The organism is Cuneatibacter caecimuris, assembly GCF_004216775.1.
GTDB classification, from domain to species: Bacteria; Bacillota; Clostridia; order Lachnospirales; family Lachnospiraceae; genus Cuneatibacter; species Cuneatibacter caecimuris.
Genome location: NZ_SGXF01000003.1, coordinates 57,672 through 145,131, shown reverse-complemented (window position 1 = coordinate 145,131; position 87,460 = coordinate 57,672). Strand labels below are relative to the sequence as shown.

Below are 87,460 nucleotides of genomic sequence, written 5' to 3'. Positions count from 1 at the left end.
CCATTTTCCTTAGCGCGCAGTGCACATCCCCCGGAGGGTTTTGTTTCATAGGGAACGAAGTTTCCTATGAAACAAAAACGCTGTCACAGATAACAGATCGTATAATGTGCTTCCCCCTCCCGGTCCAGTTCCATCACTATGTAGGAAGGCTTATGGTTCTCCTGCCTGGGATAAGAAATACTGCCGGGATTCAGGATCGTAATCCCTCCCGAATATTCCAGCATCGGACGGTGGATATGCCCGAACATCACAATATCAAAACTGCGGGCCCTGGCCTCCTCCAGAAGAAATTCTGTTCCCAGGCTGGCTCTGTAGTAATGCCCATGGGTCAGCAGCACATGGTATTTCCCCAGCCTGAGTTCCTTTTCTCTTCCCAGATCAGAAAAAAAGTCATTATTGCCGGCCACCATTTCCACCGGGCATCCGGCCAGCGTCCTGATATAATTTTCACTTCCCTCAACATCCCCGAGATGAATCATCATGTCAATAGGACGCACCAGATCAAGGGCCTTCTGCAGCCCCGCATGCTGTCTGTGCGTATCGCTCACAATCAATATTTTCATCTTCATTTCCGCCTGTCACGCCTTCCACTCAGGATATAATTCCAGCAGTTTCTCTTTTATGGCACGAAGGGCCTTACCTCTGTGGCTGATTCTGTTCTTTTCCTCCGCCGTCAGCTCCGCAGCGGTACATCCATATTCCGGAAGCCAGAGAATCGGGTCATATCCAAATCCGCCTGCACCTGCAGGTTTCTCCGCAACCAGCCCCTCCATGCTACCTGAAGCGGTCATCTCCCGCCCGTCCGGCAGGCTGGCCGCAATCACACAGCGGAATCTGGCGCTTCGCTGATTCCCTTCAATCCCTTCTACCCGGCTGATCAGGGCGGCATTTTTCACTGTATATGAAGTCTCCTCTCCCATATACCGGGCGGAATATACTCCCGGCTCCCCTCCCAGGCAGTCGATTTCCAGGCCGGAATCATCTGCCAGAATCAATCCGTCCGTAAATTCTCTCAGCGCCCTCACTTTGATCAGCGCATTTGCCTCAAAGCTGTTCCCGTCTTCAATGATATCTGCTGTAATCCCCGCTTCTTTCATCGACAGGACTTCCACCGGCAGGTCCGCCAGCAGCATCCTGATCTCCTTCATTTTCCCTTCATTCGAGGTTGCAAATATTACTTTCTGTTTCATAAGTCACTCTCTTTCCTGCGCAGTCCGGGAGGGCTGGGCATCTGATGTGTACACTTTCAGGCAGGCGTTGCAGCTCTGCGTTTCCTCCAGCCGCTGCCAGTTTTCCCCGCTCATACTGGCATAGGTTTCCCCGTCGTCCAGCGTCACTGACGCTGTTTTTTCATCTTTTGCAAATTCAATGGCTACCGGGTAAACGGCTCCCGGCGTAGTTATTTTTATAATCACGGCAAACCGTTCTCCCGCATCCAAAAGAACCGGGTCCAGATCCACCGTATAATATCCTGCATTGGCAAAGGTGCCTGACGCAAGTTTTTGGTTCAGGTGCAGATCTTCTGATGAGCCGAACTGCCGTACCAGGTATATTTCATAGGTCGTATTGGCATCTGTGGCATAAAAGCCCACCGCATCCAGAGTTTCCGTACCGCCCGTCTGATATGCCGCGGCAAAGTATGCTGTTTCATCGTTGAAACCCATCTGCCCCACTGCCCCGCAGGGATCAGCCTGATAGATGTGATCGTAATTGTCTGTTCCATCCACTCTGGTATATACTGTATTATATATCCCAATATAGGTATCGTCATAAGAAATATAAAAATATCCGCCCTGGCCAAAGCTGTCTCCCCAACTGTTCATACACAGAAAAGCCCCATCGCTCTCCGGCTGATTATGGAAATTTTCTCTGGAATAATTATCATCCCAGCCAACAATCACTACATCGTGATTAATTTTTTCTGTACCGATATAGCAGTATGCCGCGGTATCCGCATTATAATGGTCGGAACTGCCCGATGGTCCGGAAAGGGACATATGAATGGAGGTCTGAACTCCTCCATAAAGAAATACGGCTTCTTTAATTTTCTCGTAGTCCTTCCTGGGGAGCATCTGCGCTTCCTGCACATGCGCTACGGGACTCAGTCCTGCCGGACTGGTTCCGTCTCCATAAGGATCTTCTTCTTCCAGCACAGGCCCTTTCCAGGCAGCCAGGTAGGCCAGCGACATGGCGTAATCCCCGCCGTCGTCCTGAGTGATAGAAAACCCGCTTTGCAGGGACATGTGATCTGCAGAAAACAACAGCTGCTGCTCCGGCATCAGAGAAGTCTGCAGCGCGTTCAATGCAGCAAAAGCCCAGCAGGTCCCCAGATCTCCCTGATCCCGCACAGTTGCCGCCCTTCCCTCTTTTCTGTAATCATAAGAAACTGGCAGGCTTCTGGCATCAGGCTGCCGGTTCACCATGGACAGCATGCTGTCAGCCTTAGACCAGTTCACCTCATATTCCAGATATTCCTCAAATACGTCAGATGGGACATAGAGCTCACCGTTCAGTTCCAGCATGGGCGTCTCCAACGGCTGTTCCATTCCGTTCACTTTCATCATGAAAGCGTCCTTATAGAGTTCCAATACTGTGGTATTCTTTTCAATCACAAGCCGCTGCCCGTCATAGTATCTGGAAGAAACCCGAAACACGCGGCGAAGAATACTTTCTGGCAGCATCAGTGTTCTGTCCTCATTCATATATAATTTCATATCGCCTGTATCCACCGGCTTGCCGTCTACTTCCAGGTAAATCGGGCTTCCATTGATGCCTGCGGCAATCAGCTTCGGCCACCCATCCGCATAAACAGCCTCTCCATACCCCTTGGAAACCGCCTGCGCTTTGTATCCGGTATGCAGGCAGATTGCCGAAGATATTACAACCAGCAGCGCCAGACAAATATAAAATCTTCTATGCCTCAATTTCCTTCTCCTGTCTTTTTGGTGGCTTAGGTCCCAGGAACTGATAGAAATAAGTCTTCATCATTCCATTGTAAATTTTTCTGTTTTTATCTGCCTTTCGTCCCATACAGCGCTCTGTATCCTCATAAGAGGTAATCAGGTATGCCGACCAGGAATCCAGCGCGGCAAAACGCTTTCCCAGTTCGCTGTACAGGGAAAACAGCTCCTCTTTATCCCCAATCCTTTCACCATAAGGAGGATTGGTGATTAAAAATCCATATTTTTTCGGATGGCTCATCAGGCTCACCGGCCTCTGCTGGAAATGGATCATGTGCTCCACCCCGGCAAGTTTCGCGTTCTCCCTGGCGGCCCGAATGATTTCTCCGTCTATATCATACCCCTGGATGTCCGTAGAGGCATCCCTCTGTTCCATTCCCCTGGCTTCCTCACGGACGTCCTCCCATATTTCGGGATCAATGAGGTTTGTCCAGGATTCCGCCTGAAAATTTCTGTTCACTCCAGGCGCGATATGGGCGGCCATCATGGCAGCTTCAATTACAAAAGTCCCGCTGCCGCAGAAAGGATCTACAAAAACCCTGTCCTCCTTCCACGGAGTCAGCATAATCAGCGCAGCGGCAAGGGTCTCGGAAATAGGCGCCTTTGCAGTCAGCTTTCTGTATCCCCGCTTATGTAAGGATTCTCCGCTGGTATCCAGGCACACGGTGACCACATCCTTATACAGAGACACGCGCACCGGATAGGATGCTCCTGTTTCAGGAAACGTACTGCGTCCATATGCCTGCTTCATTCGCTCCACCATGGCTTTTTTCATAATAGACTGTATATCTGAAGGAGAAAACAGCTTGCTCTTTATAGAATTGGCTTTGGTCACCCAGAACTTTCCGTCTTCCGGTAAAAACTGTTCCCAGGGAAGCGCTTTTGTCCCCTCAAACAATTCGTCAAAACTTCTGGCTGTAAATGCGCCTACCTTAACTAAAATCCTCTCCGTGGTTCTCAAAAAAATATTAGCATAACAGACTGCTTCCCAGTCGCCTAAAAATGTCACTTTTCCATCCTCTACGGAAGAAATTTCATACCCCAGATCCAGGATTTCCCGTTTCAGCACAGCTTCCAGCCCGAAATGGCAGGGCGCGATCAGTTCAAATACCCGCATATTATCCTCTTTCCATGCCGCTGTGGAAACATATCCCCAGGGCCTTTTCTCTACTATATATAGTAAAATATCAAAACAGCTCTGTCAAGGGACAGTTCTCAGTACAAAACTTTTCTCTTAAAGAACGTTAAGGCTGACGGATAGCGGGTATATGCCCTGGTCCGCCAGCCTTTCATCATTCGAAAACGCTGTTATCACATGTCAGCGCATTTTTCTGCGTCTGGAACCCATTTCATTGCAGGTGTCCAGATATTTCCCATGATAGGCTTCCAGCCCGCCGGCTACTGAAATCACTTCATATCCGGCTCTGGACAGTTCTCTGGCTGCCTTCAGGCTGGAACCTCCCCTTTCGCAGTAACAGACCAGAACTGAACCTTTTGGAAGCGTATACATCTGCTCCCTCAGCTGCGCATAGGGCAGGTTATAAGCGCCGCAGATATGCCCTTCCCGGAATTGTTCCGGAGACCGCACATCCACCAGCAGAAAACCGCTTCTTCCCACATACTGATCCAGCTGTCTCGCTGCAATAGCAGAAAATCCCATGGCATCCTCCTTCCTGGCAGTGATCCCTGCCAGCTCCATAAAAGGAATCCCGCTTGCGGGATTCCCCGCCTGCGGCGTGTCGCACAAGCGACAGCATTCCTTACGCCGCAGTGCGCATCCCCCGGAGGGGTTTGCTGCATAGGGAACGCAGTTTCCTATGCAATAAGAATCCCGCTTGCGGGATTCCCCGCCTGCGGCGTGTCGCACAAGCGACAGCATTCCTTACGCCGCAGTGCGATCCCCCGGAGGGGTTTGCTGCATGGGAAACCCAGTTTCCTATGCAAATAAAGAGGCCGGCTCGCCGGACTCTCGCGCCGAAGCGCGGTCGCTTTAGCGGCCATATTTCCTTAGCGCGCAGTGCGCATCCCCCGGAGGGGTTTGCTGCATGGGAAACCCAGTTTCCTATGCAGCAAACAAGAGCAGGCGGGACAGGGAATATCATACCCTGTCCCGCCTGATTTATAATATGCGGAAAGTCTCGCTTATGTACCGGGATACACGAACAGTATCCCGGATTTTCTTACCTTGCTCAGTCTTCGTAAGAATTCTGAGAAGCGTTTCTGCTGCAATTCTGGCTGGAATTCTGAGATGCATTTCTGCTGGAATTCTGGCTGGAGTTCTGAGATGCGTTTCTGCTGGAATTCTGGTAAGAATTCTGAGATGCGTTTCTGCTGGAATCCTGGTAAGAATTCTGAGACGCATTTCTGCTGGAATCCTGATAAGAATTCTGAGATGCGTTTCTGCTGGAATTCTGGCTGGAATTCTGAGATGCATTTCTGCTGGAATTCTGGCTGGAGTTCTGAGATGCATTTCTGCTGTTGTTGGATGCCTTATTCTGCTGTTTTGAGTTATCCATTTTTCTGACCTCCTAAATTGACACTGATTTGTTACGCAAATAGTATTTCACGGTCAGAAATTCTTATTCGGGAAAAAAATGGCAGCTAACGTTCACGGAACTGCTTCACAACCCAGAGAACCAGAAAAATCACCAGCAGCGGCACCGCCAGATACATGGTGAGCTTCACCACACTTTTTAAAATAACAAACAGGATTACTATAGTCAGAATGCCTGCTGCAAGGCAGCCCAGTCTTGTATACCAGGCGTCCGTGTTCACACGGCGCGCGCGGCTTCCCGACGGCTCCGCTTTCCGGCAGTTTTCAGAACTGTAAGAAGCATATGGACCGGAAGATTCGCCCCAGCCACCCTGTCCGTCCACATCAATAATGGTCCTGGCAATCAGCCTGGGATCTCCCAGCTGCTGCAGCACTTCTTCTTCCGTTCTGCCCAGGCGAACCTGCGTCTGAATATATGTGTCGTAATACCGGAGATTCTCGTCCAGCTTAGCCGGCGAGACTTCACCCTGCAGCGCTTCTTCCAACTGCTCTAAAAATTCTATCCGGTTCATTGTGCCCTCCTGAAATCTGTCTGGAATCATGAAGTAATATGCTTATTTTATCATATTCTCCAAATACAGTCTATGCCAGACCGATGAAAATTCCAGCAAACCTATAAATTTTCCATAAACTCAAAAATTATTACAAGATTGCGGCGGGAATAATACTATGGTAAAATGGAAACAAACCATAAACGAAATCAGAGGAGGGAATTATGAAAAAAATACTGGTTGTAATTGACATGCAGAATGATTTTATTGATGGTTCGCTGGGCACCACGGAAGCTGTGAAAATCATCGAACCGGTCTGCCGTAAAATCCAGGCCTCTCTGGAAGAAGGCGCGACTGTCCTTGCCACCCGTGACACGCATCAGCCTGATTACCTGAACACAGCGGAAGGCCGGAGCCTTCCGGTGGAACATTGCATTGAAAATACGCCGGGCTGGCAGCTGAACCCGGAGATCGCCCGGCTTATACAGGGCTGCACTGTCATTGATAAACCGTCCTTCGGCTCATTCCTCCTTGTTGAAAAAATCCGTGAATTAACCGCGGAAGAGCCTGCGCAGCTGGAACTTGCGGGCCTGTGCACCGATATCTGCGTGGTATCCAATGCCCTGCTCCTGAAAGCAGCATTTCCCGAAATTCCAATTTTCGTAGACTCTTCCTGCTGCGCGGGCGTCACCCCGGCCAGCCATGAAGCAGCCCTCCTGACGATGAAAATGTGCCAGATCCAGGTTTATTGAAGAATATGGCTGCCGCTGGCGGTTTTCCGGATCAGTACCTTTTCATTAATCCGCTCCTTCAGCTCTTCCACATGGGAGATCACCCCGATCATGCAGTCTGAACCCGCCAGGCCCGACAGCACCTGCAGGGCCTGGTCCAGGGATTCTTCATCCAGCGCTCCAAATCCCTCGTCGATAAACAGGGCTTCCGCCCGGATGCCTCCTGCATAGCGCTGAACCACATCGCTCATACCCAGGGCCAGCGACAGAGCCGCCTTAAAAGACTCCCCTCCGGACAGAGTGCTCACCGGCCGGCGGCGTCCCGTATAGGCGTCCCCGGCTTCTATTCCCAGCATGTCCTTTGTCCGGGCGTCATTGACCGCTTCCACTCTGAACAGCTGATATCTGCCGGCAGTCATCCGGTACAGGCGCAGGTTTGCCGCCTGCAGCACCTCGTCAAAATATACGGAAAGCACATATTGTTCCAGTTCCAGGTTCCGGGGGTTCTCCCCGCCTGCTGCCGACGCCAGAGAACCGATTACCCGATATGCTTCTTCCTTACGGTCCATTTCCTTCTGCAGCTGCTCCATTGCCATGATATCCTTTTTATTCTGCATAATCCTGCCCGCCAGCTCTTTCTGAAGCTGCGTCAGCGCGCTCTGCGCGCCTTCCGGCAAATGTGCCGCGGCATTCCTGCAGTTCAGCAGATGTTTTTTCTGACGCTCCGCCTCCCGTTTCTGCCTCTCTGCCTCCTCCTGTTCTCTTTCCAGCAGCTTTTGCGCCTCACTCTGCCTTTTCACCAACACTTCCCTGTTTTTTCTGATGCGCTGGATTTCATCGCAAAGCCCCTGTTCTTTCCTGTTGAGTTTTTCGGCAAGATCAAATTCTGCTTCTCCGTCATACCCTTCCGGAAGCTGGTGCTTCAGCGCGTCCCGCCTGCCCTCCTGCTGAGAAAGTTTTTTGCCGCAGTCTGCTTTTTCAAACTCAAACTGCTCCTGCCGCTCCCTCAGCCTGGCCAGCTCCTTCTTCCAGTGAATCAGGTCCTTACGAATCTGGTCCAGTGACTGTTTGTCTTTCTCCGCCTCTGCAATTTTTTTCTCCAATAATCCCCGCTGCTGTTCCAATGCGCTGATTTCCAGAAAGACAGCCTGTTTTTCTTCTCCGATTCCAAGCTCCCGGCACTGTTCCCTCCAGCGAAGTCCGGCAATCTCCCATTCCTTTTTCTTCACCGCACAGGCAGAAGACGCCGCAGACGCCGCTTTTTCTTTAGCGGCAGCCAGTTCCCTGAGTCCGTCCGCCTGTTCCCGGGTCACCGCCTGTTCCGGAAGCCCCGCCCTGGCCGGATGGTGAAGAGAACCGCACACGGGACAAGGGGAACCTTCGTCCAGATCCCTGGCCAGCAATCCCGCCTGGCTGCAGCGAAACAGCCTCTCTCCTTCCTGCCACCTGTTTACAGCCTCTGCACATTCTGCCTCCGCCCTGCGCCATTCCTGCCTCGCTTTTTTTACAGACTGCTCCGCGGCTTCCTCCTCCGACAGCAATTTTTCCAGGCACTTTGCAGCTTTCATCCTGCCCTCTGCCTGCTGCCGTTCCCCCAGCAGCCGCTCCAACGCAGCCTCTGCTCCTGCATAACGCTGAAGATTGTCTTCTAAAAAAGTGCATCGTTTTTCACATTCCTTACATTCCTTATCTCCTTGTTCGCTTTGCAATTTTTTTGTCTCAGCATCTCTCCTGACTTCATCCAGTCTCCCAACAACTTCTTTCCATTCTTCCCACAGCTTCTGCCTGCGCCGGCTCTCCAGGATCTCTATCTGGACTTTGGCCCTTTCCCCTTCCAGAACAGGGATTTGTAAATCCTCCGCCCTGCTCTGTTCCAGGTCTCCTTCCATTTCTGACAGCAGCCCTTCATACCCACAGACCGCCTGTTTCCTCTCATCCAGAGCCCGGTAGGCCGCGGCGCAGGATTCCTCCGCATCCTTCAGACCGTCCAGGATTTCCAGGTCTTTCTGGCAGCGCTGTTCCAAAATCTCTTCTTTTTTCACCTGCTCTTTGAGCCTTTTCAGCAGCTCTGCCTGCTCGCCGGCAGGGCTGAACCTTTTATAGGGCTCTGTATCCAAAAGTGCCGCCGGAACAGGATTTGAAAAGTCCAGCCCCAGAGCCACGCCCTCCCGGCGGTCTCTCAATTCCCGGTTTTCCCGCCGCAGCAGCCCCGCCCGATCTCTCAGAGCGCTCTGGATCTTTTCATAGAATTCTGTATGAAATATATTGCGGAATATTTTTTTCCGGTCTCCGGACTTTTCCAAAAGAAGGGCAAGGAATTCTCCCTGGGCGATCATGGAAAGCTGCTTAAACTGGCTGTAATCCATTCTCAGCAGCTCTGCCACTGCCCCGGTCACAGCTTTCGCCCCCTCCGCCAGCAGCTTTTCTCCTTCCGGTTTCTGCAGATAAAACAGCGCAGTTTCTTTCTGGAAAACCGTGCCCTCTCCTCTTTTTTTCGCTCTCTCATAAGCCGGTGTCCTGCGGATTCTATACTTCTTTTCTCCATGTGAAAATGTAAGCTCCACAAAAGTCTCGCCTGCCCCGTCTGTGAAATCGCTGCGCAGCCTGTCCTTCTGCCGGGTCTTTCCGCTCACCTCTCCATAAAGTGAAAAAGCGATGGCGTCAAACACTGTCGTCTTCCCTGCTCCGGTGGCTCCGGTAATTAAAAACAGGCGGTTTTCCGCCATTCCTGCGAAATCCACCTGCTCTGTTCCCGCGTAGGGACCCCAGGCGCTGATTTTCAGCAATAAGGGCTTCATTCCGCCTCGCCTCCCATCTCATCCAAAACCTTCCTCAATGCTGCCGTCTGTTCTTCGTCCATCTCTTCCCCCCTAAACGCGTAGGAATAAAACTGCCGGAACAATTCCACCGGTCCAGGGCGCTCTGTCTTTGCCGGTCCGGCATCCATGGCCCTGTCTTGAAGAATTCTACGCCCGGTCTCCCTCTCCGCCTGCATCGTATTTGGGTAGACGCCGCGCAATGTGCGCATGGGATCCAGCAGCTCTCCTTTGTCTGTCAGTGTAACAAACAGATAGTCCTCCCGGTTTCCAAGGGCAGCCACTTCTTCTCTGATCAATTCTTTCAGAGGACCTCTGATACAGCGCATATCCCGCAAGGGGCGCAGTTCTTCTTTTTTTACCTCAACCCTGCCGTCTCCGTCCATCTCCACCAAAAGAGCATATTTTCTGCCATTCACCTCCGATTTAGAGTATTTCAGAGGAGAGCCCGCATAATATACGGGCCCCTGTCCCACCCGCTGGCAACGGTGGAGGTGCCCCAGGGCGACATAATCAAATCCCTGAAAAAGAGCGGCATCCACCAGCTCAGTTCCTCCCACGGAGAGCGGCATTTCTGAATCTGAAAGTTCTGGGGGCTGGCCTGCCGCCGCCACGAACTGATGGGCAACCAGCACGCGGCGGCCTTTCCGTTCAGGAAGTCCTTCCAAAACTGCCTCTGCCGCTTCCTGGAAAGATTTGCAGCCAGTCCCCAGACAGTCGTTTACCACCGACGGCCGAAGGTAAGGCAGCAAAAAAAATGCCACATCCCCCCACTGGTCCTGTAACACAGCTTCCCTGACTTTCCCCTGATAAATCCCTGCCAGATACACCCCCTGCTTTTCCAGCATACTGCTGGCAAAATTTAAGCGTTCCGGACTGTCGTGGTTTCCGGAAACAGCTATTACCGGGATTCCCTCAGCAGACAGCTTGTCCAGAAAGCGGTCCAGCAGAATCACCGCCGGAGCCGGCGGAATGGAACGGTCATACAGATCTCCCGCCGCCACCACCGCATCCACCTTTCTCTCAACAGCCAGACCGGCAATCTGGTCCAGGATGTAAGCCTGATCCTCCAGCATGGAAAATTCATTCACCACTTTACCGATATGCAGATCCGCAACATGCAGAAATCTCATGATACCTCCTTAAAGCTGCTTTTCGCACCACTGCGCCAGCGGGCATTCTTCGCAGCGCGCTTTTCTCGCAGTACAGATCTCCCTTCCCAGATAGATCAGCTGAAAATTGATCCTGTTCCAGTGTTCCACAGGCAAGACCTTTTCCAGCTCCTTTTCCACCTGGACCGGATTTTTTCCGGATGCCCAGCCCAGCCTTCTGGAAATGCGGAATACATGGGTGTCCACGGTCACTCCCGGAATCCCGCAGCAGTCCGCCAGGAAAAGTGTGGCGGTTTTGCGGCCCACTCCCGCCAGCGTCAGAAGATCTTCTATATTTTCCGGAACCTTCCCTCCAAATTCTTCTGCAATCTGCCTGCAGCATTCCTTTATATTCCTGGCTTTGTTCTTATACAGCCCTACGGATTTAATATACCCTTCGATTTCTTCCAGCGCAGCCCCGGCCACTTGCGGCGCTTCCTGATATCGTCCAAACAGGGCCGGCAGCACTTCCTCCACCTGCTTATCCGTGCTCTGGGCGCTGAGCATGATTGCAACCAGAAGCTGCCATGGCTGGTGGTGCAAAAATCCCTGTTTTTCTGTGCCATATTTCCTGTCAAGCTCTTCCAGAACAGCAGTTACAGCGCTGCTCTCCCGTTTTTTATCCGGAATAGCCTGTCCCTCAGTCTGAGATCCCTGTTTTTCTTCCTTTGTATTTTTCACCTGTTACCTCGCCAAAAAGCCTCTCTTCTCCAGCTCTTCTTTCACAGAATCCAGCACAGCCTCAGAATCCGCCGAGACTGTATGATAATGAACGCCTGAAGTAATATTTTTCAGCGGACTGGATTTGCCGCTTTTAATCCCATCCACAAACTCCTGCACCTGCCGCCTTGACCGGACTTTCAGGTCCGCCCGGAGCCTGCCATATACCTCATGCTCTACAAACACATCCTCCACCGTCCCGCCGCAGTCCACAATCAAATTCAGTTCTTCCTGTATTTCATCGTCTGCGTGGCAGACGCAAAACACTTCAGACACTGCGCTTTTTCCGCTGCAGACATATCCCCGGTTGGTGGAAAGTATCTGGTGGCAGGATGCCCGCAGCAAAGCAATATCCTGCACAATCACCTGCCGGCTGACGCCGAATTCTTCCGCCAGCGCCGCGCCTGATACCGGGCTGCCGGATGTTTTCAGATATTTCAGAACTTCCTCTCTGCGTTCTTCCCCGCTCATCCCTGTTCTTCCTTTCCCTTTTATTTCACTTTTTCCGCCCATTGTTCTTCGCAAAAGCCCACCAGTACGGAATCCTCCAGAATCAGCAGCGGCCGCTTCACCAGCATCCCGTCGGAGGCAAGAAGCTCCAGCTGTTCTTTAACTGTCATTCCCGGCAGCTTCTCCTTCAGACCCAGCTCTTTATAGATCTTCCCGCTGGTATTGAAAAATTTCTTCAGCGGCAGGCCGCTCATTTTCTGCCACCTCTGTAATTCCTCCACTGTCGGATTCTGCTCCGCAATATTTCTGTCTTCAAAGTCCTGCTGCTTCTCCCGAAGCCATTTCACCGCTTTCCGGCAGGTACTGCATTTTGGATATTCTATTATAAGCATTTATATTCCTCCCTGATTCTTTATGACGGCTGAAAGCCGGCGCCCTCAGCCAGCTCCATCCCTCTTAAAATTTCTTCCGCAGCTGCTTTATAATCCTTTACGTAAGATGTTTTTCTCACTTTTTTCAACACTTTTGCCGGTTCTGTGAACATCCAGGCCATATAATTCCACAGCTCCTTCATTTTAAACAGCACCGGCCTGTCCCCGCTCATCAGCCTGACATATTCCGCCAGCAGGCGGTCATGAAAGCTTCTTAGCTCATCTTTTTGCAGCTTGTCTCCGCCCCGGATCTCCCGCACCAGAGCAGGGTTTGCCAGGACGCCGCGGCCCAGCATCAGCCGTCCCGTTTCCGGAAACGCCTCCGAAAAGGCCTGATAATCAGCCAGTGTAAAGATATCCCCATTGTAGCAGACCGGGCAGCTGCAGCTGTCCTGGGCTTTCAAAAAAGAAGACAGGTCCGGCGTATTCCCGTAAAAATCCTTCTGCACCCTGGGATGGATAATCAGTTCGGCAAGAGGATATTGATTGAATATTTCCAGCAGCCCTTCAAATTCTTCCGGGGACTCTTTTCCCAGGCGCGTTTTTATGGAAACCCTGACTTTAGCGCCGGAAAAAATATCATCCAGAAACCGGTCCAGCTTTTCCGGATATGCCAGAAGGCCTGACCCTTTCTGTTTTGCAACCACGGTCCCGGAAGGGCAGCCCAGATTAAGATTCACTTCCCCGTATCCCATCTTTCTCAGTTCCTCAGCCGCCCACAGGAAATAATCCGCGCGGTTTGCCAGTATCTGAGGCACTGTTTCCATCTGCTGATTGTGTTCCGGCAGGACGTCATTCAGCTCTTTGGATTGAAAACTGTAATTCTGATTTGGCGATAGAAAAGGGGTAAAACACCGGTCAGCCCCTCCAAACATATCACCCCATATATTCCGGTATACATATCCGGTAATCCCCTCCAGCGGGGCAAGGTACAATTTCATCTTTTTCTCCCTTATCTGTCTTATCCTTTTATTATACCGGAAAGATGGAAAGTGGGCAAGCCCGCTGATTCTTTGTTGTAAAATTCCCTGTTCATGATATACTATAACCAAAATCATTTAGCAAAGGAGACCACAATGAAAGTAAACGGACTTCTGAAGGTAACAGGAATCCTCTATATCCTCAACGGCGCTCTGGGCATTGTCTCCCTGCTGGCCGGTCTTGCCTTCGGCGGGATTCTCGGGGCTGCGGCCGGGGATGTATCGGCCGGCGTTGGATTGATGATTCTGCTGATGATTTCTACAATTATCTCCATCCTGTTGTCCTTTTTGGCCGGGATAAACGGAGTACGGGGAAGAAATCTGAAGCTTTGTCTGGCCATGGGAATCGTTCTTCTGATCCTGGGGGCCTTTTCCCTGATTGTAAATGCCGCGTCCCGCGACAGCATCACAGCCTCTATGATCAGCATGATTATCAGCATTCTCTATATCTTCGGCGTGGCCAGGCAGCGGGCAGCCTGAGGCTGCCCGGCTCCGGCGCTGTATATAATGCTTCCATCAGGCCTCTATGGTACATTCTTTCAGAACCAGCTTCCGGAAAGCACCATATTCAGCAGCTAAATTCTTAAGAACCTTCTGCTCCTCCCCGCTGAACTGCTCAAACAACGTCATAGAAATATATAATTTCCCGTTCTGCGCCCTGGCTTTCCATATTCCGGCCCCACGTCCGCCTTTTAAAATCACACCTGGATTGGCAGCATATCTCCATACTGCCTTTTGCAGGCCTGGATCTTCCAAAATTACTGTTTTATCTTTCATATCCAGATATGGGTCATGCGCTCCTAATAAAAGCAGCCTTTCTCCGGTAAGTACTGAATGCTCCAGTTCCCCGGCGTCACAAGCCAGCATATAGCATACTCTTCCCATAACATTCAGCCGCACCATTTCCTCTTCTATTGTACTCCACAGACGGCGGGCCTGCGCAGGTGAGCACCCCAGCCATTCTCCAAAATGATTTACAGTCGCAGGGCCATAACAGTGCAAAAATTTTCGAACCAGTTCTTTTTCCGCACTCTCTCTTTTTTCAGGCACAAGGCCGGTCCAGTTTCGAAAAGACGTAAAAACTGGGCTTATTCCCTGCCGTTCCCCGAACACAACCAGAGAATCAAAAGAACAGGGCCTGAGAAGAAACGATACCGCCGCGCCGCCTACCGTCTGCCTGTCTGGCCGGCCATACATAGACGGCGCATTCCACAGAACCTGTTTTTCAGCAGGCAGTTCTTTCCACACGATCCCGGCCAGCACCTGGTCCAGTGTTTCCTTGCTCTTCACGGTATGACAGTCCAGATAGCCCACCGCTTTTCTCATAAGATCATAGACCTGTTCAAAAGACATCCCCAGAAAATCCAGCGCCGCTGCGATTCCCGACGTATAAATCCAGGGCTGTTCCCCCTCCCGGGCCATCAGCGCAGTGAGAAATACATCGCTTTCCGATGTGGGGAAAACCACCGGCGCGCCCCGAAAGCTCCACGCCTGCAGCAGGCTTTTTTCTTTGTATAAAATATCCTGCAATTCCAGGAGAGAGCAGCCGTACGCCCGGTTAAACAAAGCAGTTTCCCAGGCTCCCGGAGGCGAATTCTGAAGGCCGCAGGCTCCCGCCTCCTCCCACAGCCCAGAAGGCGGAACTTTTTCATCCAGATGGTGGGCATGAAGCCGGTAAGCGCGGATCTTTTCTGCATCCTTTATCATCTCTTCTCCTCCCTGCTGCTTCTCTTTTTGCCGGTAATCTATGCAGCTATTTTAGCTTGTCACTCCAAGGTAACTATAGCACTTTATTGTGCCTGCTTTACAGGGGAATCTTTTATATTTATTATAGAATTACAGGCTGATGCCTGACAAGCCTGAAATTCGTTTTAATGTATAAGGAGGAACACATCATGAAGGAAGTCACTGCTTTTTTGAAAGAGAATCCAGTACAATATCTGGCTACAGCCGGGAGAGACGGGAAACCGAAGTGCAGGCCGTTCATGTTTTCCACAGAAAAGGACGGTAAATTATGGTTCTGTACAAACAGCCAAAAAGATGTATATGCTGATATGCAGAATAATCCCTGGATTGAGATCTGTGTTTCCAGCCCCTCTTTTGCCTGGCTCCGTCTCAGCGGCAGAGCTGTTTTTGTGGACAATATGGAAGTAAAGCAGGTCTGTATGGAGAATCCGATTGTAAAGCAGCAGTACCACACTGCTGACAATCCAATATTTGAAGTTTTCTATATTTCAGACGGAAGGGCGGTCATTGCTGATTTTTCAGGAAATCCTCCGGCTGAATATCTTCTTTAAAAAACACCCGTCTCACTGACTTTTATCCGAACAGCGAAGCGGTCAGTGAGACGGCATGGCATATTTTATTTCTTTCTGGCCAAAAAGCTGTAAAAATGCATTATATTCATATCACAGGGCTCGTTTATTCCGTGGTCTCCCAAAAGCAAAAACTTCCTGTGGCAGCCATGGTCAGGAGCAAAAGCCAGCACCGTGTTGTGCTGCGCCCAACTGGCTGAAATTTCGTCATAAATGCTGTTGAAGGCGGCTATGTTTTTCTTCAGCGCGTGGATGGAAGGAAGCCCTTCCGGCCCGAACCGGTGAATACAGTAGTCGTAATTCCCATTATAGAGCACAATCATATCATGCCGGTCCTCCCGGATCAGTTCCAGCGCCTTTTGGTTACATTCTTCTTTTTTCGGATAGATATAGTAGTCCACCGGCCTTTCCAAAAAAATTTCGGAGATGCTGTCTCCTGCTGTGGATACAATCGCAATTTTCTTCCCGGCGGCAGCCAGTTCATCAAACACTGTCCTGGCCCGCAGCACAGGCTTTGTATATTCCCGAATTCCGTGCTGTTCCGGCTGCATCCCGCTGTACATGGACGCAAAGCAAACCGGCGTTACAGGAGGAAAGACAGACAGCATTTTCAGCGCCAGGCTGCACCGTTCTTCCAGCGGCACAAACAGCTTTCTGTGCTTTTCATAAAACCACATGGCAATGGCGTCTGGATTATACATAAAAATACGGCTGCATCTCTCTCCCCCAAACGCCTGCCCCGCCTTTTTCAGCACTGCATCCAGAGGCGCTTCCGCACCCTGGTGGGGCAAGGCTCCCAGCAGCAGTTCTGCGGTGGCCGCCGTACCCGTAATACAGGTCTTATTGAACTTGCCCATCTTTCTCCACCTCTTTCTCAACTGATCTTCAAAAGCGCGCCGACCGTAGCCGCAAGGGAACCGGCCACCACCAGAATCTGCAAAGGCAGGCCCCCCAGCCGGCCGCAGATCGGGCTGAAGCCCTCCCGTTTTCTGGCCCGGTGATACGCAACGATCACACCGATTCCCGTCAGGACCTGCACAATGCTCGCCAGCCTGACAAATCCAACAAAACTGGTGATTCCCATCAGCGCAATCAGAAGACAGGGAAAAGAAGACAGCGCCCAGCCTGCCCGGGTTCCCCACCGCGTCTGTTCGCAGACCACATCCCGGAGGTTCAGCGTATTGGCCCAGAAAGATGTGGCCAGCGCCAGCAGGGAAAACACATATCCCACTATGCTGACCCATCCTCCCAGCTCTTTGGAGAGATCAACCAGGGCCCCGTTTTCAGAAATATTATTTCCCGCTCCCAGCAGCGTGGTAACAGTGATCACCAGAATCAGCAGCAAATTAATTCCTGTTCCCGCAGCAATGGCCCCCTTGATTCTGCGCGGGTCCCCGTCCAGCCCTTTCACCACCTGGGGGACTGACATCACTGCGGAAAGGGAAAAGGAAACCATGCTGTACAGCGCCAGCACGTTGCCCATAGAAACAAACTGCAGTCGAAAATCCTGTATTTTTCCGGTCAGCGTGGCAACCAAAAGAATCACCATCACCAGCGCCATGGAGCCTACCGCAAATTTTTCACAGATCCCCACCAGCTTCATGCCTGCGAACACAACCGCGGCGGCAGCCATATAAAACAAAACCATTCCCAGCCATTCCGGTATTCCCAGCCAGGAAACCAGCACCGCTGATGCCCCGGTGATAAACCCGCTGACATTCACTAATACGGAAAACCCCAGCAGGGCAAAGGCCCCCCAGGTCAGTATTTTTTTCAGCCGTCCCACAAACAGCTCGTTTTCAAAACATTTTATAAACTGCGCGCCCCCATTATGGTAAGACAGCTCTGCAATCATAAAATGGAGGAGCAGATTGATTCCATATACCGCAGCCACCACCCAGATCAGGTCAAACCAGCTGTTTCTGGAAGCCAGATAGGGAACAGATAATATTCCTGAACCCACCCCATGCCCCACAATCAGGCTGGTAGCTTCCCCAAATGTCAGTTTCGCCTCACTCTTCATTCCGCCCATGTCTTTCTCCTTCATCCCGCCGCGGCGCAGCCATCCGCAGCAAGTCTCTTTGTTAAATTTATTCTATTATAATTTCACAGGAATCTCAAGCTAATTTCTGTCCAAGAATTTTTTCCTGAAAAATATTTGCCGGACCTGCGCATATTTTAAATTTAATAAACCATACTAAATTTTGAGGTGATAAAAATGATTGATAATGAAGAATTACCTATAGGTTTTACGATGGAGCTGGCCATGCATTCTGATGTTTTAAACCGTTTCGCACAGTTGTCCGAGAGTGAAAGAGAAACAATCATCGAAGGGGCTCGCCAGGTATCCAGCCATGATGAAATGAAGAACTATGTAGAAACTATGTTTGCAAAATAAGAATTTTTATGAGGTGGTCCTATGGCGTCTTATGTATCCCCCCAGGTTCGGGAAAAATTTGAAACATTATCTGTTGATTTAAAAAACTGTATCCTTGAACGCAACGTCCGCATTGAAACCATGGTAGATCTGGTCCGGGTTCTCAATGACATTGTCTCAGAATCCAGTTCTGCCATCAACAAAAACTAAAATGGATTTTCTTTTATACAGCGAAACTGCGTCTTGACATTTCTAATTGATACGTTATAATTTAAATTGTTTCAGACAAATTATCTAAAATCAGGCTGCCAGCTCTAAATACTCCTTGGCAGCCTGATTTTAATTTTGTTCGCAGTTAAAACTTTGGAATTTCTTTATGTATAAAGACCAGGAAAAAAGATTAAAAGTAAACTACCTTCATCACTATACCCTGATGATAATCTCCAAACCCCCTTCCAAATAAATTCAATCCGCCTGCATGGCGGTTTTTCTCGTCCACCCGCAAGGTAAAAAAGAAATGGTATCCCTGTTCCAGGCCCAGATCGTCCAGCCCGGTATCTGATAAGCGCTGTTCACCCATATAACAGCCATCCCTTGTAAGGATAATCTTTTTATATTCTCCATACTGCGTATTGGAATCGCTCCACCAGGCCGGATTATAAATCCCCCTCCTGCCCCCGTGATCTCCTTTTGTCGTAATGGTACAGATAAAACGGCGGTTCAGTTCCAGAGTAATGTCCGAAGGCCAGTCTTCATTATATCCCGGCGCCTCCGAGCAGATCTCAAAAGTAAATTCCACCTGCTTAACCGGAGCCTGCTGTAATGTATAATTAGAAAACTGGTATTCCAGATAGCCTCTGGTAAACCAGATCATGGCAGCCTCAGTCCGCCTGGCAGAATAAAATCCATATGGACTGTCTTCGTAATGCAGATAAGAGTCCGCCGATGCCAGACCGCAGGGCGGGGTTACTTCACAGGATGAATAATGGCCCACAGGCATCTCTGTGTAAGCAGGCGGAACTGTCTGGGGCTGATTCCTGTGCGCAAAAAAATCCAGCTGCAGCGTAGCCGCAGTGATGCCGCACAGTTTCTGAGTCCCATGCGCCCCCGGCCGCGGCACAACAGAGATCAGCCCGGCTTCCTGCAGCACCTTGACATGCAGACACATGGATGACAGAGGCAGGTAACAGACAGCCGCCAGTTCACTGATGCTCATCGCATGATCAGTCAAAAGAGCCAGCACCTGAAGGCGGGTTTCATTTCCCAGAGCCCTGCAGATCCTGGAAGTCTCCGGAATGTCCTGTAAAGTCAGCTGAAAGGGCTGTTTCATTATCTGATCCATGGCATATTTTCTCCTCTATAGAAATACTGCTCTTTTTATAACATATATTATGTACTAAAGCAAGGAAATTCCATAATTTTTGCGATCCAAACCCTTTATGATTGACTTTACTTCCGCTTTTACTATAATAAATATAATAGTAAAAAACGGAGGTAAAAAATCATGCTTGAAACCTATGTGCCCAGACCGGACTTTGCCCGCGTCAATTGGGCCAGCCTGAACGGAACCTGGCAGTTTGCTTTTGATGAAGAACGAAATCTGCCGGAGCAGCAATGGCTGAAGAAAACATTTCCCAGAGAGATTCTGGTGCCTTTTGCATACCAGTGCCCTAAAAGCGGTATTGACGCCAGCGATATGCATGATACCGTCTGGTATCGCAGAATCTTCTCATTGCCGGAACTGATGCGCGGAAAAAGAGTCTGGCTGAAATTTGGAGCCGTAGATTACCATGCAGACGTGTGGTGCAACGGCGTTCACCTGGGCAGCCATACAGGCGGTTATACCCCGTTCCAGTTTGAACTGACTGAACTTCTGGCAGAGACCAACGAGATCATTGTTAAAGCCACTGACCGCGCGGATACTGCCCAGCCCAGAGGCAAGCAGTACTGGAAGCAGCAGCCGGACCGATGCTGGTATGTACAGAACACCGGGATCTGGCAGAATGTATGGCTGGAAGCTACAGAAGGAAGCCCCATTAATCAGATTAAGCTTACCCCTGACATTGATAAAAATACTGTGGAAGCAATCGTAACAGCAGAGGAATTCTGCCCGGGAGACGAGCTGGCTTTCTCCGTTTTCTATCAGGGAAAACTGGTGAAGCAGGTTACAGCCTCCGCAGACTGGTACCGGACCAGGGTTCTCATCGCCCTGCAGCCCGATGATTTCATAGATGAAATCCACTACTGGACGCCTGAGCACCCCAATCTTTACAATATGCAGGTGCGTCTGCTGCGCGGCGGCGCAGTACAGGATACTGTTGATACATATTTCGGCATGCGCAAAATCAGCATTGACCAGGGGAGAATCCTGTTGAACAATGCTCCTTATTATCTGAAAATGGTTCTGGATCAGGGCTACTGGAAAGAGACCGGTCTCACCGCCCCGGATGACGACGCCCTGCGCTATGACGTGGAGATTGCCAAAGCCTGCGGATTTAACGGCGCCAGAAAACACCAGAAAATCGAAGATCCCAGATACTATTACTGGGCGGACAAACTGGGGCTGCTGGTTTGGGGCGAAGTTCCCAGCGCTTATGAATACTGCGACCAGGAAATCATCAATATTTCCAGAGAGTTTCAGGACTTTATGGTCAGAGACTACAATCATCCCTGCCTGATCGCCTGGGTTCCACTCAATGAATCCTGGGGCGTGCGTAAAATTTTGAATGACCCCTGCCAGCAGCATTTTGGAGAGAGCCTGTACCACATGGCCAAAGCCATGGACCCCACCCGCCTGGTGAGCACCAATGATGGCTGGGAAAATATCAGAACAGATATCGCTTCTATCCACGACTACCATATGAAAGGCCGGGAGCTTACGGAGAAATACACCCCTGGGGCCCTGCAGAATCCGGAGGCGGTCTTCCCGGGCGGCAGACGCCTGTATGCCATGAATGTGCCCCACAGGCCGGAAGAAAGCGCCTTTATGGTGACAGAATATGGCGGCATTGCCCTTGCCACAGATACCGGGGGAGAAAACTGGGGATATGGAGAGGCGGAACAGGGCGCGGACGCGCTGATTGAACGGTACCGTGACGTTACCACTGCTATCATGAATATTCCGCAGATCTGCGGGTTCTGTTACACTCAGCTTACGGATGTGTACCAGGAAGTGAACGGGCTGCTGGATATGGATCACCGGCCCAAGTTTGATTGCGGTAGAATTAGGGAAATCAATGATTTGCGGATTGTCTGATTAATGTGAAAGATAGCTTATACAAATCAAAACCCCAGTAAAATCAAGGCCTTGAATAGAGCCTTTGACTTTACCGGGGTTTCTGAGATATGGAGCATACGGGATTCGAACCCGTGACCTCCACACTGCCAGTGTGGCGCGCTCCCAGCTGCGCTAATGCCCCTTGTGGTTCACACGATGCTTATTATAAATTAAAATTCTGATTCTGTCAACTGTTCTCTTTATTTTTTTGCGGTCCCTCTCCGCCGTTTACTGCCATTTGGGAAGGAGCGCCGCAAAGCTGCGGCCGGTAACAAGATTTCTCTAAGCTTTACCGGGCCCGCAGCCTGCACCGCGATCCAAAATCATCCTACAGGGGTTTGCCCGCCAGCACCTCCATATAGTCCTTATAATTTTCTTCCAACAGCCGGGGCGTATCCAGGCCGTAAGGACATTTAGACGCGCAGGCATTGCAGTGCAGGCAGTTTTCAATTTTCTTCATCTTCTCCTGCGCTTCAGGCGTCAGCTGGGCCGCTGAGGGCGACCGGCGCAGCAGCAGGCTCATGCGGGCGCAGTTATTAATTTCTATTCCAACCGGACAGGGCATGCAATATCCGCAGCCGCGGCAGAAATTGCCGGACAGTTCATTCCGGTCCCGTTCAATCAGTTCTTTCAGTTCCCCGCGCAATGCGGGAGGCTCTTTCATGTAACTTAAGAATTCCCTCAGCTCTGTTTCCTTCTGAATCCCCCAAATCGGCAGAACTCCGGGAAACTGGTCCAGATAAGCATATGCGGCTGCGGAGTTCGTGATCAGGCCGCCGGACAGCGCTTTCATGGCAATAAAGCCCATTCCCGCTTCTTCGCAGGCTTTCACCACCTGCAGGTCTTTATCCGTCGCCAGATAGCAAAACGGAAACTGAAGCGTTTCATACAGGCCGGATTCTACAGCCTCCATCGCCACATTCAGCCTGTGATTGGTGATCCCGATGTGACGGATTTTGCCCTGATTTTTGGCCTCCTGCATTGCCTCGTACAGCCCTGTGCCGTCCCCGGGCCTGGGACAGAACGGCGGATTGTGGAACTGATAGATATCGATGTAATCCGTGCGCAGAAGCTTCAGGCTGGTCTCCAGGTCCTTCCAGAATTCCTCCGGGCTTTTTGCCGCTGTTTTCGTAGCGATAAACAGAGTTTCACGTATCCCTTCAAAGGCTTCTCCCACCTTTTGTTCACTGTCAGTATAAGCTCTGGCAGTGTCAAAGAAACGGATTCCGCCGTCATAAGCCATTCGCAGCAGGCGCACGCCCTCCTCCTGACTCACACGTTGTACTGGCAGCGCGCCAAAACCATTTTTGTCCACCGTGATCCCGGTTTTTCCAAGTGTCACCTTGCTCATTCTCTCATCCTCCTTTGTATCATTTCAGCAGCCCGGTTTCCCGGACTTTACTAATTCATCAGATAAACGCCAAAACTCAGCACCGCGGCAAAGATTCCCCACAGCAGGTATGGGATTTGCAGATATGCCGCTGTCTTTGATACCTTATAAAACGATAAAATCATCCAAAGCACCGCCGCATCCAAAGCCAGCGCCCATAAAAATCCCAGAAAATACTGCTGCATACCGAAAAACAAAAAGCTCCACGCCAAATTCAGCGCAAGCTGCACCACGAAAGGCACAAGGGTCTTTGCAGGGGACTCCCCCTGGCTTTCCGCCTTGCAGCTCACCAGCCAGCCAGATATCCCCATTAAAATATACAGTATGGTCCATACCACCGGAAACACCCAGTCGGGAGGCGTAAAGGCAGGTTTTTGAAAGGTATCAAATCCTCCGGCCATCAGGCTTGACAGCCAGCCCGACAGCATCCCCAGCACCACAGGCACAGCAATCCATATCCACAGCTTTGACTTACAGGTTTTCATTCTTCCGCCCTCTTTCTTCTGATCCCTATATTTATATCGGAATCAGGCGGAAACATGCCAGGCATTTACTCCGTACTTTCATTATTAAATATTTTAAACCTAAAAATCCCGTCACACAACACTTATTTTTATATTCTTTTTTAATAAAAAGGTCTGCCTGAGATTTTTGCGGTGCATGAATCCCCCCTCAGATGGTTTTGTTGCATGGGAAAACGCAGTTTCCTATGTAATAAAACAGCGCCGCCTCCAAAAAGAAGGCAGCGCCCAAAATTCAAATCAAAAACTAAATCAAACCAGTTCCGCCCATTTTTTCGGCAGATAGGCCAGCGTATTGCGGATCATATCCTTCAGCAGCGCATGCCCTTCTTCCTCTGTGATGCGGCCTCTTACCAGCGGATCATTCATAAATGCCTCAAAGGCCAGATCGTAATTGCAGTCCAGCGCGGCTTTCAGAATCAGTTCATGGTTCTGCACATGAGGAGCCACCAGGGTCAGAACCTGATCCGGGATCTCCCCTGCCACGATGGGCTTGATGGAATCCCTGGAGAACACTGCGTTTGTCTCCACTACAGCGCACTCAGGCATATTTGTGATCTGCCGGTCTGTATTAGGGATATTCACATTGCTGACAACCCGGGTCAGTCCGCACAGAGCCTTGATCAGCAGGATTCCTTCCTCGCCGGAGGGCTTCATCTCCACTTCTTCCTCCCCGCTCACCAGCCTTGCGCTTTTATCCAGGCGCTTCTGCAGGTCTTTCTTTCTGTAATCTACCGTTGTCAGGCCAAATTTCCAGGAAGACACGGTCTCAGGATCTCTCAGATATGTATTTCCGGGCATGAACTCTGCCAGGTGGCGGTCGCCCGCGGCGGCGATCAGGCCGTATTTCTTAAACAGGTCAAATTTCACGCGGTTTGCACAGTTGAAGCTGGAATTCATCCAGTTGCGGTCCGCTTCTTCATACCCCTCTTCGAAATGTCCGTCAATGAACTTTTCATACACAGGGAACAGATCGATTCCCTTGTAGGAAGCGCTGTCAAACCAGGTAAAGTGGTTGATGCCCAGTACGTTTACCAGGATTTCCGCGCGGTCAACATCCTCCAGGCCCATCTCCTGTTCCACAATGCCCTTCAGGACCTTCTGCGTCCCAAACACTTCATGGCAGCAGCCGAATGCCTTGATCTCAGGGAACACATGATACAGCGTCTTCACGCACAGAGTCATGGGGTTGGTGTAGTTGATCACCCAGGCTTCCGGAGCATATTCTTTTACTGCTTCCGCGATTTCAACAAACATGGGAATGGTGCGCAGTGCGCGGATCAGGCCGCCGGGGCCGGCGGTATCGCCTACGGACTGGTAAATCCCGTGGCGTTCCGGCAGGTGCACGTCGCTCTGCATCTCGTCAAAGGTGCCGGGCAGGATGGAAATCACCACAAAATCCACTCCGGTCAAAGCGTCTTTCAGACTGGAGGACACTTCATAATTCCATTTTCCCACTGCCTCAGGCCTTGCGCTCAGTCTGTTGCCGATTATCTCATTGTGTTTTGCCGCTTCCTGGTCAATGTCATACAGGCGGATCGTACCGCCCAGAGCCGGTTCCATGGACAGGTCGGTCATGAATGTCCATGCCCAGCCTCTGGAACCCCCTCCGATATAAGCAATGTTCAGATCAGTAATTTTGTTGTCTGCGTACTTCATCCTTATCCCTCTTTCTTTCTGCTGAAAATTATGCACGCCTTCTGTGCTTTTCTACTGGACATTATACTAGAATATAGTATAATAATCTTATGATATTTTGCCTTATTTTATCCAAATTCAAACAATATTGCACTTTTTCAGGAGGAGCGTATGAGGCAGTTGGTTTATGAGGCAGGAGTGGACGGGCTCATACTGGACCGATGCGTGCGGGACTATGAATTCAACATGCACACCAGACATTTTCACCGCCACTACGAAATTTACTATCTCTCCGAAGGGGAACGTTTTTATTTCATCGACAAGCAGACGTATCTGGTTAAAAAAGGTTCCCTAGTTTTTATTGACCGCAATCAGATTCACCGGACCGGGGCGGTTGCCGGCGGTCAGTCATACCATGACCGCATACTGGTCTCTCTGGACGGGGATAAATTCACCCCTTATCTGACGCTGTCAGGTTTTCAGCTGGAGCGGTTCTTTTCCCGGAATTACGGGGTTTTAGAGCTAAGCCCTGAAGACAGCGCTTATGTGGAACAGCTTTTAGACAGCATTGCTGATGAAATTCTGCAGGAAGCCTCCGGCTATGAATTCCTGGCGCGCAGCCGCATGCTGGAGCTCCTGATCTTTGCCAGCCGCCGTATGAGCTGCCAGCCTGCCGCCGCCAAACGGGAAGCCGTTCAAACTGCAAGGCACCGCAAGGTAGACGAAGTGGCCGGCTATATCGCCGCCCACTATAACAGCCAGGAATCCCTGGATGCTCTTGCCCGGCGATTTTTCGTGAGCAAGTGTTATCTCAGCCGGATTTTTAAAGAGGTTACAGGATTTACAGTCAACGAATATATCAGCATCCACCGGATCAAACAGGCCCAGGTGCTGCTTGCCTCCACAGATTATAATATAACAGAAATTGCAGAAATGCTGGGTTATGAAAGCATAACCTATTTTGAAAAGGTGTTTAAACGGTATACAGAGACCTCTCCGCTGAAATACAGGAAACGTCAGCAGGCCCTTGCCCAGACGCCCTCCGGACAAGTGTAAATTTGCTTACGCTGCAATGTAGTTCCCCAAAGGGATTTGCTGCACAGGGAATGAAGTTTCCCATACGGCAATAAAAGGCATGCGCAGAAAACCTTAACTGTCTTCTGCGCATGCCTTTCTATCTGGCAGCATCGCCGGCTGCCTGGCGTCAGGCCAGGGATCTCACTCTTCTTCCTGATTGTCTTCTTCCTCACCGACAATTTCATCATATTCTTCCGCATCCAGCAGCTCGTCAAACGCATCGGATACGATCTCATATTCTTCATCGTCTTCGATATTCTGCAGATCCGGATTGCCCTCCGCATCTTCTGAATAACGGTAAAGGTATACTTCCCCCTCATCAGCCTCCGCGCCTTCCATGGGAAGCAGAGCAATATAATCTTTTCCTCCCGCCGGGAAAATCGTCAGCACAATACATTCCAGCTCAGAACCATCATCCAGCGTAAGAGTCACTGTCATTTCCTGTTCCATCTCTTCATTATTCTGTCCGCTCATCAGCTGTCTCCTCCTTCTCCTGTTCTGTTTCTACCATAACAGAATCCACTGCAAATTGCAAGCCATTCTTATCCGTCACTTTCTGATTCACCCAGCCTCTGAACAGTGTATACAGCACAGAGCTCAGCGGAATAAACAGCAGCATTCCTGAAATTCCCATCAGATTCCCGCCCAGGGTTACCGCCACCAGCACCCATATGGAAGGCAGCCCTACAGAATTTCCGACCACATGGGGATAAACCAGATTTTCTTCCAGCTGCTGCAGCACAAAAAACATGATCAAAAATGCCAGCATCTGAATTGGGCTCACCATCAAAATCAGGAAACACGCCACCACACATCCGATAAAAGCGCCCAATATAGGAATCAGCGCGGTGAATCCAATCAATACGCTGATCAGCATGGCATAAGGCATCCGGAATATTGTCATGGTCACAAAGAACATCATTCCCAGGATAAATGCTTCCAGACACTGCCCGGTCAGAAAACTGGCAAAAATCTTGTGGGACATCCTGCCCACTTCCAGGGTTTTTTCCACTGCCCGATCAGGCAGGAAGGCTCTCAGCACTTTCGTTGCCTGGCGGCCCAGCTTTTCCTTCTGCAGCAAAATATAGCAGGCAAACGTCACCCCGATCATGAAATTCACCGCTCCGCTGAAAATTGACACAGCCATTCCCACGGTGGAATCCAGCACTCCGCCTGCGCCGTTTTTCAGGAAATCCCAGACTGTATTGAACATCTGCGTCCAGTTTACCTCAATCGCAGAAATTTTCTCTACGACTTCAGGATATTTGCGGAACATTTCTTCCGCCCATTCCTGCACATTTTCCAGAAAGGCCGGGATTTTATCCGTTAAAGATACAATTGTACTCGTCAGTTCCGGTATTACGATCAGAGAAATCAAAAGCACCGCTCCCAGCACCAGCAGAATGGTCACCACCAGGCTCACAGGCCTGGCCAGACGGCATGCCAGCCGCACGCCTCTGCCGCTTTTCACACTCTCCTGCTCATCCGGTTTTACAACAATATAAGGCTGCCGTCCGGCTTGTCTCAGCACCCTGCCAAAAAGCAGTTTTTCCACAAACCGCATGGGCACGTTAAGCACATAAGCCACCCCCACTCCGATAATAAATGGAATGATCAGCTCCAGCCCCCAAACCACTGCATTCATCACCACATCGATATGATTTACTCCCAAATAGAGCAGAATAGCCAGTATAATCAATTTGCGTATTTTTTTATAAGTTTCCTGGTTCATCCATAACCTCCTCTGATCCGGCTCGTATAATCTCTGACAGCAGTATCAGTATACCATATTTCCCGTTTTCCCGCACCCCTTAGATCGCAGTTTTATGGATTATTTCTCAGGACACGGAATAGATTGTAGAAATCAGACAAAGGAGTTTTTATGAAATCCAAACTCTTACGCAATCCGTTTATTTCAGGCACCTTGATTTTGACTGTCACCGGGCTGGCAGGCCGCCTGGTGGGCTTTTTCTACAGGATATTTCTGTCCCGCACGATCGGTGAAGAAGGGATGGGCATTTACCAGCTGATCTTCCCTGTTTTCGGACTGTTCTGCGCGCTTTGCTGCGGCTGCTTTGAAACTGCCATTTCCCGTTTCGTAGCCGCCCAGACCTCTGCCAGGCGGCAATCCCGTTTTTTCGGGGCAGGGCTCTTCCTTTCCCTGGTCTTTTCTTCCTGCGCCGCGCTGCTGGTCTGGCTATTGGCAAAGCCGATCGCCGTATACATATTGCTGGAAGAACGCTGTACGCCCCTATTGCAGCTGATTGCTCTGGCCCTGCCATTTTCAGGCCTGCACGCCTGCATCAACGGATATTATTATGGGCTGAAGAAGGCCACCCAGCCCGCTTTGTCCCAATTTTTGGAACAAGCAGTGCGGGTCGCCTCTGTGTTTCTGATCTGGCAGGTATCCGTCTCCCGGGGCGGAACCCTCACTCCTTCCGGGGCGATTACAGGAACTCTGCTGGGCGAAGTGGCCTCAGTCCTTTTTCTGGCCGGTTCCCTCTGTTTTCATCGGACCGGCGGCAGCCTGTCCGGCGCCGCCGCTGACGGCTCTGATACTTTCCGCCGGTCCTGCGGGCTCATTATGGCCATGGCGCTTCCCCTGATGGCGAACCGTCTTTGCATCAGCCTGCTTCAAAGTGCGGAAGCGATCATGATCCCCAGCCGGCTTCGGCTCTACGGCCTGGATTCACAGGCCGCTCTGTCCCTTTACGGAGTTCTTACAGGCATGAGCATGCCATTTATCCTGTTCCCGTCCACGCTCACGAATTCTGCCGCGGTCATGCTGCTGCCCGCTGTCGCACAGGCACAGGCAGATGGTTCTGAAGGGCGAATCACGAATTCCATCCGGAAAAGCGTCCACCTGTGCCTTCTTCTGGGCATCCTATGCACCGGGATTTTCCTGCTTTTCGGGGATGAAATGGGGCAGATAGTATTTCAGAGCGCCACTGCCGGAAATTTTATTACAATCCTGGCCTGGCTCTGCCCTTTTCTGTACCTGGGCACCACCTTAGGCAGCATCCTCAACGGCCTTGGCATGACGGGGATTACTTTTACCAACAATCTGGTCTGCCTGCTGATCCAGCTGGCTTTTGTGGTATTCCTGGTTCCCAGATTCGGCATCCTGGCCTGTCTGTGGGGGATGCTGGCTGGTGAACTGGTGCTGGCCGGGCTGCATCTGAAGGCCCTGCGCAAACCCTATCCTTTTGTATTTTCACCGGCGAAGAGCATCCTCATTCCTGCCGCTGTCATCGCCATAGGCGGCGGAGGCGGAAAAGCCTTAGAATACATAGGCCTCCACTATACAAACCTTCCGAAAATTCTGTGGCTCATCGCCGGCTGCGGTTTCGCCTGCCTCTTCTATCTGGCCTGTTTGTTTTTGCCCCTACGCCGGGAGAGCAAGTAATTTCATATGGGAAATGTTTATTACTTATTTTTTTCCATATACTATAAAGGTCAACAATTTTATTCACAGAAAGGAAGCACACATGAGCCATCATTACCCATTTGAACTGCAGCCCCTTCCCTATCCCTATGACGCCCTGGAACCTCATATTGATATGGAAACCCTGCATTTTCATCATGACAAACATCTGAAAACTTATGTAGACAATCTGAACAAAGCCCTGGAGCCCTATGGAGAATACCACAGCCGCAGCCTGGAAGAACTGCTCACACATTATAAGGACCTGCCGGATGAACTGCAGCCCGCAGTAAAGAACAACGGCGGCGGCGTATATAACCACCAGCTGTATTTCAGCCTTCTGACGCCCGAAAAGACCGAACCCTCCGGACGTCTGGCAGAAGAGCTGGACCGTACTTTTGGCGGATTCGAGGAGTTCCAGCAGCAATTTTCCGAAATGGCAATGAAAGTCTTCGGCTCCGGCTATACCTGGCTGGTCAAAGACGAGCGTGACCGGCTGGCAATCGTCTCCTATCCCAACCAGGATACGCCTCTGCCTCACGGCTTGAAGCCTGTGCTGCTGATCGACGTCTGGGAACATGCCTATTATTTAAAAAACCAGAACCGCAGAGCTGATTATATCAGAAACTGGTTTCAGGTGCTCAACTGGGATCAGGCTGCTAAAAATTATGAGCTGGGGCTGGAATAACCGTCCTCCCCTGTTCATAAAAACCCCGCAGAATGGACTGCTGCCTGCGCCGTACAGGCGTTTTCCGAGCTCCATTCCGCGGGGTTTTTACCTTTTTATTCCGTATCGCAGTGTTTTATATATGGTGACGCCAGTTTCCAGCAGGGCAATTCCGCAGATAACTGCCAATAATATATTAGTCATGATATCAGTATTCCAATACAGCAGAATATCTCCTTTGGAAGCCGGTGCTTTCTCTAAGTGCTCCGTCAGGTCCGAAATGAAATTTGGATTCCAGAAGGGAAATACTTTCAAAGCAATGGCCGCCAGGAAAATCTGCAGGGCATTGGTAATAATATTGCTGACCATCACTGTCCTGCAGTAGCAGCCTGTCACCAGCCGAAGCATCTCATCTGCAAATCCTGCAAACAGCCCCAGAAGCAACAGGGGAAGAATCACATTCCAGGAAGACAGATTCAGCAGCGGAATCGTCTTGATCCCGTCTCCTTCTTTAAAAACCGCTCCAAAATACTGAGGGGCAAAAATCAGCAGAGATGCAAACAGCACAATGAAGATAACGCTCACCAGGCTTTCTCCCCGGCTGATCACCGCCTTTTTATCAGGCACTGGGGGAAGGACTTTAGGAGTCCAGGTTTTTTCCGGTGCTTCCGTCTGTCTCAGATGATCTACTTTCCATTCTTTTTCATTTTTAAAATCCAAGATTATTTTCTTTCGTTCCATCACTGCAAAAACCAGTGTTACGCACCCAAAAGCCCCGGTCCCGGAAATGAGCAGATTTGCAAGGGTATCCGCAAAAATACCGAATATATGATTCCCTTCTAAAAATCCTTTTACAACAGATGTGAGCAGGATAGAAGCTGCCGCACAGGCCAGCACGATCTTCAGCACCCACAGATAATTATCATAGTATTCCGAGCCGATCAGATGTCTGGAATCATCTCTGTATTTTTGGGCAAATTCTGCGGGGTCCCCAAGCTTCGTGAGAACCTGTTCCATTGTTTCTGTATCCGCCATATCTCCAATCAGCTCTTCCAATTCCAGGCCCACGTCCCCTCTCTGGTCCCTGGGAAGTCTGCGCACCACCTCATAGATGTATCTCCTCATCAGCTCTCTGTCTTTATCATCCATCCGTTCATCCCTCCTCCAATAATCTTTCCATGCCAGAAGCCATTTCCCGCCACTGCTTTTTTAATTCTCCATAGATTCTGTCCCCATGAGGCGTCCTCTGGTAGTATTTCCTGGGTTTGGATTCCCCCATCTCCCATTCGCTCCGCAGCAGCCCCTGCTTCTCCAGACGGCGTAAAAGCGGATAAAGGGTATTAGGATCAATCGCTATCCCCTGCTTCTCCAGGCTCTGCACCAGAGCGTATCCATATTTCGGTTGTCCCATCTGACTGAGCACGCTGAGAATCAATGTGCCGCGGCGCAGTTCCTGGATCAGCCCGGTTAATAAATCTTTTTCTTCACCCAAAATACCACCTCCTGTGTTTATTATACTGTGCATCATACACTATTGTCAATAATAAAATATTTTATATTTTAAATCTTGAAAAAAATCCCGCAAGCAGAAGCGACGTTCCACAGTTGGGGCCTATGTGGGCGGGCTATACGGCGACGCCGCGGATATGAGATATACGTTGGAAAACTGGATAATACAGAAATAGATTTTATTGCCACCAAGCAGGAAAATAAGCTATATATTCAGGCTGCTCAGGAGATTGGCGCTCCTGAAACGGAGAAATGCAAATACGGCAGACTTCTTGATATTCGAGATAACTATCCCAAATATATATTACGAGCAGACGCATTTGCGGGCGGTAATTATGAAGGAATCAAGACCATGCACATTGCAGATTTCCTGCTGAGTGATGAATATTAAAAAAGAGATAATATTTTAGTATTTTAACATTTTGACAAATAAATCTTATATTGTAAAAAATGTTCCCCGGGTCAGAACGGCCTGGGGAACATCCCTCTCATTTCGCTTATATCATTTCTGTTCTTCCTGTTTGGTTTTCATCTGTTTGTACATCTGATGTACGCCTGTAGCCGCGAACCCAGATACAATTCCAATTGCAATGCTGTCCAAGATATCGCTGGAAGGCCATCCAGGCATTGTGTACAGCCCTATAGCCCCCAGGATAGCGCCCAGCAGCCCGCAGATTCCGGGCAGCCATTTTTTATCCAGCGGCGTTGCTTTGACCAGCTGGGCCGCCAGGTAACAAATTACAGTCACTCCTGCCACGCCAGTTATCCCAAACTCCATTTGTCTCCTCCCTTCAATCCTCTTTCTATCAGTGTATGTCCCATTTCAGAGCACTGTGACAGAAAGGGGCCGGAGAAGCAAAGTTTATGTATCTATTGCAAAATCTGCCCTGTTCCCACAAAATCCAGATGGACCGGAGCTTCATTGGTTCCGCCAAACATAGTGTTATTTCCTATGGCAATGTGAAATGTGCCTGCCATCTTCTCATCCAGCACTGTGTATCCGCATAAATCCGTAACATTTGGATTCATTCCCACACCGAACTCGCAAATCACTTTGCTTTGAGGAGATAATTCATTCAGGAAACAGTTGACCTGCTCATGATTGCTGCTGATAATCTGTCCGTTCTCCACACTAAGCTGTACCTTGTTGAAAGCCCCGCAGTCCTCAATATACAGTCTTTCAAAGTAAATACTGCCCTGCGTCTGATTTTCTATCGGGGCAATATATACCTCTCCGCAGGGAAGATCTCCGTCTCCTGCGTCAATATGCCATTCCCTTCCACTTAGATCAAAATTCAGGCTGCAGTTCTCACCTGTGTGCAACGTCAGGCTGTCACTTTGGCTAAGCTCCTGACATTTCGCTTTACATTCCGCTAAAACAGACGGATAATCCACATCATATGCTTTTGTCATGCGGGAAATATAATCCCGGGCTTCCAACCCTGACTCCCCGGCGTTTGCCTCAGTAGGCACCCTGATCTGTGTAAACCGCCGGCATTTCATCAGCGCTTGAAAAAGCTGGCTCATATATTTCCGGTAAATCTCGAATTTTTCCGCCTTAATCTCACTGCCCAGCACAACCGGCTGATATGTGAATACATCCAGAACCGCGTCAAAATGGGACAGCATATCAAAGTACTTCTGATCAAAGCAGGTATCCTGCGCTCTCAAAAACAGCTCTCTGTTCTTCGTCCTGGACTGCTGCAGAAATGCCGGCGACGCCCCTGCCTCTGCTGCAGCTTCCATAAAGAGGTCAGCGATCCACCTGTCTGAATCTTCTCCCCAGAAATGGATCAGAATGAGTTCTCCAGGAGCCGCTCCACTAGCCTTTACAATTTTTGTTACTATTTCTTGATTCATGATTAGTCACCTCCTGGAACAATTATATATATACGACATTAAAATGTCAATATTTATTTTATTATTATCTAATTAAATATTATGTATTTTCTAGTGCGTGCATGAAAATAAATCCCTTCGCCTTCGGTATTTCGTACAAGCTACATATTTCCTTATACCACAGTGCAATCCCCCAGGGGTTTTGTTTCATAGGGAACGAAGTTTCCTATGAACAAAAAGCAGCAATACATTGATGAAAAAACAGGTATCAGTTACACTTTGCAAGGCGATTATTATTTGCCTGACCTTATCTTGCAGATATTGTGAATGTGGAACTGCTTTGTTAGAAATTGGCAACAGGCAGCAGAGAGTTTTCTCCGCCGTTTTTCCATATGCCCCTTGCTTATTTACAATTCGTTTATTGTTATTATTCGGTTAAGCGATTATAATATATCCATCCGTAAATCAGGGAAGTTTAATATGTTTGAATACATGACGGTGCAGGAAACGGAATACTTAACATTCAGTAAACATTCCGCTTGCTATACTGTTTATGATTACCAATAGAATGGAGAAAATATATGCGATTGCTTATCATTGAAGATAATAAAGAGCTGGCTGATTCTATGAGAGCAGGACTTGAAAAGGCAGGCTTTCAAGCAGATGTTTCCTATATGGGAAACGAGGGCGAGGAGCTTGCTTTTATCAATAACTATGACGCCATACTTCTTGACCTGAATCTGCCGGACAAGGACGGCATTGATATTTTAAAATTCCTACGCTCACAACACATCGAAACGCCTGTTATTATCATTACCGCAAGGGATGAAATCGAAGATCGTGCATTGGGTTTAGACTTAGGTGCGGACGATTATCTGACAAAACCGTTTCAGCTTTTGGAACTAAGAGCACGAGTACAGGCTGTTATCCGCAGATTTTATGGGAGGACAAACCCTTTCATAGAAATCGGAGGTCTGACAATCCACCCTGCTTCCAGAAAGGCGCTCTGGAATGGAAAAGAAATTGCTCTTGCCGCAAAGGAATTTGATATTTTGGAGTATATCGCTGAAAAACATCCTGCCGTCGTACCCAGCGAAGAAATCGTTGAACATGTATATAATGAAGACTTTGATCCGTTCTCAACAGTTCTGCGGGTTCATTTAAGCAAACTGCGAAAAAAACTGGAGAATGCGTGCGGAAAAAATATCCTCGTTACTACCCGGGGGAAGGGGTACTCGCTATGCACAGAAGACTAAAAAACAATGCAAAAATTGGTATCATTATTTTCTTTTTTTCTATCTTAATTACAGCTGTATTTGCAGGGACAATGTTATGGTTTGGAACGCAGGTAAGCCAAATGCAGCACAATCTTGGCTCAGGCGTGTATATCCTATCCTCTACAGAGTATGCGGAGGCGGTCAGTAACCGCGGAGCCTTGCAGATGAAGGCGGAAAGTCTAATGGGAAGCGGACGATATCAGACGGCGCTTTTTAAACATTTGCTAATAAGACTGATACCTGCTTCCATTATTTTTTTAATTGTACTTTTTGTTTTGTCCGTATTGCTTTGGCAGCTTTTAAAACGGCTGCACTACAACAGAACGGTTAAAATTGCTGAACAGCTTCTTAATTCTGTAGAAGAACCCATTTTTACAAGTGAACCCATTTTAGCGGAAACATATGAAAAATTAAAAGAAAAACTTGAAAACCGGTTAGAGGATTTTAAAAGGTTAAGCGCTTATTTAACCCACGAACAAAAAAATGAGGTAGCCATTTTAAGAACACAAATGGAACTTTCGGGAAATATCGATGGTTTGGAGAAATTAGATAATATTACAAATGGAATTGATGATATCCTCACGCTAAGCGAAAATATAGATACTGCGCCGCAAGCAGTAGTGGATGTTACAGTGATTTGCGCCGAGGTATTTGACAGTTACAGAAAGGCTGCCCCAAATCTCACCTTTGATTTTAACGAGGATGATGGTACAGAAATTCTAGCAAAAAGCCGCTGGGTCTACCGTGCAGTTGCAAACTTGTTAGATAATGCTGTGAAATATGGTGAGGATAAGCCGATTTTTTTATCTGTGAAAGCAAAAAACGGCAGCGTGATTGTTATGGTGAAAGACAACGGAATTGGAATCAGAGAGGATAAACAGGAAATGATTTTTGGAAACCGATACCGTATCAATGAATTAAATAGGGACGGATACGGGATTGGGTTATCCCTTGTTTCGCATGTATGCGATTTGTGCGGTGGATTTATTACGGTAGACAGCGAACCGGGAAAAGGTTCTGTATTTTATCTGTCTTTTCCTCAAAAGCCGTTTTGAGTTAGCATTCACTTAACATTACATTTGTTATACTGAATACAACAAACGGCAAAAGGAGTTTATGTGTATGTATATTTTAAAAAATGCCTTGAAAAATATTGGCAGGAACAAGGGCAGAAATATCCTGCTCGGTATTATTATTTTTGTGTTGATACTTTCCACAACCGCTGCACTTGTTATTAATTCCACCACAAAAGGAATTATTGACGACTATAAGACTCGGTTCGGTTCAAAAATTACGCTCAGCGTGGATTTTGATAAGCTGATGTCCGAACAAAAACCCAACGCTGATGGTATACTTGCATTTCCAGAAGCGCCGGTAATCAGTTCAGAACAATATATGTCATTTGCGGAATCAGAGTATTTGAAATCTTATCATATGGATATGCTTGCCGGTGTTGCCTTGGAAGAGCTGGAAGCCGTCGATGAAAAAGCAAACGATGTAATGGCAGGCAGTATTGGCGGCAGTGCTGATGATGAATACATAAGCCCAGAAGCAAAACTGCTTGGTTATTCTGATACAAATAATTTGCCTGATTTTACGGACGGACTTCGCAAAATCATTGAGGGAAGTTTATTTAAGAATAAAAATGAATGTTTAATCAGTTCGGATTTTGCAGATCTAAACGGTCTAAAGACAGGCGATAGCTTTGTAGTGAAAGATACTGCAAGCAAAAAGAACGTCATGCTGACGGTAGCGGGGGTTTACGCCGACGCTACCAAAGCTTCGGACGTGCCGCAAGGTTCATTTTCTTTAGAGGGTTCTTATGGAAACCGCCGAAATGAAATCCTTGTGGGGCTAGAAACGATGACAGCGAATTTTAGTGTGAATGACTTGAGTGTTAATGCTGAATACGAATTAAAAACCCCTGATTTAGTGAAAGATTTTGAAAAGGAACTGCGTGAAAAAGGATTACCTGCGGTTTACAATGTCGAAACAGATGAGGCCAATTACAATAAAATTGTAGCGCCGGTTGTCGGATTGTCAAAAATATCCATGGCCTTTATGTGGGTGATTTTAGTTGTCGGCGGTATTATCCTGCTGTTTATTACCTCTATGGCAATCAGGGAGCGCAAGTATGAAATCGGCGTTCTGCGAGCAATGGGGATGAAGAAATCAAAGGTTGCAATAATGCTTGTTATCGAAACAGTAATGATTACGGTGCTGTGCCTAGGAGCAGGTTTGGGAATCGGCAGTGCGCTTTCTCAGCCGATTGCAGATTCCCTGATAGCGGGACAGGTAAAAGCTGTAGAAAATCAGCCGACACAGAACGGAAGCATAAACGGCGCAATCAGTATTGGCGGCGCAGGAGAACCCGACATAGAGCCTTTGAAAGAAATTGATGTATCGCTGACTCCTGAAACTGCTCTGCAAATTATGTTGATTGCTTTAGCTTTGGCGCTTTTGTCCTCTTCCACAGGGGTAATCTTTATAACGAAATATGAGCCAACGAAAATTCTATGGGAGAGAAACTGAGGTGAACACGATGAGCGTATTATCACTTGAAAATATAACCTATAAATATGAGGGTACCGCAAAGCAGGTTTTAAAAAATATATCAATGGATTTTGAACCGGGAAAGGTCTATGTGATTATGGGAAAATCAGGAGCAGGTAAAAGCACCGTCCTCTCTCTGATTTCTGGTCTTGACCTTCCAACAAGCGGTAATATTTCATTTAATGGAAAAAGCCTAAAGCAGCTTGACCGTGACGATTACCGTGCAAAAAGTATCGGTTTAGTATTTCAAGGCTATAATCTGCTGACGAATGCAACAGCTCTTGAAAATATCGTCTTATCAATGAGTATCAGCAAAAGCGTAGAAAAGAGCAAAAAGCAGTTTGCGCTCACACTCCTGCGAAAGGTGGGAATAGATGAAGAAACGGCGAACAGGAAAATTTTGAAGCTGTCGGGGGGCGAGCAGCAGCGTGTGGGAATCGCCCGAGCCCTTTCCCACAACCCCGATATCCTCATTGCAGACGAGCCAACGGGAAATCTGGATGGCGATACGGAAAAGAATATTATGGAAATCTTGCAGAAACTGGCGCATGAGGAAAACAAATGTGTAATCGTAGTTACACATTCCAAGCATGTTTCCAAATATGCAGACGAGCTTTGGGGACTCAATCAGGGAAATCTGGTCTTTGTGAAATGAACATACAATGGAGAGTTATATCGAAACCGAAACGGACAAGACCGAAAGCCTACAAAATTTCATTGATAAGGTAAAGAAGATTACCGAACTCAAGGAGCTCACTCCCGAACTGATACAAAAACCCTTGGGGCACCTTCCTTACAGAGGGTGCCCCAAGGCTGCGCCGATTTTACAAACCAACACTATTCCATTTCCCGGATAATTTTCCTCACCGGCAGAATGAAGGAAGGGGACACTGACAATTCATCCACCCCCATTTTAACAAAGATTTCTGTCATAGAGGTATCTGCGCCCAGTTCTCCGCAGATTCCGGCCCATATTCCTTCTTTATGAGCATTTTCCACCACCATACGGATCAGGCGGAGCACCGCCTCGTGATGGGGATCATAAAACTGTTCCAGCCTGGAATTCTGGCGGTCAATAGCCAGCGTATACTGTGTGAGATCATTTGTTCCGATGCTGAAGAAATCCACTTCCTTCGCCAGCCGGTCGCTGATCAACGCGGCAGCAGGCGTCTCAATCATGATTCCCTGCTCCACCTGCCCTATGGGAATTCCCTGGGCCTGCAGCTCTTCCCGGACCTCCCCCGCTATCCTTCGTATCCTTCTCACCTCGTCCACTGAAATGATCATGGGATACATCACAGCAATATTCCCATAGGCGCTGGCGCGGTACAAAGCGCGCAGCTGAGTCCTGAAAATTTCCGGGCGGTCCAGGCAGATGCGGATTGCCCGATATCCCATAGCCGGGTTCTCCTCGTGCTCCATATGAAAATACCCCACCTGTTTATCAGCCCCAATATCCAGCGTCCTGATAATCACTTTTTTGCCTGCCATGTTCTGCGCCACAGTCTTGTAGATCTGAAATTGTTCTTCTTCCGTAGGATACCGGTCCTTTTCCAGATAAATAAATTCACTGCGGAACAGCCCGATCCCCGCCGCGTCATTCTGAAGCACAGACGCCAGATCAGAAAGGCTGCCGATATTGGCGTAAAGCTTTACGGTCCTGCCGCTTTTGGTTATGGTTTCTTTTCCCTTCAATTCTTTGAGCATCGCCCGCTTATCCAGCTCCTGGTCCCGCTGCTTTTCATATTTTTTCAGGGTTTCTTCATCCGGGTCCACCAGAAGAATACCTTGTTTTCCGTCTACAATCCCCATCTTCCCGTCAATTTCCGGCTCATAATCCACCCCGATCAAAGCAGGCAGGTTCATAGTGCGGGCCAGAATCGCTGTATGGGAATTGGAAGAACCGTATCGTGTAACAAAGGCCAGAAGCCTGCTCTTATCCAGCTGTACTGTTTCGCTGGGAGCCAGATCCTCAGCTACCAGGATCACCGGTCCTTCCGACTCCGGCAGGGCGTCTCTGGCGCCTGAAAGAATCCGCACCAGCCGTTCGGATATGTCTTTCACGTCCGCCGCCCGCGCCTGCATATAATCATCTTCCATGGCCGCAAACATGGCTGCAAAATTATCCCCTGTGGAAGCCACTGCGTATTCCGCATTCACCTCCTGGGTTTCAATGATATTCCGTACGGAATCCATATAATCTTCATCCTGCAGCATCATCTGATGCACCTCAAAAACCGCGGCTCCGGATTCACCCACTTCCTGTACTGCCTTCTCATACAGTCCGGCCAGCTGGGCATTCGCTTCATCTCTGGCCGCCTCTGCCCTGGCAGTCTCTGCCGCCGTATTTTCTACATGAACCCGTTTAATGCTCTGGTCCTCTTTATGAAATACAGAAATGCGGCCTACCGCGATTCCTGCGAACACTGCTTTCCCTGTGTAAATCCCCTTCATCCAGCTACCTCCGCCAACCGTCCGGCTTACAGATTCTGTTCCAGAAATTCCCGGATCTTCTCTGCATCCTCCGCTTCTTTTTCCCCTTCTACCGCCACAGACATCTCCTCGCCGCATTTGATACCCAATCCCATGACAGCAAAAATTTTTCTTGCGTCGCCTTTTTTATTTCCTTTTCCCAGAGTCACCGTACTGGACAGGCCGGAAGCCAGCTTTACCAGCTGCCCGGCAGGCCTTGCATGAATTCCCATCTCGTCCTTAATCACATAAGTAAACGTAATCATATCTGCCTCCTATATCAATATCACATTGTCAAAATTCTTTAGCGGCTGCCCCGCTTCCCGGGCCAGAATCACTTCTGCAGACGAAAAGCTCCCGAAGGTGACCAGGGATATTGCCGATACTTTTGAAGAATCCCCCAGCACATAGCACTTTCTGCACTGTTTCATTGCAGCCTGCTTCATCCGCGCCTCCCGGCTGTCCGGCGTAGTGAACCCGGCAGAGGGATCAATCCCGTTCGTACCCCAGAATCCTTTTGTAAACCAGTATTTTTTCAAATTATCTATGGCTTCCTCACCCACAAGAGCCTCTGTCAGCCCTTTTAACTCTCCGCCGGGCAGCAGCACACGGTATCCTTTTCCTGCCAGTTTGCGCGCATGCATTATCCCATTTGTGACAAATACCACCTGGTCCGCAGGGACTTTCAGATAATCAATCAGATAACCGGTGGTGGTACCGGCATCCAGAAAGACAAAATCATCCGGGCCGATCAAAGAAGCCGCATACTTCGCCGCCTGTTTTTTCTCCTCCTGATTGAGCTCTGAACGGACTGTCACATCAGAGTCCCGAAGGGCGCTGTTCATCTCCAGGGCGATAGCTCCTCCGTGCACCTTTACCAGAAGCCCCTTTTGGGCCAGCAGGTTCAGATCCCGCCGCAGCGTGGCCTCAGACGCGCCGGTAAGGCCGATCAGCTTCTGTACCGTCACGCTTCCCGTTTCATTTATTATTCTTAATATTTCTTCACATCTCTCTTCTGCAAGCATTTCGGGTTCCTCCTTTTGCCTTCATTATGCCGATTCCGGAAGCAAAAGTCAAACCATTTCCGCTCAGGCCCTGTTTCTTTTCAGCAGTCCCAGCACCAGGGCGCTGACAAGTGTTCCCGCCACCAACGCTGCCAGATACATCAGGGCATTGCCCACTACCGGAAACACGAAGATGCCGCCGTGAGGCGCCATTAGTGTGCAGCCCATCGCCATGGACAGGGCGCCGGCCAGCCCCGAACCCAGCACGCAGGAAGGAATGACCCGCAGCGGGTCAGAAGCTGCAAAAGGAATCGCTCCTTCAGTAATAAAGGCCAGGCCCATGATAAAATTAGTGGGGCCGGATTTTCGTTCTTCTGCTGTAAATTTCCTTTTGAAAAGCAGCGTGGCCAACGCAATCGCACAGGGCGGAACCATGCCGCCGATCATCACAGCCGCCATAATGTTATAGTTTCCGGCAGCAATAGAAGCGGTTCCGAATACATAGGCAGCTTTATTAAACGGGCCGCCCATATCAATAGCCATCATGCCTGCCAGCACAAAGCCCAAAAGCACTGCGCTGGTATTGTTCATGGCGGAAAGCCCCTGGTTCAGCATGGTATTCAGCGCGCCGATGGGCGGTTCGATCAGAAAATTCATGATCAAGCCAATAAACAGCACCCCCAGCAGCGGATAGAGAAGCACCGGCTTGAGGCCGTCCAGCCCCTTTGGCAGCCTGGAGAAAATTTTCTTCAGCAGCTGCATCAGGTACCCGGCAATAAAACCTGCGGCCAGCGCGCCCAGGAAACCGGAAGTCCCGGTGGATGCGATGGCGCCGCCCACGAAGCCAATCGCCAGTCCCGGACGGTCCGCGATACTTTCCCCGATGAATCCCGCCAGCACAGGGAGCATGAACCCAAACGCCACATTGCCCAGATTTTTGAAAAACGCCGCCATAGGTGTGATCGTACCAAAATTTGCTCGTTCTGCTTCGGACAGAGCTGCCATATCCACGCTCAGCCCGTCAATCAGAAAAGCGATGGCGATCAGGATTCCGCCTCCCACAACAAAAGGCAGCATATGGGAGACGCCGTTCATCAAATGCTTATAAAGCCGGTGGCCGGAACTTTCCTTTCCTTCACTTTCCCCTGCGCTCTCCCCGGAGGAATGATAGACAGCAGCCTCTTTGCTGACTGCCTTTCGGATCAGTTCTTCCGGCCTGCTGATCCCTGCTGATACCTGACAGACAACAGTTCTTTTTCCATCGAAGCGGTCCATGGGAACCTTGGTATCCGCTGCCACAATAATCCCGTCAGCAGTGCGGATATCTTCTTCCGTCAGCACATTTTTGGCTCCTCCGGAACCCCTTGTTTCCACTTTAACTTCATAGCCCAGCTCCCTGGCCTTCTTCTCAATGCTCTCCGCAGCCATATAAGTATGGGCAATGCCTGTGGGGCAGGCAGTGACTGCCACGATTTTTTTCCTGTTTTCTGCACGGGCCGGCTCCGTTTCCCCAGCCTCTTCCGCCTCTCTCCGGGATTCGGCCGCTTCTATGGTCTGGAGAAATTCTTCCCTGCTGCCTGCTGCTTTCAGCTTCTGTGTAAACCCTTCGTCCATCAGCAAAACAGAAAGTCTGCTGAGCACATCCAGGTGAACGTTATCTTTCGTATTGGGAGCCGCGATCAGGAACAAAATCTCCACTGGTTCTCCGTCCAGGGCGTCAAAATCCACGCCGCCTTTCACCACCATAGCCGCCAGTCCCGGAGCCTTTACCGCGCTGCTTTTCCCATGGGGAATGGCAATCCCTCCGCCCACGCCTGTGGTGCCCTCCTCCTCACGGGAAAATACTGTGTCGCGGTAAACCTTTCTGTCAGAAATATTTCCCCGCTTCACCATCAGGTCCACCATTTGTTCCAGCACTTCCTGCTTGCCGGACGCCTTCCCGTTCAGGTCCACGCTCTCTATTGAAAGCAGGTCTGTAATCTTCATTTTTTTCCTCCTATCCCACGCAGGCTCTTTAAAACCCGCTGCACTTCCGGCTTTTCCGCCAGCTGCTCTGAAAAGGCGCTGGCGCTCCCGGCTGCAATTCCCATATAAAAAGCGTCCTCATAATTCTGCTTTTCCAGATACCCGGCAAGAAAACCGGCTACCATGGAATCTCCCGCGCCCACAGAATTCACCACTTTTCCTTCCGGCGCGGGGCTTTCATAAACCGTCCCGTCTTCTGCCGCCAGCAGCGCTCCGTCTCCCGCCATGGAAACCAGCACATTCCCGGCCCCCATATCCTGCAATTTCAGCGCGCAGTCACGGATTTCCGATTTATCTCTAAGCTTCTTTCCAAAAAGCTCCTCCAGCTCGTGATGATTGGGTTTGATTAAAAAAGGATGAAATTGCAGCACATTAACCAGAAGTTCTCCGGTTGCATCCACTACAGCTTTCACTTTTTCAGACGCCAGCCGTTTTAATATATCGCTGTAAATTGTGTCTGGGAGCGTATTTGGGATGCTTCCGGCCAGCACCAGGATATCGTCTTTTTTCAGCAGTTCCAGCTTTTCATACAGCCTCTGCAGCGCTTGCCCGCTGATCTCAGGGCCTCTGCCGTTAATTTCACTTTCTTCATCAGACCGGATCTTCAGATTGATACGGGACCACCCTGTTTCCACCGGTATAAAATCCGCTTTGCAGCCTGCCTGGATCACCCGTTTTTCAATTTCCTCCCCCGTAAATCCCGCGATAAACCCCAGCGCTGTACTTTCCACTCCCAGATGATTCAGAACAATGGACACATTAATTCCTTTTCCTCCAGGAAAAAGCAGTTCTCTTTCTGTTCTGTTTACCGTTCCCAGTTTAAGCTGTTTCACATTTACAATGTAGTCCAGAGACGGATTAAAGGTCACAGTATAAATCATGGAATCACCTCCTTTTGATTGTTTTTGATTGATATTATTTTATAAGATTATAATACAATCATTTTCAATCAAAGTCAATCATTTTGTTTCAAAATCCTTCACAATATTTGTGCCCCCAAATTATACATTTTATACAATGCTATAGCAGCATCGTTCCTTTCCGCTGAAACAAAAACGTCCAAACCCGCAGAAACGCAGGCTTGAACGCATGATACGTATAGATACAGTTCTCTTTTGCATACAGCATGTCTTTTAGACTTTCAGTTATGTTTCATTTTATGGGTGAATACAAAAATTGCCGCTGCGCCTGTGACCGCCGCATACCCCAACACCCACCACAAGTGAGGTAAAATGCCGCTGAAATCCCCTGCTATTACAGCCCGTTCCAGCTCTACGGCGTGTACAAACGGAAGGGCGTCCGCGATTTTCTGAAACGTCCCGCCCACCAGTTCCAGATCAAACCAAGTGCCGGAAAGCCAGGCAGCCAGATTGGTGAGCAGCGCCCCGCAGATTCCGCCTACCTGTTTATCATTAAATATGCTGCCGCAGAGCAGTCCCAGCGCAATAAAGAAAAAGGCGGAAGGCATCCCAAGCAAAACTGCCCAGACAATATTAGCCGAAACTTCCAGCCCCAGGCACACAGCCGCCATAAAACAGACCAGACTTTGAGCGGCCGCGATCGGAAGCATCGGCAATATATATCCCAATATATAGTCTTTTGCTTTCAACGGCGTAGCGTACAGACGCTGAAGCAGCGCCCCGGAGCGGTCTTTTGAAACCAATGTGGCTGAAAATAGAGTCATGAAGGAGAAACCAAATACTGCTATGCCCGGTGACAGCCTTTCAATCGCGAATAAACTTACAGGGATATTGGCCTGTATGACGGTCAGCAGCAGGAGAACTGCCACAGGAAAGCCAATGCCGAAGGCCGCATTCAGAGGGTCCCTGAGAATTTCTTTTTCGGTTCGTTGATAAAATGTCAGCAGTCTCATTGTTTCTCCTCCTTTACGAGCCTGATAAATGCCTCTTCGAATTTATCCGTACCTGCACGGGCTTTCATTTCGCCGGGTGTTCCTGTAAATAAAAGCCTGCCGTTTTTCATCACCCCGACGCGGTCTGAAAGGGATTCGGCCTCTTCCATATAATGGGTGGTCAGAATCACTGTGGTTTCTCCTTTCAGAGAACGGATCATCTCCCACAAATCGCTTCTTGCCAGGACGTCCAGCCCCAATGTGGGCTCATCCAGATACAGAATTTGGGGCTGGGAAATTAACGCCATAGCAATGCTCAGCCTGCGCTGCCACCCTCCGGAAAGTTTTTTTGCCTTTTTACCTGCAATCTGGTCTAAATCAAACCTGGCGCTCAGCTCTTTTGTTTTTTGTCCGGCCTTTTCTCTGGAAAAACTGTGGACTCCGGCCATGAGTTCCAGATTTTCTTTTACTGTCAGGTTAGGGGCCACAGCTGTTTCCTGGGGGGAAACAGCGATCATATTTTTTACCGCCTGGCTGTCTGAAAGAATACTTTTGCCATAGAGAAAGGCGTTTCCCGATGTGGGCCGGGTCAGACAGGACAACATTTTGATCGTCGTGGTTTTTCCCGCTCCATTCACTCCTAACAGGGAAAAGATTTCCCCCTCCCTGACTGACAGATTCAGCCCGTCCACTGCTGTCAGGCCCTTGTATTTTTTCGTAAGATCGCAGGTTTCAATCGCATCCATTTAATTTTTCTCCTTCTTCTGATATCGCTCTCTCATGCCCTGGTAAGCGTCCGTCATCATTTCACTGATCATCTCCCAGTCCCAGTCCAGGTATGACGTGGCCACCATTACGGCTATGCCATGCACATAGATCCACATTTCCAGGTGAAACATGTATGCCGCGTCCTGGCTGATTCCCATGTTCGATGCCACCAGTTCCAACAGACCGGCAATACTCTCCCGGTCTTCCCTGACCTCTTCTCCGGTGCGGTCCCGCATAAACAGCAGCCGGAACAGTTCTTTTTCCTCTTTTGCAAACCGGATATAAGCCATACCGCTGGCCTTATACGGAGGGTATGCAGGATCTTTCATCCCTTTTTCCAGATACCTCTGATACAGCCGGTCTGCCGCCTGCAGCACGTCTTCCTGCAGATCTTCCATAGAGCTATAGTTGCTGAAAACCGGCTGGGTGGAACAGGACAGTTTTTTTGCCAATGCCCTGGCATTCAGCGCTCCCATTCCATTTTCCCGGACAATTTCCAGCGCAGCCTCAATAATATCTTCCTTTGTTATTTTTTTCTTCGGCGGCATACCGCACCTCCATATATATCAAAAGTTATATAACTATTGTTATATTAACACGTTACTAAGCCTTTGTCAATAGTATGGGTCTTATAACGAAAAATGGGACAATAAAAATGACAGATCCCCTCCTTACTGGTTCGTCCAGTAAAGAGAAGACCTGTCAAGGCCATACCGTTTTATCATTCCGGCGCATGCGCCATATTATTTTCTATCAGCCTTACTTTGCCGCCAGGGTAGTCGTCTCGGCTTCTGTTTCTTCCGGCTCATTCAGTTCCGCTTTCTCCAGCATGAAATCCTGAACCTTCTGCTGCAGCATATAACTTCTCAGATATTCTTCTGAGTACTGCTCAAAAAATGCGTCTTTGTCATAGTGGCCGGAAATCTCCATAAAGTAGGAAATACGGCTCTCATATTCCTCGTCAGAAAGCGCAATTCCTTCCTTATCCGCAATCGCCTGGGCTATCATCGGCTTGGCAGTGTCATTCTTGGCATACATGTCCACTGTCGCATCGAACTCTTCCCTTGTGATTCCCATGCCCTGGCTTAAAAGCTGATCCATGGTCATGCCGTTAGCCTGCGCCAGCTGCTCATAAAAGCTGGTCATGCGCTCTGTATAGTCCTTAATCTTATCTTCGGGATATTCTTTCACCTGGCAGGTTTTAATATAGGCATCCCACATCTCCTGAGTCATCAGGGAATGCGCCAGATCTTCTCTCGCAGCGTTCTCCCAGGCCTCCAGAGAATCATAATCCGTATATTCCTTTACCAGCTCATCCGTCAGCTCAGATGGAGTAAAAATGATCTTATTCAGGGTGATCGTGAATACAGCCTCTTTGCCTGCAAGGTCAGGATTATTGGAATAAGTGTCGGGGAATTTTGCAGTCACATCCTTGGTTTCTCCCAGCTCCATGCCAATAATTCCATCTTCAAATCCGGGGATCATACTTCCGGAACCCAGCACCAGATCATCCGTGCTGCCTGTTCCGCCGTCAAACTTCACGCCGTCTAATGCGCCGGAAAAATCGACCGCTACCATATCCCCCTCTTCAGCGGGCCGGTTTGTAATTTCCTCACTGTGAGAGGCCAGGAAATTGTTCTTTCTGTTTGTCAGCGTATTTGCCTCAATATCCTCCGGCGTCACCCTGAGCACTTTCAGTCCGGTATACTCAGCCAGCGCCAGCTGGTCGTTTTCCAGCGCAACTTTCTCCGGAGCGGTTTCTGCGGGTACCGGAATCGTGCTCTCTGTGGGAGCCGCACTGCTTTCCCCCTGTTCCGCCTGGGTATTGCTCTCCGTGGAAGCTGCACTGCTGTCTCCCTGTCCCTCCTGATTATCCTTGCCGCAGGCGGCCATGCCTGCCGTCAGAGCCAGACAAAGGGCCAGCGCTAAAATCTTTTTTCTCATGATAAACCTCTCTTTTCTTCATAAATGCCGCTGTACTTCCTTCTGCCGCGGCTCCTGTCATCTTATCATAATTTGCAGCAAATATCAAATCCCAATCACTATTTTCACAAAAAATTCACAGGAACCGGCTCCGGCTTAATGTTTCTTTCCCGGTTCCGGCGCGGGAGGATGTTTGGGAGGCATATATTGATCAATCTCCTCAGGCTTTGGCGGTTTCTCTTCCTCCACCACCTTCACCTTGGTGAAAATGCTTTCCAGAAGGTCATCCGGATATTTTTCATCCAAATATACAGAAAATATGTCCGTCCGCTCTATTCCGTCCCGCCGTTCGCTCTGACGTTTTACAGCCATAATGGACAAAACTGCGTCAGCAGCCATCATCCAGATTAGAATCTGGATCGCCAGCCTTCCTCCGCGCAGCGGTAGCCGCCGCAGCGTGCGGCAGATCCAGGGATATGCATATCGGATATATACGGTTCCCAGGACTCCCCAGCCCAGGGCAAACCAGAGGCTGGTCCTGCCGCCGATACTGTATTTCTGATGGGCATAGTTCCAGGAGTATGTACCAAACACCACTTCCTGCATATAAGAGCAGAAATATTCAAATGCGCCTCCCAGCACTGCGCTGACAAAAAAAGTGACCAGCTTATTGGAATCCCTGACTTTATACAGGCAGAGCGTAACCAGCACCGCCCCCACCCCATATATGGGGCTGAAAGGGCCGTACAGCAGCCCCTGTCTGTTATAAAACCCATGATAAATTATAAAGTACCAGATTGTTTCCAAAACAACGCCAAACACACTGCCAATCACAAAAACCCAGGCCAGAATATACCAGCTGATTCTGTTCGCCGCCCCTGTATCCACATCCTGACCGACGGGTCTGGGATTCACCTGTTCCGCCATTTTCCACCTCAATTCCTGTCTGTACAACATACCCTGCCCAGCAGAAAAAGTCCGGCGAGCCGGACTTTCGCGGCCATATTTCCTTGCGCCGCAGTGCGAGCAAATACACAACGGCGGCCTGCAATCAAGCTATTGACCCAGCACCGCCGCGTTTATCTTATTATATCGTACGTTTACAGAAAATCAACTGATTTCAGAAATATTTAAGGATTTTGCCCTCTTGCCTGCCGGATCTTCAGCCGCGGCTACATGGAAACCCTGTCTGCAATTTCCGCCATCTTTGCGGCATTCAGCCTTGTATCCCCATGGACCCGGCTGTAGGACAGGTATCCGTTCATCCGGTCAATTTTTGTCAGGTTTCTTGATCCGCACACAGGGCAAACATCCATTTCCAGCTCCTGATGGCCGCAGTCGTCGCAATATGCCAAAGAGAGATTCACCCCTTCATAGTAACCCAGATCCATCGCTCTGTAGATCAGACTCTTGATGGCATCCACATTGTAATCAATGGGATAGCGGACATACTGGATTTTGCCTCCGTTGCACAGCTCCCAGAATCTGCCCTCCAGATCCTGCTTCTGGATAGGAGTCAGTTCCTCAGTCACATGGCAGTGAAAACTATTGCTCACATATGGCCGGTCAGAAACATTTTCCACAATCCCGTATTTCTTCCGGAACTGCTCTACCTGAAGGCCGCACAGAGATTCCGCGGGCGTCCCGTAGATCGCATAAAGAATCCCGTCTTTTTCTTTATAATCCGTCACTTTTTTATTGATATACTCCATCACATCCAGGGCAAACGCTCCGTCCTCCGCGATGGATTTGCCATTGTACAGTTCCTGCAGCTCATTGAGCGCTGTGATGCCGAAAGAAGCGGTCATCGGCCTGAGAATAGGTTTGATTTTATCTGTAGGCTTCAGATGGCCGCCATAGAAGCCGCCCTCACAGTAACCCAGAGGATTGGTGGAAGCGCGCATCTCTCCCAGATAATCGTAGGTCCTGATATGGAGGTTGCGGATCATCTCCAGATAATAATCCAACACCTCATAGAAATCCCGGTTTTCCGCCCTGGATTTGGCCAGAATCATAGGCAGATGCAGGCTCACAGCCCCAATATTAAAACGCCCTGTAAATACCGGCACATCGTTCTCATCCGCAGGATACATCCCGCCCCTCTCATACCAGGGGCTCAAAAAAGCCCGGCACCCCATGGGGCTGATCACCTTTCCATAGCGCTGGTACATGCTGGAAATATACCCCTTCCCGCTCATGGACAGCCAGTCAGGATACATAGTTCTGGCGGAACATGCGATTCCCGCTTCAAACACATCTTCACACGCTCCGCCCGGGCCGTGAATTTTCTTGTCAAAAAGAAATACTATTTTCGGAAACAGTACAGGTTTCTTGTTTCCCGGCCTGCCCTGCCCTTCCTTATGGACATTCAGCAGGGATATGGAGGCCATCTTTGCAAAACGTCCTGTTCCCAGGCCAAGGGTCACGGTTACAAAGGGATAATCCCCCCTGGAAGACCCCACAGTATTCAGCTTATATTCAATCCCCTGCCACCCCTGGTCGAAATCGCGGCGCACCTTTGCCATGGCGTACTGTTCCGCGCGCTCCTCCACGCCCTCCCAGGAAGGGTCGGCAAATTTTCTGAATTCCTCCTGATATTTTACATAGCTCTTCTCCGCATAGGGTTCCAGAATCTTATCTGCTTCCGGCACTGTAAAGCCGCCATACTGCTGCGCTGCCGTGCTCAGAATAATATCCCCCATCACATCAAAGGCCGTATCCAGGGTTTTCGGCTCATTATACCAGACATTGCCCATTTCAAACCCGCCCTTCAGGACATTAGCCACGTCAAACAGACAGCAGTTCATGGTATCCAGCCGGGCAGACTGGTCATGGATATAGATATATCCGTCCTTGCAGGCCTGGAGCTCGTTCCGGTTCATGAAAAATTTGCGGTACAGCTCTTTATTCAGCTCATTAAAAATCAGGCTTCTTTTGGTCGCAACCAGAGCGCTGTCCGTGTTGGCATTGCTCTTGTCCCCGATATAGCGGATGGACTGGCTCTTGGTATACACCTCGTCCATCATATGGATGAAGTCCTTTTTGTAATTCCGGTAATCGCGGTAGCTCTTGGCCACCGACGGGTTCACCTTTTCCAGCGCTCCCTCCACAATATTGTGCATATCCTGGATGCTGATCACTTCCTGTCCCAGAGACATCGCCTTATCCTGGGCGAACTTGCAGATAAACGAAATTTCTTCTTCTGTAAAATGATACAGAATACGGGAAGCCGACTTATTCACAGCACGGACAATTTTCTCCACATTAAATTCTTCTTTTGTTCCATCTTTCTTAATTACATATACCATATTCCTTCTCCTGACTAGATATAGTGTTCTCCCCGCACTATTTAACAACATATTGTTATCGTATTTCACAGTATACCCCTTCTCCCCGAAATTGTAAAGAGCTTTGCTGCAAATTTTATTTTCAATATTTTGCGGAAAAGGGTTGACAGACCGGAAAAGCTCTGTTATGATACAGCCAATTTCATACCAGCATTGCTGGAACCTAAAAGCTGTGACAAGAACCAGTAGCGATGCAGTTTTGTCTGTACAGAAAGCAGCCGGCCGATGAGAGGCGCACAGGCACGCATAGCGAATACATCTTTGAGCTCCGCACCAAACAGGATTTTCCTCAGTAGGCTGCGGCGGGCCCTGCACCCGTTATCGTGCTAGAGTATCTCCGTGATTGCCGGCATATTCACCGGACGTACTCGACGAGGTAGGCAGCGCGAGCTGTTTATGAAAAAAGGTGGTACCGCGGAATTTATCCCGTCCTTTCAATCAGGACGGGATTTTTTTATTCCCTAAAAGGAGCTTCTTTGTAAAAGAAGTCCGTTTGCGGAATTGACAGAAAGGAGATATCAATCATGAATCAGATTATTACCGCTCCGGAGGAGCAGCTGCGAATGATCGCAAAAGGCGCTGAAAAGATTGTGAACGAAGAAGAACTGCTGGCGAAACTGAAAAGGTCTGTGGAAACTCAGGTTCCCCTGACTGTAAAGCTGGGTTTGGACCCCACCGCCCCTGACATCCACCTGGGGCATACGGTTGTTCTGCGGAAAATCCGCCAGATGCAGGATCTTGGACACAGGGCAGTCATCGTAATCGGAGACTTTACCGGACGGATCGGAGATCCCACCGGCAAAGCGAAAGGCCGGTCCGCCCTCTCGGAAGAGCAGGTGCGCGCTAACGCGCAGACATACTGCGATCAGATTTTCAAGGTGCTGGACCAAGAAAAAACCCAGGTGCGTTTCAACAGCGAATGGCTGGGCAAACTGGATTTTGAGACAGTGCTGCGGCTGGGCGCTACCGTCACGGTTGCCAGAATGCTGGAACGGGACGATTTTCAAAACCGCTATCAGAACCAGGTGCCCATCGGGCTCCATGAATTTTTCTATCCCCTGATGCAGGCTTATGATTCTGTTTTTCTCAAGGCGGATCTGGAGCTGGGCGGCACGGATCAGACATTTAACATCCTGATGGGGCGCACTTTGCAAAAGTCCATGGGGCAGGAACAGCAGATCGCGATGTTTATGCCTATTCTGGAAGGGCTGGACGGAGTCGAAAAAATGAGCAAAAGCCTGGGCAACTATATCGGGGTGGACGAACCGGCAGAAGTCATGTTTAAAAAGGTTATGGAAGTTCCTGACCGGCTGATTCTCCGCTATTTTGAACTGGCAACGGATGAGCACCCTGACCGCATCGCACAGTTGGGCCGCGAGATGGAAGAAGGCAGAAATCCCCGAGACGTCAAGCTGGAGCTTGCAGGCATTGTGACCGGCCTGTATCATTCTTCAGAAGAAACCCGGCAGGCCAGAGCTTTCTATGAGACCGCCTTTAGTAAAAAACAGATTCCTGACCAGATCCCTGAACTGGTCCTGCCAGATTCCCAGGTTTCTCTGGCCGGCCTGATCGGCGCGCTGGTGGATGCAGGCTATGCTGCCAGCAAAAGTGAATTCCACCGGCTTCTGAAGCAGGGCGGAGTGCAGATGAACGGGGAAAAGCTGGGGCCGGACGCATTGGATACGCCGGTATCGGAAGGGGACGTACTGAAGCTGGGAAAAAAGCGATTTGTAAAATGGGTAAACCCTTGACAGGCGGCCCCATTGTCCGCCGGGCATTTTTCTGCTATACTGATCTTCAGATCACAGGCTGAAGCCGGACAGGAGGACAGGTAATGATACAAGTATCGGACATTATGCCGCTGAATTTTCTGAAAAAATCCCGGTTTGCGGGAAGCTACCGGGGCATGCGTTTTCTGCTGCATAAAGTTTCAGAAGGGGCGGAAGAAGCACAAAAGGATTGTCTGGAGGTGATTGTTTGGCCGGAACCTTTTTGTTTTGAGGCTTCCGAGGAATCAGATCATGTAAAAGCCAGCTTTGAATTCAGCGGCGACGGCATTGCAGAGGCCGTAGACTGGCTGAACAGACAGCACCGGGAACGCTTTTCTTAACCGCGTCCCCGGGGTTGTCTGTTCAGCCTTTCAGGCAAAGAGATTTTTCACGGATTCCATAAGCCTGGAAGTATTTATTTTCCATAGGAATCCATTCACTCACAAATCTCCTGAACATGAATTCACCGTTCCTCTCCAAAATGCGGCGTCTCTGCTCATCTCCCGGAATTTCCAGGAAAACCCGGAGGTCATAGAAGTCCCCGAAATAAGGGTGCTGGCTGTAAGCGCCTTCCACGATATTGATTCTGGAATAATCCGTATGGGTCAGGTCTGTCAGCCTCTGCCGGCCGCAGTCATAAATCCTGTAATTTAGCCCTCCTGGGTCCTTCAGATGGGACAGCACCTCTTCCTGAAACCTTTCATAATCCACATTCCCCCCGGCTTCCAGCAGCCGTTTCTCCGTCCGCTGGAAAGGCTGTAAAAAGTAATCGTCCATATGAAAGATATTGCAGTCATACACGCCTGAGAGCAGCCCGGCAAGGGTGGTTTTCCCACTGCCGCACATCCCGTCCACTGCTGCATTTATCTGGCCTGTACTTCCGCCTTCCGCCAGCAGCCTGTCAATTTGGAGAAATACTTCCAGATACTGCGCATAACGCCTGTCCACAATGCGGTACGCCGGATGGTAAAGTTCCCGGTAAGTCCGGCTATGGCTCAGAACCGGGCATCCCATGCCGCGGTACTCCCTGATATACTGCTCAGCCTCCTCTCCACTAAAAGGCAGCGTTCCCGCCCGGCAGAGGGCGGCCAGCTCTTCCAGGCTTTCCTGAAAAGCTTCCGGTTTACCCGCGGCGGTTTCCGCGGACCGCACAAACATAGCATTCAATGTACGCGCAGACAGCCCTGCGTCCATAGCGTCCAGATAGATCCGGGCCATTCCCTTTCCAGCGGGCTCCCACAGTATTTTTTCTCCGGGTTTTATCTCGCTGATCTGGCTGCCTTCATGAAAGGTCCCGTATTCCTCCTCCAGTCTCCGCAGGCTGGCCTCTGGGTCTGCAATCATATGGCCGCCGCCAAACTCAGACTGGTACAGAAGCTTCACCGCATCCTGCAGCTCCATCCCAGGATACTTGCTGAAGTGTTCTTTAAGAAGTTCTCCGGTCATTCCATGTAACCGCCTTTCATTGGCGAAACAGCCCGGTCAGCAAAAATGCGCAGCACCCCCTTGGGATATTTGTTCGGTCTGGGTTTCCAGGCTCTGCGCCGCTCTTCCAGGATCTCCGCGACTTCCTTTTCTCCCATTGCCTTTCCATGGATTCCCACGATCTGAAGTTTTCTCTCAGGGATGTTCAAATAAATAAGATCTCCTTCTTCTACCAGGGCCAGGGGGCCTCCTTCTGCCGCCTCCGGCGAAATATGGCCTACTGCCGGCCCTTTGGAAGCCCCTGAAAAACGTCCGTCCGTTAATAGGGCAATCGTGGAACCAAGTTCAGCGTCCGATGCAATCGCTTCAGTGGTGTAAAACATCTCCGGCATCCCGCTCCCTTTGGGGCCCTCGTACCGTATGATCACTGCGTCTCCCGGCTTGATCTCATGGGTCAGCACCGCATGGATGGCATCTTCTTCGCTGTCAAAGGGCCTGGCACGCAGGGTGGCTTCAAACATGGCTTTCGGCACTACCGTGTGCTTGACCACTGCTCCCTCCGGGGCCAGATTTCCTTTCAGAATCGCAATGCTCCCGTCCGTCCCGAACGCTTTGTCAAAAGGCCGGATCACATCCTCTCTGGTAAGGCCCAGCTCATCCAGATATTTTTTCCCCTTTTCATAATATCCGTTCCGTTTCAGTTCTTCCAGGTTTTCCCCCAGCGTCTTTCCCGTAACCGTCATCACATCCAGATGCAGCATGCTCTTAATCTCTTCCATAATCCGTGGCACGCCTCCGGCATAATAGAAATACTGTGCAGGAAACTCACCGGCCGGACGGATATTCAGCAGGTAATGGGCGCCTCTGTGCAGGCGGTCAAAGGTGTCCGCATCGATTTCTATGCCAAATTCCCGGGCAATCGCCGGCAGATGCAGCAGTGAGTTTGTGGAGCCGGAAATTGCGGCATGAACCATAATCGCATTTTCAAAGGACTTTATGGTAACTATCCTGTCCGGAGTAAGCTCATGTTCCGCCAGCCACACTGCCTGGCGCCCTGCTTCCCTGGCAAATTCCCTGAGCTCAGCGCTGGTAGCAGGCATCAGAGCGCTGCCCGGCAGGGCGAGGCCCAGAGCTTCTGCCATAATCTGCATGGTGGACGCTGTTCCCATAAATGAACAGGCTCCGCAGGAAGGGCACGCATTCTGTTTGTAAAAATCCATCTTCTCTTTTGAGATTTCTCCACGTTCATACATGGCGTTATAAGCGCCGATCTGCTCCAGTGTCAGAAGATCTGGGCCGGCGTCCATCACGCCGCCGGTCACAACAATAGAAGGAATATTGATTCTTCCCACTGCCATCAAATGGGCGGGCATGCTCTTGTCGCAGCTGGCAATGAAAACGCCGCCGTCAAAGGGAGTTGCATTTGCATGGATCTCCATCATGTTGGCCATCATGTCTCTGGACGCGAGGGAATAATTAATACCGTCATGTCCCTGTGCCTCGCCGTCGCAGATATCGGTACAAAAATATCTGGCGCCGTGTCCTCCTGCTTCTGCCGCTCCTGCCCTGGCTTCTTCCACCAGTTCCAGCAGATGGCCGCTGCCCGGATGGCTGTCTCCAAAAGAGCTCTCAATTATAATCTGCGCCTTCCCCAGATCTTCCGGCTTCCAGCCTGTCCCCAGCCTTAGCGGGTCCAGCTCCGGTGCAATTTTACGCAAATCCTGACTTTTCATCTTTTTTCCTGCCTTTCCTGATTTTCCGCATGATCCGGCATTATCCGGATTCTCTGCCTGTTATTTTCCAAATGTTCCCGCATGGCGTCCCGCGCTCCGTCCGCATCCCGGTTTTTCACCGCTTCTATCAAACGCCTGTGGGTCCTGATCGTTTCCTCAACCAGCTGCGCGTCGGTCAATGTTATAAATATAGAAATAGTCCGCTGTATCATGGGAATCAACTGCTCTACCACCTGATTCCTGCTGCAGACTGCAAGCAGCCGGTGCAGCTCCATATCCTTTCCACCATGGTCCCGGCCTGCAAGAAGCTCCTGCTCCACTTCTTCCGCAGCTTTCCGCAAGGACTCAATTTCCTGATCCGTAGCCCTGGCGGCTGCCAGAGCCGCGATTTCCGGTTCCAGCATCATCCGCACTTCACACAGGTCCAGCGCCAGCTTTTTCTTATCCCTGACAAAAGAAAAACCCAGTGGATCTTCCACCCTTCCTGGGTGGCTGCAGACAAATGTGCCGCAGCCCCTTCTGATTTCCAGAATATTTCGTGAAACCAGGATCTTCACGGCCTCCCGGACTGTACCACGGCCCACGCCCAGCTGTTCCGCCAGGTCAAATTCATTTGGCAGCTGCTGACCAGCTGCAAAGCTCCCGGCTACAATCCTGTCCGCAATCTGTTCCGCAGCCTGCTCAGGCAGAATCTTCGGAGTGTTTCGGACTGCCTGCAGTTTCATGGCTCTCCCCCCTTTCCTTTTCTCTTACATTTTGATATACATATGACGTATGATGTCTTTTGCTGAGTTCCAGCATACAATAACATCCTGGAACTGTCAACAAATTTTTAAACTTTTATTTCTCCACAAGTAATGCCTTCAGCTGCATCAAATCTGTTCTGGACGCGCCGCAGGAAATAAGGTACTGCTCCGTATCTCCCCAGGTTGCTTTTAAATATTCCATTGCCAGCTCCATCTCCTCCGCAGGAGAGGAAAACAGAACTTCCGGCACCTTCCATCCCGCTTTCTCCAGCATCAGTTTCTGCTGTTGAAATACCGGCGCCATATTTTCTGCGCTGGAAGCGTAATCTCTGATAATCAGCTCCTCTGGTACTCCTGCCAGGGAAAGCAGCAGCATTGCTGTAACCCCGGTTCTGTCCTTTCCGGCAGTGCAGTGAAATACTGCCGGTTTTCCTGCCCTCTCCACCAGCACCTGCATTACCTGCAGCATTTCTTGCTGATAAGAATTTAAGATCTCTATGTACAGCTCCGAAAGCCGTTTCGGAAACTGCTTTAAATCCGCCGCGCCCGTCATTCTGTCGGACATACAAACAGGATAATAGAGAAAGCTGTCATCCAGGCTGTCAGGCGCCTGTTCGATCTCTTTTCTGCTTCTTAAATCCAGTACGCATGTAATCCCCATCTGCCTCATCCAGCTTCTGTCCGCTCCGGAAAGCCCCGCCAGGCTGTCAGAACGGAAAAAGCAGCCCCTTCTGGTCATCCCACCGCTGGCAGGATAACCTCCCAAATCCCGGAAGTTATGGGCGCCGTCCATTTTGACAGGTATCGATATCCTGCAATCCATCCTCATTCTCCTCTCTAGCACATAGTGCGATCCCCCGGAGGGTTTTGTTTCATAGGAGACGCAGTTTCCTATGCAATGAAAAAGAATCCCGCTCGCGGGATTCCCCGCCTGCGGCGTGTCGCTTTAGCGACATGGCTCCTTACGCCGCAGTGCGATCCCCCGGAGGGTTTTGTTTCATAGGGAATGCAGTTTCCTATGAAACAAAAAACGCTGCCAAACATACCGGTACTTCGGTCGTTTGGCAGCACATCATTGTATTTTAAACTTTTCTGCCTGAAAACGCTCCTCTGAATCAGTCAATTGGCTCTTCTTCAAAATCGTTTTCCAGGTCGCCGGCCTCTTCTTCAGCTTCCGCATCCAGTTCAGCGTCCAGTTCTTCTTCCAGAATATCCTCTTCCAGCAGAACATCTTCAGCGTCCAGATCCTCTTCGTCCAGATCATCCTCCTGGGCTTCTTCCGCTTCTCTGGCAGCCTTTTCCGCCGCGATGCGCTCGGCCTCTTCCCGCTCTCTCGCCTCCCGGACGGCCTTTTCCTCTTCCCAGGCATCGGTATTCAGCTTCACGGAACGGTAACGCTTCATGCCTGTTCCGGCAGGAATCAGTTTACCGATAATGACGTTTTCCTTCAGCCCGATCAGGGGATCGACTTTGCCGTTGATAGCAGCTTCGGTCAACACCTTTGTGGTCTCCTGGAAGGATGCTGCGGACAGGAAGGAATTGGTAGCAAGGGAAGCTTTTGTGATACCCAGCATGATCTGTTTGCCTTCCGCAGGCTCCTTGCCCTCTTCCAACAGTGCCTCATTCATATCATTATAATCCAGCACGTCCATGGAAACGCCAGGCAGCACATCACTGTCGCCGCTCTCTTCTATGCGGATCTTTTTCAGCATCTGGCGAACGATCACCTCAATATGCTTATCGTTGATTTCCACGCCCTGCAGGCGGTACACACGCTGGACTTCCTGGATCATATAATCCTGTACGGCGCGCACGCCCTTGATCTTCAGCAGGTCATGAGGGTTGACGCTTCCTTCGGTCAGCTCGTCGCCGGCTTCCAGAGTCTGGCCGTCCAGCACTTTAATTCTGGAACCATACGGGATCAGATACGTCTTGGAGTTGCCGCTCTCCAGATCTGTAATCACAATTTCACGCTTTTTCTTGCTGTCCTTCACCGTTGCCACACCGCCGAATTCTGCGATGATCGCAAGGCCCTTAGGCTTACGCGCTTCAAACAGCTCCTCTACACGGGGAAGACCCTGTGTGATATCTCCGCCGGCCACGCCGCCGGTATGGAATGTTCTCATGGTCAGCTGTGTGCCAGGTTCGCCGATAGACTGTGCGGCGATAATTCCCACCGCCTCACCAACCTGTACAGGCTGGCCGGTAGCCATGTTGGAACCATAACATTTAGCACAGATACCGATATGGGACTTACAGGTCAGAATCGTTCTGATCTTTATGCTGTTCCTTCCGGTCTTTTCCAGTACTTTCATGACAGCAGCGGCGCGTCTGGGCGTCACCATATGATTTGCTTTCACCACGACTTCCCCTGTATCGGGATCTGTAATGGTTTCAGCAATATAGCGTCCGGTAATACGGTCCTGCAGGCTCTCGATCGTCTCCTGCCCGTCCGTAAAGGCTTTAATTTCCATAAAAGGAATCTGACGGTTGCCGTCTTTATCCACACGGTTTTCGCAGCAGTCCACTTCACGCACAATCAAATCCTGAGATACGTCTACCAGACGTCTGGTCAGATAACCGGAGTCGGCTGTACGCAGGGCTGTATCAGACAGGCCCTTACGGGCTCCATGAGCGGAGATAAAATACTCCAGTACATCCAGGCCCTCACGGAAATTGGACTTAATCGGCAGTTCAATGGTGTGGCCGGTGGTATCCGCCATCAGTCCGCGCATGCCGGCAAGCTGTTTGATCTGCTTATCGGAACCACGGGCCCCGGAATCAGCCATCATATAAATATTATTGTATTTATCCAGTCCTGTCAGCAGCTTATGAGTCAGAACGTCGTCAGTGTTTTTCCAGGTTTCAATCACCTCTTTATAGCGCTCTTCCTCAGTCAGCAGACCGCGGCGGAAGTTCTTCGCAATGCGGTCCACCGTATCCTGGGCCTGCTGAATCAGCTGGGGCTTTTCAGGAGGAACGGTCATGTCTGAGATAGATACTGTCATAGCCGCCCTGGTGGAATATTTATAACCCATTGCCTTGATCGCGTCCAAAACCTCAGCGGTCTTGGTAGCTCCATGGGTATTGATAACTTTTTCCAAAATTTGTTTCAGGCCTTTTTTGCCCACATGGAAATCCACCTCCAGAAGCAGCTCATTTCCGGGAACAGTTCTGTCCACAAATCCCAGGTCCTGGGGTATGATTTCATTAAACAGGAATCGGCCCAGAGTGGATTCCACCACGCCGGTTCTCACTGTTCCGTCCGCCATGGTATTGCGCACGCGGACTTTGACTCTGGAGTGCAGGGTGATCACCTGATTCTCATAAGCAAGAATCGCTTCATTCACGCTGCGGAAGCACTTGCCTTCTCCCTTATAGCCGGGACGCTCCTGAGTCAGATAATAGATACCCAGAACCATATCCTGAGAAGGCACTGCCACAGGCCCGCCGTCAGAAGGCTTCAGCAAGTTGTTGGGTGACAGCAGCATGAAACGGCATTCTGCCTGTGCTTCCATAGAAAGCGGCAGATGGACAGCCATCTGGTCGCCGTCAAAGTCTGCGTTAAAGGCGGTACACACCAGGGGATGCAGCTTAATCGCTTTACCTTCTACCAGAATGGGCTCAAATGCCTGAATACCCAGTCTGTGCAGCGTAGGGGCGCGGTTCAGCATTACGGGATGTTCTTTAATTACTTCCTCCAGCACATCCCAGACCTCTGTCTGAAGGCGTTCCACCATTTTCTTAGCGCTCTTAATATTATGAGCAATGCCTTTCGCCACCAATTCTTTCATTACAAAAGGCTTAAACAGTTCGATTGCCATTTCTTTCGGCAGGCCGCACTGGTAGATTTTGAGCTCCGGGCCCACCACGATAACAGAACGGCCGGAATAGTCCACACGCTTGCCCAACAGGTTCTGGCGGAATCGTCCTTGTTTACCTTTCAGCATATCGGAAAGGGATTTCAGGGCGCGGTTGCCCGGGCCTGTTACAGGGCGGCCTCTGCGGCCATTATCGATCAGCGCGTCTACTGCTTCCTGCAGCATGCGCTTCTCGTTTCTCACGATAATATCAGGGGCGCCCAGTTCCAGCAGGCGCGCCAGACGGTTATTCCTGTTGATAATCCTTCTGTACAGGTCATTCAGGTCGGAGGTGGCGAACCGGCCGCCGTCCAGCTGCACCATGGGGCGCAGATCCGGGGGAATCACCGGAATCGCATCCATGATCATCCACTCAGGCTTATTGCCGGAAGCGCGGAATGCCTCCACTACTTCCAGGCGCTTGATAATGCGGGCGCGCTTCTGTCCGCTGGCGTCTTTCAGCCCCTGCCGCAGTTCCAGAGATTCCTTCTCCAGATCAATAGCCCGCAGCAGCTCCTGAATCGCCTCAGCTCCCATCCCCGCGCGGAAGGAACCATATCCGCAGCGGTCTACAGCTTCTCTGTATTCCTTCTCGGACAAAACCTGCTTATACTGCAGGTCGCTGGTCCCTTTATCCAATACAATATACGAAGCAAAATATAACACCTTATCCAGTGTCCTGGGCGAAATATCCAAAATCAGGCCCATACGGCTGGGAATTCCTTTGAAATACCAGATATGGGACACCGGGGCTGCCAGTTCAATGTGGCCCATACGTTCACGCCGCACACTGGCTTTTGTTACTTCCACGCCGCACCGGTCGCAGATCACGCCTTTATAGCGAATCTTCTTGTACTTTCCGCAATGGCACTCCCAGTCCTTCTGAGGTCCGAAAATGCGCTCGCAGAACAATCCGTCTCTCTCCGGCTTGAGCGTTCTATAGTTAATCGTTTCCGGCTTGGTCACAGCGCCGTGAGACCACTCGCGGATCTTCTCCGGAGAAGCCAGGCCGATCTTGATGGCGTCAAAGGTCATCGGTTGATACGTTTCATTGGTTGTCATTTCAGGCATCAATGGCACTCCCTTCTAATCTCAGATTTGAAAAATCATTCGTCCAGGCTCTCTTCGTCGCCGGTGTAGTCTTCCAGGAATTCTTCTCCCGGCTCCTCCGCTTCCTCATCGACGAGTTCACCATCTGCAATCACCTGTTTGGTGTAGCCATAGGCGCCGAAATTCTCTTCTTCTCTCTGATACTGGCGGTCGGCGTCCTCCATGATGGAACGGAAATCTGTATTCCCGTAATCCACATTTTCACCGATCTCAACTTCCGTATTGTCCTCACGCAGCACGCGCACATCCAGTCCCAGGGACTGCAGTTCCTTCAGCAAAACCTTGAAAGATTCCGGAATTCCCGGTTCAGGGATGTTTTCTCCCTTAATGATCGCCTCATAAGTCTTTACACGGCCGATTACGTCATCGGACTTCACGGTCAGGATCTCCTGCAGGGTATAGGATGCTCCATATGCCTCCAGAGCCCAAACCTCCATCTCACCGAAACGCTGTCCGCCGAACTGGGCTTTTCCGCCCAGAGGCTGCTGCGTAACCAGCGAATAAGGGCCGGTGGAACGAGCATGGATCTTATCGTCTACCAGATGATGTAGCTTCAGATAATGCATATGCCCGATGGTAACTCGGCCGTCAAAGAACTCGCCGGTACGTCCGTCGCGCAGCTGCACCTTACCGTCTCTGTTAATGGGCACACCCTTCCACAGTCCTCTGTGTTCCAGATGGCTGCCCAGATATTCCATCACTTCAGGGCGGAGCAGGTCTCTGTATTTCTCTTCAAATTCCTCCCAGGAAGTGTTTACATAATCGTTGGCCACTTCCAGAGTATCCATAATATCATTCTCATTGGCGCCGTCAAATACAGGTGTGGAAATATTGAATCCCAGCGCCTTTGCGGCAAGGCTCAGATGGATTTCCAAAACCTGCCCGATATTCATACGGGACGGCACGCCCAGAGGGTTCAGTACAATATCCAGCGGACGGCCATTGGGCAGGAACGGCATATCTTCCACAGGAAGCACGCGGGAAACCACACCCTTGTTCCCGTGACGGCCCGCCATCTTATCTCCCACGGAAATCTTACGTTTCTGCGCGATATAAATACGGACTGTTTCATTTACGCCCGGAGACAGCTCATCGCTGTTGGCTCTGGTAAAGACCTTGGCGTCCACCACGATACCGTACGCGCCGTGGGGAACCTTCAGGGAGGTATCCCTCACCTCTCTGGCCTTCTCACCGAAAATAGCCCGCAGCAGGCGTTCTTCTGCCGTCAGCTCTGTCTCTCCCTTGGGCGTCACCTTGCCCACCAGAATATCTCCTGCGCGGACCTCAGCGCCAATGCGGATAATACCCCTCTCATCCAGATCCTTCAGGGCGTCTTCGCCTACGCCCGGCACATCCCGGGTAATTTCTTCCGGCCCCAGCTTTGTATCTCTGGCTTCTGCTTCATACTCTTCAATATGAACGGAAGTATATACATCGTCCTGCACAAGCCTTTCGCTGAGCAGAACAGCATCCTCGTAGTTATAGCCTTCCCAGGTCATAAACCCAATCAGGGGGTTCTTGCCCAGCGCAATCTCGCCCTGGCAGGTGGAAGGCCCGTCTGCAATTACCTCGCCTGCAGCCACATGATCGCCTTTAAAGCAGATAGGCTTCTGGTTATAGCAGTTGGACTGGTTGCTGCGCATGAACTTTGTCAGCTTATAAACATCCCTTGTCCCATCTTCGTCCGCTTTGATCACGATTTCATTGGAAGCGGAACGTTCCACCACTCCGGAACGTCTGGCAGTCATACACACGCCTGAGTCTACCGCCGCCTTGCCTTCCATACCGGTGCCCACTGCGGGAGCTTCGGTGGTCAGAAGCGGCACAGCCTGACGCTGCATGTTGGAACCCATCAGCGCACGGTTCGCGTCGTCATTCTCCAGGAAGGGGATCATAGCTGTCGCCACCGAGAATACCATCTTCGGGGACACGTCCATGAGATCGATCTGTTTTTTCTGGAATTCGGAAGTCTCCTCGCGGAAACGTCCGGATACATTGTTATGAATGAAATGCCCTTCTTCGTCCAGCGGTTCGTTCGCCTGGGCCACCACGAAATCGTCTTCCTCGTCGGCTGTCAGGTAAACCACATCGTCTGTAACAATAGGGTTATTGACATCTGTCTTATCCAATTTGCGGTAAGGTGCTTCCACAAAGCCGTACTCGTTGATCCTGGCATAGCTGGCCAGGGAGTTGATGAGGCCGATGTTGGGACCTTCCGGCGTCTCAATGGGGCACATCCTGCCGTAATGGGTATAGTGTACGTCACGCACCTCAAATCCTGCACGGTCTCTGGACAGACCGCCGGGCCCCAGAGCGGAAAGACGGCGTTTATGCGTCAGCTCTGCCAGAGGGTTGTTCTGGTCCATGAACTGGGACAGCTGGGAGCTTCCGAAGAACTCCTTCACAGCCGCAGTCACCGGCTTAATATTAATCAAAGACTGAGGTGTGATTCCGTCAATATCCTGAGTCGTCATACGCTCGCGCACCACACGCTCCATTCTGGACATACCGATGCGGTACTGGTTCTGCAGCAGCTCGCCCACCGCACGGATACGGCGGTTTCCCAGATGGTCGATATCATCATCCGCGCCGATGCCTGCTTCCAGATGCATGCAATAATTAATAGAGGCTATGATATCCTCTTTTGTGATATGCTTTGGAACCAATTCATGGATTCTGCGGTGAACCGCTTCCCTCAGTTCTTCCTCTGTGTCATTTTCTTCCAGAATACTTTTCAGCGCCGGATAAAATACTAACTCTGTAACGCCTGCTTCCCGGGGATCAAAGGGCAGGTACTCCGATGCGTCCACCATCATATTGGAGAGCACCTTAACATTGCGTTCCTCTGTCTGAATCATCACATAGGGAATCGCAGCGTTCTGGATCTGCGCGGCAGTCCTGCGGTTCAGCACAGTGCCTGCCTCAAAAAGCACCTCTCCGGTGGAAGGGTCCACCACATCTTCCGCCAGCGCCTGACCGTTCAGACGGTTGCGGAAATGCAGTTTTTTATTGAATTTGTAACGTCCCACTTTCGCCAGGTCATATCTCCTGGGATCGAAAAACATGCTGTTTAACAGGCTGGAAGCACTGTCAACAGACAGCGGCTCGCCGGGACGGATCTTTTTATACAGTTCCAGGAGACCGTCTGAATAATTATCAGAAGTATCCTTCTGGAAAGTGGCCATGATCTTCGGCTCCTCGCCGAACAGATCGATGATCTCCTGATTGGTGCCCCATCCAAGGGCGCGCACCAGCACGGTAACCGGAACCTTACGGGTACGGTCCACCCGCACAAAAAACACATCGTTGGAATCCGTTTCATATTCCAGCCATGCGCCGCGGTTGGGGATTACGGTACAGGAAAACAGCCGCTTACCCACCTTGTCGTGTGTAATACCATAATAAATACCGGGAGAACGCACCAACTGGCTGACGATAACACGTTCCGCGCCGTTGATCACGAAGGAGCCTGTGTCGGTCATCAGCGGGAGATCGCCCATAAATATCTGGTGCTCTTTGATCTCTCCGGTCTCATGGTTGCACAGCTTCACGGAAACCTTCAAGGGAGCCGCATAAGTGGCATCTCTTTCTTTGCACTCATCAATCGTATACTTGGTATCTTCACGGCATAACTCAAAATTACCAAATTCCAGGCTCAGATGGCCGCTGAAATCTGCGATCGGAGATATATCTTCAAATACTTCCTTCAGTCCTTCTTTTAAGAACCACTGATAGGAATCCTTCTGAATCTCGATCAGGTTGGGCATCTCAAGAACTTCTTTCTGTCTCGAGTAGCTCATTCTTACGCTCTTTCCTGATTTCACAGGCCGGATTCTGCTTTTTTCCATTCGACGTTCACCCCTGTTTTATGATAGTTAAATGTGACTCTTCTGCGCGGCCCACCGAAAACCCTGTAAAATCAAGGCTTTTATGGAAAAAAGGGCATAACAAGGCACATGACGCCACAATAGTGCACATGCCATCTTAACATAATTCTGTCAAGCTGTCAAGGATTTTTCTTATAAATAATAAAGAAACCTTACAGAAAACCTGCAGGCCCCTCTTGCGGAAATCTTTTCCTTCTGTTATAATATCCAGGTACATCATTAAAACCCAGGAGGATTTTTCATGAATATGAATCAAATGCTGGCAGCCAGCGGCGTGGACACATTCCTGACTGTCATGATCATCATCCTGCTGGTGGTCGCTGCAATCTTTGTTGGCCTCTATTTCCTCGGGCGCAAGATGCAGAAACGCCAGTCGGAGCAGAAGCAGCAGATGGACGCAGTGGCTCAGACCGTATCCATGTTGGTCATTGATAAGAAAAAAATGCGGCTGAAGGAATGCACAAGCCTGCCCAAACAGGTTTTAGAGCAGACTCCTAAATATCTGCGCCGCGCGAAAATGCCCATTGTCAAGGCAAAGGTCGGTCCCAGAGTGATGACCCTGATGTCTGATCCTCAGGTATTTGAGCAGCTCCCTGTGAAGCAGGAGGTCAAGGTAGTTGTCAGCGGCCTGTATATCACATCAATCAAGAGCGTCCGCGGCGGAGCCGTTCCGGCAGCGCCTAAGAAAAAAGGGATTTTTTCAAAGCTCCGCAGAAAAGCTCAGAATAAAATGAATGAAATGAACCAGCCAGATAAAAAATCGAAAAAGAAAAAATAATTAAGTGAGGGAAAGCAGTGTACGCGCTGCTTTCCCTCACTTAATTATTATCATCTTACCTTCTTCCGGGCTTCCCCTGTTCTCTTATCAGATAGTAATCCTGATTATTCAGGATAAACGTATTCCTGAACCCGTTTCTGGTATAAAATTTCAGTGCCTCCCCATTGTCTTTATGGCATTCCAATACAACAGGCGCGGGTCCGAATTCTGAATAAATACTGTGAATCGCTTTCTCCAATGCCTCTGAACCAATTCCCATCCCCCGAAAATTTTGATCAATTACAAATCCCATAATCCGAAAGAAAAGACTCCCTTTCACTGCTTCAGGATCTGCGCTGCATTCTATTGCTTCTCCAATCAAGATAATCCCAACAAATATATTATTATAGAGAATCGCGTAGCAATGGCCCTTAAGATTATTTGATTCCCCATACTCTGACAGTTCAATGGTATCCTCCACGTCTTCCACAAAATTTTTCGGGATATCGTCTCTTTGTATTTCTTTCAGGAATTTCTTATTACTGTCATTTAATACTTGTAATTGAACCATGCTCATTCCTTTCAGAACTGCCCCCTATTTAAGACCAGATACCAATTCCTTCAACCGTCCCGCTTCTTCCTCGGAAATTTTCTCAGATCCCAAATAAGTTTCCACAAATCTGCTGATTGAGCCGTCAAACCAGGCATCCATTAATTTTTTCTGGAGCTGCTCACGATATGCGGCCTCATCCATCAGGGGATGATACAAATACCCTTTCCCTGTCCCTCTGGGCTTACGCCTCACGCTGATATAACCCTTGCTCTCAATTCTGGCCAGAAAAGTGCAGACTGTGGGCGGTTCCCAAGCCTTGTCATAATTGTCTTTCAGAGATGTTCTGATCTCAGCAGCAGACAGATCCCTTCCCGCGTCCCAGATGCACTTTAGTGTCAGCAATTCGCTGTCGCTTAAATCTGTTGTACTTTTTCTCATTTTTACGTCACTCTTTCTATGTGTTGTCTATTGATGGTAGATATAGCGTAGCAAATATTCATTGGAATGTCAAGAAAGAAGTCAATGGCCAGCCGCTTAAGCGACATCTTTTGCTGACTGCCTCATCCTGCCGGAGTGACGTCGATCCGGATACTGCAGTCTCCCACATATTCATTGCTCATCTCCACGCCATACCGTATCCTGACATGGAGCTCTTCTTCCATTTCCTGCAGCTGGATGTCTTTCGTATCCAGCCCTACTTCAATTGCACCGTAAGGAGTGCAGTAAAAACTGGTGCTGCGGCGGTCCTGCCGGAAACTCATATGCACATGGGTGGAACCATTTTTAATCACATCCACCTGCCCGGGCTGTATTTTCAGCGTGTTTGTCACAGGAGCGGAGGTTCCGTCCAGGACTTCCTCATACATCAGATAGTGTTTATTGTTCTTATAGTAATAGCTCCCTACTGTTGTGACTTCCACAGTCTCTTCCCCGCCCTCCGAACTCTGCAGGCCGCTTACTTTAATAACAACATCCTTGTTCATCTCAATACTCCTCTATATTTACCACTTCCGTATGTTCTGCCGTACAGGGAAGGATGGAATCTGCAAAAGCCTGGAACCGCTCCGGTGAATCACTGACATAGAACTGATACTTGTCCACACCCTCGTCCAATCGGCCTTCATTCGTCATATCCCGGAATTCCAGCATTCTCCGCAGGCCTACTGCTGTCTCATAAGCAGGATTGACCAGGTTGACCCCCTCTCCCATCACCTTCCGGATCATGGAGCGGAGCAAAGGGTAGTGGGTGCAGCCCAAAACCAGGGTGTCCACTTTTTCCTGCTTCATGCTGTCCAGATACCTCTTTACCACCTCTTCTGTCAGAGGATCGTGCAGCCAGCCTTCCTCTACCAGAGGCACAAACAGAGGGCAGGCCTTTCCGATGACTTCGATCTGCGGGTCAAACTGGTGAATCAGGGCCGGATACAGGCCGCTGCTGATCGTCCCTTCTGTCCCAATGACTCCGATCCTCTGGTTCTGGGTTGCTTCCGCCGCTACCCTGGCCCCGGGCTTCACCACGCCGATGGTCGGGAGCTTGCACACTTCCTCCACAGCATCCATGGCATAGGCGCTGGCCGTATTGCAGGCGATTACCACTGCCTTCACCTGTTTGGTGAGCAAAAAGCGGACAATCTGCCTGGAATATTTGATAATCGTTTCCCTGGACTTGCTGCCGTAGGGAACTCTCGCCGTATCCCCGAAGTAGACGATTCTCTCTTCCGGCATCTGGCGCATAATCTCACGGGCTACCGTCAGCCCCCCTACGCCGGAATCAAATATTCCGATAGGGGCATTTTTATCCATATTCATTCTCCTCTGTGAAACGCTGTACGGATCAGGCGTTCAATCAGTTCTTTCTTCGCCAGCCCCCTGCTCTCCCAGAGCATGGGGTACATGCTGATGGCGGTAAAACCCGGCATGGTATTCAGCTCATTGAACACCACCCCGTCTTTATCCAGGAAAAAGTCTATTCTGGCCAGCCCGCTGCCGCCTACCGCCTGGAATATTTTCATGGCATCCTGCCTGATTTCTTCTTCCCTGCCCTCCGGCAGCTGCGGTGAAACATCTGTACGGGATTCCGGGTTGTTATATTTCGCTTCATAATCATAAAATTCCGCAGCCGAGAGCACCTCGCCCACGCCGGAGGCTGATATTTTCTCTTCTCCCAGCACGGCGCATTCCAGCTCCCTGCCGCAGATCATTTCTTCAATCAGTATCTTTTCATCTTCGGCCGCCGCCAGGCGTATCCCTCTTTCCAGCTGCTCCCTGTTCTCTGCTTTGGATACGCCGACAGAGGAACCTGCGCAGGAGGGTTTGACAAATACCGGATAACCCAGCTTAAACTCCACCTCTGCAATGATCTGCTGCATTTTATCCAGGTCCCTGCGATGAGTCCCAACGTACCTGGCCTGACGGATTCCCAATTTATCCACAACAATTTTCGTATACAGTTTATCCATGGAAACAGCAGACGCCAAAACCCCGCACCCCACATAGGGGATCCCAGCCAGTTCCAGTAGCCCCTGTACAGTTCCGTCCTCTCCGTACAATCCATGGAGCACCGGGAACACCACATCCAGCGGAAACTCTCTGCTCTCTCCATTTCCGGACACCAGCGCGCTTTTTCTGACCGCATCCGGCAGAATTACTGCCTGCTCCCGGCTGCTGCACCATTCCCCGCTGCGGATTTCCTCCGCGCTTTCTGCCCTCAGCCACCGGCCTTCCTTTGTAATGCCAATCAGCAGCAATTCGTAGCGTTCCTTATCTATCTGATCAATAATATTGACGGCAGACATGCAGGAAACCTCATGTTCTGAGGACTGTCCGCCAAATAAAACTGCAAGATTTATCTTTTTCATCATCATATCCTCTTTCTGCTCAGTTGTTAATTTATTTTACTCTCTGGCCGCCCAATGTGCAACCCTAATATTCCCATTTCCTGTATAACTGCTCCTGATCCGGGGATACTCCTGTCAGAATACATAAAAGGAAGGTGTTAGATATGAAAAACTTTTTTCAGGAACTGCGGCCTCTGCGTTTCCGCCTGCTTGCCGCTTTCCTCCCTGCTCTCATACTGATCGCCGCCGCTCTGGCGGATACCCGCGCCCAGGCACAGTCCGTCCAGCAGGAACTGTCCGGCTCCATACTGCGCTTCCATGTTCTGGCCAACAGCGATTCTCCAGAGGACCAGGCAGTCAAATTAAAAGTGCGTGACGCAGTCCTGGAGGCGCTTCAGCCCGCCCTTTCAGAAGTTTCCACTAAGGAAGAGGCCATGCAGGCGGCTGCCGAAAATGAAGAACTGATCCTGAAAACTGCGGCTGAGGTTCTTACGGAAAACGGTGTGGATCAGCCTGTCTCCATGGCCCTGGAAAACTGCTGGTTTCCTGCCAAAACCTATGGCGAACTGTGTTTTCCGCCCGGCTATTATGACGCGCTGCGCATTCAGATCGGAAACGCGCAGGGACATAACTGGTGGTGCGTGATGTATCCTGCCCTCTGCTTCACAGATATGACTGGAGGCGTGCTGGGGCCGGAATCAGAGGACCAGCTGCACGGCGTGCTGTCCGACGACACCTACAACAGTATGAAACCGGTGAAGTTCCGGTTCCGCTTTCTGACGTTCCTTAACAGGTTCCTGGAAAACTGAACTCAATTTTTTCCTTTCAGATTTCTGGTTACAGTGATTTCCTGGTTGTCAATATGCCTGCGCACTGCCTCTTTCCCAGCTTCCGGATCTCTGGACGCCAGGGCCTGGATGATCATCTCATGCTCCTGTGTCAGTACCGCCCGTTTGGCTTCATCTTTAATATATTCCAAACGGTAGCGGTACATCTGTTCGCGAAGGTTATTTATAATCTGTACCAGACGCTGATTTCCGGTAGCCTGATAAATTACTTCATGGAAATCTACATCCCGTTCTGTCATATCGATCAGATTCTTTTTCCGCGCCGCCTCAGAAAATGCGTGGTTTGCCCGGCGGAGCCTGGTCACCTCATCTCCGGTAATCCTCTGGCAGGCCAGCGTCATGGCGAGTTCTTCCAATGCCCTGCGAACTTCCAACACATCCCGAAGGCTTTTCTCCGAAATACTGGCCACCTCCGCGCCCTTCCGGGGAACCATTTTCACCAGACCCTCCAGTTCCAGTTTGCGGATCGCTTCCCGGATGGGAGTGCGGCTCACACCCAGCCGGTCCGCCAGCTGTACCTCTAAAAGCCGTTCTCCCGGCTCCAGTTCCCCCTTCAGAATTGCCTGCCGCAATGTATTGAACACCACGTCCCTCAGCGGCAAATATTCATTTACATTTACTTTTAAGAAATCATCCATTTTATCCCTCCTGTAATGCTTTGTTCTGAAAAGGCTGCGTCAGATAGATCTGCTGAACCAGTCCGCTGCCCTTCAGCCGGTAAAAGCACTGCCTTCCTGCCCTCTCATCATCAAAAATTCCGAAAACAGTGGGACCGCTTCCGCTCATCATTGCATTCAGCGCTCCCCCCTGCAGCATAGCCTTCTTTATTTTATCAATTACCGGATAAGCAGGAACAGTGACTGTTTCCAGCACATTGCCCATAGATTTGGCAAGTTCCCGCAGATCCCCCTGTTCCAACGCGGCAATCTGACCGTCAATATCAGGATGCTGTGAAATTTCATCTGCTTTCAGGTTATTATATACAAATTTTGTGGAAACGCTGATTCTCGGTTTTGCCACAAGAATATGGCAGGGAGGACACGGCGGCAGAACCGACAGTTTTTCTCCGATTCCTTCCGCCAGCGCGGTGCCCCGCATCAGACAGTAAGGAACGTCCGCTCCAATTCTGACTCCCCTCTGCATCAGCTCCCCCATTGACAGCCTGAGCCCCAGCAGCCTGTTGACTCCGATCAGGGCGGCGGCGGCATCTGCGCTTCCTCCGGCCATTCCTGCCGCAACCGGTATATGTTTTTCCAGCTCAATCAAAATTCCTTCTTCTTCCATGCCCGCTTCCTTCATTAAAAGAGAGGCCGCACGATAAACCAAATTATTTTCATCCACCGGCAGATAGTTCAGATTTGTCCGGACCTTTATTCCAGTTTCCCTGATCCGCTGTATTCTGAGACGGTCAAAAATACGGACTGTCTGCATAATCATACGAACTTCATGATAACCGTCCTCCCGTTTTCTCAGCACATCCAGTCCCAGGTTGATTTTTGCCATTGCCCGCAATTCCAGTATCTTCAAAATGAATCCTCCACTTTGTGTATTGTATACAGTATATTATATTCTGTTTGTTCACAGAATGCAACCCTTTTCCTGCGCCAGCCTTCCTTTTGCATCATTTTTCCCTTTACCTTATAATCATTTCATGTTATACTTTTCAGGCAGTTATTTACCAAACTCAGCCAAATCATATTCAAGGAGGCCTTCATGGTTTTCAGCAGTTTACTCTTTATGTTCCGCTTTTTGCCGGTGGTACTTCTTCTATATTTTATAGTGCCCAGAAAATTCCGGAATGCGGTGTTGTTTTTTACCAGTTTGATCTTTTATGCATGGGGGGAACCAAAGTATGTATTCCTGATGCTGTTTTCAATTACAGTGAACTATGTGTCGGGCCTGATGATTCACAGGCTGCAGAAGGATGACAGGAACAAACAGGCCAGATATTTTCTGATTGGCGCTGTTGCAGTAAACTTGCTGCTTCTGGGAATTTTTAAGTATACGGATTTTATTCTGGGCAGCATTAATTCTCTGGGGGCCGAGATCCCGCTGCTGAAACTTGCCTTGCCCATCGGGATCTCATTCTATACCTTCCAGGCCATGTCCTATACCATTGATGTTTACCGTCATGATGCGGAGGTAGAACGCAATTTTATCTCTTTCGGCGCATATGTCACTCTGTTCCCTCAGCTGATTGCAGGCCCGATTGTGCAGTTCAAAACCATAGCAAAGCAGCTGAAGACCCGCAAAGAAACTTCGGACGAATTCGTCTGCGGCCTGAATACCTTTATGGTCGGTCTTGGCAAAAAGGTTCTGCTGGCCAATAATATCGGCGTTTTGTGGGATACGGTATCCGGAATGCCTTTGGGGGAACTCCCTGTTCTGACTGCCTGGATCGGTATTCTTGCCTATACGTTCCAGATTTATTTTGATTTTTCCGGCTATTCCGATATGGCCATCGGGCTGGGGCATATGTTTGGGTTCCGTTTTCTTAAAAACTTTGACTATCCCTATACCTCGAAGAGTATTACAGAATTCTGGCGCAGATGGCACATTTCCCTGGGCACCTGGTTCCGGGACTATGTGTATATCCCGTTGGGCGGGAACAGAAAAGGCCTTTCCAAACAGTTGCGCAATATCGCCATCGTATGGCTGCTGACAGGCATCTGGCATGGGGCCAGCTGGAACTTCCTCATGTGGGGCGCTTATTTCGGCGTACTTCTGATGGTGGAAAAACTGTTCCTTTTAAAATATCTAAAAAAAGCCCCTGCTTTTATTTCCTGGTTCTATACCATTTTTCTGGTGATTATCAGCTGGGTGATCTTTGCCTTTGACCAGAGCAGCAGTATTTTCCTGTATCTGAAAAGCTTGTTCGGCTTGAATGGCAATGCGCTGTTCGACAGTCAGTCTATTTATCTGCTGTACAACAACGCAGTGCTGCTGGCTGTGCTGATTTTTGCTTCCTCTAAGCTTCCCTGCCGTCTGGCCGCCAGACTGATAGCCTGGCTGGATACAAAGGCCGGACAGAAAACGCTCCTGGCAGAAGTTATCGGTGAAATCCCCCAGGACGGGGAGTTTTCCGTTCCCGCACCAAGAAAAGTAAGGCGCAGCGCCTCTTCCATGGCTTGCTCCGCTGCTTCCTTCCTGCTGTGCAATGGTTTTTATATCATTATATTCCTGCTGTCCATTGCTTATCTGGTGGATGCAACCTATAACCCGTTCCTTTATTTCCGATTTTAACAGGAGGATATGATGAGAAATAAACTGACAATTGCGATTTTTCTGGTCCTGGTTTTCGGGCTGACAGCTGCCAGCCTGCTGAAAAAACCTGTTGAATTTTCAGAAAATGAAAACCGTTATCTGGCGCAGATGCCCGAATTTTCCCTGGACAGCCTGTTTTCCAGCGATGAAGATAAAAAATTTACCAGTCTCTATGAGACATTTATTACTGATCAGTTTGTAATGCGGGACCAATGGATCAGGCTGAAAACCTATACCGAACGCGCCACATTTAAACAGGATATTAAAAATGTTTTTTTCTGCAGCGATGACTACCTGATTGAAAACTACCCGGCAGGCGATTTCACTTCCCAGACTGCCGCAAACAACATTTCCGTTCTGGGGCAGTTTGTAGAACAGTACCAGGAAAAGCTGGGAGAAAACGGGGTCAGGGTAATGATCACCCCTACGGCGTCCCAGATATTGAAGGACAAGCTCCCTCCTTTTGCCTCTCCTTACGACCAGCAGGCATTTCTGGATTCCGTGCGCAGCGCGGTGGGTGAAAATGTTTACCTGGACGCGGCGGCCACATTGAGCGGCCATAAAAATGAATACATTTTCTACCGCACTGACCACCATTGGACAGCCAGAGGCGCATTTTATGCCTATCAGCTATGGGCGGACTCTCTGGGCCTGGAACCCTGGCAGGAGAAAGATTTCAATATAACGGAAGTCTCCGACTCTTTTCTGGGAACTGTATATTCCAAGGTGAACTTTCCCAACAAAGCAGATTCCATTCTCTGCTATCAGCCTGAGTCAGCAAAGATGAATTACCGCCTCACTGCTTTCAACGGTACTTCCAGGGATTCGCTGTATGTGCCTTCCGCTCTGGAAGGGAAGGATAAATACACCTTTTACACTGGACAGAATGACCCGCTTATTTCCATCCAATCATCAGGACCGGAAGGTACGGTGGAGCGGGGCCGGAAGCTGCTGATTGTGAAAGATTCCTATGCACATTCCTTTGTGCCTTTTGCCGCCAATCATTTTGAAGAAACCTTTATGGTGGATCTGCGGTATTATAATCAGCCGCTTTCCCAACTGATAGAAGAGAAAGGCATTACGGATATTCTCGTGCTCTATAATACAGAAAATTTTGCCACGGATACCAGCATTCCTAAAATGCTGAAATAAGTTTCCTATGCAACAAAAACGAGAGGCAGTTCGCCATTGAACTGCCTCTTTCTCTTTACCTATGTAGCTGACCAATATTTAAAACTTCTCTATACTCACCCTCATCCGCTCCCACTTGCGCTCCATATCGGCCGCCAGTGCAATTTGAGTTCTGGCTCTGTCCAGATTCTGGTGAGGGCGGTGAATTCGAAAATACCGGTCTCCCTGAAGATAGTCTGTCAGAAAACGGATTCCGCATTCCATGGTCATCAATTTGGCTCCCATAGGCAGCATTTCTTTCTCGGTTTCTGTCAGGCTCCCTCCGCATCCTTTCAGAAATCCTTCTGAAAAAGCATCATATAAATCCAGCGACAGGCTCACTCTGGAAAGATCTCTCTCATCTTCGGACGCAGTGCTTGCGCCGGAACGGATGGCATCTCCAAAATCAAACGCGGAGAATCCCGGCATAATTGTATCCAGGTCAATGATACACAGCGGTTTTCCCGTCCTCTTGTCAAATAAGATATTATTTAATTTCGTATCGTTATGGGTTACCCGCAGGGGAAGCTTTCCTGCAGCATGAAGGCTGACGGCAGCAGCCGTCTCTTCTTCTCTGTCCAGAAAAAAACGGAGTTCTTTCCGGACAGAAGAATTCCGGCCGCACACATCCTCAGCTGCCGCCCTCTTCAGCGCCTCCAGCCGCTTCGGCGTATGATGAAAATCTGGGATCGTTTCCGCCAGACGTTCTACCGGATATTCTGCCAGCTGCTGCTGAAAATGTCCCAGCGCGCGTCCGCAGAGAAAAAATTCCCGCGTGCTTTCCGCACGTTCATAAGTCACGGCATCTGTAATAAACACATATGACCGCCAGCATCTGCCGGAGCTGTCCCTGAAAAACAGGCCGCCGCTTTTTGCCGGCACTATGGTCAGCGTTTCTCTCTCCGGATCTCCGCCCTCTTCTTTTATTTTTTCTTTCAGGTATCCTGTTACCCAGCCAATATTCTGCATCAGCTCTTCCGGCCTGGCAAATACTTTTGTATTGATATCCTGCAGAATATAATGTTTTCCGCCGCCTGCGCCCTGACAGTCCACGCGGTAAGTCCCGTTAATATGTCCGTTCCCATAGGCGCTGCAGCAAACCGGGGTTCCCTGGAATGCAAAGGCCTTCAGCGCTTCTTCACAGGAAGCATCTGTATGTTCCATACTCTGTTTTTTCTCCAATTTATCAGTATATTAAACCCACAGCTCCGACTGGAGTCTGGCTATGCGGCCTTTAGCTTCCCTGCACCAGCTGTCCTCCGGATTCACCTGAAGGACAAAAGCTGCCCTGCCAGCAAGCATCTGCAGGTACCGGAAGGACGCCCCTGCGGCGTCTTCCTGGCCAAGATCCCTGCCCTGACGTTTCAGATGCCCGGCAACGCCGTATTTTTCACAATAATACAAGTCCTGCCGCAATTTTTTCCTGTAAGTTCTGGCTGCCTGAGGATGGCAGTTCACTACCACTCCAGTCACAGACTGGCGGTGTCCCTGTCCATACAGGCGGGTTTTTCCGGCATTCAGGGAAAAGCCCATCACTTTCAAAAAATTCTGAGCTTTATTTTTTACTTTCCGTGCATCGAAATCCCCGGAAAAAGTCATATCATCACAATAGCGCGTATAGGCAATCCCCTGTTCCCCGCACCAGCTTCCCATATAATCATCAAAAGGGCGCATTACTAAATTGGATACTGCAGCTGATACAGGCGCTCCCTGGGGGAGATAATCCCTGTAGCAGCAGAGATTGGTCAGCAGTACGCCAACCGCTGGCGGAAACAGACGGCTGGGAAATACATTTTCCAGAATCAGCGAAAACGTGATATTTTCAAAAAAATTCTCCAGATCCAGCTTGAGGATCTGCTTCTTTCCGGTATGAGGCGCGGCATTCTCTTTCAGACCGGCTCCTTTGCGGTAAGCAGTTGCATATGGGGACGGTTCCAAACCGTCCAAAACATGGTGCAGCAAATTCCGCTGTACCTTTTTCATCATCCCGTCAGGAATCTGAAGCTTACGCACTCCGCCGTTTTTTTTGGGGATTCTGGCTCTGCGGTAATGCGCTTCAGCATGGTTTGCCAGGGAATAAAGGCAGGCAATTTCCTGCTCCTGTTTTACGCCAGTCCCCCGCAGCAGGTCCAAGGAGCGCAGCAGATCCCGGCATTGTTCTCCTGTGCAGTATTTCCACATCTCTTCTCCGCTCATCCCACTGCCTCCTTTCCCTCTGCCCAGACAACACCAAAAGAAGATCTGCCGGAGGCGGCCTGGTACTCAGGCGTTTGGGCGCTCTGCGCCCAGCCGTGCACACTCCGTGTGCGGAAGTACCTGGCAAGCCGCAGGCAGGCACAGGAACTGTGCCGCTGCTTCGCAGCTGCCTTCTCCAATCACTTTGCGGACGGCGACTCGCCGCCCTTCTGAAATGTATTCAGAAACACTGTTGTCTTGCGTATGAGCATAGCATAAAACGGCCTGAGATGCAAGGCCGTTTCATTTTTCCCGTCATATTTTGCCGTATTGTGATAAAATTAATCTGGTATAAAACTTTTCTTGAAAAGCACTTGACCCTCACGCTGCGTGATAAAGTATAATTCATAATAGAGACCGGTCCGCCGGACTCGCGCGCCAAAGCGCGGCCGCCTTTGCGGTCATACAGGATGCCCAAGCCGGCAGGCAGCTTGTACAAAAGTCTTATTGTCTACATCAACTAACACTATTCTTTCATTAGGATAATCTCAAAAAAGGAGCGGGTATCATGAAAACTATTAAAGAAGTAGCGGATCTTGCAGGAGTCAGCGTGCGCACGCTGCAGTATTATGATGAAATCGGCGTGTTCCGGCCTTCAGAGGTGACAAAGGCCGGATACCGGCTGTACGATGAAAACGCCCTGAATACGCTGCAGCAGATCCTTCTTTTCAGAGAATTGGATTTTCCCCTAAAGGAAATCAAAACAATCATGGAAAGTCCTCACTTTGACAGGATAGAAGCCTATAAGAATCAGAAGGCATTATTGACCGCAAAGCGCGACAGATTAAACAAGCTGTTGAATTTGCTGGATAAACTGGAAAAAGGAGAGTCATGTATGAGCTTTAAAGAATTTGATTTAAGCGAATATATCCGGGCGCTGGAAGAATTCCGGGATCAGAATCAGGATCAGATTGTCAAATACTGGGGAAGCAGAGAAGCATTCGATGACTTTATCCAAAAAGCCCGGGACCACGAAGTCTCTATTGGTTCTCTGGCGGAGCAATATTATGGCAGTGTGGAAAAATACACAGTAGCAATGAAAGAGAGCCTGCTGCATTTTTCTGAGAATATGGAAAAAATGCAGCAGATCAAGGAAAAAGGATATGTGGAGCGAAATAAGGAATTAATGGAAAAATTGGTTCAGGATCTGACACAAGATCCGCGGTCAGATGAAATACAGACGATTATTGATGATATGGTCCACCTTCTGAGCCCCGAAGACACTCCGACGATGCAGTTGGGAGAAAATTATTATGATATTCTGATCGATCATTATCTTCATAATCAACCGATTATAGAGGCTGTTGACAAGCAATATGGGACAGGGGCCTCCATATTCATAGGCACTGCGTTTCGGCACTATTTCAGTAAAAATAAGACAGAGAACTAAAGAGAATATAATCTTGCAGCATAAAAAAGAGCTTTCCTTAACGGAAAGCTCTTTTTTATGGAAACATCAGTTTCTCAGAGAGGCGACAACCGGATTTGAACCGGTGATCAGGGTGTTGCAGACCCACGCCTTACCACTTGGCTATGTCGCCACCGCTTATATATTATATACAGTCTCTGGAAAAATATCAACCCTTTTTGGAAATTTTTTTCAGAAACCAAATGACTCCAAGGGGATTTGAACCCCTGTTACCGCCGTGAAAGGGCGGTGTCTTAACCGCTTGACCATGGAGCCGCAGCTTTAGTAGTATAGCATGGCCCCACTTGTTTGTCAATTCTTTTTTGAGATTTTTATGGCTGAAATTGAAAAGGCACTGGCGGAAAAACCAATGCCTTTCTGATTTTCCCGCCAGACCATATTTTTTCTATCATATTAAACAGTTATAATTAAAGGCTCTTTACCGCCTCCACCACATGCTCCACAGTAAAACCAAACTCTTCAAAGAGCTTATCTGCGGGGGCGCTGGCGCCAAATGTCTTCATTCCTAAAACTTTTCCGTCCAGGCCAACATATCTGCCCCAACCGAAGTCAGAAAGCGCCTCTACTGCCACGCGCCTGCGTACCGCAGAGGGCAGCACCTTTTCCTGATATTCCGCTGGCTGTTCTTCAAACACATCCATGGAAGGCATGGATACCACGCGCACATCCATTCCATCCTTCAGCAGTTCTGCTTTTGCCTTAACCGCCAGCTCTACCTCTGATCCGGTGGCCATGATGATAGCATCCGGAACGGATTTCTCTGAATCCTCCAGAATATACGCGCCCTTCAGCGCTTCTTTAGAGGAGTTCTCATACTGAGGCAGGTTCTGTCTGGTCAGAACCAGGGCTGTAGGAGTTTTCCTGGATGCAACCGCTGCATACCATGCCGCAGCAGTCTCCGTTGAATCAGCAGGGCGGAACACATGGAAGTTAGGCATAGCCCGGAACATGGCCAGCTGCTCAATGGGTTCATGGGTAGGGCCGTCCTCGCCCACGCCGATACTGTCATGGGTGAATACATAGATCGCCGGGATGCCCATAATCGCTGAAAGCCTTGCCATAGGCTTCACATAATCACTGAACACAAAGAAGGTAGAGACAAAGGAACGCAGCCCACCGTGAAGCAGAATACCGTTTCCGATAGCAGCCATGGACAGCTCACGCACGCCAAAATGCAGATTTCTGCCTGCATAATTGTCCTTGCTGAAATCCCCCATATCATTCATATATGTCTTTGTAGAGGGAGCCAGGTCCGCCGCTCCGCCGATCAGGTTGGGCAGCAGGTTTTTAATCTTATTAATCATCTTGCCCGACAGGCTTCTGGTTGCCTCAGGCTTTTCCGCTTTTTTCCAGAATTCCTCGCAGTCCCAGGCTGCCTCTGCGGCTGAAGGATCGTGGTATTTCTCCCACAGCGCGGCTTCTTCCGGATATTCCCTGCAATATGCTTCGAACAGCTGGTTCCAGGCATCTTCGGCTTTCGCTCTTTCTGCCCCCAGTTCTTCATAATGGGCATAAACTTCTTCAGGAACAAAGAATGGCTCCTGCGACGGCCATCCCAGATTTTCCTTCAGGGCAGCTACATTTTCCTCGCCCAAAGGCTCTCCATGCGCGCTGGCCTTGCCCTGTTTTGCAGGACAGCCAAACCCGATCTGCGTTTTTACGGTAATAAAGGAAGGGCGGGAGGTATCTGCCTTTGCAGCCTCGATGGCTTTTCCGATCTCCTCCAGGTCATTACCGTCTTCTACTGTCAGCAGTTGGAATCCAAAGGCTTCCATGCGTTTCTGCACATCCTCTGTGAATGCAATATCTGTGGAACCTTCAATAGAAATCTGGTTGGAATCATAGAGCACGATCAGCTTGCCCAGGCCAAGGGTCCCTGCCAGCGAAAAGGCTTCAGAAGAAATTCCTTCCATCATGCAGCCGTCGCCGCCCAGCACATAGGTAAAGTGATCCACAACCGGATAATTTTCTTTATTGAAAACAGCAGCCAGATGAGCTTCTGCCATTGCCATGCCCACTGCCATTGCCATACCTGCCCCCAACGGTCCTGTGGTGGCTTCAACGCCTACCGTATGGCGATATTCGGGATGTCCCGGGGTGAGAGAGCCCCACTGGCGGAAGGACGCCAGATCCTCCCTGGTCAGCCCATAGCCAAACAGGTGCAGCAGAGAATACAGCAGCGTTGAACCATGTCCTCCGGAAAGCACAAATCTGTCGCGGTTCTTCCATTCAGGATCTTTCGGATTGTGATTCATATGTTTGGCCCACAATTCATACGCCGCAGCCGCGCATCCTAAAGGCAGGCCGGGATGGCCTGATTTCGCCTTCTGTACCGCATCCGCGGAAAGGATACGGATCGCATTCACTGACTGTTGATCTAAGTTTATCATCGTTGTTCCTCCCTGATTCTCTAGTATTTGTTTTCATTATACCGGGATCGCGCCTGCTGCGCAAGGATTTTCTTCTATTTGAGTGTGCAGGACCGGATTTTTCCGCCCCCTGCCACCAGAAGCTGGTTTCTCTCTGTCCCGGCCGCCATGAAATCCACTCCGCCTTCCATGCTGCCCTCATACTTGATATGCCCTCCCAGCGTGATCAGCATACACGCTCCGTTATTATAAAGGAGGATCTCATCTCCCGCAAATATCCCTTCCTCGTATTCCTGCGAAAGCTTTTGCGCAAGCAGCTCCTTTCCGTCCGGCTGATAGACGTGCAGCGTACCCGGCTCCCGTTGGCTTTCGCCGGCTTCTACCACCCCCACATATTCATCGCTGTAAAAAATCAGGTTAATGCCATGCTCAAAAACCCGGTCTCTGTCCAACCGGGACGGCTCGTCCACTTTTTTCAGGGAATAAAAACTGATCATGCGGTCTCCAAAGGCCACGGCATTGCCGTTGCCCATTATACGCACCCTGGGAATCATGGAATCCCCATATTTGAAGCCCGCCACCATCCTGTCCTGGTATTTCTGCCCCTCATCTCCGAAGTTATAGAAATTAACTTTATTTTTAATTGTGCCTTCTTCCACGCTGACATAGGAATACATCAGAATCTGACCGTTGGCAGAGAGCGCAATGTCCAATGGATAACCATCCTGTGCAAAGGAAGTCTTCACTTCCACCTCCAGCCTGTTCCCAGCCTTATCATAAAAATAGATGCTGTCAGAAAGCCCGTCCTGGACGAGAACCGCCATTACCCCCTGCCCTGCTACCGCAATCCGCATGATCGGGCCTGGCGTCGTAACCTGACACAGTTTTTTTCCTGTTATACTGAACAGGGCCAGGTTGTTGGAATTCAAATCCGCCACTGCGGCGTATTCTCCTCTTGTCTGCGCAATAGGAGATTTCATTTCATATGCTTCAGACCAGACCTGCGCTCCATCTGAGCTGATGTAGGTTGCCCCTGATTTCCCTACTTTCAGAATCCCTTCCCCAAACGCTTCATATCCTGTATAGGCAGAATCCCCGCTTTCCAGGCTTAGTTCCCAGTCAATCCTGTAACCAGTCAGGTTGCGCACGGAATCAATAATCCTGTAACCAATAAATCCCAGGGCCAGAACCGCCACAATGCCGCAGATAATGAGCCAGCTGCGTATTTTATGCGCTCTGAGCTTGGCCTGATATGCTTCTTCAGAGTCCGGGCCGCTGCTGATTACCTGGCGGCGCAATAAGTTTTTTTTCTGCTCCCTCTGCAGGTCTCTGCTTTCATCCATCCTGTATCCTCCTGTTGCCCCAGGCAAATTTCTTCTTTCTGTCCTTCAGTTTACCACATTTCTACGGACTTGGCACCATTTTTTTAAGGCATCTTCAGTTTTTGCCCGGCTACAATCTTATCCGGATCTGTAATTCCATTTAATTCACAAATCTCCTCCACCATCCTGATTGTTCCATATGCATCAATACTGATCTGCATCAGAGTGTCCCCTTCCTCAACCACATGGAAGCCCCCGGCCTCTCCATTTACGGGGAGTCCCGACACCGCAGCGGTGCCGCTTTCATCCGGATCGCTCCCCTTCTTCTCTGTACTTCTTTCAGTGCTATGTACTGTCGCTTTTTCCCAGGGCTGCATAACAGCTGTGCTGCCGGATGGAGCTTTGTTCTCCGCAGTGCCGGATTCCCCCCCTCCCTGGGTTGTTTCTTGAGATAAGGAAGACTCTTCGGCGGCAGATGGCTCCGCATCTGTAGTTGGAGACAAATTACCTGGCACAGTTTCCACCACCGGCCTGCTGTGAATCACCTCCGCAGTGGCCCCCGCTTCAATGCCTGCCTGATGCAGCGATTCTTCCATTCCCCTCAATTTATCATAATTCCCGAACATTGCGATGCCAAGCCCAATCACCAATACCCCCATCGCCGCGCATACTCCATAAAGCACCCGGTTCACCCGGTGTCCCTCTTCCAGTTTTTCTTCCTGCCGCTCTTTCAGGGCTGTCCGGAAGTGACGTGTGACCTGATCCCTGGACTCTGATTCAATGCTCTGCCCCTGGCTTCTGCGGACCATATAGTCCTGCATGGCCTCATTCCGCTCATAAAACACATAATATCCCTGAACCGGGAACAGATTCTGCCCGGTGCCGGTCCAAAAGCTGTACTCTTCCTCCTGACCCAGAAACAGAAGCATTCCTGCGTCCGGAAAATTGGCTGCATGCGCCTGCTGGAGCTTCAGCAGCTCCGGGACCTGATTTTCACTGCCTTTCACATACCAGCCACAGAGTTCATAGTCTGAAAAAAATGCCTGTATTTCGCTGTGCAGCTTTTTCCAGGCGTCCTCCGGAAAACTGATGATGCCATTTTCTATTTTTATTTCCTTTACATCCAGCGCCCCGTAAATAAATTGACAGGAATTCCCCGCAATGATTTCCGTTTTTCCTACCAAAACACCTACCCTGGGGCCCCCGTCTTTCAGCCGCAGTTTGCGTATATATGTATACGCGTAATCCTCCAGATAAATCTGATACAGATCATCCCTGTCGCCCATCTGTCTGATATTTTTGGGTAATATCTCCTTGTCCATTTCCTTCACCTCATCCTCTCTGCCAGAATTCATAAGCCATACTACCACAGTTTTCGTGCGGATTTTGACAAAGCATGTCATTGGGCAAAAAAAAATTAGCGACAAAAACAGGCAGATTTTTTGCGAATGAACAGAAAAAGGCGCTCATATACTGGGATAGCTGATTAAATCCCGAAACCAGTGGCAAAACTAGGAGAAAATCTTCTTGAGAAAGGAACTGCAATATGACTGCTGCTCATCAGGTATATTACCATCCGTCAGGACAATCCTTCTGCCGCGCCAGATTTGCCGAGCAGCTGCGTCAGCTGACTCCTCCCGGCCGCCCGGTGCTGCTCCTCTGCATTGGCAGCGACCGCTCCACTGGGGACAGTCTCGGCCCGCTGATCGGCTATAAATTACAAAAACAGGCTCCTGAGGGCCTGTTTATTCTGGGTACTCTGGACCGCCCGGTCCATGCTGTCAATCTTCCGGAAGCGCTGGACAGCCTGCCTGGTCTGTGCCAGGACCCTTTTATTATCGCCATCGACGCCTCCCTAGGCAGGGAAAACCACATCGGATACATTACTCTCAGCAATTCCTCTCTTCAGCCCGGGCTGGGAATCGGAAAATCCCTTCCCAATGTGGGCCACATATCCATCACTGGAATCGTGGGCTCCCTGGAGGGGGAAGGGATGTCGCAGCTGCAGACGGCCAGCCTGGGGCTGGTAATGAATCTGGCAGACTGTATTGCTTCAGGTATTTTAAAAGCATTCTGGGGACAGCCCCATTTCACTGCCTTGTGGTCCGATAAGCCACAATGGCCTCAGAAATGGTGGAAGCGCGTCCCTGTTCCAGGATTTCCATCAGAGCGTCAAGCCTGTCGTAAGTAAGGAAATCCTTACCCAAATATCCTTCATACTGATCAGTGAGCTGAATCGTGAATTCCCGCACTCTGCCGTCCACTTTCCGGAAATGTTCTTTGTTTTCCCGATAAGCGGCTTTCAGCGCCTCCAGCTCTTCCCGGCCCGCTTCCGTGATCTCATCCGATATCACACGTTTGGTCACCGCCTCAAAAGTGGCCAGCGCCTCCTGCTTCCGGGAAGCCACTTTTTCCAGCTCCGCTTCCAGCTTCGCAATTTCATAGTTGTAGCTCTCCAGATCATAATAATCATCCGTCCGGTCTTTCCGGATTGATGCAATGATCACGCGGCGCTTTTTCATATTTGACTTCAGATGCCGTCTCATATCCCTCCCCTGCCGGAGCACTGACAGGTTTGGCAGCTTCAGCCTGGAATTGACTGTGAGATATATAAATGACACCACTGTAATATCCCCAAAATAAATTCCCGCCAGCACCAGGGGATTCTCCAGCTTAAAGCCCCAGAAAGCCCCACAGGGAACAGCCAGAAACGCAATCAAGAAAATCAGCACCGCAATCACCCAGTCCCAAAAATCTCTGGGCATATACAGAGCATAAAAAAACCTGGAATTACAGAACCTGGGAATTGCATTCTGCCGGAACAAAGTCGCCAGCCTGGTCCTCAGCACCCTTGTCTCATCATCCAGTTCAGAGGTCTCCTCCCTGATCCGTTCCGCCTTCCCCTGGCTCTTGGCCCGTTCCCTCTTCATCCTGAGCCTGCGCAGTTTTTCCTGATCGGCAGCCAGCTCTTTGTCATAGCTGGAGGTGATGGCCTCTTTTCTGGTGCGCACCATGCTTCCGATTTCATCTGACAGCGCTTTCTCAGCCGCGGCCACCTGACGTTCCAGCCTTTTATCCTCCACACTGAGCCTGCTGCGAAGCTGCTTTGCATCATCCAGCTTTTTCAGTGTCTTTTTTGCTTCTTTTAAAAATAATATATTTTCAGAAGCCGATCCTTCCATACTCCCGACCTCCTTTATCCGAAACGGTATATTTTTATTCTATAACAGATTCTTCAATCCGGCAACTCTTTTATCTGAAATCCTCAGAAAATTTCGTGAAATTCATCCTTTACTTTACCCTGATATCTGGGTATACTTGATCTATGCACATTAGATGAAATGAGGTGAACTATGTTCAGACTATGGGGCAAAATCTGGAAAAGCAATCATCTGGTTACAGATACAGTAGCATGTGACGACGACCCCTCTGCCAGCAGGACCCGAAAGGTTCTGCAAGGCCTGGAAACAATCTGCCATGAATTAGATCTGCCTGTGCCGATCTGGCTTGATCAAAACATCGCAGAGTTTCAAAGAGGTTCTAAGACACGGTTCAGGCAGGACAGTTTTATTGAAGAAGTTCCTTTCGATTATCTGGAAATTCAGGTTATCGAGGAAGATCTTCAGGTTTAAGATCATGAAGAAAAGCACCTTCGCGAAGCGGTTTTATACAGATAAAAAGAGAGCTCCCATTGCATGGAAACAAGGCTGCGGCCCGGCTTGATACCGGGGCCGCAGCCTTGTTTTTGCTAAAAACTTATTTCAGGCGTTCCAACAGGCGCGCTCTTTCCTCCTCATAACCTGGTTTCCCCAGCAAAGCGAACATATTCCGCTTATAGCTCTCCACACCAGGCTGGTCAAATGGATTTACTCCCAGAATATATCCGCTGATTCCGCAGGCAAACTCATAGAAATAGAACAGCTGCCCGAGGGAATAGGCATCCTGCCTGGGGATATGAACCATCAGGTTTGGTACATTTCCGTCTGTATGCGCCAGCACAGTGCCGTTCATCGCGCTCTTATTCACAAAGTCCACAGTCTTTCCGGCCAGATAGTTCAGTCCATCCAGGTCTTCAGCCTCTTCTTCCAGAACTACAGTTTCCCTGGATTCCTCTACATTCAAAACTGTTTCAAACATCAGCCGGGCGCCGTCCTGGATAAACTGCCCCATGGAGTGCAGGTCTGTAGTCAGATCCACTGCGGCGGGAAAAATTCCTTTCTGGTCCTTTCCTTCGCTCTCTCCGTACAGCTGCTTCCACCACTCAGAAAAATAATGAAGGCTGGGTTCATAATTAGCCGTGATTTCCACGGATTTCCCCTTGCGCAGTAAAATATTGCGGACTGCAGCATACATCAGTGCGTCGTTTTCTTCATAAGGAAGCTCCAGCGCACAACTTCTGCCGCTGGCAGCGCCTTCCATCAGCCCGTCAATATCCACGCCGCTGACAGCGATAGGCAGCAGCCCCACAGCAGTCAGCACAGAAAAGCGTCCTCCCACATCATCCGGAACCACAAAGGTTTCATACCCTTCTGCGTCGGACAGCTTCTTTAACGCGCCGCGGGACTTGTCCGTTGTAGCATAGATTCTCTCGGCGGCGCCGGATTTGCCGTATTTTTCTTCCAGCATCTTTTTAAATACGCGGAAAGCTACGGCAGGCTCCGTAGTTGTGCCTGACTTTGAAATAATATTTACTGAAAAATCCTTTCCCTTCAGCACATCGCAAAGATGCTTCAGGTATGTACTGCTGATGCTGTTTCCTACAAAATAAATCTCCGGGGCATTGCGGTCTTCCTTCGAAATCATATTATAAAAATTATGGCCCAGGAACTCTATCGCAGCACGCGCCCCTAAGTAAGATCCTCCGATCCCGATCACCAGAAGAACGTCTGAATCCCCCTGGATTTTCTTTGCCGCCTCTTTTATCCTGCCGAACTCTTCCTTATCATATTCTACCGGCAGATCAATCCATCCCAGAAAATCATTGCCCGCACCGGTTCTGCCCAGCAGCGTTTCCTTCGCCTGCATCACGATGCCTTTCATATTGGCAATTTCGTTTTCAGAAATGAACGGAGAGGCCTTGGAATAATCAAACGTCACCTTATTACTTCCCACTGCTCTTTTCTCCCTTCTCTGCGGCGTCAGCCGCTTGATGAACTGCTGCCGGCCTGAACAGTCTGCAGCAATTTCTTCTTATCATTATATCGAACTTTGCCGCTGGAATCAAGGGAATCAGGCAAAATAATCCTGCAGTATTTCCTGAATCAGGCCTTCCTGGTCAGGCGTCAGCAAAAGGCCCTTATTTTCTCCGGTTTTTCCTGAGCCGGCCTGTCCGGCAGAAAACGCTCCATTCGCTTCTCCCGCCAGATTTTTCTCTCGGGCAGCAGCAATCTGTTCCAGGCTCTTTTTCAATTCGGCAATTTCTCTGGCCCGCGCACGGCTGTTCTTCCCCGAGAAATTCTCCCCGGGAACAGCTGCCTGCCCCTCTTCTCTGCCCGGGGCGGCTTCACTGTGCAATCCGGTATTCGGCTTCTTATCTTCTTTCTGAACCTCGCGCCCTGCCTGGTTTCTCCAGGCTGCCGCGTTCATCAGATAATCCTGTACCTGCAG

General features: G+C 49.8%; 82 protein-coding genes and 3 tRNA genes (1 of these 85 running past the window's edge). 24 read left to right on the top strand and 61 right to left on the bottom strand.

Annotated elements, in window-relative coordinates:
- Positions 1-83 precede the first annotated feature (83 nt).
- The 7 genes from EV209_RS08995 to EV209_RS08965 all read right to left on the bottom strand — a co-directional run bounded on the left by EV209_RS08995 (position 84) and on the right by EV209_RS08965 (position 6,026).
- Positions 84-563 carry a metallophosphoesterase family protein gene (locus tag EV209_RS08995; RefSeq protein ID WP_130435129.1) on the bottom strand — a complete coding sequence of 160 codons (480 nt, stop codon included), beginning with the start codon at positions 561-563 and terminating at the stop codon, positions 84-86.
- Between the two features lie 15 nt (positions 564-578).
- Positions 579-1,190, bottom strand: a complete 612-nt coding sequence (gene rdgB, locus EV209_RS08990; protein ID WP_130435128.1) for an RdgB/HAM1 family non-canonical purine NTP pyrophosphatase — start codon at positions 1,188-1,190, stop codon at positions 579-581.
- A 3-nt stretch (positions 1,191-1,193) separates the two neighbouring features.
- Entirely contained in the window at positions 1,194-2,924 is a 1,731-nt protein-coding gene (locus tag EV209_RS08985) for a lectin like domain-containing protein (RefSeq protein ID WP_130435127.1), read from the bottom strand.
- Positions 2,914-4,077, bottom strand: coding sequence for a THUMP domain-containing class I SAM-dependent RNA methyltransferase (locus EV209_RS08980; protein WP_130435126.1), 1,164 nt, complete (start codon positions 4,075-4,077; stop codon positions 2,914-2,916). Before EV209_RS08980 ends, EV209_RS08985 begins: the two co-directional genes overlap by 11 nt.
- Before the next feature lie 201 nt (positions 4,078-4,278).
- Positions 4,279-4,659: a rhodanese-like domain-containing protein gene (locus EV209_RS08975; protein WP_165388876.1), complete on the bottom strand. Its 381-nt coding sequence runs from the start codon at positions 4,657-4,659 to the stop codon at positions 4,279-4,281.
- A gap of 490 nt (positions 4,660-5,149) precedes the next feature.
- A complete protein-coding gene (locus EV209_RS08970) occupies positions 5,150-5,476 on the bottom strand; it encodes a hypothetical protein (protein WP_130435124.1) in 327 nt (108 codons plus the stop codon).
- Between the two features lie 85 nt (positions 5,477-5,561).
- Positions 5,562-6,026, bottom strand: coding sequence for a DUF1700 domain-containing protein (locus EV209_RS08965; protein WP_130435123.1), 465 nt, complete (start codon positions 6,024-6,026; stop codon positions 5,562-5,564).
- A gap of 203 nt (positions 6,027-6,229) precedes the next feature.
- Between EV209_RS08965 and EV209_RS08960 the strand changes: the two genes are divergently transcribed.
- Positions 6,230-6,757 (top strand): cysteine hydrolase family protein, encoded by a 528-nt coding sequence (locus tag EV209_RS08960; protein ID WP_130435122.1) that lies wholly within the window; start codon positions 6,230-6,232, stop codon positions 6,755-6,757.
- Here EV209_RS08960 and EV209_RS08955 read toward each other — a convergent pair.
- From EV209_RS08955 to EV209_RS08930, 6 genes are read right to left on the bottom strand one after another with little or no spacing between them, the layout of a single operon-like run.
- A complete protein-coding gene (locus EV209_RS08955; RefSeq protein ID WP_130435121.1) occupies positions 6,751-9,534 on the bottom strand; it encodes an AAA family ATPase in 2,784 nt (927 codons plus the stop codon). The two genes, EV209_RS08960 and EV209_RS08955, sit on opposite strands and share 7 nt — an antisense overlap.
- On the bottom strand, positions 9,531-10,685 hold the full coding sequence (locus tag EV209_RS08950; RefSeq protein ID WP_130435120.1) for an exonuclease SbcCD subunit D: 1,155 nt from the start codon (positions 10,683-10,685) through the stop codon (positions 9,531-9,533). Before EV209_RS08950 ends, EV209_RS08955 begins: the two co-directional genes overlap by 4 nt.
- A 9-nt stretch (positions 10,686-10,694) precedes the next feature.
- Positions 10,695-11,384 (bottom strand): endonuclease III, encoded by a 690-nt coding sequence (nth, locus tag EV209_RS08945; RefSeq protein ID WP_330521002.1) that lies wholly within the window; start codon positions 11,382-11,384, stop codon positions 10,695-10,697.
- A gap of 3 nt (positions 11,385-11,387) precedes the next feature.
- Positions 11,388-11,894 carry a transcription repressor NadR gene (locus EV209_RS08940; protein ID WP_130435119.1) on the bottom strand — a complete coding sequence of 169 codons (507 nt, stop codon included), beginning with the start codon at positions 11,892-11,894 and terminating at the stop codon, positions 11,388-11,390.
- Positions 11,895-11,914: 20 nt separating this feature from the next.
- Positions 11,915-12,265 carry an arsenate reductase family protein gene (locus tag EV209_RS08935; RefSeq protein ID WP_130435118.1) on the bottom strand — a complete coding sequence of 117 codons (351 nt, stop codon included), beginning with the start codon at positions 12,263-12,265 and terminating at the stop codon, positions 11,915-11,917.
- 20 nt (positions 12,266-12,285) lie between these two features.
- A complete protein-coding gene (locus tag EV209_RS08930) occupies positions 12,286-13,245 on the bottom strand; it encodes a tRNA dihydrouridine synthase (RefSeq protein WP_130435117.1) in 960 nt (319 codons plus the stop codon).
- Between the two features lie 135 nt (positions 13,246-13,380).
- On the opposite strand from EV209_RS08930, the gene EV209_RS08925 reads away from it, so the two are divergent.
- Entirely contained in the window at positions 13,381-13,764 is a 384-nt protein-coding gene (locus EV209_RS08925) for a hypothetical protein (RefSeq protein WP_130435116.1), read from the top strand.
- Positions 13,765-13,800: 36 nt separating this feature from the next.
- Here EV209_RS08925 and EV209_RS08920 read toward each other — a convergent pair whose 3' ends face one another.
- Positions 13,801-14,991: a winged helix DNA-binding domain-containing protein gene (locus tag EV209_RS08920; protein WP_130435115.1), complete on the bottom strand. Its 1,191-nt coding sequence runs from the start codon at positions 14,989-14,991 to the stop codon at positions 13,801-13,803.
- Positions 14,992-15,179: 188 nt separating this feature from the next.
- On the opposite strand from EV209_RS08920, the gene EV209_RS08915 reads away from it, so the two are divergent.
- On the top strand, positions 15,180-15,581 hold the full coding sequence (locus EV209_RS08915; protein WP_130435114.1) for a pyridoxamine 5'-phosphate oxidase family protein: 402 nt from the start codon (positions 15,180-15,182) through the stop codon (positions 15,579-15,581).
- Positions 15,582-15,646: 65 nt separating this feature from the next.
- On the opposite strand, the gene EV209_RS08910 is transcribed toward EV209_RS08915, so the two are convergent.
- A complete protein-coding gene (locus EV209_RS08910; protein ID WP_130435113.1) occupies positions 15,647-16,456 on the bottom strand; it encodes an alkaline phosphatase family protein in 810 nt (269 codons plus the stop codon).
- Positions 16,457-16,473: 17 nt separating this feature from the next.
- Positions 16,474-17,631, bottom strand: coding sequence for an aromatic amino acid transport family protein (locus tag EV209_RS08905; protein WP_165388875.1), 1,158 nt, complete (start codon positions 17,629-17,631; stop codon positions 16,474-16,476).
- Positions 17,632-17,817: 186 nt separating this feature from the next.
- On the opposite strand from EV209_RS08905, the gene EV209_RS08900 reads away from it, so the two are divergent.
- Together EV209_RS08900 and EV209_RS08895 are read left to right on the top strand one after the other, a co-directional pair.
- Positions 17,818-17,997: a hypothetical protein gene (locus tag EV209_RS08900; RefSeq protein WP_130435111.1), complete on the top strand. Its 180-nt coding sequence runs from the start codon at positions 17,818-17,820 to the stop codon at positions 17,995-17,997.
- 21 nt (positions 17,998-18,018) lie between these two features.
- Positions 18,019-18,186: a molecular chaperone GroEL gene (locus EV209_RS08895; protein WP_130435110.1), complete on the top strand. Its 168-nt coding sequence runs from the start codon at positions 18,019-18,021 to the stop codon at positions 18,184-18,186.
- A gap of 190 nt (positions 18,187-18,376) precedes the next feature.
- Here EV209_RS08895 and EV209_RS08890 read toward each other — a convergent pair whose 3' ends face one another.
- On the bottom strand, positions 18,377-19,318 hold the full coding sequence (locus EV209_RS08890) for an ArsR/SmtB family transcription factor (RefSeq protein WP_130435109.1): 942 nt from the start codon (positions 19,316-19,318) through the stop codon (positions 18,377-18,379).
- Between the two features lie 162 nt (positions 19,319-19,480).
- Here EV209_RS08890 and EV209_RS08885 point away from each other — a divergent pair, with 162 nt between their 5' ends.
- A complete protein-coding gene (locus EV209_RS08885) occupies positions 19,481-21,232 on the top strand; it encodes a glycoside hydrolase family 2 protein (protein ID WP_130435108.1) in 1,752 nt (583 codons plus the stop codon).
- Positions 21,233-21,322: 90 nt separating this feature from the next.
- Here EV209_RS08885 and EV209_RS08880 read toward each other — a convergent pair.
- The 4 genes from EV209_RS08880 to EV209_RS08865 all read right to left on the bottom strand — a co-directional run bounded on the left by EV209_RS08880 (position 21,323) and on the right by EV209_RS08865 (position 24,823).
- A tRNA-Ala gene (locus EV209_RS08880) sits at positions 21,323-21,395 on the bottom strand.
- Between the two features lie 186 nt (positions 21,396-21,581).
- Entirely contained in the window at positions 21,582-22,604 is a 1,023-nt protein-coding gene (locus EV209_RS08875; protein WP_130435107.1) for an aldo/keto reductase, read from the bottom strand.
- A gap of 50 nt (positions 22,605-22,654) precedes the next feature.
- Positions 22,655-23,128, bottom strand: a complete 474-nt coding sequence (locus tag EV209_RS08870) for a TspO/MBR family protein (protein ID WP_130435106.1) — start codon at positions 23,126-23,128, stop codon at positions 22,655-22,657.
- 288 nt (positions 23,129-23,416) lie between these two features.
- On the bottom strand, positions 23,417-24,823 hold the full coding sequence (locus EV209_RS08865; protein WP_130435105.1) for a family 4 glycosyl hydrolase: 1,407 nt from the start codon (positions 24,821-24,823) through the stop codon (positions 23,417-23,419).
- 150 nt (positions 24,824-24,973) lie between these two features.
- On the opposite strand from EV209_RS08865, the gene EV209_RS08860 reads away from it, so the two are divergent.
- The gene (locus EV209_RS08860) at positions 24,974-25,858 is read left to right on the top strand and encodes a helix-turn-helix domain-containing protein (RefSeq protein ID WP_130435104.1); all 885 of its coding nucleotides are present in this window, start codon (positions 24,974-24,976) and stop codon (positions 25,856-25,858) included.
- Between the two features lie 162 nt (positions 25,859-26,020).
- On the opposite strand, the gene EV209_RS08855 is transcribed toward EV209_RS08860, so the two are convergent.
- Together EV209_RS08855 and EV209_RS08850 are read right to left on the bottom strand one after the other, a co-directional pair.
- The gene (locus EV209_RS08855) at positions 26,021-26,353 is read right to left on the bottom strand and encodes a DUF1292 domain-containing protein (RefSeq protein WP_130435103.1); all 333 of its coding nucleotides are present in this window, start codon (positions 26,351-26,353) and stop codon (positions 26,021-26,023) included.
- A complete protein-coding gene (locus EV209_RS08850; RefSeq protein ID WP_130435102.1) occupies positions 26,337-27,611 on the bottom strand; it encodes an AI-2E family transporter in 1,275 nt (424 codons plus the stop codon). Before EV209_RS08850 ends, EV209_RS08855 begins: the two co-directional genes overlap by 17 nt.
- A 150-nt stretch (positions 27,612-27,761) precedes the next feature.
- On the opposite strand from EV209_RS08850, the gene EV209_RS08845 reads away from it, so the two are divergent.
- On the top strand, positions 27,762-29,285 hold the full coding sequence (locus EV209_RS08845; protein ID WP_130435101.1) for a putative polysaccharide biosynthesis protein: 1,524 nt from the start codon (positions 27,762-27,764) through the stop codon (positions 29,283-29,285).
- 82 nt (positions 29,286-29,367) lie between these two features.
- Positions 29,368-29,991, top strand: coding sequence for a superoxide dismutase (locus EV209_RS08840; protein WP_130435100.1), 624 nt, complete (start codon positions 29,368-29,370; stop codon positions 29,989-29,991).
- Positions 29,992-30,078: 87 nt separating this feature from the next.
- On the opposite strand, the gene EV209_RS08835 is transcribed toward EV209_RS08840, so the two are convergent.
- A complete protein-coding gene (locus EV209_RS08835; protein WP_130435099.1) occupies positions 30,079-31,119 on the bottom strand; it encodes an HAAS signaling domain-containing protein in 1,041 nt (346 codons plus the stop codon).
- A 4-nt stretch (positions 31,120-31,123) separates the two neighbouring features.
- Positions 31,124-31,462, bottom strand: coding sequence for a PadR family transcriptional regulator (locus EV209_RS08830; RefSeq protein WP_130435098.1), 339 nt, complete (start codon positions 31,460-31,462; stop codon positions 31,124-31,126).
- Positions 31,463-31,537: 75 nt separating this feature from the next.
- Here EV209_RS08830 and EV209_RS08825 point away from each other — a divergent pair, with 75 nt between their 5' ends.
- Entirely contained in the window at positions 31,538-31,870 is a 333-nt protein-coding gene (locus EV209_RS08825; RefSeq protein WP_243647559.1) for a hypothetical protein, read from the top strand.
- A gap of 111 nt (positions 31,871-31,981) precedes the next feature.
- Here the strand turns inward: EV209_RS08825 and EV209_RS08820 are convergent, their stop codons facing one another.
- Positions 31,982-32,257, bottom strand: a complete 276-nt coding sequence (locus tag EV209_RS08820) for a phage holin family protein (protein ID WP_130435097.1) — start codon at positions 32,255-32,257, stop codon at positions 31,982-31,984.
- 92 nt (positions 32,258-32,349) lie between these two features.
- Positions 32,350-33,339 carry an aminopeptidase gene (locus tag EV209_RS08815; protein ID WP_130435096.1) on the bottom strand — a complete coding sequence of 330 codons (990 nt, stop codon included), beginning with the start codon at positions 33,337-33,339 and terminating at the stop codon, positions 32,350-32,352.
- A gap of 560 nt (positions 33,340-33,899) precedes the next feature.
- Here EV209_RS08815 and EV209_RS08810 point away from each other — a divergent pair.
- From EV209_RS08810 to EV209_RS08790, 5 genes are all read left to right on the top strand, one after another.
- Positions 33,900-34,574 carry a response regulator transcription factor gene (locus EV209_RS08810; protein ID WP_130435095.1) on the top strand — a complete coding sequence of 225 codons (675 nt, stop codon included), beginning with the start codon at positions 33,900-33,902 and terminating at the stop codon, positions 34,572-34,574.
- Positions 34,559-35,650, top strand: a complete 1,092-nt coding sequence (locus tag EV209_RS08805; protein WP_130435094.1) for a sensor histidine kinase — start codon at positions 34,559-34,561, stop codon at positions 35,648-35,650. The genes EV209_RS08810 and EV209_RS08805 overlap by 16 nt, the downstream gene beginning before the upstream one ends.
- Before the next feature lie 67 nt (positions 35,651-35,717).
- Positions 35,718-37,127 (top strand): ABC transporter permease, encoded by a 1,410-nt coding sequence (locus EV209_RS08800; RefSeq protein ID WP_130435093.1) that lies wholly within the window; start codon positions 35,718-35,720, stop codon positions 37,125-37,127.
- A 10-nt stretch (positions 37,128-37,137) separates the two neighbouring features.
- Positions 37,138-37,803, top strand: coding sequence for an ABC transporter ATP-binding protein (locus EV209_RS08795; RefSeq protein WP_130435092.1), 666 nt, complete (start codon positions 37,138-37,140; stop codon positions 37,801-37,803).
- A 7-nt stretch (positions 37,804-37,810) separates the two neighbouring features.
- Positions 37,811-38,005, top strand: coding sequence for a DUF4368 domain-containing protein (locus tag EV209_RS08790; RefSeq protein WP_130435091.1), 195 nt, complete (start codon positions 37,811-37,813; stop codon positions 38,003-38,005).
- Here the strand turns inward: EV209_RS08790 and ptsP are convergent.
- The 11 genes from ptsP to nrdD form a co-directional block, all read right to left on the bottom strand.
- Positions 37,986-39,602, bottom strand: a complete 1,617-nt coding sequence (ptsP, locus tag EV209_RS08785; protein WP_130435090.1) for a phosphoenolpyruvate--protein phosphotransferase — start codon at positions 39,600-39,602, stop codon at positions 37,986-37,988. The genes EV209_RS08790 and ptsP overlap by 20 nt on opposite strands.
- 26 nt (positions 39,603-39,628) lie before the next feature.
- Positions 39,629-39,886: an HPr family phosphocarrier protein gene (locus tag EV209_RS08780; protein ID WP_130435089.1), complete on the bottom strand. Its 258-nt coding sequence runs from the start codon at positions 39,884-39,886 to the stop codon at positions 39,629-39,631.
- Between the two features lie 9 nt (positions 39,887-39,895).
- Positions 39,896-40,645, bottom strand: a complete 750-nt coding sequence (locus EV209_RS08775; protein WP_130435088.1) for a DeoR/GlpR family DNA-binding transcription regulator — start codon at positions 40,643-40,645, stop codon at positions 39,896-39,898.
- A gap of 63 nt (positions 40,646-40,708) precedes the next feature.
- A complete protein-coding gene (locus EV209_RS08770) occupies positions 40,709-42,610 on the bottom strand; it encodes a PTS fructose transporter subunit IIABC (protein WP_130435087.1) in 1,902 nt (633 codons plus the stop codon).
- Positions 42,607-43,530, bottom strand: coding sequence for a 1-phosphofructokinase (pfkB, locus tag EV209_RS08765; protein WP_130435086.1), 924 nt, complete (start codon positions 43,528-43,530; stop codon positions 42,607-42,609). Before pfkB ends, EV209_RS08770 begins: the two co-directional genes overlap by 4 nt.
- A 260-nt stretch (positions 43,531-43,790) precedes the next feature.
- The gene (locus tag EV209_RS08760) at positions 43,791-44,522 is read right to left on the bottom strand and encodes an ABC transporter permease (RefSeq protein WP_130435085.1); all 732 of its coding nucleotides are present in this window, start codon (positions 44,520-44,522) and stop codon (positions 43,791-43,793) included.
- Positions 44,519-45,247 (bottom strand): ABC transporter ATP-binding protein, encoded by a 729-nt coding sequence (locus EV209_RS08755; protein ID WP_130435084.1) that lies wholly within the window; start codon positions 45,245-45,247, stop codon positions 44,519-44,521. Before EV209_RS08755 ends, EV209_RS08760 begins: the two co-directional genes overlap by 4 nt.
- The gene (locus tag EV209_RS08750; RefSeq protein WP_130435083.1) at positions 45,248-45,817 is read right to left on the bottom strand and encodes a TetR/AcrR family transcriptional regulator; all 570 of its coding nucleotides are present in this window, start codon (positions 45,815-45,817) and stop codon (positions 45,248-45,250) included.
- A 211-nt stretch (positions 45,818-46,028) separates the two neighbouring features.
- On the bottom strand, positions 46,029-47,213 hold the full coding sequence (locus tag EV209_RS08745) for a trigger factor (RefSeq protein ID WP_130435082.1): 1,185 nt from the start codon (positions 47,211-47,213) through the stop codon (positions 46,029-46,031).
- A gap of 135 nt (positions 47,214-47,348) precedes the next feature.
- Positions 47,349-48,149 carry a putative ABC transporter permease gene (locus EV209_RS08740; RefSeq protein ID WP_130435081.1) on the bottom strand — a complete coding sequence of 267 codons (801 nt, stop codon included), beginning with the start codon at positions 48,147-48,149 and terminating at the stop codon, positions 47,349-47,351.
- A gap of 215 nt (positions 48,150-48,364) precedes the next feature.
- Positions 48,365-50,500: an anaerobic ribonucleoside-triphosphate reductase gene (gene nrdD / locus EV209_RS08735; RefSeq protein ID WP_130435080.1), complete on the bottom strand. Its 2,136-nt coding sequence runs from the start codon at positions 50,498-50,500 to the stop codon at positions 48,365-48,367.
- Positions 50,501-51,063: 563 nt separating this feature from the next.
- Between nrdD and tyrS the strand changes: the two genes are divergently transcribed.
- Together tyrS and EV209_RS08725 are read left to right on the top strand one after the other, a co-directional pair.
- Positions 51,064-52,290, top strand: coding sequence for a tyrosine--tRNA ligase (gene tyrS, locus EV209_RS08730; RefSeq protein WP_130435079.1), 1,227 nt, complete (start codon positions 51,064-51,066; stop codon positions 52,288-52,290).
- Positions 52,291-52,373: 83 nt separating this feature from the next.
- Entirely contained in the window at positions 52,374-52,649 is a 276-nt protein-coding gene (locus EV209_RS08725) for a hypothetical protein (protein WP_130435078.1), read from the top strand.
- Positions 52,650-52,671: 22 nt separating this feature from the next.
- On the opposite strand, the gene EV209_RS16680 is transcribed toward EV209_RS08725, so the two are convergent.
- The 6 genes from EV209_RS16680 to rpoB all read right to left on the bottom strand — a co-directional run bounded on the left by EV209_RS16680 (position 52,672) and on the right by rpoB (position 65,030).
- Complete coding sequence (locus EV209_RS16680) at positions 52,672-53,754, bottom strand: nucleoside/nucleotide kinase family protein (protein WP_243647558.1); 1,083 nt, start codon at positions 53,752-53,754, stop codon at positions 52,672-52,674.
- Positions 53,751-55,466 (bottom strand): dihydroxy-acid dehydratase, encoded by a 1,716-nt coding sequence (gene ilvD / locus EV209_RS08715; RefSeq protein ID WP_130435077.1) that lies wholly within the window; start codon positions 55,464-55,466, stop codon positions 53,751-53,753. Before ilvD ends, EV209_RS16680 begins: the two co-directional genes overlap by 4 nt.
- Complete coding sequence (locus tag EV209_RS08710; RefSeq protein WP_130435076.1) at positions 55,463-56,191, bottom strand: FadR/GntR family transcriptional regulator; 729 nt, start codon at positions 56,189-56,191, stop codon at positions 55,463-55,465. The genes ilvD and EV209_RS08710 overlap by 4 nt, the downstream gene beginning before the upstream one ends.
- A 115-nt stretch (positions 56,192-56,306) precedes the next feature.
- On the bottom strand, positions 56,307-57,035 hold the full coding sequence (locus EV209_RS08705; protein ID WP_130435075.1) for a tyrosine-protein phosphatase: 729 nt from the start codon (positions 57,033-57,035) through the stop codon (positions 56,307-56,309).
- A gap of 292 nt (positions 57,036-57,327) precedes the next feature.
- The gene (gene rpoC, locus EV209_RS08700; protein ID WP_130435074.1) at positions 57,328-61,143 is read right to left on the bottom strand and encodes a DNA-directed RNA polymerase subunit beta'; all 3,816 of its coding nucleotides are present in this window, start codon (positions 61,141-61,143) and stop codon (positions 57,328-57,330) included.
- Between the two features lie 35 nt (positions 61,144-61,178).
- A complete protein-coding gene (rpoB, locus tag EV209_RS08695; protein ID WP_130435073.1) occupies positions 61,179-65,030 on the bottom strand; it encodes a DNA-directed RNA polymerase subunit beta in 3,852 nt (1,283 codons plus the stop codon).
- A 280-nt stretch (positions 65,031-65,310) separates the two neighbouring features.
- Between rpoB and EV209_RS08690 the strand changes: the two genes are divergently transcribed.
- A complete protein-coding gene (locus tag EV209_RS08690; RefSeq protein ID WP_243647557.1) occupies positions 65,311-65,847 on the top strand; it encodes a hypothetical protein in 537 nt (178 codons plus the stop codon).
- A 55-nt stretch (positions 65,848-65,902) separates the two neighbouring features.
- Here EV209_RS08690 and EV209_RS08685 read toward each other — a convergent pair whose 3' ends face one another.
- The 5 genes from EV209_RS08685 to EV209_RS08665 form a co-directional block, all read right to left on the bottom strand.
- Positions 65,903-66,397 carry a GNAT family N-acetyltransferase gene (locus EV209_RS08685; RefSeq protein WP_165388874.1) on the bottom strand — a complete coding sequence of 165 codons (495 nt, stop codon included), beginning with the start codon at positions 66,395-66,397 and terminating at the stop codon, positions 65,903-65,905.
- A 24-nt stretch (positions 66,398-66,421) separates the two neighbouring features.
- Positions 66,422-66,817 (bottom strand): BlaI/MecI/CopY family transcriptional regulator, encoded by a 396-nt coding sequence (locus EV209_RS08680; protein WP_130435071.1) that lies wholly within the window; start codon positions 66,815-66,817, stop codon positions 66,422-66,424.
- Positions 66,818-66,939: 122 nt separating this feature from the next.
- Positions 66,940-67,362, bottom strand: coding sequence for a YwiB family protein (locus tag EV209_RS08675; RefSeq protein WP_130435070.1), 423 nt, complete (start codon positions 67,360-67,362; stop codon positions 66,940-66,942).
- A 1-nt stretch (position 67,363) separates the two neighbouring features.
- Positions 67,364-68,188 carry a glutamate racemase gene (murI, locus tag EV209_RS08670; RefSeq protein ID WP_207220592.1) on the bottom strand — a complete coding sequence of 275 codons (825 nt, stop codon included), beginning with the start codon at positions 68,186-68,188 and terminating at the stop codon, positions 67,364-67,366.
- Positions 68,185-69,237 (bottom strand): D-alanine--D-alanine ligase family protein, encoded by a 1,053-nt coding sequence (locus tag EV209_RS08665; protein WP_130435068.1) that lies wholly within the window; start codon positions 69,235-69,237, stop codon positions 68,185-68,187. The genes murI and EV209_RS08665 overlap by 4 nt, the downstream gene beginning before the upstream one ends.
- A gap of 143 nt (positions 69,238-69,380) precedes the next feature.
- Between EV209_RS08665 and spoIIR the strand changes: the two genes are divergently transcribed.
- Positions 69,381-70,025 (top strand): stage II sporulation protein R, encoded by a 645-nt coding sequence (gene spoIIR, locus EV209_RS08660; protein ID WP_130435067.1) that lies wholly within the window; start codon positions 69,381-69,383, stop codon positions 70,023-70,025.
- Between the two features lie 2 nt (positions 70,026-70,027).
- Here spoIIR and EV209_RS08655 read toward each other — a convergent pair whose 3' ends face one another.
- Both EV209_RS08655 and ispE read right to left on the bottom strand, forming a co-directional pair.
- Positions 70,028-70,702, bottom strand: a complete 675-nt coding sequence (locus EV209_RS08655) for a GntR family transcriptional regulator (RefSeq protein ID WP_130435066.1) — start codon at positions 70,700-70,702, stop codon at positions 70,028-70,030.
- 1 nt (position 70,703) lies between these two features.
- Complete coding sequence (gene ispE / locus EV209_RS08650; protein WP_243647556.1) at positions 70,704-71,591, bottom strand: 4-(cytidine 5'-diphospho)-2-C-methyl-D-erythritol kinase; 888 nt, start codon at positions 71,589-71,591, stop codon at positions 70,704-70,706.
- 186 nt (positions 71,592-71,777) lie between these two features.
- On the opposite strand from ispE, the gene EV209_RS08645 reads away from it, so the two are divergent.
- A complete protein-coding gene (locus EV209_RS08645; protein ID WP_130435065.1) occupies positions 71,778-73,307 on the top strand; it encodes an MBOAT family O-acyltransferase in 1,530 nt (509 codons plus the stop codon).
- A 12-nt stretch (positions 73,308-73,319) separates the two neighbouring features.
- Positions 73,320-74,480 carry a DHHW family protein gene (locus tag EV209_RS08640; RefSeq protein ID WP_165388873.1) on the top strand — a complete coding sequence of 387 codons (1,161 nt, stop codon included), beginning with the start codon at positions 73,320-73,322 and terminating at the stop codon, positions 74,478-74,480.
- A 78-nt stretch (positions 74,481-74,558) separates the two neighbouring features.
- Here EV209_RS08640 and EV209_RS08635 read toward each other — a convergent pair whose 3' ends face one another.
- Together EV209_RS08635 and EV209_RS08630 are read right to left on the bottom strand one after the other, a co-directional pair.
- Positions 74,559-75,662, bottom strand: coding sequence for a phosphotransferase enzyme family protein (locus EV209_RS08635; protein WP_130435063.1), 1,104 nt, complete (start codon positions 75,660-75,662; stop codon positions 74,559-74,561).
- 30 nt (positions 75,663-75,692) lie between these two features.
- A complete protein-coding gene (locus tag EV209_RS08630; RefSeq protein WP_130435062.1) occupies positions 75,693-76,694 on the bottom strand; it encodes a reverse transcriptase family protein in 1,002 nt (333 codons plus the stop codon).
- A gap of 547 nt (positions 76,695-77,241) precedes the next feature.
- Here EV209_RS08630 and EV209_RS08625 point away from each other — a divergent pair.
- A complete protein-coding gene (locus EV209_RS08625) occupies positions 77,242-78,123 on the top strand; it encodes a MerR family transcriptional regulator (RefSeq protein WP_130435061.1) in 882 nt (293 codons plus the stop codon).
- An 80-nt stretch (positions 78,124-78,203) separates the two neighbouring features.
- Here EV209_RS08625 and EV209_RS08620 read toward each other — a convergent pair.
- The 5 genes from EV209_RS08620 to EV209_RS08600 form a co-directional block, all read right to left on the bottom strand.
- Positions 78,204-78,274, bottom strand: a tRNA-Cys gene (locus EV209_RS08620).
- Between the two features lie 71 nt (positions 78,275-78,345).
- Positions 78,346-78,417 (bottom strand) — tRNA-Glu (locus EV209_RS08615).
- Positions 78,418-78,569: 152 nt separating this feature from the next.
- On the bottom strand, positions 78,570-80,552 hold the full coding sequence (gene tkt / locus EV209_RS08610) for a transketolase (RefSeq protein ID WP_130435060.1): 1,983 nt from the start codon (positions 80,550-80,552) through the stop codon (positions 78,570-78,572).
- Between the two features lie 74 nt (positions 80,553-80,626).
- Positions 80,627-81,874, bottom strand: coding sequence for a DUF5711 family protein (locus EV209_RS08605; RefSeq protein WP_130435059.1), 1,248 nt, complete (start codon positions 81,872-81,874; stop codon positions 80,627-80,629).
- An 83-nt stretch (positions 81,875-81,957) separates the two neighbouring features.
- Positions 81,958-83,208, bottom strand: a complete 1,251-nt coding sequence (locus EV209_RS08600) for a LysM peptidoglycan-binding domain-containing protein (RefSeq protein WP_165388872.1) — start codon at positions 83,206-83,208, stop codon at positions 81,958-81,960.
- Positions 83,209-83,399: 191 nt separating this feature from the next.
- On the opposite strand from EV209_RS08600, the gene yyaC reads away from it, so the two are divergent.
- Positions 83,400-84,044 carry a spore protease YyaC gene (yyaC, locus tag EV209_RS08595; protein WP_130435057.1) on the top strand — a complete coding sequence of 215 codons (645 nt, stop codon included), beginning with the start codon at positions 83,400-83,402 and terminating at the stop codon, positions 84,042-84,044.
- On the opposite strand, the gene EV209_RS08590 is transcribed toward yyaC, so the two are convergent.
- A complete protein-coding gene (locus EV209_RS08590) occupies positions 83,944-85,035 on the bottom strand; it encodes a hypothetical protein (RefSeq protein ID WP_130435056.1) in 1,092 nt (363 codons plus the stop codon). The genes yyaC and EV209_RS08590 overlap by 101 nt on opposite strands.
- Before the next feature lie 171 nt (positions 85,036-85,206).
- Between EV209_RS08590 and EV209_RS08585 the strand changes: the two genes are divergently transcribed.
- A complete protein-coding gene (locus EV209_RS08585) occupies positions 85,207-85,485 on the top strand; it encodes a hypothetical protein (protein WP_130435055.1) in 279 nt (92 codons plus the stop codon).
- A 124-nt stretch (positions 85,486-85,609) separates the two neighbouring features.
- On the opposite strand, the gene EV209_RS08580 is transcribed toward EV209_RS08585, so the two are convergent.
- Positions 85,610-86,965, bottom strand: a complete 1,356-nt coding sequence (locus EV209_RS08580; protein WP_130435054.1) for a glucose-6-phosphate isomerase — start codon at positions 86,963-86,965, stop codon at positions 85,610-85,612.
- Between the two features lie 117 nt (positions 86,966-87,082).
- Positions 87,083-87,460, bottom strand: the final stretch of a protein-coding gene (locus tag EV209_RS08575) for a hypothetical protein (protein WP_130435053.1). The gene runs 474 nt beyond the window's last position; 378 of the gene's 852 nt are visible here — the last part of the coding sequence; the start codon falls outside the window, past its right edge — the gene reads right to left on this strand; the stop codon is at positions 87,083-87,085.

Excerpts from the sequence above, each read along its gene's own strand:
- EV209_RS08885 (WP_130435108.1), top strand. The coding sequence starts at position 19,481 with ATGCTTGAAACCTATGTGCCCAGACCGGACTTTGCCCGCGTCAATTGG.
- EV209_RS08760 (WP_130435085.1), bottom strand. The coding sequence starts at position 44,522 with ATGAGACTGCTGACATTTTATCAACGAACCGAAAAAGAAATTCTCAGG.
- EV209_RS08815 (WP_130435096.1), bottom strand. The coding sequence starts at position 33,339 with ATGAATCAAGAAATAGTAACAAAAATTGTAAAGGCTAGTGGAGCGGCT.
- ptsP (WP_130435090.1), bottom strand. The coding sequence starts at position 39,602 with ATGAAGGGGATTTACACAGGGAAAGCAGTGTTCGCAGGAATCGCGGTA.
- EV209_RS08600 (WP_165388872.1), bottom strand. The coding sequence starts at position 83,208 with ATGAATTCTGGCAGAGAGGATGAGGTGAAGGAAATGGACAAGGAGATA.
- EV209_RS08965 (WP_130435123.1), bottom strand. The coding sequence starts at position 6,026 with ATGAACCGGATAGAATTTTTAGAGCAGTTGGAAGAAGCGCTGCAGGGT.
- tyrS (WP_130435079.1), top strand. The coding sequence starts at position 51,064 with ATGAATCAGATTATTACCGCTCCGGAGGAGCAGCTGCGAATGATCGCA.
- EV209_RS08755 (WP_130435084.1), bottom strand. The coding sequence starts at position 45,247 with ATGGATGCGATTGAAACCTGCGATCTTACGAAAAAATACAAGGGCCTG.
- EV209_RS08810 (WP_130435095.1), top strand. The coding sequence starts at position 33,900 with ATGCGATTGCTTATCATTGAAGATAATAAAGAGCTGGCTGATTCTATG.
- EV209_RS08975 (WP_165388876.1), bottom strand. The coding sequence starts at position 4,659 with ATGGAGCTGGCAGGGATCACTGCCAGGAAGGAGGATGCCATGGGATTT.
- spoIIR (WP_130435067.1), top strand. The coding sequence starts at position 69,381 with ATGAAAAACTTTTTTCAGGAACTGCGGCCTCTGCGTTTCCGCCTGCTT.
- EV209_RS08740 (WP_130435081.1), bottom strand. The coding sequence starts at position 48,149 with ATGTTGTACAGACAGGAATTGAGGTGGAAAATGGCGGAACAGGTGAAT.
- EV209_RS08780 (WP_130435089.1), bottom strand. The coding sequence starts at position 39,886 with ATGATTACGTTTACTTATGTGATTAAGGACGAGATGGGAATTCATGCA.
- ilvD (WP_130435077.1), bottom strand. The coding sequence starts at position 55,466 with ATGAAAAGTCAGGATTTGCGTAAAATTGCACCGGAGCTGGACCCGCTA.
- EV209_RS08675 (WP_130435070.1), bottom strand. The coding sequence starts at position 67,362 with ATGAACAAGGATGTTGTTATTAAAGTAAGCGGCCTGCAGAGTTCGGAG.
- EV209_RS08790 (WP_130435091.1), top strand. The coding sequence starts at position 37,811 with ATGGAGAGTTATATCGAAACCGAAACGGACAAGACCGAAAGCCTACAA.
- EV209_RS08795 (WP_130435092.1), top strand. The coding sequence starts at position 37,138 with ATGAGCGTATTATCACTTGAAAATATAACCTATAAATATGAGGGTACC.
- EV209_RS08935 (WP_130435118.1), bottom strand. The coding sequence starts at position 12,265 with ATGCTTATAATAGAATATCCAAAATGCAGTACCTGCCGGAAAGCGGTG.
- EV209_RS08640 (WP_165388873.1), top strand. The coding sequence starts at position 73,320 with ATGAGAAATAAACTGACAATTGCGATTTTTCTGGTCCTGGTTTTCGGG.
- EV209_RS08940 (WP_130435119.1), bottom strand. The coding sequence starts at position 11,894 with ATGAGCGGGGAAGAACGCAGAGAGGAAGTTCTGAAATATCTGAAAACA.
- EV209_RS08655 (WP_130435066.1), bottom strand. The coding sequence starts at position 70,702 with ATGGATGATTTCTTAAAAGTAAATGTAAATGAATATTTGCCGCTGAGG.
- EV209_RS08590 (WP_130435056.1), bottom strand. The coding sequence starts at position 85,035 with ATGGAAGGATCGGCTTCTGAAAATATATTATTTTTAAAAGAAGCAAAA.
- rdgB (WP_130435128.1), bottom strand. The coding sequence starts at position 1,190 with ATGAAACAGAAAGTAATATTTGCAACCTCGAATGAAGGGAAAATGAAG.
- EV209_RS08820 (WP_130435097.1), bottom strand. The coding sequence starts at position 32,257 with ATGGAGTTTGGGATAACTGGCGTGGCAGGAGTGACTGTAATTTGTTAC.
- EV209_RS08800 (WP_130435093.1), top strand. The coding sequence starts at position 35,718 with ATGTATATTTTAAAAAATGCCTTGAAAAATATTGGCAGGAACAAGGGC.
- EV209_RS08635 (WP_130435063.1), bottom strand. The coding sequence starts at position 75,662 with ATGGAACATACAGATGCTTCCTGTGAAGAAGCGCTGAAGGCCTTTGCA.
- EV209_RS08835 (WP_130435099.1), bottom strand. The coding sequence starts at position 31,119 with ATGGATGATAAAGACAGAGAGCTGATGAGGAGATACATCTATGAGGTG.
- EV209_RS08710 (WP_130435076.1), bottom strand. The coding sequence starts at position 56,191 with ATGAAACTGCAGGCAGTCCGAAACACTCCGAAGATTCTGCCTGAGCAG.
- EV209_RS08625 (WP_130435061.1), top strand. The coding sequence starts at position 77,242 with ATGAAAACTATTAAAGAAGTAGCGGATCTTGCAGGAGTCAGCGTGCGC.
- EV209_RS08875 (WP_130435107.1), bottom strand. The coding sequence starts at position 22,604 with ATGAGCAAGGTGACACTTGGAAAAACCGGGATCACGGTGGACAAAAAT.
- EV209_RS08585 (WP_130435055.1), top strand. The coding sequence starts at position 85,207 with ATGTTCAGACTATGGGGCAAAATCTGGAAAAGCAATCATCTGGTTACA.
- EV209_RS08905 (WP_165388875.1), bottom strand. The coding sequence starts at position 17,631 with ATGGGCGGAATGAAGAGTGAGGCGAAACTGACATTTGGGGAAGCTACC.
- EV209_RS08920 (WP_130435115.1), bottom strand. The coding sequence starts at position 14,991 with ATGATAAAGGATGCAGAAAAGATCCGCGCTTACCGGCTTCATGCCCAC.
- EV209_RS08970 (WP_130435124.1), bottom strand. The coding sequence starts at position 5,476 with ATGGATAACTCAAAACAGCAGAATAAGGCATCCAACAACAGCAGAAAT.
- EV209_RS08630 (WP_130435062.1), bottom strand. The coding sequence starts at position 76,694 with ATGAGCGGAGAAGAGATGTGGAAATACTGCACAGGAGAACAATGCCGG.
- EV209_RS08690 (WP_243647557.1), top strand. The coding sequence starts at position 65,311 with ATGAATATGAATCAAATGCTGGCAGCCAGCGGCGTGGACACATTCCTG.
- murI (WP_207220592.1), bottom strand. The coding sequence starts at position 68,188 with ATGAATATGGATAAAAATGCCCCTATCGGAATATTTGATTCCGGCGTA.
- EV209_RS08705 (WP_130435075.1), bottom strand. The coding sequence starts at position 57,035 with ATGGATTGCAGGATATCGATACCTGTCAAAATGGACGGCGCCCATAAC.
- yyaC (WP_130435057.1), top strand. The coding sequence starts at position 83,400 with ATGACTGCTGCTCATCAGGTATATTACCATCCGTCAGGACAATCCTTC.
- EV209_RS08840 (WP_130435100.1), top strand. The coding sequence starts at position 29,368 with ATGAGCCATCATTACCCATTTGAACTGCAGCCCCTTCCCTATCCCTAT.
- EV209_RS08900 (WP_130435111.1), top strand. The coding sequence starts at position 17,818 with ATGATTGATAATGAAGAATTACCTATAGGTTTTACGATGGAGCTGGCC.
- EV209_RS08665 (WP_130435068.1), bottom strand. The coding sequence starts at position 69,237 with ATGAAAAAGATAAATCTTGCAGTTTTATTTGGCGGACAGTCCTCAGAA.
- EV209_RS08770 (WP_130435087.1), bottom strand. The coding sequence starts at position 42,610 with ATGAAGATTACAGACCTGCTTTCAATAGAGAGCGTGGACCTGAACGGG.
- EV209_RS08750 (WP_130435083.1), bottom strand. The coding sequence starts at position 45,817 with ATGCCGCCGAAGAAAAAAATAACAAAGGAAGATATTATTGAGGCTGCG.
- EV209_RS08805 (WP_130435094.1), top strand. The coding sequence starts at position 34,559 with ATGCACAGAAGACTAAAAAACAATGCAAAAATTGGTATCATTATTTTC.
- nrdD (WP_130435080.1), bottom strand. The coding sequence starts at position 50,500 with ATGGTATATGTAATTAAGAAAGATGGAACAAAAGAAGAATTTAATGTG.
- EV209_RS08645 (WP_130435065.1), top strand. The coding sequence starts at position 71,778 with ATGGTTTTCAGCAGTTTACTCTTTATGTTCCGCTTTTTGCCGGTGGTA.
- tkt (WP_130435060.1), bottom strand. The coding sequence starts at position 80,552 with ATGATAAACTTAGATCAACAGTCAGTGAATGCGATCCGTATCCTTTCC.
- EV209_RS08855 (WP_130435103.1), bottom strand. The coding sequence starts at position 26,353 with ATGAGCGGACAGAATAATGAAGAGATGGAACAGGAAATGACAGTGACT.
- EV209_RS08925 (WP_130435116.1), top strand. The coding sequence starts at position 13,381 with ATGAAAGTAAACGGACTTCTGAAGGTAACAGGAATCCTCTATATCCTC.
- rpoC (WP_130435074.1), bottom strand. The coding sequence starts at position 61,143 with ATGCCTGAAATGACAACCAATGAAACGTATCAACCGATGACCTTTGAC.
- EV209_RS08725 (WP_130435078.1), top strand. The coding sequence starts at position 52,374 with ATGATACAAGTATCGGACATTATGCCGCTGAATTTTCTGAAAAAATCC.
- EV209_RS08980 (WP_130435126.1), bottom strand. The coding sequence starts at position 4,077 with ATGCGGGTATTTGAACTGATCGCGCCCTGCCATTTCGGGCTGGAAGCT.
- rpoB (WP_130435073.1), bottom strand. The coding sequence starts at position 65,030 with ATGGAAAAAAGCAGAATCCGGCCTGTGAAATCAGGAAAGAGCGTAAGA.
- EV209_RS08745 (WP_130435082.1), bottom strand. The coding sequence starts at position 47,213 with ATGAGAAAAAAGATTTTAGCGCTGGCCCTTTGTCTGGCTCTGACGGCA.
- EV209_RS08930 (WP_130435117.1), bottom strand. The coding sequence starts at position 13,245 with ATGAAATTGTACCTTGCCCCGCTGGAGGGGATTACCGGATATGTATAC.
- EV209_RS08960 (WP_130435122.1), top strand. The coding sequence starts at position 6,230 with ATGAAAAAAATACTGGTTGTAATTGACATGCAGAATGATTTTATTGAT.
- EV209_RS08950 (WP_130435120.1), bottom strand. The coding sequence starts at position 10,685 with ATGAGATTTCTGCATGTTGCGGATCTGCATATCGGTAAAGTGGTGAAT.
- EV209_RS08910 (WP_130435113.1), bottom strand. The coding sequence starts at position 16,456 with ATGGGCAAGTTCAATAAGACCTGTATTACGGGTACGGCGGCCACCGCA.
- EV209_RS08895 (WP_130435110.1), top strand. The coding sequence starts at position 18,019 with ATGGCGTCTTATGTATCCCCCCAGGTTCGGGAAAAATTTGAAACATTA.
- EV209_RS08870 (WP_130435106.1), bottom strand. The coding sequence starts at position 23,128 with ATGAAAACCTGTAAGTCAAAGCTGTGGATATGGATTGCTGTGCCTGTG.
- pfkB (WP_130435086.1), bottom strand. The coding sequence starts at position 43,530 with ATGATTTATACTGTGACCTTTAATCCGTCTCTGGACTACATTGTAAAT.
- EV209_RS08685 (WP_165388874.1), bottom strand. The coding sequence starts at position 66,397 with ATGGTTCAATTACAAGTATTAAATGACAGTAATAAGAAATTCCTGAAA.
- EV209_RS08995 (WP_130435129.1), bottom strand. The coding sequence starts at position 563 with ATGAAAATATTGATTGTGAGCGATACGCACAGACAGCATGCGGGGCTG.
- EV209_RS08865 (WP_130435105.1), bottom strand. The coding sequence starts at position 24,823 with ATGAAGTACGCAGACAACAAAATTACTGATCTGAACATTGCTTATATC.
- EV209_RS08845 (WP_130435101.1), top strand. The coding sequence starts at position 27,762 with ATGAAATCCAAACTCTTACGCAATCCGTTTATTTCAGGCACCTTGATT.
- EV209_RS08955 (WP_130435121.1), bottom strand. The coding sequence starts at position 9,534 with ATGAAGCCCTTATTGCTGAAAATCAGCGCCTGGGGTCCCTACGCGGGA.
- EV209_RS08915 (WP_130435114.1), top strand. The coding sequence starts at position 15,180 with ATGAAGGAAGTCACTGCTTTTTTGAAAGAGAATCCAGTACAATATCTG.
- EV209_RS08890 (WP_130435109.1), bottom strand. The coding sequence starts at position 19,318 with ATGGATCAGATAATGAAACAGCCCTTTCAGCTGACTTTACAGGACATT.
- EV209_RS08680 (WP_130435071.1), bottom strand. The coding sequence starts at position 66,817 with ATGAGAAAAAGTACAACAGATTTAAGCGACAGCGAATTGCTGACACTA.
- EV209_RS08605 (WP_130435059.1), bottom strand. The coding sequence starts at position 81,874 with ATGGATGAAAGCAGAGACCTGCAGAGGGAGCAGAAAAAAAACTTATTG.
- EV209_RS08860 (WP_130435104.1), top strand. The coding sequence starts at position 24,974 with ATGAGGCAGTTGGTTTATGAGGCAGGAGTGGACGGGCTCATACTGGAC.
- EV209_RS08850 (WP_130435102.1), bottom strand. The coding sequence starts at position 27,611 with ATGAACCAGGAAACTTATAAAAAAATACGCAAATTGATTATACTGGCT.
- EV209_RS16680 (WP_243647558.1), bottom strand. The coding sequence starts at position 53,754 with ATGACCGGAGAACTTCTTAAAGAACACTTCAGCAAGTATCCTGGGATG.
- EV209_RS08775 (WP_130435088.1), bottom strand. The coding sequence starts at position 40,645 with ATGCTTGCAGAAGAGAGATGTGAAGAAATATTAAGAATAATAAATGAA.